The following is a 110,847-nucleotide window of genomic DNA, read 5'->3' on the forward strand; positions in this document are numbered from 1 at the left end:
CCTGCTGCGTCCTGCAGAATACGACGTGATTGCCTGTATGAACCTGAACGGTGACTACATCTCTGACGCCCTGGCAGCACAGGTTGGCGGTATCGGTATCGCCCCTGGCGCGAACATCGGTGACGAGTGCGCCCTGTTCGAAGCGACCCACGGTACTGCACCTAAATATGCAGGCCAGGACAAAGTGAACCCAGGCTCTATCATCCTGTCCGCAGAGATGATGCTGCGTCATATGGAATGGTTCGAAGCCGCAGACCTGATTGTCAAAGGTATGGAAGGCGCGATTAACGCGAAAACCGTCACCTATGACTTCGAACGTCTGATGGAAGGCGCTAAGCTGCTGAAATGCTCAGAGTTTGGCGACGCGATTATCGCGAACATGTAATCCAGATTCTGGGTTAAACTGGAACGGGAGCCGATTGGTTCCCGTTTTTATTATTAGTTTTCGAATGGTTATCAACAATTTATCAAAATAGATTATCAAAACCCTCTCTTAATCAGATGTTTTTTCCTATTATTTCCGCATTGGCCATAACAATTTACCGGACGGCATACAGGTTGCTATAAGCATATAATATGTATTCGGGCGTTGTAGTCTCCAAACTATCAGAAATGTATACAAACTCGGTTCTCATATCCTTTTGCTATTTTATCTGGGAATCACTGGTTCCTGCTGGTTTCCTTAGTCAATGTACAAAAATATACATTTCATTGTGTGATTATAACTTTTTTTTGCGTATTTATATGCTGGTAACACAATTTTATCTCTGTATATTTAAGAGAAATTTTTGGAGGATCTATGCATAAAATTAAGCTTGCAGTGATATTTCTTTTTATTTGCGTTTTTAACACGACTGTATCTGCTAGTAATTCAATGTCTATGAATTATGCTATAGGCAAGAAAAATGGGGCGGAAAATATGCATGGATTGAATATCATGTTTAGACACGATATGAATGATTTCGCACTGGTCGCATCAGGCACTTATATACAGAATACCAGCGGCTCTGGATATTCTTATTTAAAGAATAAATATGCATCTATTATGCCGGGTATAGCATTTAACATTACGCAAGATATAAACTTATATGGGCTTGCTGGTCTTGCTTCTGGCTCAAAAATGAAACCTAATCAAACACATGAGGTTTACGGAGCTGCTTTTGGTGCTGGTTTTTTTTACAATTTAACAGACAACATTCAATTAAATTCAGGATATGAATTGGGAATTATTGATAACAAAGAAATAAATACTTTCATCATTGGGATAGGATATTTGTTTTGATTTTGAAGGTGAATAAAATGATCTCTAAAAAATTATTAAGAATATACGTTATTACTGACAATTATTTTTTATATCACGGCATCAGGGAACTTATTGAAGATTCAAAAGTTTTTGAATCTTATACATATAACGTTGAGCAAACCACAAAGCTTCCAACACTTATTTTTTATCATAAGTATCATACTCAAGATATTATTATTACAGATAACTTTTTACATTGTTATGCAGTTTCAAAATACAGACCAGAAAAAACTTTGATTTTACCATGTAATTACGACTTGGATAAATACATTGAGTGTTTTAATGATTTAACAGACCAAAATGACTTTCATGATATGCTTCATTTTAAAAAACTATCATCACAAGAGACTCTTTTGTTCACTTTGTTTTCTGAAGGAACAACAGATGACAACATTGCAATTATTCTTAACATAACAAAAAAGACAATAAGCACACATCGACGTAATATTTTGCAAAAGTTGAATTTAAAAAATAGACATGAACTTTATATGTATGCTCTGGCAACAAAGGAGGGGGTTTATGAGCATGTATAATACAATATCTATTTTATCGATAATGGTATTGATTCCATTCTCAATCTATTGTCTTTATGCTAATTATCGCATAAACGAAAAGAAGAGTATTGCATCAGAAACAACACCATTATGGAGAAAGATTTTTCTGCCGCCTAAGTGATTAGTATTTTAGCGGTAGATTTTTAATGTTTAAAAGTTTTCCTCTGTGAATTTTAATATACCCCCCATCATTGAGGTCTTTTAGAACTTTATTTAAGGAGCTACGAGATATTGTACTTCTAGATAAAATAAATTTGAAAACTGAAATTTGAGATCTTTCATTTTCTGGTAATTCCCATATAGCTTCTAAGTTGTTTTTTATAATATCGTAGGCATTTTTTGATGAAAATCTTTGATCCCTTTTGAAAAAGTTTGAAGCGATTTCACAAGTCATTAAGAAAAAATGTTTCCACAAATTATTACTATCAGCTAGGCAGTTCAGTTCTATAGTTGGTATTGCTGTAAAGGCTGCATCCGTCGAAGCTCTGAAATAATGATAATCATTCTTTTCGAACATAAAAAATAACCCTAAAATATAAGGTGCATATACAGTGAAAATTAAAATATCGTCTGTTTTCCTATAAATATCTACTCTACCTTCGGTGAGAAAGTAAACATGTGGTTTATTATTGAGTGTGCTGTGTATCTGCTGTCCATTTGACGCATAAATGCGTATAAATTTGTTAGAAGCTTCAACAATCTCTAAGATATGGTCAAACATGATTTAATGCCTCTGCTATTATTTTCATTCTTAAAGTTTGATGTTAGGCAATCATATGATCTTTTTAGGAGATGGCAAGTTTAAATTTAAATATGTTCTTGTGTAATTATACATAATTTATTTATGAGTTAAATTAGCAGCAGTTAGTGCTGGGTTCGTCAAATATTATCAACCTATCATTCTCAATATTCATGAGGATGTGTGTTTTGTGTTAGTTGATTGTTTGGTAGGGTGCTAACAATTTATTTTATAACTATTTATAATATATAGTTTGCATACTAATGTTTTCCATGCTTGAGTTTTGCTAAAAAACACTTCTGCAATTCTATTTTTTGCGATATTTATACTAGTCTACTCATTCTGCTTTGAATTATATTGGTTTTGAATTCAATGTTAAAAAGAGGATTGAATATGTTATTTCTACTTTCATGTATTGTCTTGTTGATACTGATAGTTGCTGTTGTTTACGTTATGCTATTTAATAAAGATAGCATGGATATTACGCAATTCATAGATTTACTATATAAAGATAATGAAGAGAAATAAATATATAAAAGAGGTTGAGTAGGTGTTAACTAAAACTCAAAAAAATATCATTTGGATGATTACAGAAAAATCAATAGGCATAATTGGTCTTTTCTTTATAAACGCTTTAGTAGCTAAATACTTGGGGCCTGTAGTAATTGGGCAAATAGCAATCGCAACTGCGATTTTTCAAATTATTCAAGTTGCCGCGGTTTTTGGTAGCGATAGTATTTTCTATAAAAGAATAACCACAAACTTACTGGGCGGCATTCAATTAATGTTGCCTATATTCATATTGAGGAGTGCGGTATTTATATTTTTTGCATGTACTTGCATCATGATTTTAAATGTGCAAATGGATTTAACAGGTATGGTGTTAGTGCTGTCAATATGTTTGGCATATTACTTTTACACAATTGATACATATACAAGCTTTAATGAGTCATTGCTGAACTCTAGAATGAATGCTCTTGCAAACGTAACCGGACTTATTTTCGGTTTAGTAGTCAGAGCATTAATGGTTAAATATAAAGCTCCGGTTATCTTATTTGGACTGCCTCTTATAATTATAAGCGCTACCCCTTACTTTTTGAAGTTATTTATATTCCGGAAGGAATATAAAAGTAAAGTGACAATAAAATATAAAGCATTAAGAAAAAGATTTTTTTACCTGAGTTATGCGGGTAGTATTCTCGTTGTTCCTTCTGTTATTGCATCAATCTATCCGAGATTGAATTTACTTGTAATATCATTTTTGTATGGGGATCATGATGTCGGCATATATTCAGTTTCTCAAACTCTTGCTACTAGTTGGAATTTCATTTTGTTATCGTTGCTAACCTCTTGTCTACCGGCAATATTTCGAGAGAAAAACAAATCAAAAATAATCAATCTTGGTGCAAGACTGCATTTGAATATCATTTTACTGTCAATTCCGGTAATATTTCTGATGACGTTTTTGATAAGCTATGTAATCTTCTACATATATGGTGGTGAGTATAATGAATCTATAGCGCCCTGCATTTTATTATGTTTTGCAACATTATTATCTACACTTGGAATGGCTTCATCGAAAATAATTGTTAAGCTTTCTGGATATAGATTTTTGCTATATAAAACTATATTTGTTTTGGTTTTTAGTTTGGTGCTTTCTTATTTTTTTTCTCTAAGGTTCGGATTGATTGGTGCTGCCTTAGCGGTTATCATTACTGAAATTTTTTCTCTAACAATTTTCAACTACTTGTTCATGCAAGGTTTTATGTTGTTAGTGCATGTCGAAATAATCAAGGTTATTTGCGGATGCGTTCGGAAATTATTTAAAAAAAGCGTTAGATAAAGGTTAATAAAATGCAATCTTTATCTGAATGGGTTAAGATAAAAGTTTAAGTCTAAAATCTATTCTTTATAAAAGATATTAATCGTTATGTTTAATTAATTGGTAAGATGTTTTGCAATCCGATGGGGTTTTAAAAAAATAAATATAAAGGAGTGCATGCTCCTTTATATAAGTATTTTAATCCAATCTTTACCCCGATCATCATGATATCGAGCCGTTTGATTCGGTGACTTATGACCTAGCAACTTCTGAGTATCTATCCCTTGAATCTCATATAGTCTTTCCGCTAACGAGCGTTGTTCATGGAAAGTAGCTGGCGTGCCATCCCCCCAATTTATGTCTGATTTATCACGAGCCTTACTGAAGTTCATTGTTATTGTGTTCGACTTTACCTGGGCACCTCGTTCTGCCATTGAGGTTGCCCGAAAGAAGTGGATTAGGTATGGACTCACTGCATAGTCACGGCAACGTGCAACTACATCCCTCAAACTCCAGTCAATCGCGTTAAGCCTTAGGGATAGAGGGAGCGCTAGCTTGCTCCCTGTTTTCTCCTGAACGACATGCAGATGGTCATCCCAAATATCGCAAAACTTCATGTTGGAAATATCCCCAAGGCGTTGACCTGTAACGAGCGCCAATAGCATTGCATTGCCCATGTATTGATGGCGGGCATCAGCTATCGCGAAAATCTTTTGCCATTCGTCGAGGTTTAGACGTTGTCGGGTAACTCGCCGGCGCGGTTGTTTTGTCGCAAGAGCCGGGTTATAACCCGGCGGTACCTCGCCATAATGCTGGGCTTCCTTGAATACATCGATCAAAACAGAGCGGATTACCTGGGCCATCCTCGGTTGACCTTCTGCAACATAGGACTCCAGTATCTGGGCAACATCCCGAACATCGACGGATGAAATCAATTTCATTCCCACGCTCTCACGAAGTAGGGCTACTGGTTTAGCCTTTTGTTTATGAGTGTTCGGCTTGATATCACCATTCTCCAGTCTTTCATCCTGAATTTTCCAATAACGATCTAACCACGTATTTGTTGTTATCGCCTTTCCTTTGCTGGTGGCGATCTTGTCACTGAGAGCCAAAACCTGCCTGGTGCGCTGTTCAGCTAGTCGCTCATTAGCTTCGATTGCTATTGCTGTTGCTTCAGCCTCGTTAGTTCCGAGGCTGTGAAATTTACCAGTAACAGGATGCTTATAACGCCAGTAGATTTTATTTACCTTCCGACTGTATAGCGGATAGAGATTAGGTATCTTGACGTTGTTTTTACGTGGTCGAGCAGCCATCAGACAGTATCCTTTGAAGCATAGGAGAATCAGATTTTTTAATAACGGGCTGGGTTAAATTACCTGTAATCTCGGCATCTTCTCTTACCCGCCAGTATCTTCCTTCTTTGGTGGCCGGGGGAGTGAACATGCTCTCTTTGGCGTATCGGCGTAAAGTATTCAGACTTGGAGGATTACTCCGGTATTTTTCCGCAGCCCATTCTTCTAAAGTCAGCATTTGAAGCATGTGATTTACCTCATAATGGCCCATATCAGGGCCATTTTCTGATATTAAAAAATCAGTGTTCAGTCAGACGCTGCCAGATTGCTGACACGTATTTGACCTGATGAAGAGCATCCGAAATAGCCTTGTGAGGTTCTCCCTCAAATGGGATCTCATAGCGAGGCTTGCAGCCAACGGCTTTACCCAACTCGACAATGGTTCTTACATCCCGGTTATTCCAGAATTTCCATGGGCAGGGGATCCCCGTACGGTCATAAGATGCCTCAAGCAGGACATTGTCATAAGTGGCACCATTACCCCAGACCTGAACAGAATCAGGGCCGTTAACCGCATTCTCGCCTATAAACTCATTTAGCTGCAGTAATGCATCATCGAGCGGAATAGCGTCATCCATTACCAACTCAGAGCGCGCTTCGGGCGAAGCTTTTAGCCAGAAGATAATGGTAGATGCATCCGGAACTCCGCCGCTGGCCATGGCTGATTCCAGGCTAATAACTTTGTAAAATTCCGATCCGGTATTACCTGTAGATGGATCAAAGAACACGGCCCCGATAGATACGACTGGTGAATCAGCTTTTTTACCAAAAGCTTCAATGTCGATCATAAGGTGTGTATAGAGCATTTCAGGGTCGGTATAATTATGATGACCGGAATCATTATTTATGGCAGTTGTGCTGCTATAAGTCTCAGTAGTGCTTGCGCCTGAGATAGTTTCTTCCGTGCCTTCTGATAACGCAGCACCGTCCGGGGTTTCATCATTGCCAGTTTCTTCCATCTGCACATTATCAACGTACTCCGCCGCGGTATTTTGTTGGACATTTACAGCGTTGCTGGTGGCCAGCCCTTCAATAGAAAAAAGACCATTACCAACTTTTTCGAGAACCGGCAGCGTGCCGCCGTCGACTTGCGCACCTTCATTCTGGCCGCCAGTTTCAAAAGCAGAATCAGTCACTATCTCGTTTGTCCAGCTCACCTCCGGGTTATGGCGTGCCGCAACAAGAGTTTCGTCTGATGGTGCAGAATGATCGCTTTCAGTCAGGTTCGCGTTAATGAATCCGCTGAGACGTGCCGGATACAGATAATGTTCTGGGTGAGCGCTACGGATAAGTGCAAAGATAGCCGCACGCGAGTAATCCAAAACTCCCGGGGTTGCACGAAGGGCTTTAGACCATTCCTTGAACGGACTTTCTTTCTTACTAACAATCTCTTTAGCCCGACGGAAAACACCACCAGGGATATCGTAAATGTTGAAATCCATTGGTAACGTGGCCAGCGCAATCTCTAAATCGAGAGTGTCGAGATCATGTTTAAGGTCAGGGTTTCTGTCGGTCTTGTTGCCTCCGCCAGCATTCGTACCGCTTTCAGTACGCTGTATTTCTGCAACGCGATTGCCTTTGGCCCATTCTTTTACCAGCAGGCCGCGGTCAATGTAATCAGTCGCCGCCCAGATTCTGGTGAATCGGAGAACCAAAGCGAGTTCGTGACGCTTTTCCTGGCTGAACACTTTGCGAATGGCGTCGGTATAGCGCCACAGGTCTTTGGTGTCGTAACCCTTAACCTGTTCGCAGTTTTCTGCCGCCAGCAGCAGGTTCTGGACATAGCTATTGTCAGTGTCCATCTCCAGCGCGCTGATACCTTCGTATTCTTCGCGGGTTAAGTGGTGGCGCAGTTCGTCGCAGGTGAACTGGGCGAGTACCTGCTTGCGGAAGGGCATGCGAACGACTGGATAACGTGTGGTTTCGTCATCATTCTTGTCAATCTGGATACCGTTATCAGCTTCAAGACCCTGACCTGCTATAACCCCGGTGTCACTGGTGCTTTCAGATTTCAGAGGGGTAAATTTGCCACTGCGCCAGTCTTCAACTAATTGGTTGTGAACGCTGGCATCTGCTTTAGCCCAGTCAGCCATGAATGCAGCGATATCTTCAGTTTCGTGCGCTTCATCTGGCGCGAATACCTGCTTAATCGCCTGAACCAGTTTCCACTCAGCGTTCAGGCTGAGTTCGGCAACTTCAGGGATGTTGTTCTTCGCCAGCAGCATGTTCTGAAGATAGGTATTGCCTTCATCCAGTGACATTTCGCTGGCAGCCAGCTGCTGCTCTTTAGTGATATGTGACTGGTATTTTTCGCTGGTCATGTGGACGGCAAAACGGACCGCTGGAGTGCGGTTTTCAAGAGGAACACTCTCGACGGTACTTTCGACTTTAACGGTCGGTTCCGGTGCGGCAGTGTTGTCCACGGCTTCAGTTGATCCAGCACCAGCCTTTGGCAGCCAGGTGCGTCCATCGTCCTGCAGTTCGTAGCGTTTGCACCAGGTGTAATCTACTGTGCTTTCTTCCGGCAGGTCGTTGTAAACAGGGAAATCGGTACGGACAGGCTTGCTATAATCCTTGCCCCGGCCGGTTTCAATGCCAGCATCTTCCAGCTCTACATCCAGCTGCAAATTGGCTCGTGCTTCTGATTTAGCCGTGAACCAGATAACGGCATCTTCTTTGCCGGATTTCTGCGTTGCCTTGATTAAATGAAAGAATTCCATATCGGGTCCTTAATTTTGGTTGTAAGATACCCGCAGCTAGTGATTGCCGCCTTGGGTAGTGGTCATTGGTCAAAACTCGATTCCGGAAAGCTTTGGTCGGCTGACCGGGTACTTAACCCGCCTTACGCGGGTTTTGTGCTTTTAGGGGCTGGTAGCAGCCATTGGTCATAACTCGATTAAAACTTGAAAGCAGGCTGTTGGTCTCCAGCCGGTTTATATGGGTAACACACTCCTTTAATGTGCTGCTCTTTGGCAGCTGCATCACAGCCAGATTCGGTTTTGTATACACCGAGCATGATGTCTGAGCATTCCCCGGTGAGGGCACAGACGGTAACGATCAGGGCAAAGAACGAGCTCATGCTTTTAGCTCTGGATTGCCTTTTTGGACCAGTAAATAGCAAAGTTTACGGACCAGAACTTCAAACAGATTTAAGCGAACGGCTTGGCAGCCAGCTTTTTTGCGTGCGAAATCGATCATGGTTAACTCCTGTGTGCCTTTAACGCCAGGCTGGCGGAACGGTAAACCTGCTGCGCGATTGTCTTGTCATCTCATCCGGTGTTTCGTATGCCGCCGGCAGCTACTTCGTGGGCGTCCTGCCTCGATGACACGTTTCGATAGAAATATTATTATCAATTCAATCGATACATGTCAATTTAAATCGATAGCATGGTGCGAAAGAACGCCTGGTCATTGATGACCCGAGCAGGAGAGTTAATTAAAAGAAAGGCTATTTGGTAGGCGGTATCAGATTACGTTTCTGCAGATAAGTCTTTGCAAAATTATCGAGCTCTTCAAGTCTGAGGTCTATAATCTTGATAATTCGTTCTTTTTCATCATCTGTTGGCAATTGTTCGAATGCTTCTAGAAGTCTTTCTTCAAGTTCTGTTGAAGGTTTAACTTGTGGTTTTGGTGACCAGGGATCGTGCTCTTCGAGGGTCTCACCATCTTCCATGAAGAACCATGAGAGTGGATACCCAGTCGCAGCGGGAAGAAGATTCAGTATTTCAGATCTGGGTAAAATGTCAGAATTGCACCAGCCATTAACAGATTGAGCTTTGACTCCCAGTCTGCGCGCCAGCTCAGATTGTGATATTTCGAGATCTTTTATGGCCTTTTGCAATCTCTTACCGAAGTTCATCTCTTCATCCAATTCATCTAGTTATCAGCAATTATACAGATTTTTTCTGTAGCTCTTACTATCGAAATAATTTGACGATATCGATTTAATTTGTTTTATTGTCACTCATCGTTAACTACTGAGAACAAATGATGAAGACATCAATTCAAAAAAAGCTCTTATCGATTTGCAGTCAGGCTGAACTAGGACGCCGGATGAAAAGGAGAGCCCAAACTGTAAACGGCTGGTTCAAAAACAAAATTCCCGGAGAACTGGTGCTCAAAGTGAGTAAGGCCGTCGATTGGCAAGTTACTCCTAATGAATTACGACCTGATCTTTATCCCAATCCAAAAGATGGTTTACCTCAGAAGGAGGCTTAATCATGCAGTCAGCTACATATCAACATCATAACCAACGCCTGGCCGGACCGCTGAAAACTCAAAATCAATTTATGGCGCATCGGCGAGATTGCTTTAAGCACCGTTCAATACAGGTTGCAGTTCGGGAGTGGGAATCCACTTTGCCCGGCCAGGCGCAGGAGAAAATCGCTCAGATGGTGGCTGAGCAGTGGGCGAAGGAAGGGGGCCGCGGTATCGCGGTCAACAAGCAGAATTTATTCCGGTATCTGAAAAACGAAGGTGGTTCGGAAAAATACACCGCATACATCATGCAACTGTCGGGGGCAATCGTCGCCGCTATGCCCATTGAGATCGCCAGAAAGCATGGACTCAGTAACGCCAGAACGGAAGCCGAGCTGGTGGCGAGCGCTATCAAAGAATGCAGTGAGGCACATCAGGCGAAGTTGCTGGGCGCACCGCTGCAAAAGCTTGAGAAGGAGATCCGCGAAGCGGCAATCGCTTTATTCAACATGTTACCTGCTGACGCGGCGGGACCACTACTGGCGAGCATCAGCGCCGTAGCGCCGCAATTTTTTTAATCGAGTTTTGACCAATGAATTCAACCCGGAGGCTTCATGAGCATTGATGCAATGCGGTGGGCCAAGAAAGTTAAGACCGGAAAATCCTCCAGTAAGGCGATCCTGACCTGGCTGGCTGATATGTGCGGCGCTGACTTGTGCGCTTACCCGTCCGTCGCTGCGCTTGCAGAGGCTACTGAGATGGACAGAAAGACGGTGCTTGCAGGCTTGCAGCATCTGCAGGAAATCGGCCTGGTTGTCGACACAGGTGAACGGCGCGGCAGGACAAAGCAAATTCCTGTGTACAAGCTGGTTGGTGTTGAGGAAAGCATACCCGATGCCGAACAGATCCAAAACCGGAACTCTTTAAAGGATCCCAAAAACGGGACGGTTAATTTGAACCGTACCGAAAACGGAACTGTTAATACAAACAGTGCCATTAACGGGACTATTTCAGGAAATAAGGGTACCAAAAACGGGATTGTTAACAGTTCATATTTTAACCAAAGAGTGCCGTTTTTCCCTTTAAACAGTCCCAAAAACGGGACACGGAATCTACCAAGGAACCATAAAGATCTAAACCCCACACATAGAGAACTGGTCGAACCTGTTATTCCTGATTATCCGGATCAGCCAGGTATCGGAATTGGGCAACAGCAGCCATTCGGCAAATTCCGGATGTTTGAAGACTGGAAGCCAACAGCCGACTTTGCACGACAGGCAAACCTGTGGGGCATGCCGCTCAAGGCAGGCATAAATATCGAAGCCGAGCTGAGCAGTTTCATCGCTTACTGGCAAGCCGAAGGGAAAGTGTTTCATCAAATTCAGTGGGAGCAGAAGTTCTCTCGCCACCTGGATCGCGCAAAGGTTCTGAAAGCACCACAAACGGGAGGTACCGAGAATGCATCAGTTAGACCACAGCCAGCAGCATCCCGAGCTGTTCAGCAAATACAGTCAGCACACGCAGAGTGGCGACGCCGGAACGGACTTGATGGCGGCAGAGACAGCGTGGCGGTTATGGCAGGTGATGGGGGAAATCTTCTCGAACCGCTGGACGCAGAAGAATGGGGCAGAACCCACGGCCCTGTGGATAGCTCAGATAGGTTCGATGACTGAGAGCCAGATCAAACTGGTTTGTCAGCAATGCATGGACCGTTGCGCGGTAGGTAACACATGGCCCCCGGATCTTGCTGAGTTCGTTTCGCTGGTTTCAGATAGTGGTGCAAATCCGTTCGGGCTGACATCTGACCGGGTGATGAGTGAATACCGTCGCTGGCGTAACGAGTCGTATCGTTTTTCGGGTAGTGACAAATATCCCTGGCCCCAGCCGGTGCTCTATCACATCTGTATCGAAATGCGCAGAACTGGTGTTGAGCGTCAGATGACCGAGGGGGAACTTAAAAAACTGGCAGAGAAGTTATTAACCAAATGGACGAAGCACGTAAGCAACGGGCTTTCAGTTCCACCAATCCGTCGGCAGCTAGCTGCACCGCAGCATCCGGCAGGGCCAACTCCGGCACAGCTACTGATGGAAGAGTACCAACGCCGTAAAGCGGCAGGTTTAACCAACTAATCGAGTATTGACCAATGACCAAAACATTAACCCAAAAAGAACAGGTAGCGGTATTCGTGCGCTACCAACCGAACTGCGCCGTAGGCGATGTTTCCGATGCGTTGGACTTGGCTGGCGGCACAGCTGGCAGATTGCTGCGTGAGCTCAGTGACGAAGGCGTGATCATTCGATCACGTAACAGCGTTCAGTACACATACAGGGCGGTACCGCACGCAGATATTCCAGACGTAATCCTCCCGTGCATGGTTGAAAAAAGTGATCCGGTCAGGATGCAGGCCGCCGAGCAGAAAGCGAAGGAGCTAGAGGAGAGGGGGCTTTGGCGAAGAGCAGCAGCAGTATATTCGGACATGTTTGGTATCGCCGGTAGCGCTGTTGAAGTAGCCCGTATTGCCAAGCGCCGTAAAGACTGTCTGCGCCAGGCGGGGAGGGTATGACTATGGCGAGCAATAAGCTCAGGATTATCCTTCGCGCGATTCAGCACGGCGGCGAGATCACCCCGCGGCAAGTTCGCCAGTTGCTGGGCTGCGACAGCAAAAAGGCCTGTCGCCTACTGGAGCATCTCGTTTCTGCTGGCGCCGCGAAGAACATCGGTCAGCGACACCACCCGGTGTACGTGATGCAGCCAGGCGGGGAAACATGCATTAAGCCATCACCGGTGGTTCGCAAGAAGTCCGGTATCATCGAAGTTTGCCGCCAGAACTGGCGGGATTATCAGATCCACAAAGTCATTGGGAGCACCCGCGCATAAACCAACCTCTAAATGCTGGTGGCATCCGGCATTAAACAGTCGCAAAACTCTATTGAGAAAGAGATATTATTTTGGTATCAATATACTTAATCAAGAGTTCGAGACTTACGGAGCTCCTGTTAGTGGTACTTGGGCACTGGTTTTAGGTGTGTTCTCATCCTTAGTAACGATCGGTGATTGGCTTAACCGTCTGATCATTAGCTTTTTCAACATTGAGGATGTGAATATGAAAAAAAACTGTGGAACACTTGTGTTCATCCTAGCTGTGTGCGGTGCGGCGCTGTGGGAACATCATCAGTAACCGATAAACCCAAGGAACACTATCAGCCGTAAGCCTTTAACAGTCGCCGGGAGTAGCCTCCTAACCCACACCAAATCAATGGCCTCGTTATGCGAGGCCATAACTTAAAAATTAATTGTATCGAATGCTATCAATTTAGCTTCCAGAGGACGCAATTTATGACAATGAGAAAAGTAACATTCAAAAAAGGTAATGAAGAAATAAGTTGCGATTGCTTCTAACTCGCTGATACCGCTGATTCGCAAGGGTATTTTGGTTATTTTTCTAAAGATAATTTCGGTATGTTCGAAAATAAATTTTCATACCCTGTGGAGAAAATTGGAGAAGAATATATCGTTTTTCTTCCGCAATAATATAAGCTCCTCAGCGTAATTTTAAATTTGATTTCTTCTGGCGCTTTAATTTCTCTCTTATAAAATCACTCTCGCCATTCCGCCCGTTAACTAAATAATGTACTTCACAAAAGACTCGATAATTCGAAAAGAAATCAGAAAGTGCCGCTTGTAAGTCTTTTGCCCATTGTATACGATTAACTTCTGCATCAAAAAATTGACGCACGGATTCTGTGTTTTCTCTGAGATGAAAAACATTATTTCTAAAAATTCTGAGTGAATTCGAATTTTCTTTCATCAACTTTCCAATTTTGTCTGAAATTGATATAAGTTCTTTAAATTCATTGGGGCGCTCTTTAGCCAATAAGATTCGCATGTTTAGGTTACGAAAGCCCTCGCAGACCACACCTAAGAAACCTAACCAAGTAAAAAGATAAACTCGCATGTCAAATTCATCACGATGAATTAATGATCCATTTTTTTTCATTTTTTGTTTGAGTTTATTGTAATTTCGCAACATAAGTTCAGCCGTTTCGAAATAATGAATCTGCAGTGTTAAAACATGATCTTGATTACGGCTAGGAAGTTTATCCTCAGGGGCGCGAGCGTCTATATCTAAAGCATATTTTAATGGAGCGTTAGCAATGTAATACAGACCTTGATTCAAAGGCGATAAATGTCCTTTTTCTAATTCTTGCTTTAAGTGATCATCTACATCATTATAATTACTAAAGCCATATATGGGTAATCTACTACCTGCAAATGCAGTTAACCACCAAGAGTTAAATCCACCTATCTCACCATGTTCACCGAAATCAAAATCAACAGTTCCAGAGTTTAAATCTACTCGACATCCAGCACCATGTTTAAAATATTTCACACCATCTGTTAACTCACCTGAAAATGGAATGTCATAATCAATCCATTCATTGCAAGAGGACGGCATTTGAATACCGGAGCGATACATTAGTTTTAGAGCGTCCTCAACATGGCTTTGAAAGTCTATAATCAAATGATAGAGGTTTACATTCACAGCTCACACTCACTTCTGGTTTCTTTAAAAAGAATACTATGTGTCCCGGACGAACAAGTAGTTTACCACTTTGCCTTAAAAGCGCGACAAGTATACATGTTTATCAGTATCGTCGCGAAATGAATCAAATTATTGATATATATTATTTTTCATGTGGTTCTTGATGTGGTTATTTTTTGATTAGATCCTTTTTGTTTACCATTTCGTGCGGTTAAAGCGTTGATCAAAACTATCTTGCGATGTACTGTATGGATATACAGTTATCGCGGTGGAGACAACGATGAAAATAGAATTACCCATTGATCTTGCTCAAGAACTTCCTCAGAGCGTGGTTCCGACACTGGAAAAAGAACTGTTAAACGGCTCCAGAATCAGTTCGCTGAGTGCAGCCTGGTCATACGCCGTGCAGGCTCCAATTGGTTAAATGTTTACGGTGGTGAGAAAGAAGCTGAGCAGATGGTTGATGAAATCATCCAGAAGACTTGGGAAAGTGCAGACAACTGGTTTTATTGATACAGCATGCAATGACTTTCCAGTGTGGAGGGATAGTGTTGAAACGGATAAAAGAATTACCTAGTAAGGGCTACGCGGTTATTAGATGCCACGATGGGGTTATTGTTGCGAGACTGCACTCATTTCCTGACAGTGGGCGCGCACTCATGTACCGACGAGGCGACGAGGTGTCGTTCATGCCGTTACAAGATGATGAGATGGTAGGAACACCGACACTCTTTACGCAGATGCTTGAGCGGGCTGGTTATCGAATAGCAAAAAGTGGGTATCATTGAGCTAGTATTCATAGCAACGGACTGCGCCCTCACTTAAGTGATGGCGCAGAAAGTAAAGGTATCTGAATTGAAATTTATATCACTCCCAAACATTGTTATTCAAACTCAATCTTTATTATTATGTTCAACAATCGGCAGTTTATTGGTTACTATCTCATCAAGAGTACCATAAAGCATTGAGTTATTGATGTTATGTAAGCCCCTCTTTGCCCTTTTCGTCAGTTCTACATGTGGAATGTTATCAACTATACTAATTTCAAAAATACCTTGGTATTCATGAGCTAGTGTTGTTAATTGGTCACTTAAGTTTTCATTTTTCTTAACTAGTGCTTCTTTCTCAATGCGAAGTTCAGATACGTCTTTGGTAAGAATTTTGATGTCACTTTTTGCGTGCTCGATACTCTGTTCAAGTTCCTTTATGGTTGAGTTTAAATTTAGGTTTATATCTGAAAGTTGCTTGCGAACATTTTCACTCTGCGCAACAGACTCTTTTTCTGAGCGAAGTAATGTTCGCAGGCTATTTTCCTCCGCCTTACTGTCACTCAACCTAGCCTGAAGATCTTTAACTTCAACCTCATATGATAAGACTTGGTCGTTTAATTTGCTATTCTCATTTTTTATTGACTCTATGCTTTCCTCAATAAATCTTTCTTCTTTTTTATCAGCTAATTTTTTTCTTGCTTCAATTTCTGCTATTGATTGTTGCAATTCTGCTACTCTGATTTTTGATGATAGAGTTAGTTCAATTGTTTCAGAATTGGGCTTGTCTTGGATTTTAGTAATTATTTTATTTATTTGTGGTAATAAGAAAGCTATTAAAACAGAGGTGCAAAGAGGTGCAAGCAAGTATGAGCCTATTTCAAAATTAGAATTTATAAATTCAATTCTAGATTCAATTTCTTTTTTACTGAAAAATAAAATGGCAAGCATTGGCCAATTAAATGCAATCCAAGAAAAAACAAACACCCCTAAAAAAGGGCTTTTTACTCTCTCAAGAGAAGTTTGTCGAAAAGAAGCGAAGAGGTCGCGAATAAACTCCAACATGTCACATTCCTTGGTAGGCATTCCGATTATGATAGATAAGGGGTGATAATCGCTATCAAGCATACTACTCCGACTCATCTCAAGAAAGATGCTTGAGTAGGTATAACATAACTTAGTAAACCGTGTTAATCTCTTTAAAGGTCTGAACAACCTAGCCTGCTGCGCCACTGGAGAGAAACCATGGCGCAAAAATCAAACCAGAATGAACCCTTACTGACCCCTCAAAGGGCCAGCAATTTTCTTTTGATGTCACTCCTGCAGGAGGCGGCATGAAGAAAAGCTGGTTCACTCACACCGGGCTGACAACCGAAGAAGCCAATGAACTGGTGGCTCGCTACAAGTCTAAAGGCGTCCCCGTCGAGAAAAGCCTCGATATTGACCCTCGTCTTTGGATAGTCAGCGCATTACTACCTCAGCAAAAATCCTCAGCTAAGACAGCGCAAAGTATGCGTTCCCGGGCATGGGGGTGATCGTGACAGTCTACAACATCCTCCCGATGGGTAAGCCACGCATGACGCGTTCAGACAAATGGAAGAAGCGCCCTGAAGTTATGCGTTACAGGGCCTTTTGCGATCACGTCCGGTTCCTGGGCATTTGTATGCCTGAATCAAATTCACACGTTACCTTCGTTCTTCCGATGCCGAAGAGCTGGAGCAAAAAGAAGCGCACAGAAATGAACGGGCAGCCCCATCAGGGTAAACCCGATCTCGATAACCTGATGAAGTCTCTGATGGATGCGCTCTTCGAGGACGACACGCATATCTGGGATTCAAGGATAACAAAGCTCTGGGGCGAAAATGGGCAAATTATTATCAGGGAGAGCGAGTGATGCGTGCTCTTCTTCAACCTGTTATTGCGAGAGAGTTGGGTGTCGTTCTGTTGAAGCCGGGCAGAGAGCTGATGGAGTTGTTCACCGCAGGAAGAGTGTTGATCGAGCGCCAGCCTGAAAGCATGGCCGGGTGTCAAACTGGTCGTGTTTCGGATGCGCGGCAGCCACTGGCTGAAAACGAGCAGCTGCGAAGCTTCTTTTTGAATGAACAGGTTCTGGCTGCTGCTGGTGGTATAAGCGGGCTTGATTACTGGTTGCTGAAGTACGGCGGCGGCGATTGCCAATACGCTCATAGCGATTACCACTACCACGAACTAACCATTATGCACCATGAGCCTGGCTCCATCCTGCTTTGTGGCTATTGTGATAACCACTTGCGAGAGCAGCGTACCGAAGCACTGGCAGAGCTGGCACGCAGAAATGTAATTGCCTTTGTTCTGGATTCGGTTCGTATTTCACTCGCTATCGACAAAAGCCGCGAGATTTCCCTCGCTGAACTCTGCTGGTGGGCAGTTCGTAAAGGGGTTACGGATGCACTTCCAGAATCCTGCGTTCGTGAAGCGCTTCGTTTACCTCAAGAAAGCAGGATTGGTCGTGAAAGCGATATTACGCCTTCAGTATCGGCCACCAGCATCCTCGGGGAATTAGTTTCATCCGCTGACCTGCCTGATGCGCTGACCGAACCTCTGGTGGGGGTGATGGTGGATCCGGCGCCGCCTCAGTCTTTCATGCGTCGACCAAAGCGTCTTCGCTGGGAAAGTCGCGATTATCTGAATTGGGTGAAAACACAGCCCTGTGAATGCTGCCAGCAGCAATCAGACGACCCACATCACTTAATCGGATGGGGGCAGGGTGGCATGGCGACAAAAGCGCATGACATCTTCTCCATACCACTTTGCCGAAAGCATCACACCGAACTGCATAACGACCGACTGGCATTCGAGCGCAAATATGGCTCGCAGCTGGAAATGATCATTAGAGTGCTGGACCGGGCCTACGCGCTCGGCGTTCTGGCGTAAGGAGCGAACAGGATGACACCACGTCAACGCCGTAATCATATTGAAGCGCTGGGTAAAGCAGCGAGTGCGCCGCGTAAAAGCTGGCTGGGTAAAAGCATGCTTCTTACAAGTATTCAGTCGGCATGGATTAAATCATTGCTGACAACATGGGGCGAGGGGGTAAGCGGTGGAACAGCCCCACGATTGCCTCGCGCTCATGCATGCTGGGATGTTCTTAAGGGCGGGCGATGGTCGGATAAGGCATTGTCTCGCTTTACAGCTGCACTGGAACAAGCTCGAGCAGAGGGATTCAGAGGGCCGCAGGCGTTAAATCGTGCTCACGCCATTTTGTGGCCACAGCCCGCCACCAGCATCATTGATGAAGCTATGCAAAATGATGACGTTGATTTTGTCGAGCAGTCAGTGCTACAGGCGCTTGATGTAAATGACCCGGTTTATATCGTCGGTCTGCAGTATTACACCACACGCAAAAAAATCTCAGACATTACGCGGGAACTACAGTCTATCGCACCGTGGCTAACGGATTGGGAGGCCAGAAAACGAGTTCGCTGGTGCCTGGAGATATTCAGGGCGAAGGTCTTTTTATCTACGCGGAAACTCATGGCTGAGCAGAGCTGAATGATTGGTTTTTGACTTTTCGTGCTCTACTTCTATTTATATATTGAAAACTAGCCAGGGATTTAGATAATTCATTCATGCTTGGCAGAGCTGCGCCGCGATGGCAGCGAACATAAGCGACAATTTGAACATGACGAGAGCCCCGCCAGTCGGGGCTTTTGCTTTACGGCGATACGACAGGGGTATTCGCGAGGTGCATTGCATCAATACCCCTGTCATATCGTCGTTTGTATCCCTTCACTCAATACCGAAGCATAAGAAAAATGTTATGAACTGCTAAAAAAGAAGATGCTGTGTTTTTTGCGACTGGTGGAATCGGCATATTTTTTATAGATTATCTCTTGCACCACACAGCTGAAAATTCAAAACAGGGGATAAAAATGCATTTTTTAAATGGATTCAATGGTTTTTTTCATTCCGGTGAGGCTACAACTCCATCTGTCATGAGCAATAACCCTTCAAAAATCGTAGGGAAAATTGAACCAAATCAAACATTAGCAATGGGTTATTATTCCTTCACGAAACCGGATGATTTCGAACCTTACGAGCAAGAATGCTATTATAACGTTGCAAAAATGATTGAAATCAATGGTGGGGAGCCTGTTTATGGCTGGGTTCTGTGGGAAAGTAGTTCAATGATCGAGGCAGAGGCACATTGCCTGTACAGGAATGTTGATGGGGTCGTTTTGGATATCACGCCACGTGTGTCTGGCGAAGATAAGATTCTTTTCGTTCCAGACTCACGAATTAAAATCTCCTTGAAACATCTTGGCGGAACATCTTTTTCGATGACCCAACACACTAATCCACAACTAATGATTTCATCAAATCAATTCGTACCCTCGAGGGCAGTAGAATTAAAATTTGACCAAAGTGAAATCAGGGTTATTAAATTAGGTGATTACAAAAATAGCTTCTTGTTTGAATAAATCGAAATAGTCCTTAATAAGGCTGCCATCTGGCGGCCTTTTTTATTTCCACATACACCCGCTATTCAGCGAGGTGAGAGTATGTATCGAATGGAAAAAATCACGACAGGTATTGCATACGGCGCATCTGGAGGGGGAACCGGATTCTGGTTACTTCAGCTCCTCGATAAAGTCTCACCATCTCAATGGGCTGCCATTGGTGTGCTCGGTAGCCTCATGTTTGGTTTGCTGACGTGGTTATCCACCCGGGAAGCCGGGCGACAAACTACGCTGCAGCGTCTCAGCGAAAGCTATTCGTACACCCCTCAGGCGCAGCAAAAGGTTCTGGAAGAGCAAAGGGCGACGTTCGAGGCTGAAGATGCCCTGCGCGCAAACTGGCTGGCCGGGGCTAAACAGGGCTGGGCCGAATATCAGGATTCTGCGACAAACGTTTTCAGCTCGGTACAGCAGATTTCGCAGGCAACGTTCAGCGGGATGGCGGGTCAGCTTACCAGCCTGACGACAACCGGGAAGGCGAGCTTCAGGGACTTCACCAGCTCGATCCTTAAAATGATTGTCTCCGTTATCAACCAGTTGCTGGTGGCCTACACCATCCAGAGCGCAATGGGCTGGGTGCGTGGCGGTACCAATACAGCATCTGCAGGTCAGTCATTTTCGGTACCGTCTTTCCGCCCTACGGGCTTTGACGCAGGCGGCTTTACCGGGCACGGCGGCAAGTACGAGCCAGCCGGTATCGTTCACCGCGGGGAGTTCGTCTTCACCAAAGAGTCAACCAGCCGCATCGGTGTGGCCAATCTTTATCGGCTGATGCGAGGGTATGCCTCCGGTGGTCTGGTCGGCGGGGGGAGCGCAGCAGCTTCTGGTATCGGTGGGATTAACGTTTACGCACCCGTTTCAGTGACTACAACGCAGTCTAACGATACGAAGCAGCAACAGAGTGGCGATGGTGCACTTGCTCAGGCTTATCAGAAAGTTGTTGATCGTTCGGTCCGCGAAGGCATCGCACGCGAAACAAGGCCTGGGGGAATCATCTGGAATGCCACTAAACAGAGGTAAATGATGGCTATAGAGCATTTTGCATGGAAGATTCAGGCAGCAAGCCAGCCCACTCTGAGCAGCAAAGATACAGTCAGAACGGCGCAGTTCGGTGATGGGTACAAGCAGGTATGTGGTTCTGGCCTGAACGATGAGGTTCTAAATTATGCCTTTTCTTTCACCGGCGATCCGGTAATAGCCAGAGAGATTCATTCATTTCTGCGGAGGCATAAAACCAAGTCTTTCACATTCACTCCACCTGGTGGTGATTTAGCCCTCTGGCGTGTTGAGGCTGACAGCCTTCAGCGAGTCACCCTGAATAAAAAAGTGGAAACCGTAACCGCAACGTTTGAACAGGCATTTACACCATGAGCCTTAATGCTGATTATCAAAAACTCGAGCCGGGCAATGAAGTCCGGCTTTTTTCTGTCGATGGTACGGCCTTCGGAATGTCAGATGTGCTTTTCTTCCATGCGCATAATATCGCGCATACACCAGAAGAGATTGATGCTGCTGGTGGGGATGAAAGTAAACTGCCTGCGAAATCCATCTGGTGGCAGGGGCAGGAATATAAAGCGTGGCCCTGCCAGATTGAGGGGATTGAGGTTTCCACCAGTGGGAGCAGTGCGCAGCCTAAATTATCGGTTGCTAACCTCGACAGCTCTATAACTGCGCTCTGTCTTGCCTATGATGATCTGCTGCAGGCGAAGGTCACGATCCATGATACGTTGGCCAGCTACCTTGATGCCCGAAATTTTCCAGGCGGGAACCCCACGGCAGACCCTACGCAGGAAAAGGTGAAAGTATTTTACATTGATGCCAAAAGCGCAGAGACAAACGAGGCCGTGGAATTCACACTTTCAAGTCCGATGGACCTGCAGGGACTGATGATTCCGACGCGTCAGCTGCATTCGCTCTGTACCTGGTGCATCCGGAACAAGTATCGCACCGGCGACGGCTGCGACTATGCCGGGACCAACTATTTCGACAAAAACAATAACCCGGTCAGCGATCCGTCCCTGGATGAATGCAGCGGCACTCTGACGGCCTGCAAACTTCGGTTCGGCGAAAATAATGAACTCTCGTTTGGTGGCTTCCCGGGCACGTCTTTGATCAGGAGATGATATGCGTCAGAAAACCATTGATGCCATTATGGCGCATGCTGCAGCTGAATATCCTCGTGAGTGCTGTGGCGTCGTGGTTCAGAAAAGCCGCGTTGAACGTTATTTCCCGTGCCGTAATCTTGCAGCGATGCCAGAGGACAATTTTGTCCTTTGTCCGGAAGACTACGCAGCAGCTGAAGACTGGGGAACTGTGATCGCCATCACTCACAGCCACCCTGATGCCACGACGCAACCAAGCGAACTGGATAAAGCGCAATGCGATGCATCACTTTTACCCTGGCACATCGTGAGCTGGCCGGAGGGGGATTTACGTACCATCCAGCCGCGCGGAGAACTGCCGCTGCTGGAACGTCCATTTGTGCTTGGTCACTTTGACTGCTGGGGTCTGGTCATGAGCTATTTCCGCCAAAACCACGGTATAGAGCTCCATGATTACCGCGTCGATTATCCCTGGTGGGAAAACAATTATCCGGACAACTTCTATCAGGATTGCTGGTACGAGTGCGGTTTCAGAGAGTTCGACGGACCGCCGAGGCAAGGCGATATGGTGATCATGCAGGTCCAGGCCGATAAGTGGAATCACGCGGGGATCCTGCTTGAGGGCAACATGCTGCTGCACCACCTTTACGGACATCTGAGCCAGCGTGTGCCGTACGGCGGTTACTGGCAGGAACGGACAATGAAAGTCGTTCGCTATAAAGATTTGAGGGGCGTTGAAGTATGCAGGAAGTCATGAGTCGTATCGAGCTAGGTGGCGTGCTCGGTAAAACCTTCGGTAAAGTTCACCATCGCCTGATTTCCCGTGTGAGCGAGGCCGGTGTCGCACTCGCGAAGACCATTCCCGGATTTGAGGAGTTTATGATTTCCAGCCAGCGTCGCGGGCTTACATACTCTGTATTTAAGGGTAAAAGAAACATTGGTGAGGATGATCTTGGCTTTCCGGTTACCGGTGACGTTATCCGCATCGTTCCGGTAATCATTGGTAGTAAAAAAGCTGGGTTATTACAAACAATCCTTGGCGCAGTGCTGGTCGTTGTCGGAGTGGCTGTTGGCTATTTTTCTGCAGGTACGTTATCTGCAGCCGGGTATGGTGTCGCACAATTTGGTGCAGCGATGATGGTCGGCGGGGTTGTGCAAATGCTTTCTCCTCAGCCAACCGGGCTGGCCAGCAAACAGAGTGCAGATAACCGCGCTTCATACGCTTTCGGTGGCGTGACAAACACCGCGGCTCAGGGTTACCCGGTACCACTTCTCTACGGTCGCAGGCGAATCGGCGGAGCGATTATTTCTGCCGGAATTTATGTCGAAGATCAGCAGTAGATAACATACCTTTTTTCTGGCCACCTTCGGGTGGCTTTTTTTATGGGCGCAATATGGCTACTGAAAAAGTGTTAAAGGGCCGCAAGGGCGGCAGCTCCAGTTCCCGAACTCCTACCGAACAGCCAGATGATCTGCAGTCAGTAGCCAAGGCGAAAATCCTTCTCGCGCTTGGAGAGGGGGAGTTTGCTGGTGGCCTCACTGCGCGTGATATTTATCTCGATGGCACCGCACTTGAGAACGCAGATGGTTCACAGAACTTCAGCGGTGTGGCGTGGGAGTTTCGCGCGGGAACGCAGGCGCAAAATTACATTCAGGGCATTCCCGGTACCGAAAACGAAATCAGCGTGGGTACTGAAGTTTCCAGTGTTACCGCATGGACACGTACTTTCACTAACACCCAGCTATCGGCAGTGCGCCTGCGTCTGAAATGGCCGTCTCTGTTTAAACAGGAAGATGACGGGGATTTGGTCGGCTATTCGATCAACTATGCGATTGACCTGCAGACTGACGGCGGAACATTGCAGACGGTACTCAATACCAGCGTGACCGGGAAAACAACCTCTGGTTACGAGCGTAGCCACCGAATTGATTTACCTCAGGCTGGCAGTACCTGGACCATCAGACTGCGTAAAATTACAGCCGATGCTAACAGCGCGAAGACTGGCGACACGATGACACTGCAGAGCTTCACTGAGGTGATCGACGCCAAGTTGCGCTATCCGAACACCGCGCTGCTGTACATTGAATTCGACTCCAGCCAGTTTAACGGCTCAATCCCGCAGATCTCCTGTGAGCCTCGCGGTCGTGTCATCCGCGTTCCTGATAATTATGACGTTGAAACCCGAACCTACAGCGGTACTTGGACCGGGGCGTTTAAATGGGCATGGACGGATAACCCGGCGTGGATTTTTTACGATCTGGTGGTTACCGACCGTTTCGGCCTTGGTAACCGACTTACTGCGGCTAACATCGATAAATGGACGTTGTATCAGGTCGCTCAGTATTGCGATCAGCAGGTATCGGACGGGAAAGGCGGAAGCGGTACCGAACCACGTTATACCTGCAACGTCTATATTCAGGACCGTAACGACGCTTACACTGTGTTGCGTGATTTTGCCGCTATCTTCCGCGGCATGACTTACTGGGGCGGGGATCAGATCGTTGCCCTGGCTGACATGCCACGTGATGTTGATTACAGCTATACGCGCGCGAACGTTATTGACGGTCGCTTCAGCTATTCGAGCAGCACCACGAAAACCCGATACACCACAGCGCTGGTATCCTGGTCCGATCCGGATAACGCCTACGCTGACGCGATGGAGCCCGTATTTGAGCAGGCGCTGGTGGCACGTTACGGCTTTAATCAACTGGAGATGACGGCTATCGGATGCACCCGGCAATCAGAAGCAAACCGAAAAGGCCGCTGGGGCATCCTCACCAACAATAAAGACCGTGTTGTTTCGTTCGATGTCGGCCTGGATGGAAACATACCACAGCCGGGCTACATCATCGCCGTGGCAGACGAACTGCTTTCCGGAAAGGTTATGGGCGGCCGCATCAGCGCCGTTAACGGTCGCGTTATCAAACTTGACCGCGTGGCAGATGCGGCAGCAGGTGATCGCCTTATTCTCAACCTACCTTCCGGAGCGTCGCAGAGCAGGACCATTCAGGCCGTGAACGGTGAATCAGTCACAGTCACCACGGCATACAGTGAGACGCCACAGGCCGAAGCTGTTTGGGTGGTGGAATCTGACGAGCTTTACGCTCAGCAGTACCGCGTTGTCAGCGTAAGCGATAACGATAATGGCACCTTCTCGATCACCGCTGCATGGCACGATCCGGATAAATATGCCCGTATCGATACTGGCGCAATTATCGACCAGCGGCCAATAAGTGTAATACCTCCTGGTAATCAGTCACCGCCAGCTAACATCGTGATCAGCTCGTTTTCTGTGGTTCAGCAGAATATCAGCGTCGAAACGATGCGCGTCAGCTGGGACCAGGCGCAGAATGCTATCGCCTATGAGGGGCAGTGGCGCCGCAATGATGGAAACTGGGTGAACATGCCGCGCAGCTCCACCACGTCATTTGACGTCCCGGGGATTTATTCCGGTCGCTACCTGGTGCGCGTGCGCGCAATTAATGCCGCTGAAATTTCCTCAGGATGGGGATATTCAGAGGAGAAGATCCTGACCGGCAAAGTAGGTAATCCGCCTAAGCCAGTAGGATTCACGGCCACGGGCATTAACTGGGGGATCCGTCTGAACTGGGGTTTTCCGGCAAACACCGGCGATACCATCAAAACAGAAATCCAGTACACGGCCAACAGTGACTTTTCAAATCCACTCTTGCTCTCAGATGTGCCTTATCCATCTGCGGAATACACCCAGCTCGGCCTTAAAGCAGGGCAGGAATTCTGGTACCGCGCGCAGCTGGTTGACAGAACGGGTAACGAGTCCGGGTATACCGACTGGATCAGGGGGATGTCTAACGATAACGCCGATGATTATCTGGGTGATATTGCAGACGATTTCCTTACCTCGGCCGACGGTGACCGCCTGACCAGCGATATTGATACCAATCTTGAAGCTGCAATGCAGAACGCGCTGGCCAATCATGGAACCTTTGAACATCAATGGGCGCAATACGGAGAGGTACGTGCCGATATCCTGGTTGTGAAAACGACTATTGCAGAGGTGGATAAGGCAATGGCCGAACTATCAACGCAGGTACAGGCGCGGATAGAGGACGTCACTGCTTCACTGGAAGACAAACTTACAGCCGTCGTCGATGCCTCCGGTGCTTCTGCAATCTACACCCTCAAAACAGGCGTGAGGATAAACGGTGTGATGTACAACGCCGGGATGTCGATTGCCGTGCTTGCTGAGGCCGGGAAGCCGGTAGTTACCCGTGTTGGTTTTAACGCTAATCAGTTCGTGCTGATGAGTGGCAGTAGTAATACGCAATATTCACCGTTCGCGGTGGTTAATGGCCAGGTCTTTATCAGTTCAGGTTTTATTCAGGATGGGACTATCACCAATGCCAAAATCGGCAACTTTATCCAGTCCAACAATTACGTCCCAGGACAGGCCGGATGGAAACTGGACAAAGGGGGGGCCTGGGAAAACTACGGCAGTGACGGGCAGGGCGCAAGAAAGACCACGAACGTTACTGACAGCATCAGGGATGCGAACGGCGTCCTCCGCGTACAGATTGGTAAACTTACAGGGGTATTTTAATGACGTGGGGCATTCAGACATGGGATGCCAATGGTAACCCGAATAATTACGGTATTAAGCCAGTATCTGTGGTCGGACGTATTCAACTTTCTGAGGGGCAAAACTCCGGAAGCTGGTCGTTTACCATTCCGGCAGGAATGAAGGTCGGGTTTGTCGTTTCTCTGGATAGGGGAGCGGTCTCGGTGGGGCGCCGTATCGTCGCCAGCGGAAATACGATAACTCTTGGCGCGGCAAACAGCGTTGGGATTGGAAACTATCCAGCCTCTGAATGTGAGCTCGTAGTTTTTGTGGAGAAGGCATAATGGCAGATTATGGCGCACTGATAGCTCTGGATAATGGAAATCCCTTTATTACGCCTCAGTCCACGCCATTTTGTCTCTACAGGAGGGTAGTGGTTAACTCAGTAGCAAGCGGGGCATATCACGGTGCATCTGCAACAATAGCTCTGGACGTTTCTTATCCGGCGATGGTTTTTTGCAAAACGAGTGATACTGCTCAGCCTACTGTGGTTACTACAGCCAGATCAGGAGGAAATATTCTTGTTGGATCAAGCAATGCCTATGGACAGGCACATACATTAACGGCTTACATCTTTGCTATTTATCCTCAGACATTGCCAAAATGGGGATTTGCTATCTGGGATGCCACCGGGAAGTTGGTTCTGACAAACGAGAGTCGGATATTGAGTGACCTTGTGACTGTTGGGACGCCTGGAGCTACGACAGGTGGAATTAATATTGACATCACTCTGCCTGGTAGTTATGCGGTGGCACCCGCTATTCTTGGCTCCCAGATCATCCAGAACAATAACACTAAACCACCCACTATTGTGAATATCACAGCCTACTCTGGATGTCGGTTTAATGGTTCATCAACCAGAATTAATGCCGCGCCCTCGACAACGGCTACCGGTTCTGCTGCGGGTGGGACAACGACTGGAATAGCTTTGACGGCTATCAACACCGCCGCCTATGATTGATCGTTTTAAGCGATCAAATTCACTTAATTGATCTGTTATATCTATTTTATATTTCAGTACCGCTGCGTTAGTTTTCACTTAATAAAAACTAATCAAGGTGTGAAATGACGAAAATAATGTTAGCGATGGCATTTTGCCTATTTCTTTCTGCTTGCTCTGGTTCAGTTCTGCAAAAGCAAAAGCCATTATGCGAGGCAGAAGCACTTATTGGAGGTCAGGTTCTGTCGGTACAGATTTACGATGTGCGCAAAGTAGCCAATCAGACAGAATATAGGGCAGGCTACCCCTTCAATTGGCGATGGGTGAGCAAAAATAACTTCACCAGGTCGACCTGTTCAAAGTGAACAAAACAAGAACCCGCTTCGGCGGGTTTTTTATTATCTGCACTCAGGAGTCTTTTATGTCGGCAGGTACCCTCACCCTGACAAATGGATCCGCTATTGTTGGCGGTTCCGGAACCTCTTTTACTACCGAACTTGCCGTAGGTGACTTCATTGTCTCTACTGTGGGCGGCGTTCCGTACACGTTACCAGTAAAAACGGTAGATAGTGATACCCAACTGATACTGGTCAGCAACTTTACCGGGCCAACGCAATCTGGCGCGGCCTGGTCAGCGGTCCCGCGCGTGGCGCTGAACATGGTCACTGCTGCGCTGGTGGCGCAAAGTGCTGAAGCGCTGCGTGGACTGAATTACGACAAACAGAACTGGCAAAGTATTTTTTCTGGAACCGGAAATGTAACGGTAACCCTGCCAGATGGCACAACATGGACGGGCCCAGCCTGGAATAGCATTACAACATCACTTTCAGGCAAGGCGGCAAAAGGTGCAAACCGCGACATCACCTCTCTCAGCGGACTTACGACAGCGCTATCTGTAGAACAGGGCGGTACCGGTTCGACAACGGTATCAGGCGCTCGCACAAACCTCGGTTTAGGAAACAGCTCTACCAGGGATGTTGGAACAGCAGCGGGAACAGTGGCCGCTGGTAACGATTCACGATTAAATTCCGTCGATCAGAAAGCGGGTGGGAAAATCACGAGCCCAATTACAGTCCAGCCCGGCGTAGGCGGTAATCCCGGATTTGCCATCAGTTCAGGAGATAATGGTGGCGGTGGTTTGATGAATAACGGAATCAGCCTGATCGTTGCCAATGGGTATAACCCAAATACAGGAAATTATGTCAACATTCTTAGAGGAACCTGGTATACAGGGGAATGGACATTCGGGGGGGCCCGTGGCGGCGGGGCTAATTTTGATAACGTGACATTGGGCCTGAAAGGGTCTGATCAGGAAGGACTTGTTGCATGGGTATTCCATTCAAATGGCGCTGCCACAGGCAATTGGGTAACAGCATCTGACAAGCGCATCAAAGAAAATGTAACGGTAATCGCAGAGCCGCTTATGAAAATGCAGCAACTTCGAGGCGTCGAATGGGACCGCCTCGATACTCCTGCGCACGGGTATGGCTTCATAGCTCAGGAAGTCGAGAAGGTTTTTCCTGAAGCAGTCAAATCATATGGAAAAACAACGTTACGAGATGGCTCAGAAATAGAGGATGTAAAATCAGTCGATACCTTCGGTGTGGCCGCCGCCCTTCACCATGAAGCCATCCTTGCTCTAATGGATGAAGTTAGTTGCATCAAAAGGCTAATCAAAGAACTGCATGTAGGGGCTTTGGATTAAAACTACTCAATTGGAGTTTGAAGCGAATAATTTACAAAAGTCATAATTTGAAACGAGAGAGAAACTTAGAAGCGAAACGGCGAACCATGTCTGGATCTGGAGGAGTTTGCACCAGCTAAACAGGAAATCGTCTGCAGCCGGTCATTCGGCGAACGCGTTACTGAGTATGAACAGATGCGCCAGGCTATCTGCAGCTATGCTGCCCGTGGTGCTGAAAAACTGCGGGGTGAACATCAGTACTGCCGCTTTATCTCTGCGTTCGTGAAAACCTCTCCCTTTGCGCTTAACGAGCCGTATTATGGTAACAGTGCGTCCATGAAGCTTCTTACCCCCACTCAGGATTCACGCGACATCATTAACGCCGCGGTAAAGTGCCTGGACAAAATCTGGAAGGATGGCCACCGGTACCAGAAGGCAGGGATCATGCTTGGGGATTTTTTCAGCCAAGGCGTGGCCCAGCTCAACCTGTTCGATGAGAACGCGCCGCGTGCTGGTAGCGAGAGGTTGATGGAAGTTCTGGATTATCTGAACGGGAAAGATGGAAAGGGAACGCTTTATTTTGCCGGGCAGGGCATACAGCAGCAGTGGCAAATGAAGCGAGAAATGTTGTCGCCTCGATATACGACGAGATATTCAGACCTGCTTAGGGTCCGATAAATTTTCCTGATGTCTTGGGCCGCGTCAGGAGGAAAATTATTGCCGAACGTCTAGCCCTTCTGCCTCCTGTCAACAAGCTTAGCTTTCTGAGATACGCCAGGCGCTAGGAAATCAATATTAACATCAAACGATTAATGCAACAAAAATACGATTAAAGATATTTTATTGCGTGCCGATAGTGCTTTTTTAAAAGGAGAAATCTATGTCTGTCACAATTCAGGGGAATGCCTCAACTGCCATTTTAAACAACTCCGCCCCGGAAGGAACATCAAAAATAGCCAAAATCATGAGACAAATTCAAGTGCTGACTGAAAAGCTTGGGAAAATCTCATCGGAAGAGGGGATGACGCCAGAGCAGAAAAAAGAAATGGCTGCACTAGTACAGAAGCAAATTGAAAGCCTCAGAGTTCAACTTGAACAGTTGTTACGGCAGCAGGCAGAGAAACAGAATAAGGATGCGAAAGTTCAGCCTGATAACAAAGTAGAGAGAAAGGACGATACAAATACTGCCGGCACCATTGATATTTACGTCTGAGTGGTTGCCGTCTCGACACGCGCATTAATCAGTGGCGTATTATCCCACCATTCGGGCGCGTAAGACCACAGGACTGGATCAAGATGCAGCTGCTCGTTGCGTTTGCTCAGGAGCAGCACCTTGGTACCGGGCGAGACGTTGTTCCTGCCTATAGGTTCCGGGTCGTATGGAATGTCGCGATCGACTTCATCGGCCAGATAGGTCAGATATTCTTCACGCGTTTGAGCTTGTGCAAAACGTCCGCACATAGAAACCTCCAGCCAAGTCTCAAACTCAAATTATAGAGCAGGGAGAGAAGGAGGAGCGTAGCGAACCCATTAAGAGATTAATCAATAAAACCAAAAAGTGGTTATCAAAACCCAAAAATCATCGTAACTAATCAATAGGTTAGCTTGTGGTCAAAAAAGTGTGATGAACGCGCCAATTATGAGTTTTTGATTGAAAAATCAATGCATCATGATTGATTTAATGAAATACTGCTGCGTCATATGGAATGGTTCGAAGCCGCAGACCTGATCGTTAAAGGTATGGAAGGCGCGATCAACGCGAAAACCGTTACCTATGACTTCGAACGTCTGATGGAAGGCGCTAAGCTGCTGAAATGTTCAGAGTTTGGCGACGCGATTATCGCGAACATGTAATCCAGTTTCTGGGTTAAACAAGAGCGGGGGCCTGAGGGTTCCCGTTTTTTTTGCCTCTGCCTGCGGGAGACAACACGATGTTAGCCACTGTCCTTATCGCTGTCGTTGCTTTCATTCATCTCTACATTCTTGTGCTGGAAATGTTTCTGTGGAATACCAAAACAGGGCACAAGGCCTTTAATCTGCGCCCCGACTTTGCGCGCGACACCCGCGTGCTGGCCGCGAATCAGGGACTGTATAACGGTTTTCTGGCGGCTGGTCTGCTCTGGAGCCTCTGGCTCGGTGAAAAGGGTATTCAGGTGGCCATCTTCTTCCTGACCTGCGTGCTGATCGCCGGGCTCTTTGGCGCAGCCACCGCCAGCCGAAAAATTTTGTATGTACAGGCCGCGCCCGCTCTCGCAGCGCTGCTTGCGTTACTCCTCTGAAGCAATGCTTTGGTTGAGATAAGGCGTCCGATATACTGATGGCTTTACCCGTAAAGATTAGCGACGAGACAGTTATGAACAACGATATCCCACTGAAATATTATGACATTGCCGATGAGTACGCGACGGAAGCCGCAGAGCAGGTCGCTGAGTCAGAGCGTGACGCGCTGGCTCATTATTTCCAGCTGCTGCTCACCCGTTTATCGAATAATGAGGAAATTAGCGAGGAAGCCCAGCAGGAGATGGCCACTGAGGCCGGGATCCGTGCGGGTCGCATCGATGATATTGCGAATTTCCTCAATCAGTGGGGAAATGAATAGTCTGCTTCAAAAGCCGTTATGCTGATGCTTTGCGATACAGCTCAGCATCACGCTATCGGACCACATACATTTTTTCCGCAGAATATGCGAAGCGGGGGCGTCGATAAACAACGCGAAAATAACGGTCAGACAAAAGAGTACTACTGGGAATAGTAAGGATAATTTCACGTTTTTAACCAAAATATGAGTGTGCTTCAGGGTAATCTACCGTCTGATTGTGACGACTATATGTTTTTGCGTAAAAAAATGGAAACGTCGGAGCGAAAAAAACGGATACGCCGGGCTTTGGGTTACGGTGCGACCCCGGTGAGTCGCTTCGCCAGCTCGCTCCGGGTGAGTGCTTTTGAAAAATACCATCCCTGAATCAGCGCATCGGGATATCTGTCCGCAATAAAGCGATATTGAATTTCATTTTCCACGCCCTCGAAAACAAGCGTTTTATTTAATTTTGCAAGGGCATCGCAGAAGATTGCAAAGATGTTTTGCTTATAATGCTCGCTGATGCCGTCCACCAGCGATTTATCAATTTTAATTTCATCATATTCAAGCAGAGACAGACGGGCGAGATTCGAATTTTGTACGCCAAAATCATCTATTGATATTTTAACACCGAGCGATTTCAACTCCTGACAGAATCCCTCGAGGATATCTGCCGTGGAAACGGCTTTCTCAGAGAGTTCGACCTTCATCAGCGAAAGGGGAAGGTGATTGGCAAAACACGCACGACGCAAAATGGTAATGAACTGTCCATCTTCAATTTCCTTGTGCCCAACGTTTATTGAGACTATCAGCTGGTGTTTTATCGCCAGAGGGGCAATTTCGGAAAGGGATTTTTCGATAATATTACTGTAATATTTTTTATACAGACCGATCTTCTTAATTAATGGGATAAACAGCTCTGGAGAGACGTCCCCGTGCTTTTGATCGCGCCATCTCGACAGAATTTCTACACCTACTATTTTTTGATCGTGAATGCGGATAATGGGCTGATAGTTAACGCTGATGGTATTCGTGATAACGGCTTTTATCAGCGTACGTTCCAGAGAAAAACGGTCTTCATAGATACGGAAGATAAATAACGTTATCGCGATCCAGATAAAACAGAGAATAACCGCGAGAAGCGCAAAGATAAACGGAGGTAACGAGGCCAGCCCGGCGTCGTGATGCTTCACGATGACGCACAGGTCCCAGAAGGCGCTGCACTGTGTCAGAGTCAGAGTAAACAATGTCGAATGCAGCCAGCTCTGCTGATTTAGCTCCGTGGCGGCCGAAAAAAAGACTCTGCCGAAGTCTTTGGTGGTTGCACTGAGCGAATAGCTTGCGGTAACCGGGGTGAATTTATCGTAAGCATAGCGTGAGGTGAAGATAATAATATTGTTATAAATTGCCGCATTGCCCGTGAAAAAGTCTTTTCTCGAAAACTGAGCCAGGAGAAAGCCCCTCGGCGTTTTATGCAGTTCTGCAGGAAGTGCAACGGGCGTCGCGAGTTTCCCCCAAAAAGCGGTACAGACAATTTTTCCCTTCTCAATAAAACCAATATCGGCGAAATAAAGATTATTAAGCTTAATTTGTCTGTAGCGATCGAGGCTGGATTTATCGCATCCCTGCGTCGTGATGCTTTTGAGACCCAGTGCCACGCTTTGGGACACGTCTTCTGAATAATGTAAAAGGGTACGGGATATTTCAAGCTGTTTGCTCTTCTGCTGACCGATGATTACAGCATTGACCACATAAAGAGACAGGAAGACCAGAAGCGTTGAAACGATAGCAACGGCAATGAGCTTTTTCATTTTCCAGATATCCAGTCCGCTCCCTGATTGCACAAATCTTAACACAGCCAGGGCATGGAACAAGCCTGATAGTAACGTCATGTGAGTAAATGCTGGCAGGTGAACTCATACGAAAGCATCAGTTTTTTAAGATAATTCTTAGCTAAGCTATTTTCATTGTTATAAGCAATACCGGGTTAGCACAGGCTCTTCTTTCAGAACATCGATGTTTGTTTTTTTTATTAAGGAAAACATCGTGCGCAACGTGATGATCCCTATTCTTAGTGCTCTGTTTCTTTTTCTGAGCGGTATTCTGATTATTAACTGGCAGCTATGGCAGATGGAGAAGCTGAGTTACACTTCCCTTCCCTGGAACGCCGTGTTGATTATACCGCTGACCAAAGGGTTGATGGCAAAAGTGGTGACCCAGCTTAAGTCGCTTTTGCCTAAGCTACCGGACGGGTTTCATATCGGGGTGAACATCAGCGCCAGACACATCAATGCGCCTTCATTTATCGGTGACTGTCGCGTCTTCGGGAACGGGTTTCAGGGTAAAGAGGTCAAACTGGCTCTCGAGGTGACCGAGCGTGAACCGCTGATCGATAATCCTCACCTCGTGGAAAACCTCAACATGCTGCATAACGCCGGTTTTGTTATTGCCCTGGACGATTTTGGTACGGGTTATTCCGGGCTGTCATGCCTTAATGCACTTGCCATTGATTATATTAAAATTGATAAAAGCTTTGTGAACCGGGTTTCAGATGAAAAGGACTCAACGATCCTGCAGGACTGCGTCATTGACCTGGCGAAAAAACTCTCCTTGCGCATTGTGGCTGAAGGCGTAGAAACGAAAGCGCAGCTGGAGTATCTCAACCGTAATGAGATTACTTTGTTGCAGGGGTATTATTTTGGTAAGCCCGTCTCCTGTATCGATTTTATTAAAGTCATTTTATCTAAGCCCCGGGAGACGGTCAGTCTGTAAAACGAAATTAAGACGAGCTTCTGTTGTACGCTTAAGTGCAATTCATTTTCCTCTTATCCTGAGCTTTGTTACAGTGACACGAGTTGTCAGCCAGGGATGTCAGGCGTGATAAGGTGGAAAAGCTCGTGCATGTGAAAAATACTTTTTACACAACAACCATTACCGTCATCATTGTCTCATTGATCATCTCGCTGTCGCTTGCCGTCCAAATTGCCACGTCCAGACAGCAGTCAATCCAGCAAATTAATACCAGCGTCGCCAACCTGAGCCATACCCTTGATGTCTACACCGAGGGGATCATGCGCCAAAGTGAAATGTTAATTACTACCGTTTCCGACATAATCGAAATTTATGGCATGACGCCGCAACAGGCGAACCATATTCAGCGAATGATAAATAATCAGGATAATCTTCTTACCCAGATTAATAACGTGGTTGTTTACAATGCGCAGGGCGATATCTTCACCGCGCTGCAGGAAAGTTTTACGGGGCCACGCAAAGGCTCTGACAGAGAGTTTTTTATCTACCACAAGGAAAATAAAAATCAGCAGATTTTTATTGGCGAGCCCGTAGTCAGCAGAACCAATGGTAAATGGGTCATCACCATTAGTCGGCGCCTTGAAACCCACACGGGGGCATTTAATGGTGTCGTGGTGGTGACGCTGGGTATCGAGAATTTTCTCGCGCTCTACGGGCAGATTAATATTGGTCATGCGGGGGTCATTGGCTTAACAACCGAGTCAGGCGTGCTGCTGGTCCGTTATCCTTTTAAAAATACCTATATCGGCACGATTGTTTCTGATTCACCGCTCTTCAGGAAATACCTCAAGGTACAAAATACCGGGATAGCCAGTTCCATTTCGCGGTTTGATAAAATCGAACGCATTTATGCCTATGAGAAAAACCGACGCTACGGACTGGTCACCACCGTGGCCGTCAGCATTGATGAAGCCCTCGCACCGTGGCGTAAGCAGGCCATTCAACTGGCGCTACTCATTTTCGTTTTCACTGCGATACTCATCGTCGCGTCATACTTCCTGTATTCCGACTTATCCAGAAAAACCAGAGATAATAAGGCGCTGAAGATTATCGCCTCTGAGGATGCGCTAACCGGGCTTTACAACCGTCGCATTTTTGATGAAAAAATCCTCTCGGAAATTGCGCTTTGTGCCGCGCATGATGCTGCAATTTCGATATTGATAGTGGATGTGGACTACTTCAAAAAATACAACGATAACTACGGGCATCCGGAAGGGGACCGGTGTCTGGCTCTGCTGGCAAACAGTCTCAGGGAGAGCCTTACCCGTGATAATCAGATTGTGGCGCGCTACGGCGGAGAGGAATTTGCGCTGATATTACCTGATACGGATATCCAGGAGGCGCTTCGACTGGCGCAGACGATTATTCGCAACGTGTTTTCCCTGCAAATCTCGCATGCTTTTAGCCCCTTCGGGCGGGTGACGGTAAGCGTTGGGATTTCCACCGCGCGTGCGGTCGACATCGCGGGCAGCCAGCAGAATATTATTATTGCCGCCGACCAGGCGCTCTATCAGGCAAAGCGTGCAGGACGTAACCGGTACGCGTTTGTTGGGGTATGAACTAAAAAAAAGCCCACTCAGGAGTGGGCAAGAAATACTGGAAGCAATGTGAGCAATGTCGTACTGAATACCTGAGTGTTTCGCTCAACTATTCAGTGTTGAGAAAGATAATCTTTCTCAACAAAAGATGCAACCCCACAGTTTATGTGGCCCGTTCTTTTTGTTGATGAATAATTGCGCACTCTCTCTTTGTGATGCCTATCACAAATTTCCTTTCTGAAATCCTGTGCTATTCTTTTTTGTGTCGTTGATTTAATGACAAAAACCATACAGAGAGGAAAGTTATGGGAATTTTATCCTGGATTATCTTTGGGCTTATTGCGGGTATTCTGGCGAAGTGGATTATGCCGGGCAAAGATGGCGGTGGTTTTATCGTTACCGTAATACTGGGTATTATCGGCGCGGTAGTCGGCGGCTGGATCAGTACGCTGTTCGGTTTTGGTAAAGTCGATGGCTTTAACTTCGGCAGCTTTGCCGTCGCGGTGATCGGTGCGCTGGTTGTTCTGTTTATCTACAGAAAAATCAAAAGCTAAGGCTTACAAGCGTTAAAAAAAGGCTGCCAGATGGCGGCCTTTTTACGTAGTGGCGTTTACCACCAGCCAAGCTGTGTGCCGGCAAACGCCGCGATGGCAACGATCAGCATAACGAGGGTCGTTTTTCTCATTTATGCCCCAGGCGCCGCGTAACCACCGACAAAAAACCATGCTAAAAAAATCACCGCCGTTATAAAAATAACGACCGGGAAGAGGATCCCTATTCTCATATCATCACCTGTTTCGGTTTTTGTAACGCCGTAGAGTGTACGGGGTTAATCCATAGTGAGAAAGCGTGTTTTGCTTTTTCCTTTCTTATCCTGATACATCGCGACATCCGCGTCGCGTAATGCGCTGTCCGGATCGGTTACCTCAGGGTCCACTTCGATAACGCCGAGACTTGCTCCGGGATAAATGAGGTTGACGCTACCCAGCCAGTATTCACCGGCAATGCAGGCGCTGAGGCGCGTTTTGAGCAGAGTGACCTGCGCGTTATCTCCGTCGCTGTGATATGCGCTTAGTGAAGCCACCAGAAACTCATCGCCGCCCAGCCGGCCAATGATATCGTCCTGCTGTTTTTCTTTCGTCAGACGCTTGCCCACTTCTATCAGGAACTGGTCACCAGCCTCGTGTCCGTAGCGATCGTTAATCAGCTTGAAATCATCCAGATCGATGAACGCGATGACGGTGTTACGTTTAAGGTGGCGCGCCAGGGAAAACAGCGTGGTCAGATCTTCAAAAATGGCGCGACGGTTGGGTAAACCGGTAAGGGCATCCGTGTAAGAGTGCGCGATGAGGGCCGCATTGGCTTCGCGAAGCTGAGTCATCAGCGACTCTTTCTGAATGGACTGGGCAATCAGCCCGGCGAATAACTTCAGAACCTGTTCACCGCGCTCGCTAAGCGGCTTTCTGGCCGTGCTGGTGGCGCAGAGCGTTCCGTAGAGTGAACCATCCGCAAGATGGACAGGAATACTCATGTAGGTCGTAATGCCGAGTGCTTTCGCCGCCTCGCACTCCGGCCAGCGTTCGGGAACGTCGTTGCTGAATACGGTGCCGCTATCCAGCGCGCGCTTGCACAGTGTTTCATCCCATGGGACGCTCAGCCCCTCAGGGATTGTCATCTGCTTGCTGTTGCGGGCGTAGAGGATATGCTGCAGTCGGGCTTCGATATCCACCTTGGTGAGGTAAGTCGACTCCATGTCAGTCACTATTTCCAGCATCTCCAGCAGCTGGCGAACGAGACCTTCAAGGGATTGTTCAGTGGCGAGGGTTTCAGAAACACGGGCAAGGATAATATCCGACATGACGTAGAATGACTCCCATGCAGAAGACGTCTGCATCTGCATGTTATGCTGAATTTTTAGGCTTCAGGCATAGTAAAACATGAATATAAAAAATTTAATATATGCAGGGAGGGGGCTGCAGCAGAGAAAAAAAGCCCCGTTGTTGAGACCGGGGCAAAGACATATTGATTACGGAATGATGTTCTCTGGTCATATCGAGAACATGGCACACTATAGTGTTGAAAAGTGCAGTTAAAATGGAGAAATCATGGAGAACGCGGCGATGAACCGTTACCCTTAGACTGTAATGATGTCACAAGGATCAATGAGATGAGATTTCTGCTTCTGGCGCTGGCGCTTCCCCTGGCTGCCTGCACCGCGAAAACAACCCCACCCGATGCCCCGAAACCGCCGCACGCTATCGGTATGGCGAACCCGGCCTCCGTGTACTGCCTGGATAAAGGCGGGGAACAGATCCCGGTTCAAAGCCCGCAGGGCGTACGCACGGAGTGCAAACTACCGGGGGGTGAAGTGATAGATGAATGGACGCTTTACCGTCGCGATCATCCGCAACCCGCCAGGTGACAGACCTATATTGCCTGCGATACACTTCTCTTTAGGATTAATCTTAGCCAGTTTCTGGCGTGAGTTTCTGCGAGAGAAGTATGTTCCAGCTTAAACCGGGCAGCATGGCGATGATCGTGGGTGCCCGCACGGCGTCAGGCCGTCGCAATATTGGTAAATCTGTTGAGCTGTTTGGCCTCTGCGAGCCTGGCCTGCGTTTCGTGAACCCGGTCAACGGCGTGATGACGCAACTTCCCGCAACTGCGGATCGCGCGCTTTGGCTGGTGACGGGTGATGTTTACGCCTTTGACAATCAGCACGGCTTTGCGTTTGTCCGCGCCGAACATCTGATGCCGCTCACCCCCGATGAAGCACCGCAAATTCTCGATGAGCTGGCGATCGGCTGATCAGAGATGGCGCAGCCAGTCGGCTAATACCAGGGCGTGATTTTGCTCCGTGTTTTTGGCAGCAAAGAGCAGGGTGACGGTCTGCCTGTTCGCCAGCGTTGCCAGACGCCTTCCCTCATCAGCATGCTGCGCCAGTTCTTCCCGATAGGCCTTACTGAAGGCGGTGAAATCAATGGTTTTGCTATGAAAGGCCTTGCGTAATTCATTCGAGGGCGTGAGCGCTTTGCACCATTCATCATACGCGAGGTCCGTTTTTTTGACCCCGCGCGGCCACAGCTTGTCCACCAGCACCCGATAGCCGTCGTCCGGAGCTGCCTGCTCGTATACGCGTTTGCATTGGATCATGATTCCACCCTCCCAATTTAAGGTATTGTGATAATTGCAGAAGATCGGTAGTCTGAGGTTCCTTATGTTATCTGATAATACTCTGGCATAAGGAACCTTTCATGGAACACCTCCCGGTTAAAACGACGCTGCGCATTGCTCTGGTTGGCGATTACAATCCCAGTGTTATTGCGCATCAGGCGATCCCGCTGGCCATTGACGACGCCGCCGCAGTCCTTGACCTCACCGCCGATTACGACTGGCTTGCCACCACGGAGCTGACGAGCCCTGAAGATCTGGTGGGCTATGATGCCATCTGGTTGGTGCCTGCCAGCCCCTATAAAAACACCGAGGCGGCCTTTATCGCCGCGCGTTACGCCCGTGAAAACGGCGTACCGTTCCTTGGCACCTGCGGCGGATTCCAGCACGCGCTGATTGAGTATGCCCGAAACGTGCTGGGCTGGGCTGATGCGGCCCATGCCGAGACGGATACCGAAGGCACCATGGTGATTGCGCCGCTGACCTGCTCGCTGGTGGAAAAAACCGATGCGATTGAGCTGCGCAAAAATACGCTGATCGCAAAAGCGTACGGCAAGCCGGAAATTGAAGAGGGATATCACTGTAACTATGGCGTGTCGCCGGCGTTTGCACAGGCGCTGGAAAGCGGTGATATGCACGTTACGGGCTGGGACGAACAGGGGGAAATTCGCGCCGCGGAGCTGGTTACGCACCCGTTCTTCGTGATCACCTTATTCCAGCATGAACGTAGTGCGCTGGAGGGACGCCCGGTCGTGCTGGTGCAGGCGATGCTGCGCGCGGCGCGCGGGTAAGAAAAGGCAGACCCAATGGTCTGCCACAGTCTTTAACGGGGCGCGATCTCCCGGTCTCGCCCGGCGAGCACGCCGCAAATAGCCATTATCACGGCGGCCAGGGCGCAGCCCAGAAGCGGGATCCGCCAGTCTCCCGCGCTGTCGTGAATTTTCCCCATCAGCGGAGGGCCGCAGGCGGCGAGCAGATAGCCAATCGACTGCGCCATGCCGGACAGGGCCGCAGCCTGATGCGCAGAGCTGGCGCGCAGACCGATGAACGTCAGGCCGAGGATCATCGTTGCTCCGGAGCCGAAGCCAAACACCAGCGTCCACATCACCGCCATATCAGGCATAAACCACAGCCCCGCCGCGCTAACCGCGCACATCAGTGCAACCGCACCGGCGATCCCCCGCTGATCTTTCAGACGGTGGAGGATCAGCGGAACGGCAAGCCCCGGCACGGCCGTGGCCAGCTGCAACAGCCCGTGCACCGAGCCGGCCTGAGCTTCGCTGTAGCCGTGGCTGAGCAATATCGCCGGCAGCCAGCCAATGATGACGTAGTAAATCAGCGAGTTAATCCCCAAAAAGAGCGTCACCTGCCAGGCGAGTGCCGAGCGCCAGATGGCGCGATTATGCAGCGCGCCAGCGCCCGTTACCGTCGCAACGTGTTTCTGACGCCACTGCGGCAGCCAGAGCAGCAGCGCGACCAGCGGAAACGCCATCAGCATCAGCAGCGCGCCGTGCCAGCCCGCATTACCCTGCGCCAGGGGAACAATCAGCGCCGAGCCAAGCGCCGCCGACACGCCCATCGTCAGGGAGTAGGCACCGGTGAGTTTCGCCACCTGGCCCGGAAAGTCACGTTTAATTAATCCGGGTAACAGCACGTTCCCTAGCGCAATCCCGCAGCCTATGACCGCCGTTCCGATGAAAAGCAGCACGGCGGAAGGCAGAGAGCGAAGTGCAATTCCGATGCAAATCAGCAGTAGGGCGACAAACAGGCTGCGCTCCATGCCGATAAGTCGGGCAACGCCTGCGGCGAGCGGCGAGATAAGGGCGAAAGCCAGCAGGGGCAGGGTGGTCAGCAGACCGGTTTGCGCCGTGCTTAAGCCATAATCAAGACGAATAGTGTCGAGCAGCGGGGCTGCCCCGGTAAAGGTGACGCGAAGCGTAGTGGCAATCATCAGGATGCCTGCAATCAACAGCGCGCCGTGTTTTCCTGAGGTGCGAATAGCAGTAGTCATTATGTTCTCATACGTTCAAGCGAGCGCCCACAATACCGATTTTCCCGGCGGTTTAAATCAGGCTAAAATGACAGTTTATCGCTAATATCGGACAAACTGATGATTGGTCTGGGACTGGACGGCTATGATCCCGATAGCCAGCACGATGCGGCCGTCGCATTTCGCATTCGCGTGGTGGCGGAGGAACAGTATATTCCCCGACATCATCACCGTAAGGGGCAGTTGATTCTGGCCCTCGGCGGCGCGATCACCTGCGAAGTGGAAAATGCCATGCTGATGGTTCCGCCCCAGTACGCCGTCTGGATCCCCGGCCAGATGCCGCACAGCAACAGGGCCACCCCGGGCGCGCAGCTCTGCTTTTTGTTCATTGAACCGGGGGCGGCAAGCTTGCCCGACCGCTGCTGCACCCTGAAAATCTCCCCTCTGGTGCGGGAGCTGATTTTATCCCTGGCGGAAAAATCGCCTGAACAACTCACTCTTGCGGCCACCTCGCGCCTGGTGGACGTTCTGTTTGACGAGCTGCCGCTCCAGCGTCAGGAGCATCTGCAGCTGCCCGTCTCGCCTCATCCTAAAATTCGGCTGATGAGCGAGAAAATGGCGGAAGAGCCCGCCGCCTGGCAGACGCTGACGCAGTGGGCGAGCCACTTTGCCATGAGCGAACGCAACCTGGCGCGGCTGGTGGTGAAAGAGACCGGCTTAAGCTTTCGCCGCTGGCGTCACCAGCTGCAGCTGATCGTGGCGTTACAGCATTTGATCGGTGGGAAATCGGTACAGCAGGTGGCACAGACACTCGGCTATGACTCGACCACCGCGTTTATCACCATGTTCAGAAAGGGACTGGGCCAGACGCCGGCGCGTTATATGGCCAGCCTGACTACGACTTCCCAATAAACAGAGAGACAAGGCCTGCCGCAATCAGCGGCCCCACCGGAACGCCGCGAAAGAGCGCCACGCCCAGCACGGTGCCCACCAGCAGACCCGCCACCAGCGAGGGCTGGCTGCTCATCAGCGTAACGCCGCGTCCGCCCAGCCACGAAACAAAAATCCCCACCGCGATCGCCACCAGCGATTTCCAGTTTACAAACGAGTGCAGCAGCGTTGAGGCGGGAAGCGTGCCGCTGGCGATGGGCGCCATTACCCCGATGGTTAAAATGATGATCCCGATGGTGAGGCCTTGTTTTTCTATCCACGGGAAAAAGGTATTTAACGGGGTCACGCGAACAATAATCAGCACCAGAATCGAGATGGCGACGGTGGTGTTATGGCTAACAAAGCCGAGCGCGGCCAGTGCCAGAAGAATGAGCAGAGTAGGGTCAAACATAGGGAATCCTTGCCAGAAAAATTGTTCTGTTTACTGTACGCGCAAACGCGGCAGAGAACAGTTTTAAAAAGATTTTGTCGTTGTCATAACCTTGTCATTTACGCGGATTAAAACGAAGGCAGATATCGCAAAAGGGGTCGCCATCATGAACGATCACATGTTTGTTGAAACGCTGATTATCTCCTCATCGTTTTTCGCTATTGCCGTTATTCTCGTTGCCTCCGTGCTTTTTCTGGAACGAAAAGGCTGACAGGAGCGCCAGCCATCGCAGTTACGCTTTGTGGAAGGTGACGAGCTCAGGACGGGCGATGCGCAGGTAATCCTGGGTATCCATAATCACGGATTTCTCCAGTAAACCGGCGTTAAAGGCGATTTCGTCAAAGCGCTCGAACAGCAGCGGGTCGGCAACCAGCGCCAGGTCAGGATGGAAGCTAAAGGGCGGGATCGCGCCGAAAACGCAGGCGGTCAGGGTATCGACCTCGGCCGGGCTGGCGAGGGAGGCCTTCAGCCCGCCAAAATGGCTGGCAAGCTGGCTCAGGTCTGCCTGCAGATCGGCGGCGAGGATCGCCAGAACGTGTTTTTTTACGCCGTTTCCCTTCACCTTGCAGACCAGGGCTTTTGCGCCTTGCCGCAGATCGGTCCCGCGAATTTCACTTACCGCTTCGCATTTCCCAACCGCCTCATGCTCCATGACGCGAAACCGCGCGCCCTGCTCGGTGAGTAAGGTAATCAGCTGCTGGTGGGTTCCTGCCCCAATAACGTCGTCAGTCATAACCATTTCCCGGTGATAATCCTGTATGCAGGGTTCTACATTAGCACGGGATGAACGGGGTCGAAAGAAAACAGCCAGCGCGTTCGCTGGCTGTTGGATTATGCGTTGCTGGTAGCAGATTGCTTGTGGAACAGCTCCCTGAACACCGGATAAATATCATCCTGGTCACGGATATGCTGCATGGCAAAATTATCGAACATTGCCTGCAGATGTTCATACTCCCGCCACAGGGTCTGGTGCGCGCGACGGGTAATTTCGATATAGCTGTAGTAACGCACCACCGGCAGAATTTTCTTCGCCAGAATCTCGTGACACAGCGGTGAGTCATCGGCCCAGTTGTCGCCATCGGACGCCTGCGCGGCATAAATGTTCCACTGCGCCGGGTCGTAACGCTCTTTGACCACTTCATCCATCAGCTTCAGAGCGCTTGATACGATGGTCCCACCGGTCTCCTGCGAGTAGAAGAACTCATGTTCATCTACTTCTTTCGCCTGAGTGTGGTGGCGGATATAGACCACCTCCACGTTCTTATAGGTTCTGCTCAGGAACAGGTAGAGCAGAATATAAAAACGCTTCGCCATATCCTTGGTGGCCTGGTCCATCGAGCCGGAAACGTCCATCAGACAGAACATCACCGCCTGGCTGGAGGGCTCAGGGCGTTTTTCGTAATTCTTGTAGCGCAGGTCGAAGGTGTCGATAAACGGTACCCGTTCAATCTTCGCCCTCAGCTCGGCAATTTCTTTACGCAGACGCTCCTCTTCCAGCAGTTGCGCCGGTTCCGTGTTTTCCACGACCTTCAGGCTGCTCTCCAGTTCGCGCAGTTCGCGCCGTTTGCCCGCCGTCATGGCCGTTCGTCGCGCCAGCGAATTCTGCAACGAACGCACGACGCTGATATTGGCGGGCACGCCGTTGGCGGTATAGCCCGCGCGATGGGTTTTATATTCGTTAAGCTGACGATGCTGATTTTTTTTCAGATTCGGCAGCGCCAGGTCTTCAAACAGCAGGTCGAGATATTCGTCTTTCGAAATCTGGAAGACAAATTCGTCCTGACCCTCACCGTCCTGGCTGGCTTGTCCCTGACCGCTTCCTGAACCACCGCCGCCGCCCTGAGGACGCTCAATTCTGTCGTTCTGAACGAAGTGGTCATTACCTGGGTGTACGCGATGGCGCAGGCCGCCACGCCCCTGATGAAACATCGGTTCGCTGATGTCATCGGTGGGGATGGAGACAGACTCGCCGCTGTCGACGTCGGTCACCGAGCGTTTGTTGATGGCCTCGGAGATAGACTGTTTAATTTGCGCTTTATAACGACGCAAGAAGCGCTGGCGGTTCACCGTGCTCTTGTTTTTGCCGTTAAGACGCCGGTCAATAAACCAGGTCATATACCCCCCGTACTGCATTTGCCAACTTGCATTTTGTAGGCCCGGTCAGCGCTAACCGCCACCGGGCACTTGTTTTTAAGACGATTTACGCACGCGCAGATACCATTCGCAGAGCAGGCGGACCTGCTTGCGGGTGTAGCCTTTTTCCATCATACGGTCGACAAAATCGTCGTGCTTTTTCTGCTCATCGGTTGAGGTTTTGGCGTTAAACGAGATCACCGGCAGCAGCTCTTCGGTATTGGAGAACATTTTCTTCTCAATGACCGTGCGCAGTTTCTCGTAGCTGGTCCAGTTCGGATTGCGCCCGTTGTTATGCGCTCTGGCGCGCAGGACAAAGTTCACAATCTCGTTACGGAAGTCTTTCGGGTTGCTGATCCCGGCAGGCTTCTCAATTTTTTCCAGCTCCGCGTTCAGGGACTCACGGTCAAACAACTGGCCGGTATCCGGGTCGCGGTACTCCTGATCCTGGATCCAGAAGTCAGCATAGGTGACATAACGGTCGAAAATGTTCTGCCCGTATTCTGAATAGGATTCCAGGTAGGCCGTCTGGATCTCTTTGCCAATGAACTCGGCGTATTTCGGGATCAGGTAACCTTTGAGGAATTCAAGATAGCGTTCAGCCTGCTCCTGCGGGAACTGCTCGCGTTCGATTTGCTGCTCCAGCACGTAGAACAGATGAACCGGGTTGGCCGCCACTTCCGCATGGTCGAAGTTAAAGACGCGGGAGAGGATCTTAAACGCGAAACGCGTGGACAGACCGTTCATCCCCTCATCAACCCCGGCATAGTCGCGGTATTCCTGATATGACTTCGCTTTCGGGTCGGTATCTTTCAGGCTTTCACCGTCATAGACGCGCATTTTCGAATAGATGCTGGAGTTTTCCGGCTCTTTCAGACGCGAAAGGATGGAGAAGCGCGACAGCGTTTCCAGCGTGCCGGGCGCGCAGGGTGCATGCACCAGCTCGCTGTGGTTAAGCAGTTTCTCGTAAATTTTGATCTCTTCGGAGATCCGCAGGCAATAAGGCACCTTGACGATGTACACGCGGTCAAGGAAGGCCTCATTGTTTTTATTATTACGGAAGGTCACCCATTCAGATTCGTTCGAGTGGGCGAGGATAATCCCGTTAAACGGCAGGGCGGAAATACCTTCCGTCCCGTTGTAGTTGCCTTCCTGGGTAGCCGTCAGCAGTGGATGCAGCACTTTAATCGGTGCTTTAAACATCTCGACGAATTCCATTATCCCCTGGTTAGCACGGCACAGCGCGCCGGAGTAACCGTAGGCATCCGGATCGTTTTGCGCGAAGTTTTCCAGCTTACGGATATCGACTTTACCCACCAGAGCCGAGATATCCTGGTTGTTCTCATCACCGGGTTCCGTTTTGGCGATGGCGATCTGCTCAAGGATAGACGGCCAGACCTTCACCACGCGGAATTTGGTGATGTCGCCACCAAACTCGTGCAGGCGTTTTGCCGCCCACGGCGACATAATGGTGCCGAGGTAGCGACGTGGGATGCCATACTCTTTATCCAGAATCTGCGCGTCTTCCTGCGGATTGAACAGGCACAGCGGATGGTCGTTCACCGGGCTGCGTTCACCGTTGGCGCTCAGCACATAGATAGGGACGCGCTGCATCAGCGACTTCAGGCGTTCAGCCAGCGAGGATTTACCGCCACCCACCGGGCCGAGTAAATAGAGGATCTGTTTCTTCTCTTCCAGACCCTGAGCGGCATGCTTCAGATAGGAGACAATCTGTTCGATGGCATCTTCCATACCATAGAACTCTTCAAACGCCGGGTATCGGGCGACCACCCGATTCGAAAAGAGACGGGAAAGCCGAGGCTCCAGGGCAGTGTCAACCATGTTTGGCTCACCAATAGCCATCAATAGCCGTTCTGCCGCATTGGCATAGGCACTGCGATCTTGCCGACAGATGGTAAGAAACTCCTGCAGTGTGAACTCTTCGTCCTTGGCAGCTTCATAGCGCTGGCGATAGTGATCGAATATATTCATGGCATGCCGTCCTTTCGTTTTTTAGCACAGGATAAGAGCCGTTCGTATGAGTAGTGGAGGCTCCCGGAAGAGAATCTCTCGCACCTCACTGCCAGAGCAGCAACCTGTGTGCCAGGTCAGACGCTAAGAACCGCAGGGTGTTCAGGAAAACTCTTCTTAAATTAAAGCGTAGATGGCATTTGCAAAACTTGCATGCCCAGAAAATCTACTTTCAATGACATATCAATAACTCATCCAAAAATTTCCACTGTCGCTATAAGACAAATGCACGTTTTTCATTCAGTGGTCATATAAATGAAAGCGTGTTGTCATCTGAAAAGTTAAAAATAATGGGTTAATCAGACTGATTAGCAGGCAAAAAATTTTGGGATGTACGGGAATGGCGGTTACACTTCACCCGCTGATTATTTGACTACAGGAAAGAATGGATTGTGACCAAACTCAAACTTCTGGCATTAGGCATCCTTGCCGCGACCGCAGTAAGCACCGCACAGGCGGAAAGTCAGTGGACGGTTGGCGCGGGTGTTGGCGTCATTAACAGCCCGTATAAACAGTATGACCGTGATGTTTATCCTGTTCCCGTTATCACTTATGAAGGCGATAACGTCTGGTTCCGCGGGCTCGGCGGCGGCTACTATCTCTGGAACGATAAGGCCGATAAGCTCTCCATCATGGCCTACTACGACCCAACGCACTTCAAGCCGGGTGACAGCGACAGCCACGCGCTTCGCCAGCTCGACAAGCGTAAAAGTACCATGATGGCCGGACTCTCCTATGTACATAACACCGAGTATGGTTTCCTGCGTACTGCCCTGGCGGGTGACACGCTGGATAACAGCAACGGTTTTATCTGGGATCTGGCATGGTTGTACCGCTACACCAACGGTGGGCTCACCCTGACGCCGGGTATCGGTGTGCAGTACAACAGCGAGAACTACAACGACTACTACTACGGCGTCTCTAAAAACGAGTCCCGTCGCAGTGGTCTGAAAAGCTACAGTGCAGATGACGGCTGGGATCCTTACCTGGAGCTGACCGCGACCTACAACTTCCTTGGCGACTGGAGCGTGTACGGTACCGGTCGCTATGAGCGTCTGAGCGATGAAGTGAAGGACAGCCCGATGGTCGATAAGTCCTGGGCAGGCATCTTCTCTGTGGGTGTGAGCTACAAGTTCTGATTGCGCACTAATATCGTGCAATTGATGCATTAAAACGGGGCGCTTGCGCCCCGTTTGCTTTAGCGTGGTGCAGCGAATTTATCGCTTAACAATGCGGATCGTCTGCCCTAAACGAGACGGTTTTTCTTCACTCGCTTTCTGCGGGGTGGTCACGCAGGCGGTTTCCACGCAGACAAACGTTTTATACCCTTCATCCGTCATGTCGGCCATGCTGGCGGAAAGGGCAGGGCCCGGGTTCCAGCCCACCACGTCGCTGTGATGATGATGGACCACTTCAATGCCGCGGTTGAGGGCGCCGTCGTGGATCACGCTGCACGCTTCCGGGTGCAGGTAAACGCGGTCAGTACGGTCAGGGAATGCCTGAACGCCGTCGCTCAGTTTGCCTTCTTTCGCGTTATCCACTTTGTCGATATAGGTATCGCCCAGGCCGCTCACCTTCACTGCGCTGATATCACCCACGTTGAAATAGGTGTGCAGGGCAGAGGTGGTTTCGAACTCGCCATGGGCTTCCAGTTCGATTTCACAGGTTTTACCCAGCTTAAATCGGGCGTACAGGGTGAAATCGTGCGGCCAGAGGGCGCGGGTTTCATCATTAGCCTGCAGCTCAAAGGTCAGCACTGCGCCGTTGTCATCTTCATTATGCGCTTTTAACGTCCACTGCTGGTTACGGGCAAAACCGTGAGAAGGCAAACCCGGCTGGGCGGACGGGCCGAACCATGGCCAGCAGATCGGCACGCCGCCGCGAATCGCTCCCCCTTTTTTGAAGGAGGTCGCATCGCTCAGCCATAAGCCTTCAGCTTCGCCTTCCGGTTTCCAGGAAAGCAGGTGGGCGCCGTTCAGCGCCACGGAGGCCTTAACGCGCGGGTGGTCAACGACGATGATATCAGCGCCGTCAATCTGACGGCGGGAGAGCACAGGGGTAAGTTGTTCGACTACCGGAAGTGCAAAAATTTTATTAATCATTAAGCAATCCTCTGTCTTATAAATAAAAAAAGGCGACCGAAGTCGCCTTTTTGGATCAAGCACTCATCTCAACTTATTTGGAGATGTGAGCGATCAGGTCCAGTACTTTGTTAGAGTAGCCAGTTTCGTTGTCGTACCAGGAAACCAGTTTCACAAAGTTGTCGTTCAGTGCGATACCTGCTTTAGCATCGAATACTGAAGTGCAAATTTCGCCGTTGAAATCGGTAGATACAACGTCGTCTTCGGTGTAGCCCAGAACGCCTTTCATTGCGCCTTCGGAAGCAGCTTTGATTGCTTTCTTAATTTCTTCATAAGAAGCAGCTTTTTCCAGACGAACGGTCAGGTCAACAACGGATACGTTAGGAGTTGGAACGCGGAACGCCATACCAGTCAGTTTGCCATTCAGTTCTGGCAGTACTTTACCTACAGCTTTAGCCGCACCGGTAGAGGATGGGATGATGTTCTGAGCCGCGCCACGGCCGCCGCGCCAGTCTTTGTGAGACGGGCCATCAACGGTTTTCTGAGTAGCGGTGGTCGCGTGAACGGTAGTCATCAGACCTTCGATGATGCCGAAGTTGTCGTTGATAACTTTAGCCAGCGGTGCCAGGCAGTTGGTGGTGCAGGATGCGTTAGACACGATATCCTGGCCAGCGTAAGTTTCGAAGTTTGCACCACGAACGAACATTGGGGTGTTGTCTTTGGAAGGACCAGTCAGAACAACTTTCTTCGCACCAGCGGTGATGTGTTTACGCGCAGTTTCGTCGGTCAGGAAGATACCGGTTGCTTCAGCAACAACGTCAACACCGATTTCGTTCCATTTCAGGTTAGCTGGGTCTTTTTCAGCAGTAACGCGGATGGTTTTGCCATTAACAACCAGGTGGCCGTCTTTCACTTCAACGGTGCCGTCGAAACGACCGTGAGTTGAGTCGTACTTCAGCATGTACGCCATGTATTCAGCGTCCAGGAGATCGTTGATACCAACGATTTCGATGTCAGAACGTTTCTGAGCAGCACGGAAAACAATACGGCCGATACGGCCAAAACCGTTGATACCTACTTTGATAGTCATATATTCCACCAGCTATTTGTTAGTGAATAAAAGGTTGCCTGTAAAATTACAAAAACCTTACGCAGCGTCAAGCGGAATCGTGTCAATCATTGCGACAAATCAATCCTGTGACTAACGTTTGTGCGACTGACTCGCCTCACTTTCCCTTTGAGCTTGCACCCATATGGGGGCTGCGCCGGGATTTTAAAGTCCTCGCAGGATAAAAATGTGAACGTGATCACAATTGCCTGACCGCTTATTCGCGACACATAAGTTTAGAACAAAAGTGCACGCAAGGGTGTTAATGTTTTGTTAGAATCGGGGTTAAAAGATGTCTGTTTCTACAGCGAGATGTAAGCATATGTCGAACCAACGTAACCCTGACGATTTGAAAAAAAACCTCACAGAAATGCAGTTTTACGTGACGCAGAATCACGGAACGGAACCGCCGTTCACCGGGCGTTTACTGCACAACAAGCGGGACGGCGTCTACCACTGTCTGGTCTGTGATGCCCCGCTGTTCAATTCACAAACGAAATTTGATTCTGGCTGCGGCTGGCCGAGTTTCTACGAGCCGGTGAGCGATGAGGCCATCCGCTACCTGACCGACTCGTCGCACGGCATGGTGCGTACGGAAATTCGCTGCGGCAACTGCGATGCGCACCTTGGGCACGTCTTCCCGGATGGCCCACAGCCTACCGGCGAGCGTTTCTGCGTAAATTCAGCCTCAATGAGCTTCACCGATGATGAAAACGGTGACCAGATTAAGGGTTGAAAAAACGATTCAGCAAATTATTCCTTTGAAAGGGCGCGAGTGTGAATATTGATGACATGATTAGCGGCATGACGCCGGAGATTTATCAGCGTCTGGTGACCGCCGTAGAACTGGGAAAATGGCCCGACGGCGTTGCGCTGACGCCGGAGCAAAAAGAGAACAGCCTGCAGCTGGTAATGCTGTGGCAGGCGCGCCATAACACCGACGCGCAGCATATGACCATCGACACCCAGGGCCAGATGGTGATGAAGAGCAAGCGCGAGCTGAAAGAAGATTTTGGCATCACGCCGAAGCCGATTGCGACGATGAAAATGCAATAACGGTGCAGCTTGATACCCTCTCCCACAGGGAGAGGGTGTAAAAGACTACGCCTGCGTTTCCAGCCAGTCTTCGAGCGTATACAGCGTTGCGCCTTCCGCAGCCATATCCATAAACGCCTGAGCGCTGTCCTGCGGTTGAATGTTCACTCCGCGGCAGCCGTCGGTGATGACGCTGACGGTATACCCCAACTGGAGCGCGTCCAGCACGGTAAACTTCACGCAGTAATCCGTCGCCAGGCCCAGCACGATCAGCTCCGTGATTTCATGGTGACGTAACCACGCGTCCAGCGCCGTTTTCTGGCGATGCCCGTTATCAAAAAACGCGCTATAGCTGTCGATAGCCGGGTTTTCACCTTTATGGAACACCGCGTCGATGGCTTTCTGGTTCAGGAGCGGATGCAGCTCCGCGCCTTCCGTCTGCTGTACGCAGTGATCCGGCCAGAAGGTTTGCGCCAGCCCGTCGAGTTTCCCCTGAGTGAACGGCTCGACGTCGTGCTGGCTGGCAAAGCTGCCGTGGTTCGTCGGGTGCCAATCCTGGCTTGCGACAACCGCTTCACCGCGGGCTTTGCACCAGTCAATCAGCGTGTTGGCCACGTCAACGGTACTATCACCTTCGGCGACGGCCAGCGCACCGCCCGCACAGAAATCATTTTGCAAATCGACCAGTAGCAGGGCGCGTTGCTTCATGAGCACTCCTTATTCGTCCGGGGTCAGCTCGCCGCGCAGGTTTTGCATCATCGCGCTGCGAATGGACTGAATGTCCAAATCCTGACTCAGTAAATAGTGAAGTTTAGTCAGCGTTGCCTCAACGGTCATATCGAAGCCGCTAATAACCCCTGCATGCGCCAGCGCGTTGCCGGTGGCATAGCCGCCCATATTCACTTTACCGGACATACACTGGGTCAGGTTCACGACCACAATTCCGCGCTCGCTGGCTTCCTGGAGCTCTTTCAGGAATTCGCCGTTCTGCGGCGCGTTGCCTACGCCATAGGAGCGCAGAATCAGCGCTTTCACCGGCTGGCGCAGGAAGTTACGCACCACGTCAGCGGAGATACCCGGGTAAATAGTGACCACGCCAATCGGTTGCGGAGTGATCGGATGCACGATCAGCTCGCCGGCGGTGTTCGGCGCAGGCGGCGTGCCCAGACGACGGATATGAATCCCGGCCTCCAGCAGCGGCTGCAGGTTAGGGGAGGCGAAGGCGTCAAAGCCGTCGGCATGGGCTTTGGTGGTGCGGTTGCCGCGATACAGACGGTTGTTGAAAAACAGCGACACTTCGTTAATCGGGTAATTCGCCGCCACGTACAGGGAGTTCAGCAGGTTGATCTGCCCGTCCGAGCGCAGCTCCGCCAGGGGGATTTGCGACCCGGTGACGATAACCGGCTTGCTCAGGTTCTCCAGCATGAAGGAGAGCGCCGAGGCGGTAAACGCCATGGTGTCGGTGCCGTGCAGGATCACGAAGCCGTCGTACTGGTCGTAATGGGCTTTAATGTCATCCGCGATGTGCTGCCAGTCTTCCGGCGTCATGTCGGAGGAGTCCATCAGCGGCTCGTATTCGTGGATGGTGAAGTCTGGCATTTCCGGACGGTGGAATTCTGGCATCAGCGCAAGCTGACGCTGCAGGTGGCCGGAGACAGGGATATAGCCGTTTTCAGAGCGCTGCATACCGATGGTACCGCCAGTGTAGGCTACATAAATCGATTTCTTCTGCATGGTAGTGAGTTCTTGTTCTTCAAAAGAAAAAAATCCCCTCTTCGCGGGAAGAGGGGACGGTTTTTAACGGACGTTAGCGCAGGTCAGGCAAAACGCGTAACGACTCTGTGGATCGTTAAAGGCCGCGAGCTTATCGCTCTCTGCCTTCATCGCTTTCGCCGCCGTGGCGACCGGCGCAGGCAGGTAAGCCTGCATCGCCTCCGGCAGCATGGCGCGTACCGACCCGGACATGCTGTCCATGACCATATCGAAGAACGACGGTTCGTCCTGGTAATACTCGATATGCCACTGCTTCAGCTTCGCCAGCTCGGCGGCTTTCTTCACCGCGTCATCGAAATCGCCCAGGCTGTCGACCAGACCGTTGCTCTTCGCATCCTGGCCGGTCCAGACGTGGCCCTGCGCAATCTGGTCGATCTGCTCAGGCGTCTTTTTACGCGAGTCCGCCACCAGGGTGATAAAGCGCTTATAGCCGTTCTCAATGCTGAGCTGCATCATCTCAGAGACTTCCGGCGGCAGGGATTTGGTCACCGACACATCCGCCAGCGGAGAGGTCGCTACGCCATCGGTATGTACGCCCAGAGAATCCAGGCTGTTCTCTACGGTGTTGATCACCCCGAAGATACCGATCGAGCCGGTCAGCGTGCTTGGGTTAGCCACGATGTAGTTGGCTGGCGTTGAGATCCAGTAACCTCCGGAGGCGGCCATTCCGCCCATGGATACAACCACCGGCTTGCCGGCGGCGCGTGCCGCGGCCAGTTCAGCGCGGATCACCTCGGAGGCGGTGACGCTGCCGCCAGGGCTGTTCACGCGCAGGACGATCGCTTTCACTTTTGGATCCAGGCGAGCATCGCGGATTTGTGACGCGGTAGTATCGCCGCCCACGTTGCCTGGGGTCTCCTGACCGTCCATGATAGCGCCGTTGGCAAACACCACCGCGACGCTGTCACCGCTGTCATCCGGCTTTTTCGTCGAGTAATCATACATGCTGATGGCGCTGTAATTTTTGTCCTCTTTGCTCCAGCCAAACTGTTTGCTCAGGGATTTTTCAATCTCGGCGCTGGTGCCCAGGGCATCAACCAGTTTGTTATCCAGCGCATATTTCGCGGTATCACCGTCAACCTTACGCAGGCCATCCAGCACGCCCTTCGCGCCAGGGAACGCCTGCTCAGGCGTAATCTGGCGGTTAGCGGCAACGGTGCCGAGATAGTTCTGCCACAGCTCGCCAATCCAGCGGCTGTCCGCTTCACGGGCGGCAGGAGACATGTCGTCGCGGATAAACGGCTCGACGGCTGATTTATACGTGCCGACGCGGAAGACGTGGGTGGTGACCTTCAGCTTGTCGAGCAAGGATTTGTAGTACAGGCCGTTGGTGGCAAAGCCGTGCAGATCGACCGTACCCTGCGGGGAGAGCCAGATTTTATTGGCGAAGCTCGCCAGATAATATTGCCCCTGGCTGTAGCTGTCGCCCACGGCAATCACCGGCTTGCCGCTGTCGCGGAATTCGCGCAGCGCTTTACCGATGTACTGCATTGAAGGCTGATCGCCTCCGGCAAAATCTTTCAGATCCAGCACGATTCCGGTGATGTTGCGGTCGTCTTTGGCCTGGCGGATGGTATCGACGATATCGAACAGGGAGTTTTCCTGCAGGCGGTCTGACGTCGCGCCAAACAGCTGGCGGCTGATTGCCCCCAGTCGGTTGCTGGCGGACGGTTTATCAACGATAACGCCGGTGATATCGAGTAACAGGGCCCCGCGAGTTGAATGCTGCGCCTGATTCGCGTTGCTGATGTGCATCCAGATGCCCGCGCAAACCAGAACCAACAGGATGAAGAAGATGTTCATCACCAGGTTGCGGACGAAGTTGAGCAGTCGCCACGTCCATTTAAAGAAACCGGCAATGATTCGCCAAAGGGTTCGCATATATTCTCCCTAACCAGAAAATGACTGTTTCCGTCGCCACTGGACGGTAATGTTGGGTTATCGTAATGACCCAACCGCCACTTGTCAGCAGGAATCGCCTGCCAGGCTGTAACAAAATCTGCCGTCGTGTTAATTTTGTGAGTAAATTTCAAGAAAGGAGTTAACCAATGGACGCACTCGAACTGCTTGTTAACCGCCGTAGCGCTTCCCGTCTGGCCGAACCTGCCCCGGCAGGCGAGCAGCTGGAGAACATTCTGCGTGCCGGCATGCGTGCCCCCGATCACGGTACGCTGCAGCCGTGGCACTTCTTTGTGATTGAAGGCGAAGGCCGCGATCGTTTCAGCCAGCTGCTGGAGCAGGGCGCGGTTGCCGCCGGTCAGGATGAGAAGGGTATCGACAAGGCGCGCAATGCCCCGTTCCGCGCCCCGATGATTATCGCCGTCGTGGCAAAATGCCAGGCCGACCATAAGGTGCCGGTCTGGGAACAGGAAATGTCCGCGGGCTGTGCGGTTATGGCGATGCAAATGGCCGCCGTCGCGCAGGGCTTTAACGGTATCTGGCGTACCGGGCCGTTGACGGAGAGCGCAGCCGTGCGGGCAGGATTTTCCTGTGGCGAACATGACAAAATTGTCGGTTTCCTTTATCTCGGCACCCCGCAGCTTAAAGCCTCCAGCACCATAAGCATTCCGGACACCACGCCTTTCGTCAGCCGTTTCTGATCACGCACGCTAAACTGTCTGGATTCTGAGCATCTGCCGCAGAATTCAGACAGTCATACTTACCTCTTTATGGAATGAGCGCTACCATAGCGCGATTGAGATGACAGGAGACGTCCATGAGCGAGCAAACCATTCGTTTAACGCAGTACAGCCACGGAGCCGGTTGCGGTTGTAAAATTTCCCCGAAAGTGCTGGAGACCATCCTGCACAGTGAACAGGCGAAGTTTGTCGACCCGAACCTGCTTGTCGGCAACGAAACGCGTGACGATGCTGCAGTTTATGACTTAGGTAACGGCACCAGCATTATCAGTACTACCGACTTCTTTATGCCAATTGTCGACAACCCGTTCGACTTTGGGCGCATTGCGGCCACCAACGCCATCAGCGATATCTTCGCGATGGGCGGTAAGCCGATCATGGCGATTGCCATTCTGGGCTGGCCGATCAACACCATCCCGCCGGAAGTGGCCCGTGAGGTGATTGATGGCGGTCGTTTTGCCTGCCAGCAGGCGGGGATTGCCCTGGCCGGTGGTCACTCTATCGATGCGCCGGAGCCTATCTTCGGCCTGGCCGTCACCGGCGTGGTGCCGACCGAGCGCGTGAAGCGCAACAGCACCGCGCAGGCGGGCTGCAAGCTGTTCCTTACCAAGCCGCTGGGCATTGGCGTGCTGACCACCGCCGAGAAAAAATCCCTGCTGAAACCGGAGCACAAAGGCCTGGCAACCGAAGTCATGTGCCAGATGAACCTCGCCGGTGCGGCGTTTGCCAATATCGACGGCGTGAAGGCGATGACCGACGTCACCGGTTTTGGTCTGCTGGGACACCTCTCTGAAGTGTGTCAGGGTGCGGGCGTTCAGGCGCAGGTCTGGTATCAGGACGTGCCGAAGCTGCCGGGCGTGGAGGAGTACATTGCTCAGGGCGCGATCCCGGGCGGTACCCAGCGCAACTTCGCCAGCTACGGTCACCTGATGGGCGAAATGCCTGAAGAGTGGCGCAACCTGCTGTGCGATCCGCAAACTTCCGGCGGCCTGCTGCTGGCGGTGACGCCGGAATCCGAAGCCGAGGTTCAGGCCACGGCCGCCGAGTTCGGCATCACCCTGACGGCGATCGGCGAGCTGGTGACCGCGCGCGGCGGTCGTCCGATGATTGAGATCCGTTAATTCGATGCGGTTGTTTATTGCCGAAAAGCCGAGCCTGGCCCGTGCCATCGCCGACGTGCTGCCTAAGCCGCATCGCAAGGGCGACGGCTTTATCGAATGCGGTAACGGGCAGGTGGTCACCTGGTGTATCGGTCACCTGCTTGAGCAGGCGCAGCCGGATGTCTACGACAGCCGCTACGCCCGCTGGAATTTGAACGATCTGCCCATCGTGCCGGAAAAATGGCGGCTGCAGCCCCGTCCCTCCGTCACTAAACAGCTCAACGTGATCAAGCGCTTCCTGCATGAAGCCGAAGAAATCGTGCACGCGGGTGACCCGGACAGGGAAGGACAGCTGCTGGTCGATGAAGTGCTGGACTATCTTGAGCTGGCGCCGGAAAAGCGCCAGCAGGTGCAGCGCTGCCTGATCAACGACCTCAACCCGCAGGCGGTCGAGCGGGCGATTTCGCGCCTGCGCGCCAACAGCGAGTTTATCCCGCTGTGCGTCTCGGCATTAGCCCGCGCCCGCGCCGACTGGCTGTACGGCATCAATATGACCCGCGCCTACACCATTCTTGGGCGCAACGCGGGCTATCAGGGCGTGCTTTCCGTGGGGCGCGTGCAGACGCCGGTGCTGGGGCTGGTCGTGCGTCGCGATGAAGAGATTGAAAACTTCGTCGCTAAAGATTTCTTTGAGGTGAAAGCGCATATCGTCACGCCTAAAGACGAGCGCTTCACCGCCGTCTGGCAGCCGAGCGATGCCTGCGAGTCGTATCAGGATGAAGAGGGGCGCTTGCTGCATCGTCCGCTGGCGGATCATGTGGTTAACCGCATTACCGGCCAGCCGGCTATCGTCACCAGCTATAACGATAAACGGGAATCAGAACCTGCGCCGCTGCCGTTTTCGCTTTCTGCACTTCAGATTGAGGCGGCCAAAAAGTTTGGCTTGAGCGCGCAGAACGTGCTGGATATCTGCCAGAAGCTCTACGAAACCCATAAGCTCATCACCTATCCGCGTTCGGACAGCCGCTATCTGCCGGAAGAGCACTTTGCCGGACGCCATTCGGTGATGAACGCCATCGGCGTACACGCGCCGGATCTGCTCCCGCAGCCGGCGGTGAACCCGGACACCCATAACCGCTGCTGGGACGACAAAAAGGTCGATGCCCACCACGCGATTATTCCGACTGCGCGCGCCAGCAGCGTCAACCTGACCGACAACGAAGCGAAGGTCTATAACCTGATCGCCCGTCAGTACCTGATGCAGTTCTGCCCGGACGCGGTATTCCGTAAGTGCGTGATTGAGCTTGAGATTGCCAAAGGCAAGTTTATCGCCAAAGCGCGTTTCCTTGCGGAAGCGGGCTGGCGCACGCTGCTCGGTAACAAAGAGCGCGACGAGGAGAACGACGGCACGCCGCTGCCGGTGGTCGCCAAAGATGACGAACTGCTGTGCGAGAAGGGCGAAGTGGTTGAACGTCAGACCCAGCCGCCGCGCCATTTCACTGATGCGACGCTGCTGTCGGCGATGACCGGTATCGCCCGGTTTGTGCAGGATAAAGATCTGAAGAAGATCCTGCGCGCCACCGACGGTCTGGGGACGGAAGCGACGCGAGCGGGGATCATCGAGCTGCTCTTTAAGCGCGGTTTCCTGGAGAAAAAAGGGCGCTATATCCACTCAACGGAACCGGGCCGGGCGCTAATCCACTCTCTGCCGGAGCTGGCCGCCAGGCCGGACATGACCGCGCACTGGGAATCGGTGCTGACGCAGATCAGCGAGAAGCAGTGTCGCTATCAGGACTTTATGCAGCCGCTGGTCGGGACGCTTTACCAGCTGATCGATCAGGCCCGCAGCACGCCGGTGAAAACGTTCAGAGGGATGGTTGCCCCCGGTGGCGGCGCGAAGAAACCGTTTAAAAAGAAAAAGAGCGCGGCCTGATACGCCCGGTTTTCTCCCCCACCCCGTGGGAGAGGGCCGGGGTGAGGGCACCCGGCCACACGCGATAAACCTTAAATCACGCCCTGCCCAATCATCGCATCCGCGACCTTCACGAACCCGGCGATATTCGCGCCGCGCACGTAGTTGGTTTGCGACGCCTCGCCGCCGTACTCCACGCAGGCATGGTGAATATCCAGCATGATGTGGTGCAGGCGCGCATCCACTTTCTCCGCCTTCCAGCCGAGACGCGCAGCGTTTTGCGCCATTTCGAGGCCGGAGGTCGCCACGCCGCCCGCGTTAGCGGCCTTGCCCGGCGCAAACAGCACGCCCGCTTCCAGGAACAGGTCCGTCGCATCGATGGTGGTCGGCATATTTGCCCCTTCGGCCACCGCTTTTACGCCGTTGCTAATCAGGGTACGCGCGGCGTCCGCATCCAGCTCGTTCTGCGTGGCGCACGGCAGGGCGATATCCACCGGAACGCTCCACGGCTGTTTCCCTTCCTGGTAGGTCAGGCCAAACTCCCGGGCATAATCCGCCACGCGGCCATCGCGGCTGGCTTTGATTTCACACAGGCGCGCCAGCTTCTCTGCCGTGAAGCCCGCTTCATCCACCACCGTGCCGCTGGAATCAGAGGCGGTCACCACGCGAGCGCCAAGCTGCATCGCTTTCTCAATAGCGTACTGCGCCACGTTACCGGAGCCGGACACCGCGACGCGCATACCTTCAAAGCCTAAACCGTGACGCTTGAGCATCGCCTCGGTGAAGTAAACCAGGCCGTATCCTGTCGCTTCCGGGCGGATCAGGCTCCCGCCAAACGACAGTCCCTTGCCGGTAAAGACGCAGGCGCTGTTGTTGGAGAGCTTTTTCATCATCCCGGCCATAAAGCCCACTTCACGTCCGCCCACGCCGATATCACCGGCAGGAACGTCGGTATCCGGGCCGAGGTGACGGTAGAGTTCGGTCATCAGCGCCTGGCAGAAGCGCATGACTTCGCCTTCGCTTTTGCCTTTCGGGTCGAAATCGCTGCCGCCTTTGCCGCCGCCCATCGGCAGCGTGGTGAGGGCGTTTTTAAAGGTCTGCTCGAAGCCGAGGAATTTCAGAATCGACAGGTTCACGGACGGATGAAAACGCATGCCGCCCTTAAACGGGCCAATCGCCGAGTTAAACTGAACGCGCCAGGCGCGGTTAACCTGTACCTGGTTGCGATCGTCAACCCACGTCACGCGGAACTGGATCACGCGCTCTGGCTCGACAAGGCGTTCAAGCAGCGACATCTGGCGATAACGCGGGTTTTGTTCAAGGAAGGGCCACAGGGTGGTCATAACTTCACGCACGGCCTGCGCGAACTCGCTTTGGTGCGGGTCGCGCTGCTGAACATGGGCAAGGAAACTTTCCAGAGAGCGTGTCTGATCCATAGATATAAGAACCTCTTATCGTATTTTATGTGTATTACTTATGCGATTTGTGTTGTTTTTTTGACTATACCACCCGTACCGCTTTGTGAGGCAAGCAGAAATTTATGACGAAAGGGAAATTAATGAGAGGACGGGCGTCATAACGAAAAGCGATGAAGAGATAAATTAAAGGTTCCGCTCTGGTTTACCGTTATAGTCAATATCAGGACACAACAGGAAGACAAGTCGATGAACCGTTATGTGATGACCGCGTTATGTTTGATGTTTACCGCTGGCGCTCAGGCTGACCGCATTCGTCCGGATGTGGAAGTGAATGTGCCGCCGGAAGTGTTTAGCTCCAGCGGCCAGAATCAAACGGTGCAGCCCTGTAATCAGTGCTGTATCTATCAGAATCAGAACTACTCGGAAGGGGCCGTTGTGAAAGCGGACGGCATTCTGCTGCAGTGCCAGCGCGACGAGCGCGCCATCAGTACGAACCCGCTGGTCTGGCGTCGCGTAAAACAATAAACGCTTCCAGCAGCGGAATATCCGCGGGGGCTAAGGCGTAGCCAAACGCCTCTTCCGGCGTACACCACGCGAGCGCGCTGTGGTAGTGCGCCGTGAGCTCGCCGAGAAAAGCAGGAACGTGCCAGGCATGCAGGTTAATCAACCGCTGCGAGACTTCGCGCTGGTGGCTTGCCACGTATTGTGCAGGCTGCGCTTCAATACCCAGCTCTTCACGCAGCTCGCGGATAAGCGCTTCTGGCTGGGTTTCTCCGGCCTCGACTTTACCGCCTGCAAACTCCCACATTCCTGGCTGATCGGCATGGGCAGGGCGCTGCGCCAGTAAAATGTTGCCGTCTTTTTCGATGATGGCGGCAACGACATCGAGTGTTTTCAGCATGGTCGTCAATAATTGATAGTGAAAAAATAAATGCGCCCGGAAGGGCGCACAGGAAAAGGATTTTTAAAAGGCTTACGCGTCATTACAGCTTGAATTTAGCCCACACCGGCGCGTGGTCAGACGGTTTTTCCATGCTGCGGATCTCGTAGTCGATCCCGGTTTCGATGCAGCGCTCGGCCAGCGGCGAACTGGCGAGCAGCAGGTCGATACGCAGGCCGCGGTTGTCGTCAAAGCCTTTTGAGCGGTAGTCAAACCACGAGAAGCGGTCCTGCGTTTCCGGGTTGGCGGTACGGAAGGTATCCACCAGCCCCCAGTCCAGCAGGCGCTGCATCCACTCGCGCTCTTCCGGCAGGAAGGAGCATTTGCCGGTACGCAGCCAGCGTTTGCGGCTGTCTTCACCGATGCCAATATCCAGATCGGTCGGGCTGATATTCACATCACCCATGATCAGCACCGGATTGTCTTTGTTCAGTTCGGTGGTTAGATAGTCCTGCAGATCCTGATAAAACTTGGCTTTAGCCGGGAATTTGGTCGGATGGTCGCGGCTCTCGCCCTGGGGAAAGTAACCATTAATCACGGTGATGTTCCCCAGCGGGGAAGGCAGTTCCGCCATGATGATGCGGCGCTGCGCTTCTTCGTCATCGCCGGGAAACCCACGGCGGACTGAAACTGGCGTCTCTTTGGTCAACAGCGCAACGCCATAGTGACCTTTCTGCCCATGATAAAAGACGTTGTAACCGAGCTTCGCCACCTCTTCGAGGGGGAACATGTCATCGTGAACCTTGGTCTCCTGCAGGCCGATCACATCTGGCTGATGTTGCTCAACAATGGCTTCAAGCTGATGGGGGCGGGCGCGCAGGCCGTTGATATTAAAAGAGACAAATTTCATAGTCGCTGCCAGTGCAAGGTGAATAGTGCATGGATGGTAGCAGAATTTGCGTCAACTGTTACCGGCTTCGACCAATAACTGCGACAGATAATGCCGGTGGTGCAATATTTGCACCATTCTGACGCGACTCGCCCTCAAACAGGGCGTAAATGACCGATAAATTTCGCGAGCGATCACAATTCCAGAATTATATTTGGCCTGTGCATACTCTTTCTGATTTTCATGCGGCAAAGCGCCGCTTGTCGTAAAAATATTCACTTTTTATGCACTAACAGTGAATAACTCCATATTGTAACTTGTTGATATTCTGTTACCCCAACCCGTTTATGCAATTTTATCGCTGGCTGGCACGAAGGCTGCAATCTACATTCACAGTGCAAACACTCAATTATTTAACATTCAAATAACTTTTTATTTACCGGATGAGGTCGCTATGTCTCTGTCAATTACGCGTGAAAATTTCGATGAATGGATGATGCCGGTTTACGCTCCGGCGGCTTTTATTCCGGTTCGTGGGGAAGGCTCGCGCCTGTGGGATCAGCAGGGTAAAGAGTATATCGACTTTGCAGGTGGGATTGCGGTCAACGCGCTGGGTCACGCGCACCCGGCGCTGCGTCAGGCGCTGAATGACCAGGCGGCGAAGTTCTGGCATACCGGCAACGGCTTTACTAACGAGCCCGCGCTGCGCCTGGCCAAAAAACTGATCGACGCGACGTTTGCCGAAAAAGTCTTTTTCTGTAACTCGGGGGCGGAAGCCAACGAAGCGGCGCTGAAGCTGGCGCGCAAATATGCGCACGATAAATTTGGAACCCACAAGAGCGGCATCGTGGCGTTTAAAAATGCCTTCCACGGGCGCACGCTCTTTACCGTCAGCGCGGGCGGCCAGCCTTCCTACTCGCAGGATTTCGCCCCGCTGCCGCCGGATATCCGTCACGGCATCTATAACGATCTGCAGTCCGCCAGCGAGCTGATTAACGACACCACCTGCGCGGTGATCGTCGAGCCGATGCAGGGCGAGGGCGGCGTGCTTCCGGCGCAAAAAGCGTTTCTGCAGGGGCTGCGCGAGCTGTGCGATCGCCACAACGCGGTCCTGATTTTCGACGAAGTGCAGACCGGCGTGGGCCGCACCGGCGAGCTGTATGCCTATATGCACTATGGCGTAACGCCGGACGTGCTTTCGACTGCCAAAGCGCTGGGGGGCGGCTTCCCGATTGGCGCGACGTTGACCACCGATAAATTCGCCAGCGTGATGACCGTGGGTACCCACGGCACCACCTACGGCGGCAACCCGCTGGCCACCGCCGTCGCCGGGCAGGTTCTCGACATCATTAACACGCCTGAGGTGCTGAAAGGCGTTAAGCAGCGTCACGACTGGTTTGTTGAACGTCTGAACGCCATCAACGGCAAAACGGGGCTGTTTAAAGAAATTCGCGGTCTGGGGCTGTTAATCGGCTGCGAGCTCACCGCTGAGTTTGCCGGAAAAGCTAAACTTATTTCACAGGAAGCGGCAAAAGTGGGCGTGATGGTGCTGATTGCCGGTGCCAACGTGGTGCGTTTTGCGCCGGCGCTGATCGTCAGCGAGGAAGAGGTGCAAACCGGTCTCGACCGTTTTGCGCTGGCGTGTGAAAAAGTGAAATCCGGGGTGTCATCATGATGGTCATCCGTCCCGTTGAGCGCGGCGATCTCGCCGGGCTCATGCAGCTTGCCGGTAAGACGGGAGGCGGGCTGACCTCGCTTCCTGCCGATGAAAAAACGCTGTCGGCGCGCATCGAGCGCGCCCTGCAAACCTGGCAGGGGACGTTGCCAAAAAGCGAACAGGGTTATGTGTTCGTGCTGGAAGACATCGACACGGGGACCGTGGCCGGGATCTGCGCCATCGAAGTGGCCGTCGGGCTTAACGACCCGTGGTACAACTATCGCGTCGGCACCATGGTTCACGCCTCGAAAGAGCTGAACGTCTATAACGCGCTGCCTACGCTGTTTCTCTGCAATGACCACACGGGCGCCAGCGAGCTCTGCACGCTGTTCCTCGATCCGGCGTGGCGCAAAGAGGGCAACGGCTATCTGCTCTCTAAGTCGCGCTTTATGTTTATGGCCGCCTTCCGCGATCGCTTTAACGAAAAAGTGGTCGCCGAGATGCGCGGCGTAATCGACGACACCGGCTACTCGCCGTTCTGGGAGAGCCTGGGCGAGCGCTTCTTCTCGATGGAGTTCAGCCGGGCGGACTATCTCTGCGGCACTGGCCAGAAAGCCTTTATTGCCGAACTGATGCCGAAGCATCCTATCTATACCCATTTCCTCAGCCCGGAAGCGCAGGCGGTGATTGGCGAAGTCCATCCGCAAACCGCGCCCGCCCGCGCGGTGCTGGAGAAAGAGGGCTTCCGCTACCGGAACTATGTCGACATCTTTGACGGCGGCCCAACGCTTGAGTGCGATATCGACCGCGTGCGCGCGATCCGTAAGAGCCGTCTGGTTGAGGTCTCTGAAGGTCAGCCCGCGCCGGGTGACTGGCCCGCCTGTCTGGTGTCGAACGAAAATTACGCCAACTTCCGCGCCATGCTGGTGCGTACCAACCCGAAATGCGAACGTCTGGTGCTGACGGCTGCAGAACTGGATGCCCTGAAATGTAACGCCGGCGATACGGTTCGCCTGGTGCGTCTCTGCCCTGAGGAGAAAACAGCATGACATTATGGATTAACGGTGACTGGGTCACGGGCGAAGGCGAAGAGCGCGTAAAGACCAATCCGGTTGGAAAAGAGGTGCTATGGAAGGGGCTTGACGCCAGCGCCGCTCAGGTGGAACAAGCCTGCCGTGCCGCGCGCCGCGCGTTTCCGGCGTGGGCAAAACAGCCTTTCGCCGTGCGCCAGGAAATTGTTGAAAAGTTCGCCGGCCTGCTGGAGGCAAACAGGGCCGAACTGACGCGCATCATCGCGTCTGAAACCAGTAAACCGCGATGGGAAGCGGCAACCGAAGTGACGGCCATGATCAACAAAATCGCTATTTCGGTGAAGGCGTATCACACCCGCACCGGCGAACAGCACACCGACATGCCGGACGGCGCGGCCACGCTGCGCCACCGGCCGCACGGCGTCCTGGCGGTGTTTGGCCCCTATAACTTCCCGGGACACCTGCCAAATGGTCACATTGTGCCCGCGCTGCTGGCGGGCAATACCGTCATCTTTAAACCGAGCGAGCTCACGCCATTCATCGGCGAGGCGGTGGTTAAGCTGTGGGAACAGGCCGGCCTGCCCCCGGGCGTGCTGAACCTGGTGCAGGGCGGGCGGGAAACCGGTCAGGCGCTGAGCGCGCTGAGCGATATCGACGGCCTGCTGTTTACCGGCAGTGCCGGTACGGGCTATCAGCTACATCGCCAGCTGGCAGGGCAGCCGGAGAAAATCCTGGCGCTGGAGATGGGCGGCAACAATCCGCTGATTGTGGAAGACCCTGACGATATCGACGCCGCGGTGCACCTGACGATCCAGTCCGCCTTTATTACCGCCGGACAGCGCTGCACCTGTGCCCGCCGCCTGCTGGTGAAACGGGGCGCACAGGGGGATGTCTTCCTGAAACGTCTGGTAGAGGTGAGCGCGCGTCTGGTGCCAGCCGCGTGGGATGCCGACCCGCAGCCGTTTATCGGCGGACTGATTTCCGAACAGGCCGCGCTGAACGTGCTGAAGGCCTGGCAGGACCACGTCGCGCGCGGCGCGAAAACCCTGCTGGAGCCGAAGCAGGTTCAGGCGGGTGCTTCGCTGCTGACGCCGGGCATCGTAGAGATGAGCGGCGCAAGCAACGTGCCGGATGAAGAGGTCTTTGGCCCGCTGCTGTGCGTCTGGCGTTACGACGATTTCGATGCGGCCATTGCGATGGCGAACAACACCCGCTACGGCCTGTCGAGCGGGCTGATTTCGCCGCATCGCGAGAAGTTTGATCGGCTGCTGCTGGAAGCGCGCGCCGGGATTGTTAACTGGAATAAACCGCTGACCGGGGCCGCGAGCACCGCGCCGTTCGGCGGCGTGGGCGCGTCGGGCAACCATCGCGCCAGCGCATGGTATGCCGCCGATTACTGCGCGTGGCCGATGGCGAGCCTGGAGACCCCGGCGCTGACGCTGCCGGAGACGCTTAATCCGGGGCTGGATTTTACCGGAGGGGATCGTCATGAAAGCGCGTGAGGTTAACTTTGACGGGCTGGTGGGGCTGACGCACCACTATGCCGGTCTCTCTTTTGGTAATGAAGCCTCGACGAAGCACCGTTTTCAGGTGTCGAACCCGAAGCTGGCGGCGAAGCAGGGGCTGCTGAAGATGAAGGCGCTGGCGGATGCCGGTTTCCCGCAGGCGGTGATCCCGCCGCAGGAACGCCCGAACGTGGCTGTCCTTCGTCAGCTCGGCTTTAGCGGTACCGATGAGCAGGTGGTAGAAAAAGCGGGTACGCAGACGCCGCACCTGCTCTCCGCGGCAAGCTCTGCCTCCTCTATGTGGGTGGCAAACGCGGCGACCGTCGCGCCGTCAGCCGACACGCTGGATGGCAAAGTTCATCTGACGGTGGCGAACCTGAACAATAAATTCCACCGCGCCACCGAAGCGGATACCACCGAGCGCGTTCTGCGCGCCATTTTCAATCATGACGCCCATTTTGAGGTGCATCAGGCTCTGCCGCAGGTGGCGATGTTTGGCGACGAAGGCGCGGCCAACCATAACCGCCTGGGGGGCGATTATGGCGACCCGGGCCTGCAGCTGTTTATCTACGGGCGAGAAGAGGGGGGCCACGCCGCGCCAACCCGTTATCCTGCGCGTCAGACGCTGGCGGCCAGCCAGGCGGTTGCCCGCCTGAACCAGGTCAATCCTTCGCAGGTGGTTTTTGCCCAGCAAAACCCGCACGTGATTGACCAGGGCGTGTTCCATAACGACGTGATTGCCGTTTCTAACCGTCAGGTGCTGTTCTGTCACGAGCAGGCGTTTGCCCATCAGGAGAAGCTGCTCGCCACGCTGCATGAGCGCGTGCGCGGCTTCACGCCTATCCAGGTGCCAACGGAGGCGGTGAGCGTGCAGGACGCGGTAGAAACCTATCTGTTCAATAGCCAGCTGCTGAGCCGTGACGATGGCAGCATGATGCTGGTCCTGCCGCAGGAGTCCCGGGATCATAAAGGCGTGTGGCGCTACCTGACGGAGCTGGTCAAGGCCGATAACCCGATTGACGAACTGCGCGTGTTTGACCTGCGCGAAAGCATGGCCAACGGCGGTGGTCCCGCCTGTTTACGTCTGCGCGTGGTCTTGACTCAGGACGAAATGCAGGCGGTGAACCCCGCGGTAATGATGAACGATACGCTCTTTACGCGGCTGAATGACTGGGTCGATCGCTACTATCGGGATAGTCTGACGCAGGCGGATCTGGTTGACCCGCAGCTTCTGCGTGAAGGGCGCGAGGCGCTGGACGCGTTATCGACAATCCTGCAACTGGGATCGGTTTACCCGTTCCAGCGCTAAAGGAGTGGATATGGAAAATTTACTGGCGCTGACCCTGGCCGATGAGACGCCGGAACAGAAAGAGGGGGATGGCCCCTCATTTCGCTGGCGGTGGCTGGGGCGCGGGGTGCTTGAGCTGACGCCGACCGTAAAAAGCGATCTGTCGCTGCTGCTTTCAACGGGTCTCCACGGGAATGAAACCGCACCCGTTGAGATTGTCGATCTGCTGCTGCGTGCGCTGTACCGCAATGAGATCGCCCTGAAGTGCCGCGTGCTGGTGGTGCTCGGCAATCCTCCTGCGCTGGCGCAAAACAAACGGTATCTGGTGAGCGACATTAACCGCATGTTCGGCGGCCGCTGGTCGCAGTTTCCCCAGAGCGATGAAACGGCGCGGGCCGAGTGGCTGGAGAACGTCGTGACCGCGTTTTTTGCCGCTGCGGGGCCCGTGCGCTGGCATCTGGATCTGCATACGGCAATCCGCGCGTCTTACCACGTCCGCTTCGGCGTTCTGCCGCAGCGCAGTCAGCCGTGGGATGAAGCGTTCCTGAGCTGGCTGGGAGACGCCGGGCTGGAGGCGCTGGTCTTTCATCAGTCGCCGGGCGGAACGTTTACCCATTTCACCTGTGAACGTTTCGCTGCGCTGTCCTGCACGCTGGAGCTGGGAAAAGCGCTGCCGTTTGGCCAGAACGATCTCACTCGCTTTGCGCCAACGCATCTCGCCCTTCGGGCGCTGCTGGGAGGAACGGCTCCTGAACATGCGCATCAGCCCGTCGAGCGGTATCGGGTCGTACAGCAGATCACGCGGCGCAGCGACGCCTTCCTGCTCCATATGGCCGCGCATACTCTGAACTTCACGCCGTTTCGCAAAGGGGCGCTGCTGGCCGAGGATGGCGAGGAGCGTTACGAGGTGCAGAACACCACCGAGTATGTTTTATTCCCTAACCCGAGCGTGGCGTTTGGCCTGCGGGCCGGGCTGATGCTGGAAAAAATATCCTGAACCTTTCCCCTCTCATCCGGGAGGGGGAGGTAAAAAACTTTTCTTAACGATTAAAGCGCTTGCACTTGTTTTGCAGAATATTCCTGGTGAATTGCTTTATTATTGATCTTTACTTCGCTATACTCCTGCTTAATCTCTTTAAAATCATCGCATTGAATATTTCTTGTTGCAACTCTCCACGCTTTATCCTTATTTCCTCCACATTTGGCGAAAATTTGTTTTTTACACTTTCATTGTTTTACCGTTGCTCTGACTAATTGACGATAAACCCCGTAAAGTTAATCTCGTCAACACGGCATAGCGCCGAAGAATAACTGAAAGAAAGGAAATAAATTATGCGTAAGTTTACTGCACTGTTTGTTGCTTCTACCCTGGCTCTGGGCGCTACCAGCATGGCGTTCGCCGCAGATACTGCGACCACTGCACCTGCCGCGCCTGCTGAAGGCAAAATGATGATGCATCATAAAGGTCCGGGTATGCACAACGAGATGATGATGTTTAAGGATCTCAACCTGACGGATGCGCAGAAGCAGCAGATCCGCGACATCAGAAAAGGTGAACGCGACCAGATGAAACGTCCTCCGCTTGAAGAGCGCCGTGCGATGCATGACATCATCGCCAGCGACAGCTTCGATAAGGCGAAAGCCGAAGCGCAGATCGACAAAATGGCCGAGCAGCACAAAGCCCGCATGCTGGCTCACATGGAAACCCAGAACAAGATCTACAACATTCTGACCCCGGAACAGAAAAAACAATTTAATGCGAATTTTGAGAAGCGTCTGACAGAACGTCCGGCGATGGAAGGTAAAATGCCAGCACCAACCGAATAATCGGTTCACTCTCTTAAGACCGCCGGGATCCTGTCCACAAAAGCGCAACCGCTGTGGACAGGACCGGCGGTTTTTCTTTCCTGCCCTCTTGCCTGCCGCCGCCAGCGCGGTATCCTCCTGTAGTCGCGTCAGAGAATGTTTGCAGAGTCATGGCGTTAGAATTTTTATTAACGTTCCGCTAAGGCCTGCCCGCTCTGCTGCCGATACTGTTTCTGTGAATACCCAACGATAACAAACAAGACAGCAACGATAGCGATATCCTTGCCCTGGCACGGGTTGTGCCATTCAGGAGTGGTGATGGAGTTCTTTGATATCCGTAAGATGCCGGTCAGCCTCTGGCGCAATGGTGCTGGCGAAACGCGTGAGATTTGCTGCTTCCCTCCCGCGACGCGCGATTTTCACTGGCGTGCCAGTATCGCGACGATTGCCAGCAACGGCGAATTCTCCTCGTTTCCCGGTGTTGACCGGGTGATTACCTTGCTGGAAGGGGGAGAGGTGACGCTGGATGCGGGACAGGCATTCTTCCATACCTTGAAGCACCACCAGCCCTATAGTTTTGCCGGCGATCTGCCGGTGAAAGCGCTGCTGTCCGATGGGCGGATGGCGATGGACTTTAACATCATGACCCGGCGCGACTGCTGCAAGGCGAAGGTACGCGTTGCTGACCGAACCTTTACCACCTTTGGCTCACGCGGGGGCGTGGTGTTCGTGCTAAGCGGGGCGTGGCAGCTGGGTGATAAATTGCTGACGGCCGATCAGGGCGCCAGCTGGGAGGAGGGTACCCATACGCTGCGCCTGCTGGAGGCTCAGGGCACCTTATTGTTCAGCGAAATCACGTGGCTGCCGGGTCATTGAGCACAATGATCTCAAACTTTCCGGCCAGGACCGGTTTACAGAGAATTTTGTAGCCATCGTGGTCAAATCCGGCGGGCGTGCGCAGCAGGGTTGCCGCGTCGTTGATGTCGTCTACAGCGCCCAGCCAGAGCCAGTTGTTGACGATGTGATACTGGGTCATTGCCTCACCCACTTCTTTTAGCGCAACGGCGCTTTCCCAGGGCCAGCAGTTCACGCTGATGGCCGCCAGACCGGTGAGAAGCCGGGCGTGATGAGCCTCAACGCTCTCTTTCCCGCAGCACGCTCCGGCGCAGCGCTTCAGCGCGGATCGAAAACAGGCGCGTCCGCGGGTGGTTGCCTCAAGACCTAAAAGGCTGTAGCAAAGCTGTAAATCGTCCGCCAGCGTCTGCAGCGCCTGGAGCGCGGCGCGTTTATTGGCGAACAGCCCATAGAGATTCGGGGCATGAGAAAAATCGACGTCGCGCGCGTAGACGACCTCCGGTTTGCCATCGTTTATCTGCAGGGAGCAAAGCTGACGGTTGCGGCGCAGGCGCTTGTTGAACAGCGGCTGTTGTTCTTTTATCAACCGCGCCTCCAGCAACAGCGCGCCCATTTCTCCCGCGGTCTGGAACCAGGTAATGCGTCGCGACTGGCGCAGCATGGCGGCCTCGTCCGGCGTACGGAGATGGGATAACACCCGACTGCGAATGTTAACGCTCTTGCCGATATAGAGCGGCAGGGTGTCGCTTTCACCGTGAAAGATGTACACGCCCGGCTGTTTAGGCAGCGCCTCAAGCCAGGGGCGAAGGTGTTCGGGATATTCGTAGATAGCCGCCGCTTCAAACTCAAGACGCGGGGCGGATTGACGCCTGCTCACATACTGCTCCATATACTGTTCAGACATACAGTGTAGCAGGAGTGTGATGGTTAAAAAAGAGCCGGGTGGCGACTAAGCCTTACCCGGCCTACAAAAGCGGGTTACCGTTTTGCGTTTATTTCCAGAAGTCGTCAAACACCGTAATTGGCGTGTGGCGCTTGTGCTCGGTTTTCAGATACCAGCCTTCAATGATTTTCGCGGTCCGTTCATCCAGCTTTTTGCCTTCCAGATAATCATCGATGTTGTCATAGGTAACGCCAAGGGCCGCTTCATCCGGCAGGGAAGGGCGATCGTCTTCAAGGTCCGCTGTCGGCGCTTTCTTATACAGATGCTCAGGACAGCCCAGCGCGGCCAGCAGCTGCTTACCCTGACGCTTGTTGAGACGGAAGATCGGGTTAATGTCGGTGCCGCCGTCGCCATATTTGGTGAAGAAACCGGTGATCGCTTCTGCCGCATGGTCGGTGCCGACGACAACGCCTTTGGTCATCCCGGCGATGCTGTACTGCGCTTTCATGCGCTCGCGGGCTTTCTCGTTGCCGCGGACAAAATCGCTCAGCTCAATGCCCGCTTCGCGAAGCGCCTGCTCGCTTGCAAGCACCGAGCCCTTAATATTCACGGTCAGCACGCGGTCTGGCTGAATGAAGGCAATGGCATCCTGGCAATCCTGCTCGTCCGCCTGTACGCCATAAGGAAGACGCACCGCGATAAACTGCAGTTTCTCATCGCCCGTCTCTTCGCGAAGCTCTGAAATCGCCATCTGGCAGAGTTTACCGGTCAGGGTAGAGTCCTGCCCGCCGCTGATGCCCAGCACCAGGGATTTCAGGAAAGCGTTCTTTTTTAAGTACGATTTTAAAAAATCCACGCTGCGGCGGATCTCTTCATGTGCATCTACCGTAGGCTTCGCGCCCAGTGCCTGAATAATCTCTTGTTGCAGAGCCATCACGCCCTCCATATGCAGTACATAAACAGAATGTGTTAGCTGTTAAAACTAACCCTTTGGGCGAGAAACGACAAGGATCACAGTTTCGAGTGCGCTAATTTGCGCCGATTTAGCAGGTTATCGTTGTTTTATTAGAATTTTCCGAAATTCGTCTGGCGTAACTCACAAAGTTGAACAATAGTACTTTTTATCCCATGCTTAGATAACACGCTGATAAACAAGAGGACGGAATATGAACAAGAACGTAGCAGGAATTCTTAGCGCAGCGGCGGTACTGACTATGCTGGCAGGGTGTACGGCTTACGATCGCACTAAGGATCAGTTTACGCAGCCCGTAGTAAAAGACGTTAAAAAAGGGATGACCCGTTCGCAGGTGGCTGCGATTGCCGGTAAACCTTCTTCTGAAGTGACCATGATTCATGCGAAAGGGACCTGCCAGACCTATATCCTGGGTCAACGTGATGGTAAGGCAGAAACCTACTTCGTCGCCCTGGATGATACCGGTCATGTGATCAACTCCGGCTATCAGACCTGTGCTGAATACGACACCGATCCACAGGCACCTAAGGCGCAGTAACCCTGCTTGCCTGAGGATGTTAACAAACCGGCCCATGGGCCGGTTTTTTTTTGCATCAGAAAATCTTATTTCTTTGCGCGAATTATTTGCCCGAAATGTGAAGGGAGTCAACAAGCCAGGTCAATGAGAGACAATTTGAGCCTATCCAGAATTATCCCCTGTCTGTACCATTGCGTATACTCACTCCAACGATAAACAACAGTACGCAAGCTACCTGTCTGCCGGGACAGCGAGTCGAGTGATAGCGCGATGGCAGGTAGTTATACAAGAGGGAAATCACGATGGAAAAGAAACATATCTACCTGTTCTGCTCAGCGGGCATGTCAACGTCGCTTCTGGTGTCAAAGATGCGTGCGCAGGCTGAAAAGTATGAAGTCCCTGTGGTGATTGAAGCGTTTCCAGAGACGCTGGCGGGCGAAAAAGGCCAGACAGCCGATGTTGTTTTACTGGGGCCGCAAATTGCCTATATGTTGCCCGAAATTCAACGACTGTTACCGAATAAACCGGTCGAAGTGATCGACTCGGGGCTGTACGGCAAGATTGATGGTTTAGGTGTTCTTAAAGCTGCTGTGGCAGCCATTAAAAAAGCGGCTAATTAATTTTTATTTTTCCCGTCAAAGAGTTATTTCACACACAATACGCCGTAACATGCGTTACGGCATTTAAGGGTATTTTCCTATGAGTAAAGTCATCGCTTCACTTGAAAAGGTACTCCTTCCTTTTGCTGTTAAAATAGGAAAGCAGCCTCACGTTAACGCCATCAAAAACGGCTTTATTAAATTAATGCCGTTGACGCTGGCCGGGGCCATGTTCGTTTTAATTAACAACGTTTTTCTGAGCTTTGGTGAAGGTTCCTTCTTTTATTCATTAGGAATCCGGTTAGACGCATCCACTATTGAAACCCTTAATGGTTTTAAAGCCATCGGCGGCAACGTCTATAACGGTACGTTAGGGATTATGTCGCTGATGGCGCCTTTCTTTATTGGGATGGCGCTGGCAGAAGAGCGTAAAGTGGATCCGCTGGCTGCCGGGTTATTATCGGTTGCCGCCTTTATGACCGTAACGCCTTATAGCGTGGGTGAAGCCTACGCCGTTGGCGCCAACTGGCTGGGCGGGGCCAACATTATCTCCGGTATTGTTATCGGCCTGGTGGTGGCAGAAATGTTCACCTTTATTATCCGCCGCAACTGGGTTATCCGCCTGCCGGATAGCGTACCGGCTTCCGTTTCTCGTTCATTTTCCGCGTTGATTCCAGGCTTCATTATTCTTTCCGTCATGGGGATTATCGCCTGGGCGCTCTCCCACTGGGGCACAAACTTCCACCAGATCATCATGGACTCTATCTCTACGCCGCTGGCGTCGATGGGTGGCGTGGTCGGTTGGGCGTATGTGATTTTCACCTCTCTGCTGTGGTTCTTTGGCGTGCATGGTTCACTGGCACTGGCCGCGCTGGACAGCGGGATTATGACCCCCTGGGCACTGGAAAACGTTGCGCTTTACCAGCAGTACGGCTCCGTTGACGCGGCGCTGGCAGCGGGTAAAACCTTCCATGTGTGGGCGAAGCCGATGCTTGACTCCTATATCTTCCTGGGCGGTACCGGGGCGACCTTGGGTCTGATCATCGCGGTCTTTATTGTCTCTCGTCGTGCTGACTACCGTCAGGTCGCGAAGCTGGCGCTGCCATCCGGCATCTTCCAGATTAACGAACCGATTCTGTTCGGTCTGCCAATCATCATGAACCCGGTAATGTTCATTCCGTTCATCCTGATTCAGCCGCTGCTGGCCGCGATCACCCTGACGGCGTATTACATGGGCATCATTCCACCGGTCACCAACATTGCGCCTTGGACCATGCCGGCGGGTCTGGGCGCCTTCTTCAACACCAACGGCAGCGTTGCGGCCTTCCTGCTGGCGATATTCAACCTCGGGGTCGCTACCCTGCTGTACATGCCGTTCGTGGCGATTGCCAACAAAGCCGCCACCATTATTGATGAAGAAGAGAGCGAAGAGGATATTGCCCTCTCACTGAAATTCTAAGATTGACCGGCGCGGGGAAGCCCGCGCCAGCCACAAGGAGCTTAAACATGTTAGATTTGGATAGTATTGTCGCAGACGAAGCCGTCGAGAACGATCTCGAAGAAGTGGTGATGGGGCTTATCATCAACTCCGGACAGGCCCGCAGCCTGGCCTATGCCGCACTGAAGCAGGCCAAGCAGGGGGATTTCGCCGCTGCGAAAACCATGATGGAACAGTCCCGCACGGCGCTGAACGAAGCGCATCTGGTACAGACAAAGCTGATTGAAGGCGACCAGGGCGAAGGGAAGATGAAGGTCAGCCTGGTGCTGGTCCACGCGCAGGATCACCTGATGACCTCGATGCTGGCGCGTGAGCTGGTGGCGGAGCTTATCGAGCTTCACGAGAAAATGCACTGAGTCGGATTTCGCAGCAGGAGGTCAGCACGATGGAAATTAAAACCGCACTTGAACAGCAGCTGTTTAACGGCAAAAATTTTCACGTGGTTATCTACAACAAGACGGAGAGCGCCAGTGGTCTGCACCAGCATGATTACTACGAGTTCACGATTGTTCTGACCGGCCGCTACTACCAGGAGATCAACGGTAAGCGCGTCCTGCTTGAGCGAGGAGATTTTGTCTTCCTGCCAATGGGGTCCTATCATCAGAGCTTTTATGAATTTGGTGCCACCCGCATTCTGAACGTGGGCGTCAGCAGACGCTTCTTTGAGAAGCACTATCTGCCGCTGGTGCCGTTCTGCTTTGTGGCCTCCCAGGTCTATCGGGTAAAAAACGAGTTCATGACCTGGATTGAAACGGTTATCGCCTCGCTTAACTTCCGCGACAATGAATTTGATGAGTTTATTGAAACGGTGACCTTCTACGTGATGAACCGGCTGCGCCATCATCGTGAGGAGCAGCAGGTGACGGATGATATTCCACAGTGGCTGCGCAGCACCGTTGAGCTGATGCACGATAAAGGCCAGTTCAGCGAAAATGCGCTGGAAAATATGGTGTCACTGTCGGGAAAATCCCAGGAATATCTGACTCGCGCGACGCAACGCTATTATCGTAAAACACCCGTGCAAATTATTAATGAAATCCGCATTAACTTTGCCAAAAAACAGCTGGAAATTACCAACTACTCTGTCACCGATATTGCGTACGAGTCAGGATACAGCAGTCCCAGCCTGTTTATTAAGACCTTTAAAAAATTGACTTCATTTACACCGAACAGTTACCGGAAGAATTTGACGGTAATTAATTAACTTTCGGCGGATTACCCGCCACAAATATTGCTTTAATGGCTTGCCCAAATAGCGGGAAGAGTACGCTATACCTTGCAGGCGATTAACCTGATACGCTAAGGGAGATATTATGCAGAAGAAATTAAAAGTCGTAACCATTGGTGGCGGCAGCAGCTATACCCCGGAATTACTGGAAGGTTTCCTGAAACGTTATCATGAATTACCGGTCAGCGAATTATGGCTGGTGGACGTGGAGGAAGGTCAGGAAAAGCTGAATATTATTTTCGACCTGTGCAAGCGCATGGTGGAGAAAGCGGGCGTGCCTCTGACCGTGCATAAAACTCTCGATCGCCGTCTGGCGCTGAAAGATGCGGATTTCGTGACCACCCAGCTGCGCGTCGGCCAGCTAAAGGCGCGCGAGCTGGACGAACGTATCCCGCTGAGCCACGGCTATCTCGGGCAGGAGACCAACGGCGCGGGCGGCCTGTTCAAAGGCCTGCGTACCATCCCGGTGATTTTCGACATCGTCAAAGACGTGCAGGAGGTCTGCCCGAACGCGTGGGTGATTAACTTCACCAACCCGGCCGGGATGGTGACCGAGGCGGTCTATCGTCATACCGGCTTCAAACGCTTTATCGGCGTCTGTAACATTCCGATCGGCATGAAGATGTTTATCCGCGACGTGCTGGCGCTGACCGACAGCGACGATCTCTCCATCGACCTGTTCGGCCTGAACCACATGGTGTTCATTAAAGACGTTATCGTGAACGGTAAATCGCGCTTTGCCGAACTGCTGGACGGCGTGGCTTCCGGTCGCCTGACGGCAGCATCGGTGAAAAACATCTTTGACCTGCCGTTCAGCGAAGGGCTGATCCGCTCGCTGAACCTGCTGCCGTGCTCGTACCTGCTTTACTACTTCAAGCAGAAAGAGATGCTGGCCATCGAAATGGGCGAGTACTATAAGGGCGGCGCGCGCGCGCAGATCGTTCAGAAGGTTGAGAAGCAGCTGTTCGATTTGTATAAAGATCCGAACCTGAACGTCAAACCGAAAGAGCTGGAGCAGCGCGGCGGGGCCTACTACTCCGATGCGGCGTGTGAAGTGATTAATGCTATCTACAACGACAAGCAGGCGGAACACTATGTCAACGTGCCGCACCACGGCCATATCGACAATATCCCGGCGGACTGGGCCGTTGAGATGACCTGCATCCTGGGACGCGATGGCGCTAAACCGCATCCACGCATCACCCACTTCGATGATAAGGTCATGGGGCTGATCCACACCATCAAAGGCTTTGAAGTGGCGGCAAGCAACGCGGCGCTGAGCGGCGAGCTCAATGACGTGCTGCTGGCGCTGAACCTCAGCCCGCTGGTGCATTCCGACCGCGACGCGGAGAAGCTGGCCAGCGAGATGATCCTGGCGCATGAAAAGTGGTTGCCGAACTTTGCCGCCACGATCGAGAAGCTGAAGTTCAAACAGCAATAAGAGGACGCACAATGGAAAACCTGCTGATCGTTAATGCTGATGATTTTGGCCTCTCGAAAGGCCAGAACTACGGCATTATTGAAGCCTGTCGCCGGGGTGTTGTGACCTCGACCACGGCACTGGTGAATGGTGAGGCGGTTGAACACGCGGCGCAGCTGAGCAGCGAGGTGCCGGAGCTGGGCGTCGGCATGCATTTTGTGCTGACGCTCGGGATGCCGCTTTCGCCAATGCCGGGTCTGACGCGCGACGGCCAGTTGGGCAAATGGATTTGGGAACTGGCGGAGCAGGGCGCTCTGCCGCTCGAAGAGATTGCCCGCGAGCTGGAGCGTCAGTTCAACCGCTTTGTTGACGCCTTTGGTAAGGCACCGACGCACATCGACAGCCATCACCACGTGCATATGATCCCGGCGATTTTCCCGATAGTGGCTGAGTTTGCACAGCGTAAAGGTGTGGCGATGCGCGTGGATCGGGAGGCGCGCGGCGTGCCTGACTGCGCCGCGACCACCACTGAGGGGTTCAGCAGCGCATTTTACGGCGACGAGATCGACGAAGCGCTGTTCCTGAAGGTGCTGGATGATTCCGCCGCGCGGGGGGAACGGTCGCTGGAGGTCATGGCGCATCCTGCCTTTGTCGATAATACCGTGCGGAAAAGCGCCTACTGCTGGCCGCGCCTGGCGGAGCTGGACGTGCTGACGTCGGCATCGCTGAAGTATGCGATTGCCGAGCGTGGGTATCGGTTGGGGACGTTCGGGAATCTTTAAAGACAAAGCAAAGTAGAAATGTAGGCCGGGTAAGCGCAAGCGCCACCCGGCTTTTTTTACGCCGGAATCTGATCGATCTTACTGCTGCGCGACCAGACGCGGTGCGCGGCGAGCAAATCAAACAGCTTCGTCATAAATGCATCGTCAACGTTATCGCCCTCGACAATGCCGTCCTCCCCCTGATCGGCCACCTTCAGCTGCGGCTTAAACCGTCGCGCGTCGCCGGACAGCGCGATCGGTTTCAGGTGCTTGTAGGCTTCCAGCAGATAATAGACGGCGTCACCGTTGCTCAGCAGGCTGTCTATATCTCCGCATGGCACAATCACCGCATCGACGGTCAGCGATGGCGCCCCGGCAAAGGTTGCCGCCACCGGCAGCACGGAGCCGTCATCGGCGGTCACTTCCCCCATGCGGGAATAAAGCAGTTTCGCATGCACGCCCTGGGTTTTCAGCGCCTGCATAATCCCCAGCACGTCGCTGGCGCGGGTTTTGTCGTTCAGCAGAATGGCGACCACGCGGCCTTTAATCGAGCCACCCGGCACGGCATACAGGCTCAGCGACGGATCTTTCTTGACGCCGTTAACCTCTTTCGGCGGGGCAAGGTTGCGCTGTTCGTCGGTCAGCGTAATGCCCAGGTTATCCGCAACGCTCTGGGCGAGCTGAATATCAATGCGCGCCAGCTGATCGACCACCCGCTCGCGGATGTAGGTGCGCACCACTTTGCTCAGCTCAAAGCTGAAGCCGCCGATAATGTGCTGTTGCTCAATCGGCGTCTGGCTGTTCCAGAACAGGCGAGGGTGGGCGTAATACTCGCCGAACGACGGGCTGCGCTCGCGAATTTTGTTGCCATCGATTCGCTCCTGGTACGATTCGAATCCACCGCGTTTCGGCGCCGGAGGCGTTTCGCGCGGCCAGTTATCGTTGATGGAGTTCGGCTCATAGTTCGCCGGGTTGGTATCAATATCCTGACGGTGCATCCCGTCGCGCTGGAAATTGTGGTACGGGCAGGTTGGGCGGTTAATCGGGATTTCGTGGAAGTTCGGCCCGCCAAGACGGCTGATCTGCGTATCGGTATACGAGAACAAGCGACCCTGCAGGAGCGGATCGTTGGTGAAGTCCAGCCCCGGCACGATATGCCCCGGGTGGAACGCGGCCTGCTCGTTTTCGGCAAAGAAGTTATCCGGGTTACGGTTGAGCACCATTTTGCCCACCAGTTGAACCGGCACCAGCTCTTCCGGGATCAGCTTCGTCGGGTCAAGCAGGTCGAAATCGAACCTAAATTCGTCCTCTTCCGGAATGAGCTGCAGACCCAGTTCGTATTCCGGGAAGTCGCCCGCTTCAATGGACTCCCATAGCTCGCGGCGATGGAAGTCCGGATCGCGTCCGGTCAGCTTCTGCGCCTCGTCCCACACCAGCGAGGCTTTGCCCGCTACCGGCTTCCAGTGAAAGCGCACAAACGTGGCTTTCCCCTCGGTGTTGATCATCCGGAAGGTGTGGATGCCAAACCCTTCCATGGTGCGGTAGCTGCGTGGAATGCCGCGGTCTGACATCGCCCACATCACGTTGTGTAAGGTTTCAGGCTGCAGGGAGACATAGTCCCAGAAGGTGTCGTGCGCACTTTGTCCCTGCGGTATGGCCCAGTGGGGCTCCGGTTTTACCGCATGGACAAAGTCAGGAAATTTATGCGCATCCTGAATGAAGAACACCGGGGTGTTATTGCCCACCAGATCGAAAATACCCTCTTCGGTATAAAACTTGGTGGCAAAGCCGCGGATATCTCGAACCGTGTCCGCCGACCCTGCGCCGCCCTGCACGGTGGAGAAGCGCACAAATACCGGAGTGATTTTGTCCGGGTCGGAGAGGAAGTCCGCTTTGGTGATGTCTTTCAGGCTCTTGTAGGGCTGGAAGTAGCCGTGCGCAGCCGAGCCGCGCGCGTGGACGATGCGTTCCGGTATCCGCTCGTGGTCAAAATGGGTGATTTTTTCCCGCAGGATAAAGTCTTCCAGCAGGGTTGGCCCGCGCGCGCCTGCGCGAAGGGAGTTCTGATCGTCAGCAATGCGTACGCCCTGATTGGTGGTGAGCGCAAAACCTTCGCCGCCTTTACGGTGTGGCTCAAGCGATTTCAGCTTCTCGTTTCCCGTGTCCGGCGATTTCATGCTTCCCGGTGCGGTAGGCTGTTCGCCCGGTGCGGAAGGGCCAGGGGAGGGGCGGTGAGAGCCGTCAGCAGGGGCGAGAGAGTCCATACCCGGTTGAGATTCTTCAGTGCCATGAATCGGTGATTGATGTGTTTTATCTTTGTTCGACATTGCACGCTTCTCCTTTATCCATTGCTAAAAACCCTATTAAGGATAGAACAATGTCGCGGGATGGCTCGCGAACTAAGAGTTTTCACATGCCGTCATTGACGAAAGGAGCCTTCTCGTCCACTCGGGGCGCGACGGAAGGCAGCAGGATCGGCTATCATAGAATTTTCCTGCTTCAAGAATTTGCTTTAGTGAACCAGTCGCTTATGAAACCTCTTCGTCAACAAAACCGCCAGGTTATTAGCTATGTGCCCCGCGTTGAGCCCGCGCCGCCTGACCATGCCCTGAAAGTGGAGGGCTTTCGCGATGTCTGGCAGCTGCGGGGGAAATATGTGGCCTTTGTGCTGATCGGCGAACACTTCCGTCGTTCACCCACGTTTACGGTGCCGGAATCGGCGCAGCGGTGGGCGATGCAGATCCGCCAGGATGAAGAGGTTGAAGAATAACAGCCATAAAAAAACCGCCATCAGGCGGTTTTTTTATTTCAAAGTGATTAACGGTGCGCCAGCTCGGCGTCGTCTTCACTTTCCAGAATCGCTTTGTCGGTCTGCTTCAGCCACTGGCTGGTCAGCGTACCGGCGGTCATGGAGCCGCTCACGTTCAGCGCGGTACGGCCCATGTCGATCAGCGGCTCAACGGAGATCAGCAGGGCGACCAGCGTCACCGGCAGACCCAGCGCAGGCAGAACAATCAGCGCAGCAAAGGTTGCGCCGCCACCAACGCCCGCAACGCCTGCGGAGCTTATGGTAACAATTCCGACCAGCGTGGCGATCCAGACCGGATCCAGCGGGTTGATCCCAACCGTTGGGGCAACCATCACCGCCAGCATCGCCGGGTAGAGTCCCGCACAGCCGTTCTGACCAATGGTGGCACCAAAGGAGGCAGAGAAGCTGGCGATGGATTCAGGCACGCCCAGACGACGGGTCTGCGCTTCAACGTTCAGCGGAATAGACGCGGCGCTGGAACGGCTGGTGAAGGCAAAGGTCAGTACCGGCCAGACTTTACGGAAGTATTTCAGCGGGCTGACGCCGTTCACGCCCAGCAGGATGCCGTGCACCACGAACATGATGCCCAGGCCCAGATAAGAGGCGACAACGAAGCTGCCCAGCTTAATGATGTCCTGCAGGTTAGAGCCGGCAACCACTTTGGTCATCAGCGCCAGCACGCCGTAAGGGGTGAGCTGCATGACCAGACGAACCAGCTTCATTACCCAGCTTTGCAGGGTGTCAATTGCGGTCAGCACGCGCTCGCCTTTTGGCGCGTCGTCTTTCAGCAGCTTCAGCGCCGCTACGCCCAGGAACGCGGCGAAGATAACCACGCTGATGATCGAGGTTGGGCTCGCACCGGTCAGGTCAGCAAAAGGGTTCTTCGGAATGAAGGAGAGCACCATCTGCGGCACGGTCAGGTCAGCCACTTTACCAACGTAGTTGGTTTGAATCGCGGTAAGACGCGCCGTTTCAGCGGTACCCTGAACCAGACCCTCTGCGGTCAGGCCAAACAGGTTTGTGACCAGCACACCCACCAGCGCGGCAATCAGCGTGGTGAAAAGCAGCGTACCAATGGTCAGGAAGCTGATTTTTCCCAGCTGAGTCGCGTTATGCAGGCGAGCAACGGCGCTCAGAATAGAGGCGAACACCAGCGGCATAACGATCATCTGCAGCAGCTGAACATAGCCGTTACCGACGATGTTGAACCACTGAATGGAATCTTTCAGAACTGGATTATCGGAGCCATAAATTGCCTGTAATGCCAGACCAAATACGACACCCATGGCCAGACCAACCAGCACTTTTTTCGCCAGGCTCCACTGCTTGTGGCGCGCCTGCGCGAGAAGCAATAGCAATACAACGAACACAACGACGTTCGCGATGAGTGGAAAATTCATCCCCGTTCTCCTGATTTATTATTGGGTCGGTTTTTACCGATCCTGTTGGCGGAAGGTTAGCAGAAGTGTGATGCAGCGCTTATATCCAAATGGAATGGGTTATGACAAATGGGATAATTTTGTCGGTTTACTGTTCAATCTGGTGATGAATAAAGCGATTGAACTGAAATTGCAGCGAATTAATCATCTGGGATGACCAGCGAACTGCACTGTTTTCGGGCAAGGTTTGCGGCATCCAGACGGCGTAAGCAAACAGCGCCATGCACAATACGCGCTCAAGCTGGTTGCCTTTCTGCGGTGCGAGGATCGGAAAACGGAAACGCCAGCGGCAGGGCCAAAGCAGCGGCACGCCCGCAGGCGTCAGCATATCGGCGAGAATATGGCTTAAATAGCCCAGCACCATCCCCTGGATGGCATCAGCGGGGACTATCCAGCTTTCGGGCACTTTTAAATAGAAAAGCGTCAGCAGGCCAAACACGGCCAGCAGGCTGTGCGTAAACCCCCGGTGGCCGAACGCGCGGGCGATGGGTTTCGACACCCACTTCAGGCGTTGTCCGAGAAAGGATTTAGGATGGTCAATGTCGGGCAGCAGACAGGTCAATACGGCGGAAGGGACAATATGCCACCAGTCCCCCTGTGCCAGCACGGGGGTGAGTTCAGCGTTTTTGGCAAATACTGCGCACGCAATAGAAAAAAGCAGGTGGCCTTCCGCCGTCATGATAAAACCCACAAAACTGTCAATTCATACAGTATAGGGTTTTTATACAGTAGGCGGAAGAGGTGACGGTGTAACTGTTTGTCACAAACTAGAGAAGGGCGTTAACCGCCCTGCAGATGATGCGCCGTGAGTTCTGCCAGTGAATTAAGCTTCACGTCGGCAAGAGCAAACCGGGGATCGTGACGGCCTTCTTCAGCGGGCACCACAATGGAACGCATCCGTGCAGCCTTCGACGCCACCATACCGTTAACGGAATCTTCCAGCGCAACGCAGTTGAGGGGATCCAGGCCAAGCTTTGCGGCACAGTCCAGATAGACCTGCGGGTGCGGCTTGCTGTAAGGCAATTTTTCAGCGGACGCCAGCGCGTCGAAGCTGTCGCGCAGTTCAAACATCGTGAGCACTTTTTCAAGCATATGCAGCGGTGAAGCCGAGGCCAGGCCAACCTTCAGCCCCTGGGCTTTACACAGCGCGACAGCCTCGCGTACGCCGGGCAGCAGCGGCCTGTTCTCTTCCACCAGAGAAATGGCGCGGCTGATAATGCGTGCGGTCACCTCATCGCGATTGGGCCCTACCCACGGCTGTTGGGCAAACCACAGGTCAACCACCATATCGATGCGCAGACCCAGGGTATCGGGAAGTTCATTACGGCGGCTGATATCCACGCCCAGGCTGGCCATCACATCCAGTTCGGCGCGATCCCACAGCGGTTCGGAATCGATCAGCAATCCATCCATGTCAAAAATTGCGGCAAGAATTTTGCGCGGTGTCGACATCACAACGTCTCCTTATCCAGGGTGTTCGACAGACGATACGTGCTAAGCACAATCTGCAATTTAGCATATTGCTTTTAAAGAGCGGGCGAAATTGATGACCAGCAGGTAGACTTAGGCACAAATAACGCGTCTTTATGAAGAGGAACTGATGACGTATCAACAAGCTGGACGCATTGCGGTCTTAAAACGTATTGCTGGCTGGGTGATTTTTATTCCTGCCGTCATTTCTACGCTGATTTCTGTACTTAAATTTATGTACGACCACAGCGAAAAACAGCCGGGTATCAATGCGGTAATGCTTGATTTTGCTCATGTCATGATTGAGATGATGCGTTTTAATACGCCATTTTTGAATGTCTTCTGGTTTAACTCACCGACCCCGGATTTTCATCAACAGCTGAATATCGGTTTTTGGGTGATATATGCCCTGATCTTTGTCGCGCTGGCACTGCAGGCCTCTGGCGCGAGAATGAGTCGCCAGACCCGCTTTTTACGCGAAGGCGTTGAGGATCAGTTGATTCTGGAGCAGGCCAAGGGCCCGGAAGGCATGAGCCGGGAGCAGATTGAATCCCGCATCGTTGTGCCGCGTCACACCATTTTCCTGCAAATTTTCCCGCTCTATATCCTTCCCGTGATTATCATTGTGGCGGGATACTTCTTCTTCTCACTGCTCGGTTTTCTGTAAGCGATAGGGGTGGCGGCAAGGCCACCCGTCTCTTCTCAGGCGGCAAGCATGCGCTCGAGTGCCCGCTGCGCGTTAACAATGTGTTCTCCGCCAAAAAGAATGGCACGATTCATCAGCGTATAAAGCTGATACACCGGCTGGCGGTCGAGAAAACCGGGCGGCAGGGGGGAAACAGACTGGTATCCGTCGTATATCTGCGGCGGCTGCTCAGGATGAAGCGGCAGCATGGCTAGATCGCACTCTCTGTCACCCCAGTAGCAGGCCGGGTCAAAGATGTACGGGCCGTTGGGACCCAGCGCGCAGTTATTGGACCACAAATCGCCGTGAAGCAGCGACGCCTGAGGCTGGTGGGATGCCAGACGCTGCTGGACGTGCTCGACGATGGCGTCGATATTGCCAAACTCCAGCCCTTTCTCGGCGGCCAGCTCAAGCTGCCAGCCAATGCGCTGCTCGGCAAAAAACGTCGACCAGCGACGCTGCCAGGCATTGGGCTGTGGCGTGGTGGAGAGATCGTTGTCAAAGTCGAGACCAAACTGCGGCTGGTCGCTCCATTGATGCAGGCGCGCTAGCTGTTGGCCGAGAATGAACGCATTATGGGCATCCAGTGGGCGGGCGGGGAGATATTCCATCACCAGGAAGCTGTAGTCACGATCGCTCCCCACGGCCAGAACCTGCGGGGCAGTGACCGTTTTACTGCGCGACAACAGCTCCAGCTGGTCGGCTTCGGCGGTAAATATTGGAAGCAGCTCTCGCTCATCGCACTTAACGAAAAGATCGCGCCCTGCGTAGCGTAAATGCCACGCGGCGTGGATCTCACCGCCTGGCAGTTCGTTACGCAGTTCAATTTCACCTTCACCCAGCTGCTCACGTAAAAGATGACTGATAGCCTGCCACATGTTGTCTCTCCCATGTTGTCTGCCAGATCATAAAGTTAGCGCATAACTGCGGTAAAAAAATACGAACTAACGCACACCTGAGCGGTTTAAATTCATACAGCGCACTTATTGTTCTTTTTTCCGCCAGCTTTCCCAGGTATCCACGTCGATTTCGGCAGGCTTGTCGGTCACGCTCTCCACCAGACTGGCGGCCAGCGCATGAACCTCTTCCTGGCTCAGGGCGGTGATCAGACCAAATGCCAGGGTGCCTAAATCATGAATATTGCCCTCGTCATCTGTCAGGGTGAGGAGAAAATTAGCCCGGGTGAAAGCATTGTTGAGCTCATTTAGCTCGGTCAGCGATGCTTCATGAAGGTTGATGATCACGACGTAGCGTGTGATGTCACCACTGCTCATAATTCACCTCATTGTTATCATGGAAGTTTTCTTAGCATAGTCGATAGTTTGCGTTTGGCGACTCAGAGACGACCTTCCCCTCCGTAAAGACGAAGGGGAAAAGGCGTTAATTTCGGGACAGGTAATCGACGATTTTTTGCGTATCGGCAAGCGAACAGAGACGCGTGCCCTGGTTGATGGTGGCGGCACTACCCGCCGCCACGCCGTAGCGTGTCATTTCGAGCAGAGACGCACCCTGCGCCAGTTTTAGCGTCATCGCACCCACCATACTATCGCCCGCGCCAACCGTGCTTTGGCTCTTCATCGGCGGTGGGACAACCTGAACGGACGACGATTCATCGACTGCCAGTGCCCCCTGAGGGCCAAGGGAGACGACTACGCGCCGCGCTTTGCCGCTGCGCACCAGCTCCTGTGCGGCGGTGCGCACATCATCAGGCTGCGTCAGTTCGCGGTTGACCAGCGCGCTTAACTCTTTCTGGTTGGGTTTGACCAGCTCAAGATTGCCCGGCACCAGAGCCGCCTGCAGGGCCTCGCCGCTGCTGTCGACAATGCAGCGGATGCCGCGCTGCTGTGCCGCCTGAATCAGCGCCGTCAATTTTTCCGTGCTGACGCCGGGCGGCAGGCTGCCGCTTACCACCAGCAGCGCGCCGCTTTCTATCGTCAACACTTTCTCTTCAAGCTGACGAAACTCGTCATCGCTGAGCTTCGCGCCCGGCATGACAAAACGGTACTGCTCGCCGCTCGATTCCACGTGAACATGCAGGTTTTGCCGCGTCCAGTCTTTGGCCTCAACGGTTTCAACGGCTACCTGTTCATCGGCCAGCAGAGAGACCAGGTGTTCACCGGTAGCACCGCCTGCAGGGAAAATGGCCGTGGCTTTGCCGCCGAGATGTGTAATGGCGCGCGCCACGTTGATCCCGCCGCCGCCGGGCTCAAAGACCGGGGCGCTACAGCGCAATTTACCTTCCGGGTAAATTTGCGGCGTCAGGGTGGCGGAATCCAGGGAAGGGGAGAGCGTCAGAGTATAGATAGAAACCATCATTACCTCCTTTTAGCATGGGTTCTTATTAGCCTGGCATCATTTGTCAGGAAGGCAATGTAAATAACAGTATGATTTTAAATATGAATACTGACGAAAAATGAGGCGGGGGATATATAAAATAAAACGCTTTTTGAGATCGTTCTTATTCAAAAAATGAAATAAGAAAACATTGCTATGTTATTTGCGGCTTTTTATAATTTGTTACCTTTCTCTGGACGCCTTGTCATTGATCCTCAAGAAAGATTCCGGGACCGTGTGGTCTCTTTTTTTGTTGTACGGACTCCTTAATAAAATGAAGCTTTTAAAGACAGTGCCCGCTGCACTGATGCTGGCGGGTGGCGTGTTTGCGGCTATGAACGCGACCGCTGATGATACCGTTTTTACTGTCATGGACGATCCTTCCACCGCGAAAAAACCGTTTGAAGGTAACCTGAACGCCGGGTACCTGGCACAATCCGGTAACACGAAAAGCTCTTCTCTGACGGCGGACAGTACGCTCACCTGGTACGGCAACACCACCGCCTGGTCTCTTTGGGGTAATGCCAGCAACACTTCCGCTAACGACGAACGTTCTTCCGAGAAGTATGCGGTAGGCGGACGTAGCCGTTACAACATGACCGACTATGACTACCTGTTTGGTCAGGCTAGCTGGTTAACCGACCGTTACAATGGTTATCGCCAGCGCGACGTGTTCACCGCCGGTTATGGTCGCCAGTTCCTGAACGGTCCGGTACACAGCCTCCGTTTTGAATTCGGTCCGGGTGTGCGTTATGACGAGTACACCAATGGCGATACCAAGACCCAACCGCTCGGTTACGCTTCCGGTACCTATGCCTGGCAGATGACTGACAACACCAAATTTACCCAGGGTGTTTCTGTATTTGGTGCCGACGATACGACGCTGAACTCTGAGACGGCGCTGAACGTGGCTATCAACGAACACTTTGGCCTGAAAGTCGCCTACAACGTGACCTGGAACTCTTCACCACCAGAATCTGCGCCGGATCATACCGACCGCAGAACCACGGTTTCACTGGGTTATAGAATGTAATAAAAGCGGGCCGATGATAATGTCGGCCCGTTTATTGTCTGCGGTCTTTTGACGTCCCTTCTGATGACTTGTCTTCGCCCCTAGCCCCAAATCATTGCCGCCCAACGGAGTAGCAGCATTGCGCCGCAGATGGCAATCAGCACCAGCACCATTTTCCAGTGTTTTGCGGCAAATCGTTTAGTTGGCATAACCTAATCCTTGTTGGTTGATATTCCCAGTCTACCAAACAGGGCCGAAAAATGCCCCTTCTCAGGTTCGATTGGGTTATGCCAGCGTAGGGTTCGGCTCAGAACCAGTGGAATCGCTCGGCGAGAATCAACAATAAACCTGTGGCGGAAAGGATGTTCAATATCACAACCGTTCTACTGGATACGTTCATGGTATGCACCTTTGGGTTTAAAGACCTGTTCAAGAGTAGCCCAGCATCTTCGAAATGCGAGCGCAGGGGAGAAGCAACCTGCAAATTCGTGCGAAAGTGCCAGCCCATCAATCTGGCCGCAGAGGGTGCAATCTCCTTGCCGTTAGTGTTAACATTACGTCGCTTGCCGTAAATCCACATTAATCTGAATTCGGCAGGTGAATGATGACGAACCAATTTGACGATTGTTGGTCAGATGGTGTCGTAATCTATTGTCAAATCACGATTATTTTCTTTGTATATGCTCTTATGTGTGGGGCATCACTGCAAATAAGGATATAAAATGCCTGTAATTACTCTTCCTGATGGCAGCCAACGCCATTTCGACCGTGCTGTTAGCCCAATGGATGTTGCCCTGGACATTGGTCCTGGCCTCGCGAAAGCGACTATCGCTGGCCGCGTTAACGGTGAGTTGGTGGACGCCTCCGATCTGATCGAAAACGATGCGACGCTTGCAATCATCACCGCAAAAGACGAAGAAGGTCTGGAGATCATTCGTCACTCCTGCGCGCACCTGTTAGGCCATGCCATCAAACAGCTGTGGCCAAACACCAAAATGGCGATCGGTCCGGTTATCGATAACGGTTTCTACTACGACGTTGACCTTGACCACACCCTGACTCAGGAAGATATCGACGCGCTCGAAAAACGCATGCACGAGCTCGCCGAAACAAACTATGACGTCATCAAGAAGAAAGTCAGCTGGCACGAAGCGCGTGAAACCTTCGTGAAGCGCGGCGAGAGCTACAAGGTCTCTATTCTTGACGAAAACATTTCGCATGATGACAAGCCTGGCTTGTACCATCACGAAGAATACGTCGACATGTGCCGTGGACCGCACGTGCCGAACATGCGTTTCTGTCATCACTTTAAGCTGATGAAGATCGCAGGCGCCTACTGGCGTGGCGACAGCAACAACAAGATGTTGCAGCGTATCTATGGTACCGCGTGGGCTGATAAAAAAGCCCTGAACGCATACCTGCTGCGCCTGGAAGAGGCGGCGAAGCGTGACCACCGTAAAATCGGTAAGCAGCTTGACCTGTACCACATGCAGGAAGAAGCGCCGGGCATGGTGTTCTGGCATAACGACGGCTGGACCATCTTCCGTGAACTGGAAACTTTCGTACGCTCCAAGCTGAAAGAGTACCAGTATCAGGAAGTGAAAGGCCCGTTCATGATGGACCGTGTGCTGTGGGAAAAAACCGGCCACTGGGACAACTACAAAGATGCGATGTTCACCACCTCGTCTGAGAACCGTGAATACTGCATCAAGCCAATGAACTGCCCGGGCCACGTTCAGATCTTCAACCAGGGTCTGAAATCCTACCGTGACCTGCCGCTGCGTATGGCGGAGTTCGGTAGCTGCCACCGTAACGAACCATCAGGTGCGCTGCACGGTCTGATGCGTGTTCGTGGCTTTACGCAGGATGATGCGCATATTTTCTGTACTGAAGATCAGGTCCGTGACGAAGTTAACGCCTGTATTCGTATGGTCTACGATATGTACAGCACCTTTGGCTTCGAGAAGATCGTGGTCAAACTCTCAACGCGTCCGGAAAAACGTATCGGTAGCGATGAGACATGGGATCGCGCAGAAGCGGATCTCGCCGTGGCGCTGGAAGAGAACGGCATTCCGTTCGAATACCAGCTGGGCGAGGGCGCATTCTACGGTCCGAAAATTGAATTTACCCTGTATGACTGCCTCGATCGCGCATGGCAGTGCGGTACTGTACAGCTGGACTTCTCCCTGCCGCAGCGTTTAAGCGCCTCTTATGTTGGCGAAGACAACGAGCGTCAGGTACCGGTAATGATTCACCGTGCAATTCTCGGTTCTCTGGAGCGCTTCATCGGCATCCTGACCGAAGAGTTCGCCGGCTTCTTCCCAACCTGGCTTGCGCCAGTGCAGGTCGTGGTGATGAACATTACCGATTCTCAGGCGGATTACGTTAAAGAATTGACGCAGAAACTACAAAATGCGGGCATTCGCGTAAAAGCAGACTTGAGAAATGAGAAGATTGGCTTTAAAATCCGCGAGCACACTTTACGTCGTGTCCCGTATATGTTGGTCTGTGGTGATAAAGAGGTGGAAGCAGGCAAAGTTGCCGTTCGCACCCGCCGTGGTAAAGACCTGGGCAGCCTGGACGTAAGTGAAGTGATTGAGAAGCTGCAACAAGAGATTCGCAGCCGCAGTCTTCAACAACTGGAGGAATAAGGTATTAAAGGCGGAAAACGAGTTCAAACGGCACGTCCGAATCGTATCAATGGCGAGATTCGCGCCCAGGAAGTTCGCTTAACAGATCTTGAAGGTGAACCACTGGGGATTGTGAGTCTGAGAGAAGCGATCGAAAAAGCTGAAGAAGCTGGAGTAGATTTAGTTGAAATCAGCCCTAACGCCGAACCGCCAGTTTGTCGTATCATGGACTACGGCAAGTTCCTTTATGAAAAGAGTAAGTCTTCTAAGGAACAGAAGAAGAAGCAAAAAGTTATCCAGGTTAAGGAAATCAAATTCCGTCCTGGTACCGACGATGGCGATTATCAGGTAAAACTCCGCAGCCTGATTCGCTTTCTGGAAGATGGCGATAAGGCCAAGATCACACTGCGTTTCCGCGGTCGTGAGATGGCCCACCAACAGATTGGTATGGAAGTGCTTAACCGCGTCCGTGACGATCTGAGTGAACTGGCAGTAGTCGAATCCTTCCCTACGAAGATCGAAGGCCGCCAGATGATCATGGTGCTCGCTCCTAAGAAGAAACAGTAAGGCCTTCAAGCAGCAAAATCTGTGGAGCCTTCGGGTTTCATAGGTTTTGTTCGCCTATGTTTCGTTTATTTAACAATGCGAAGTGGAAGTTATTAAGATGCCAAAAATTAAGACCGTACGCGGTGCTGCTAAGCGCTTCAAAAAAACCGGTGGTGGTGGATTTAAGCGTAAGCACGCAAACCTGCGTCATATTCTGACCAAAAAATCTACTAAGCGTAAACGTCACCTGCGTCCAAAAGGCCTCGTTTCTAAAGGCGATCTGGGTCTGGTTATCGCGTGCCTGCCGTACGCATAAGCCGTTAACGTTTAATTTTTTACTAAGAATATAGATACAGGAGAGCACACATGGCTCGCGTAAAACGTGGTGTAATTGCACGTGCACGTCACAAGAAAATTTTGAAACAAGCTAAAGGCTACTACGGTGCGCGTTCACGCGTATACCGCGTTGCTTTCCAGGCTGTTATCAAAGCAGGTCAGTACGCTTACCGTGACCGTCGTCAGCGTAAGCGTCAGTTCCGTCAACTGTGGATTGCGCGTATCAACGCAGCAGCACGTCAGAACGGTATTTCTTACAGCAAATTCATCAACGGCCTGAAAAAAGCCTCTGTTGAAATCGACCGTAAGATCCTGGCTGACATCGCAGTATTCGACAAAGTAGCGTTCACCGCTCTGGTCGAAAAAGCGAAAGCAGCACTGGCATAAGCCAGTTGAGAGAGGGGGCTTTGCTCCCTCTTTTCATTTAACACCATCAGAAGATTGACATTTATCCGTCCAGGCTTTTCAATAAGGTCTTAACGGTTTTTACCAGACAAGGTAACGCAAGCATGAATGCTGCTATTTTCCGCTTCTTCTTTTACTTTAGCACCTGATTTCAGGAGGCTAGCGCGTGAAAGATGAAACGAAAAACAGCGCCAGATAAGCCTCCCGATGGAGGCTTTTTTTGTGCCTGAATTTGAGAGAATAACTCCACCAAATCGGTGTCTGCACCGACATAATGAGGAAAATCATGTCACATCTCGCAGAGCTGGTTGCCAGTGCAACAGCCGCCATTAATCAGGCCTCAGATGTTGCCGCGTTAGACAATGTCCGCGTCGAATATCTTGGGAAGAAAGGGCACCTGACCCTTCAGATGACAACCCTGCGTGAGCTGCCGCCAGAAGAACGCCCGGCAGCGGGTGCGGTGATTAACGAAGCCAAAGAGCAGGTACAGCAGGCGCTGAACGCGCGCAAAGCCGAGCTGGAAAGCGCGGTGCTGAATGCGCGTCTGGCCGCAGAGACGATCGACGTTTCTCTGCCGGGTCGCCGTATCGAAAACGGTGGTCTGCACCCGGTTACCCGCACCATCGATCGCATTGAAAGTTTCTTCGGTGAGCTCGGCTTTACCGTGGCGACTGGCCCGGAAATCGAAGATGATTACCATAACTTCGACGCCCTGAACATTCCTGGCCATCATCCGGCACGCGCTGACCACGACACTTTCTGGTTCGACGCTACGCGTCTGCTGCGTACTCAGACCTCCGGCGTTCAGATCCGTACCATGAAGGAGCAGGCGCCGCCAATCCGTATTATCGCGCCGGGCCGCGTCTATCGTAACGACTACGATCAGACCCACACCCCAATGTTCCACCAGATGGAAGGTCTGATTGTTGATAAAAACATCAGCTTCACCAACCTGAAGGGCACGCTGCACGATTTCCTGAACAACTTCTTTGAGGAAGATCTGCAGGTTCGTTTCCGCCCGTCCTACTTCCCGTTCACCGAACCGTCTGCGGAAGTTGATGTGATGGGTAAAAACGGCAAATGGCTGGAAGTGCTGGGCTGCGGCATGGTGCATCCAAACGTGCTGCGCAACGTGGGTATCGATCCGGAAGTTTACTCCGGCTTTGCTTTCGGCATGGGCATGGAGCGTCTGACCATGCTGCGCTACGGCGTGACCGACTTACGTGCATTCTTCGAAAACGATCTGCGTTTCCTCAAACAGTTTAAATAAGGGCAGGACAGAACAATGAAATTCAGTGAACTGTGGTTACGCGAGTGGGTGAACACCACGCTGGACAGCGACGCGCTTTCTAACCAGATCACCATGGCAGGTCTGGAAGTCGACGGCGTTGAGCCGGTTTCCGGTGCTTTCAACGGCGTGGTCGTCGGTGAAGTGGTCGAGTGCGGCCAGCACCCTAACGCTGACAAACTGCGCGTAACAAAAGTAAACGTGGGCGGTGACCGTCTGCTGGATATCGTCTGCGGTGCGCCAAACTGCCGTCAGGGCCTGAAGGTGGCCGTGGCGACCGTCGGTGCAGTGCTGCCGGGCGATTTCAAAATTAAAGCGGCTAAGCTGCGCGGCGAGCCGTCTGAAGGCATGCTGTGCTCCTTCTCCGAGCTGGGTATTTCCGACGATCACAACGGCATCATTGAGCTGCCGCTGGATGCGCCAGTCGGCACCGATATCCGTGAATACCTGAAGCTTGATGACAACACCATTGAAATCAGCGTCACGCCAAACCGTGCCGACTGCTTAGGGATCATCGGCGTGGCGCGCGACGTGGCCGTGCTGAACCAGACCGAACTGAACGCGCCGGACATTGCGCCGGTTGAAGCGACCATCGGTGACGTGCTGCCTATTCAGGTTGACGCTGCGGATGCTTGCCCGCGCTACCTCGGTCGCGTGGTGAAAGGCATCAACGTGAAAGCGCCAACCCCGCTGTGGATGAAAGAGAAGCTGCGCCGCTGCGGTATTCGCTCTATCGACGCCGTGGTTGACGTGACCAACTACGTTCTGCTGGAGCTGGGCCAGCCAATGCACGCGTTCGATAAAGACCGTATCGACGGCGGCATCGTTGTGCGCATGGCGAAAGAGGGCGAAACCCTGGTTCTGCTGGACGGCAGCGAAGCGAAACTGAACGCCGACACCCTGGTGATTGCTGACCACAGCAAAGCGCTGGCAATGGGCGGTATCTTCGGTGGCGAGCACTCAGGCGTCAACGACGAGACGCAAAACGTCCTGCTGGAATGCGCGTTCTTCAGCCCGCTCTCCATCACCGGTCGCGCACGCCGTCACGGCCTGCATACCGATGCCTCTCACCGCTACGAGCGCGGCGTTGACCCGGCGCTGCAGTACAAAGCGATGGAACGTGCGACCCGCCTGCTGATCGACATCTGCGGCGGTGAAGCGGGCCCGGTTATCGACGTCACCAACGAAGAAACGCTGCCGAAGCGTGCGACCATCACCCTGCGCCGCAGCAAGCTGGATCGCCTGATTGGTCACCACGTTGCCGATGCGCAGGTGACCGACATCCTGAAACGTCTGGGCTGTGAAGTTACCGAAGGCCAGGACGAGTGGAAAGCCGTTGCGCCATCATGGCGTTTCGACATGGAAATTGAAGAAGATCTAGTGGAAGAAGTGGCCCGCGTTTACGGCTACAACAACATCCCTGACGAGCCTGTCCAGGCAGGTCTGGTGATGGGCGCCCACCGTGAAGCCGACCTGTCCCTGAAGCGCGTGAAAACCATGCTGAACGACAAAGGCTACCAGGAAGTGATCACCTACAGCTTCGTTGATCCAAAGCTGCAGCAGCTGATCCACCCGGGCCAGGAGGCGCTGATCCTGCCAAGCCCAATCTCCAGCGAAATGTCCGCGATGCGTCTGTCTCTGTGGACGGGCCTGCTGGGCACTGTCGTTTATAACCAGAATCGCCAGCAAAACCGCGTGCGAATTTTCGAAAGCGGTTTGCGCTTTGTACCGGATAATCAGGCAAATTTAGGCATCCGTCAGGATCTCATGCTGGCTGGCGCCATCAGCGGCAACCGCTATGAAGAGCACTGGGACCTGGCAAAAGGCACGGTTGATTTCTACGATATGAAGGGCGATCTGGAAGCGATTCTGGATCTGACCGGTAAATTATCTGAAATTGAATTCCGCGCAGAAGCTATCCCGGCTCTGCATCCGGGCCAGAGCGCAGCGATCTATTTAGACGGCAAACGCGTTGGTTTTATTGGGGTTGTTCACCCTGAGCTGGAGCGTAAGCTGGACCTGAACGGCCGTACCATCGTGTTCGAGCTGGAATGGAACCCGGTGGCTGACCGCGTTATTCCTCAGGCTCAGGACGTCTCCCGCTTCCCGGCAAACCGCCGTGATATCGCGGTTGTGGTCGCGGAAAATGTGCCTGCAGCAGATATTTTGGCCGAATGTAAGAAAGTTGGCGTAAATCAGGTAGTTGGCGTAAACTTATTTGACGTGTACCGCGGCAAGGGCGTAGCAGAAGGTTTCAAGAGCCTCGCTATTAGCCTTATCCTTCAGGATACCAGCCGTACACTCGAAGAAGAGGAGATTGCCGCTACCGTCGCCAAATGTGTAGAGGCATTAAAAGAGCGATTCCAGGCATCATTGAGGGATTGAACCTATGGCGCTTACAAAAGCTGAAATGTCAGAATATCTGTTTGATAAGCTTGGGCTTAGCAAACGGGATGCCAAAGAGCTGGTAGAGCTGTTTTTCGAAGAGATCCGTCGTGCTCTGGAAAATGGTGAGCAGGTAAAACTCTCCGGTTTTGGCAATTTTGATTTGCGAGACAAAAACCAACGTCCGGGCCGCAACCCGAAGACGGGGGAAGATATTCCCATTACAGCCCGCCGCGTGGTGACCTTCAGACCCGGCCAGAAGTTGAAAAGCCGTGTCGAAAACGCAACGCCCAAAGCAGAGTAATATGAACTAACTAAAAAGGCCGCCCACGCGGCCTTTTTTCTTTGCGCTCTCCGGCAAACCCGCCGTAAAATCAATTACATCTCACGCTACTAAAACCGTACCCATGCTTGATTATGCCCATCGCCAGCACCGTTCCGATAAGCGTCGCCTGTTTTTGCTGGTGCTGTTGCTCATTGTCGCCGCAGGCGTGAGCCTCTGCGCGGGCGACAGATGGATCGGGCCAGAAAGCTGGTGGGGGCCGGACGGGCAGCTCTTCGTCTGGCAAATTCGCATACCGCGCACCGTCGCGGTGGTTCTGGTCGGCGCCGCGCTGGCGCTGTGCGGTACCATAATGCAGGCGTTGTTTGATAACCCTCTGGCGGAGCCCGGGCTGCTCGGCGTGTCAAACGGCGCAGGCGTAGGCCTGATTGCGGCGGTAATGCTCGGCGGAGGGGAACTCTCCGGATGGAGTATTAGCCTGAGCGCTATCCTCGGCGCGCTGCTAATCACCGCGATCCTTCTTCGTTTCGCCAGACGGCACTTATCGACCAGCCGTCTGCTGCTTGCCGGCGTGGCGCTAGGGATCATCTGCAGCGCGCTGATGACCTGGGCGGTCTACTTCTCAACATCCTTTGACCTGCGTCAGCTGATGTACTGGATGATGGGCGGCTTCGGAGGCGTTGACTGGCACCAGGGCTGGCTGATGGCGCTGCTGGTACCGGTCATCGTGTGGGCTGCCCTGCAGGCGCAGCCGCTGAATATGCTCGCGCTGGGGGAAACTTCTGCCCGCCAGCTCGGCATGCCGATTGGGTTCTGGCGTAATGTGCTGGTCATAGCCATTGGCTGGCTGGTCGGCGTCAGCGTGGCTCTGGCGGGCGCGATCGGCTTTATCGGGCTGGTGATTCCGCACATGCTGCGCCTGTGTGGCCTCACGGACCATCGAACCCTGCTTCCGGCCTCGGCGGTTGCCGGGGCCGTCACGCTGCTGGTGGCCGACATCATCGCCCGGCTTGCCCTGACGGCCGCAGAGCTGCCCATCGGCGTGGTGACCGCCACGCTGGGCGCGCCGGTCTTTATCTGGCTACTATTAAAAGCTGGACGTTAAAACAACTAGCCGTAAGACAACCTGAGGGAATGCTATGCAGTCAGATATCCTGAATACTGAAGTGACCACCATTGATGGCGTTAACACCACGCTGGAAGGCTACAAAGGCAACGTGCTGCTTATCGTCAACGTGGCATCCAAGTGTGGCCTGACGCCGCAGTACGAGCAGCTGGAGAACATTCAGAAGGCCTGGGAGAAAGACGGTTTCACCGTGCTGGGCTTCCCGTGCAACCAGTTCCTGGGCCAGGAGCCGGGCAGCGAAGAGGAGATTAAAACCTTCTGCAGCACCACCTATGGCGTGACGTTCCCGATGTTCAGCAAAATCGATGTCAACGGTGAAGACCGCCATCCGCTGTATGCGAAGCTGATCGCTGCCGCGCCGAAGGCCGTTGCGCCGGAAGGAAGCGGTTTTTATGAACGCATGGCCAGCAAAGGCCGCGCGCCGCTTTACCCGGACGATATCCTGTGGAATTTTGAAAAATTCCTGATTGGCCGCGACGGCCAGGTCGTTCAGCGTTTTTCGCCGGATATGACCCCTGAAGATCCGATCGTCATGGAATCTATCAAGCTGGCGCTGGCGAAATAATGTCGTTGCTGATGCAGCTCACGGACGTTGCTGAGAAGGGGCGTCTGGAGCCGATAACCGGATCCATCAATGCGGGAGAAATTCTGCATCTTGTCGGGCCAAACGGTGCAGGGAAGAGCACTCTGCTGGCACGGATGGCAGGCATGACCGACGGAGAAGGGCAGATAACGCTGCTGGAGCATACGCTTGCCGACTGGTCACCGGTCTCGCTGGCGCATCGGCGCAGTTACCTCGTGCAGCAGCAGGTGCCGCCTTTTGCGATGCCGGTCTGGCACTATCTGATGCTGCATTTGCACGACAAACAACAGACGGCACTGCTGACGGACGTGGCCGCGGCCCTGGGGCTGGAAGATAAACTGTCCCGGCATGCCAGCCAGCTTTCAGGTGGAGAGTGGCAGCGGGTGCGCCTGGCGGCCGTCATTCTTCAGATCCACCCGGCAGGTAATCCTCACGGGCGAATGCTGCTTCTCGATGAACCCATGAGCGGTCTGGACGTGGCGCAGCAGGCGGCACTGGATACGCTGTTAAGCGCCCTGAGCCGAAAAGGTATCGCCGTGGTGATGAGCAGTCATGACCTCAACCACACCCTGCGTCATGCCCACCGGGTGTGGCTGCTGTCGCAGGGAAAGATGATCGCCAGCGGTGCCCGGGATCGGGTGCTTACGCCGCCCCATCTTGCACGCGCGTACAACATGTCGTTCCGCAGGCTGGATATTGAGGGACATAAGATGCTGATTTCTACCGGGCAGACGTAACCGTTTCTTGCCTCTTAGCACAATTGCACGCTAAATTACGAAAAGAACAAAAAAAGCAGAGGATTCGTCTGAAAATGCGATTCTGGTTTCTCCTGATGGCCGCACTTTTTCTTGCGGGATGCAGTAGCCATCGTGCGCCGCCGCCTAACCCACGGCTTTCAGATTCGATCACCGTCATTGCCAGCCTTAACGATCAGCTGAGCAACTGGCGCGGCACGCCTTATCGCTACGGAGGCATGAGCCGCGGCGGCGTAGATTGCTCCGGCTTCGTGCTGATGACGTTCCGCGACAAGTTTGATTTACAGCTTCCGCGCGAAACGCGCAAACAGGCAGAAATAGGCACTGAAATTGATAAAGACGATCTTCTGCCCGGGGACCTGGTTTTCTTCAAAACCGGCTCGGGTGAAAGCGGTCTTCATGTGGGCATATATGATACAGACAATCAGTTCATTCACGCCTCGACAAGCCGCGGCGTGATGCGCTCTTCTCTTGATAACGTTTACTGGCGTAAAAATTTCTGGCAGGCACGACGTATATAGTCTTTGTCAGACACTTCTCTTATGACGGCATGGTCTCTAATAAATCATGCCGTTTTTTCTCAAATAAGATGCTTAAAGTTAAATTTATCCAAAATTAGCGAATCCTGCATGTGTCTGTTTTATCTAAAACTGGCTATTATTCAGCAACCAGGATAAAATTATTTTAGATTCAGGGATAAATCTGAAAATAAATACGGAACTAATGAAATTAATCTTATTAAAATCAAGACAGTGGAATTGTGTCGGCAATTGCTCCAGGATGTCCTCTCTCATCTTTAATGCGGAGCGAGTGCAATGATTATTACGCTAGATAATGCTTACCAGTCTGAACTGCTGCTTCTGCCTGCCCGTAATAGCGCCGGGGAGCTTAAAGGTTTAGAGGTTCTGGTTAACTTTACTGGCGTCGGTAGCGATGTGCGGATCCCCACTGAGCTCGTTATCCCTCGGCTTTCAGCAGCTGAAGAGTTAGTGCTGTTTAACGAAAAACTGCAATTGCTTGATACCTGTAAACTGTTTTTTATTCAGCATCAGTTAATTGCATGGATCAATATTACACCTGCAATAGTTGAATTTTTATTAAGTGATGGAAACGCTGTTTCAATCCTTGAGCGTTATCCGTTTCTTGAGTTTACTGTTAATGAGAATTATCCAGGTTTAAATAACGGAAAAGACGATCTACAGCTGGCGAGAATGGCAATCCATTTCCCGTTGGTCCTGGCAAACTTTGGCGCAGGCGCCGCATCGCTCAAAGCGGTCTATGATGGATTATTTAAACGGGTTATTCTCGACAAAGGCTTCATTCAGCAGCGTGCCCCGGAGCTCTCTTTTGAGCCCTTTATGCGCGCAATCCTCTGGCAAATCACACCGCACTGCCAGTCAGTGATCGTCTCGGGCATTGACGACCACGGCCTGTTGCAACGCGTGTTGTCCTTCAATTTTGGCGCCATGCAGGGCGCACTCTGGCCAGCCGTCTCTGCGGAGCACGTTACATCGCTGGTTCAGCAGCGATAACCCTTGCTTTCGCCCGTGTTTAAGTCCGGGTAAACCCTCTACACTAAAAGCAGGAGGACTTATGACCCTGTCTTTTACTGCTCACTGGCATGACGAGTTGCCTGGCTTTTACACCGCACTCAAACCAACACCGTTACAAAATTCACGCCTTATCTGGCATAACGATTTGCTGGCAGAAGAGCTGGCCATTCCGCCTGAGCTGTTTCAGCGTTCAGAAGGCGCTGGCGTCTGGGGCGGTGAAACGCTTCTCGCCGGGATGCAACCTCTGGCTCAGGTCTATAGCGGACATCAGTTTGGCGTCTGGGCGGGGCAGCTGGGCGACGGCAGGGGGATCCTGCTCGGCGAACAACAGCTTCCCAACGGGGAGACGGTTGACTGGCACCTGAAAGGCGCGGGTCTTACTCCCTATTCGCGAATGGGCGACGGGCGTGCGGTTCTGCGTTCAACGATTCGTGAATGCCTGGGCTCCGAAGCGATGCATGCCCTGGGGATCCCCACTACCCGAGCGCTGTCGATCGTGACCAGCGATACGCCGGTTGTGCGCGAAACGGTGGAAAAGGGCGCAATGCTGATGCGTATCGCGCAAAGCCATCTGCGCTTCGGCCATTTTGAGCACTTTTACTACCGTCGCGAGCCGGAAAAGGTGCGCCAGCTGGCTGACTTTGCCATTCGTCACCACTGGGCGCATTTGCAGGACGAGGCGGATAAATACGTTATCTGGTTCAGGGATGTGGTTGCCCGAACCGCAGCCCTGATTGCCCGCTGGCAAACGGTGGGCTTTGCCCATGGCGTCATGAATACGGACAACATGTCGATCCTCGGGTTGACCTTTGATTACGGCCCGTTTGGTTTCCTGGACGATTATCAGCCTGGCTATATCTGCAACCACTCCGACTATCAGGGACGTTACAGCTTTGACAATCAGCCAGCGGTTGGCCTGTGGAACCTGCAGCGGCTTGCGCAAACCCTGTCGCCGTTCATCGACGTAGATGCCCTGAATGATGCACTCGACAGCTATCAGGACATATTGCTGCGAGAATACGGCACGCTGATGCGCAATAAGCTGGGACTGATGACGCAGGAGAGGGGCGATAACGACATTCTCAACGGCCTGTTTGCCCTGATGGCGCGCGAGGGCAGCGATTATACCCGTACCTTCCGGATGCTGAGCCAGACGGAGCAGCACAGTGCGGCCTCGCCGCTGCGCGACGAGTTTATTGACAGACAGGCGTTTGACGACTGGTTTGCCACTTACCGCGCGCGTCTGCAGCAGGAGCTGGTGGACGACGCCACTCGCCAGACGCAGATGAACGCGACGAACCCGGCGATGGTGTTGCGCAACTGGCTGGCGCAGCGGGCGATTGAGCAGGCAGAGCAGGGTGAATACGACGAGCTACACCGTCTGCATGTGGCGTTGCGCACGCCGTTTGCAGACCGGGATGATGACTACGTCAGCCGCCCGCCTGACTGGGGCAAGCGGCTGGAGGTCAGCTGCTCAAGCTAGTCTTTTGGCCGGGAGGCGGCTTCGCCTTACCCGGCCTGAACATCACTGCGCGACCCAGCCGCCATCCATATTCCACGCGACGCCGCGAACGTTCACGGCGCCCTCGCTGCACAAAAACAGCGCCAGTTCACCCAGCTGCTCCGGGGTGACAAACTCGCCCGAAGGCTGTTTCTCCGCCAGAAGCTGTTCCCGAGCCTGCTCCGGCGGTACGCCGTCAGCGATGCGCTTATCAATTTGCTGCTGCACCAGCGGGGTCAGCACCCAGCCGGGACAGATGGTATTGGCGGTAATGCCGGTGCGGGCGGTTTCCAGCGCCAGCGATTTCGTAAAGCCCACTACGCCATGCTTGGCGGCCACGTAGGCTGACTTCTCTTTTGACGCGACCAGCCCGTGAACCGAGGCGATATTGATGATGCGCCCCCAGTTTTTCTCGCGCATGGCGGGCAGCGCCAGCCGGCTGGTGTGAAATACCGAGGAGAGATTAATGGCGATAATGTCGTTCCATATCTCCACCGGAAACGCGTCAACCGGGGCGACATGCTGTATCCCTGCGTTGTTGACAAGAATGTCCACGCCGCCAAACTGCGATTCGGCGTAGCGCATCATGGCTTCAATTTGCAGCACGTCACGCAGGTCCGCATCGTGATAGCCCGGCTTTTTGCCCAGTTGCGCAATCTCTTCTCTTGCTGATTCGCTGTCGCCGAAACCGTTGAGGATCAGCTGTGCCCCGGCCTTCGCCAGCACGCGGGCGATCCCAAGTCCAATGCCGCTGGTCGAGCCCGTCACCAGCGCGGTCTTACCGTTCAGATTCATCTTTCTCTCCTTACACAATGCCGGTCAGATAGAACACGGCAATGACAAAAAGCACTGCCAGACTTTTAATGAGGGTGATAGCGAAAATGCCGCCGTAGGCCTGGCGATGGCTCAGGCCGGTAATCGCCAGCAGGGTAATCACCGCGCCGTTATGGGGAAGGGTATCCATCCCGCCGCTCGCCATCGACGCCACGCGGTGCAGCACCTCAAGAGGAATATTGGCGGCGTGGGCGGCGGCGACAAACGAGTCGGACATGGCGGCAAGCGCAATACTCATCCCGCCGGACGCCGAGCCGGTGATGCCCGCAAGCACCGTCACGCTGATGGCTTCATTCAGCAGCGGATTCGGGATGGCCGCCAGCGCTTTGGATAACACCAGGAACCCGGGCAGGGCGGCGATCACCGCGCCGAAACCGTATTCCGAGGCGGTATTCATCGCCGCCAGAATGGCACCGCTCACCGCGGTCCGGCTGCCTTCAGCCAGACGCCCCCGTATATTGCGAAAGCCAAAAATCAGCACCAGCACGATACCGGAGATCAGCGCCGCCTCGACGGCCCAGATGGCGGTGATCTTGCCCACCTCGGTCACAATGGGTTTCGCCAGGCCTGGCAGAGTCAGCTCGTGGGTCGTGCCGTACCAGCCGGGGATCCAGCGGGTAAACAGCAGGTTCAGTATGCCCACTACAAGCAGCGGGGAGATAGCAATCAGCGGGTGTGGAAGGTTAATGTTATCCGGCGTCTCGGGTTCATTTTTCAGATCCGTACCGTAGCCTTCGTTGTTATTGAACGCCTTACGACGCTGACGCTCCAGCCAGAGCAGACCAAAGACGATAATAAACAGAGAGCCGATAAGCCCCAGCCACGGCGCGGCCCAGGCGTTTGTGCCAAAGAAGCTGGTGGGGATGATGTTCTGGATCTGCGGCGTGCCGGGCAGGGCGTCCATGGTAAACGAAAACGCCCCCAGCGCCACGGTGGCCGGGATCAGCCGCTTGGGGATGCCGCTCTGGCGGAACAGTTCCGCGGCGAAAGGGTAAACCGCAAACGCCACCACGAACAGCGATACGCCGCCGTAGGTTAGCAGCGCGCACACCAGGACGATCACCGGAATAGCGTGGCGACGGCCGAGGATCTGAATCGCGGCGGCGACGATGGAGCGTGAGAAACCGGAAAGCTCAATCAGCTTGCCAAACACCGCGCCCAGCAGGAACACCGGGAAGTAGAGCTTGACGAAGCCCACCATCTTTTCCATAAACAGGCCGGTAAACGTCGGGCCGACGGCACCCGGATCGGTCAGCAGCACGGCGCCGAGCGCCGCAATCGGTGCAAACAAAATAACGCTGTATCCGCGATAGGCCGCCAGCATCAGCAGCGCCAGCGCCGCCAGGGCAATTAACACACTCATTACGACTCCTCACTTTAATTATTATTAGGGTATCAACGAGATGCTTAACGCTCGACGGTCAGAGCAATGCCTTGCCCGCCGCCCACGCACAGGGTGACGAGCCCTTTTTTGACGTCACGGCGCTGCATTTCGTACAGCAGCGTCACGAGGATGCGGCAGCCGGAGGCGCCAATCGGATGACCCAGGGCGATAGCGCCGCCGTTAACGTTCACCCTGCGCTCATCCCAGCCGAGCTGCTTGCCCACCGCCAGCGCCTGGGCGGCAAAGGCCTCATTGGCTTCAATGAGGTCCACGTCATCCAGCGTCCAGCCCGCCCGCGACAGAGCCGTCCGGCAGGCGCTGACCGGACCGATGCCCATCACCGACGGGTCAACGCCCGTCACGGCGTAGCTCACGATGCGACCGAGAACTGGCAAACCGCTCTCCCGCGCCTTTTCGCCGCTCATCAGCAGCACCGCGGCGGCACCGTCGTTGAGCGTCGACGCATTTCCGGCCGTCACCGTGCCTTCCGCCTGCAAAAAGGCGGGGCGCAGCTGCGCCAGCTGCTCGGCGGTGGTGCCTGGCCGGGGCTGTTCGTCACGGCGGACGATAAGCGGCGGTTTTTTACCCTGTTTTACCGTTACCGGCGCTATCTCGGCGTCAAACCGACCCGCTTCGAGGGCAAAAGCCGCTTTGTGCTGCGACCGGGCGGCAAAGGCGTCCTGCTGCTCGCGGGAAATGGCATTCTCCCGGGCGACGTTTTCAGCGGTGATCCCCATGTGATAATCGTTGAACGCGTCCCACAGGCCGTCGGTAATCATGCTGTCCTGCAGGCCTGTATGGCCAAAACGCAGCCCTGAACGCGCGCCGTCCAGCAGATAGGGGGCGTTGCTCATGCTCTCCTGACCGCCAGCGATAATCGCTTCCGCGTCGCCGCAGCGGATCGCCTGCGCGGCGAGCTGCACCGCTTTTAATCCCGCGCCGCAGACCAGGTTGACCGTTGTCGCCGGCGTGCTGACGGGTAATCCGGCGGCGATGGCCGTCTGGCGCGCCGGGTTTTGCCCGCATCCCGCCGTCAGCACCTGCCCGAAAATAAGTTCATCTACCTGTTCTTCGTGAAGATCGCTGTTCTCCAGCAGGTGCCGCACCGCGATGGCCCCCAGCTCAACCGCTGAAAGGGACGATAGCGATCCGCGAAAACTGCCTATGGGGGTTCGCGTGGCCCCGACAATCATGACTTCTTTCATCGTGAGTCCTCAGTTGAAGCGCATCTCGCGAACGTCGTCCGCCACAATCATTTTCCCGGCCGTCTTAGCCGCAATTTCGTCGATGCTGACGCCGGGTGCGTATTCCAGCAGGATGAACGCGCCGTCCTCGATCTCCAGCAATGCGAGGTCGGTTAAGACCCGACGGATACAGCCCGCGCCCGTGAGCGGCAGCGTGCAGCGCGGCAGCAGCTTTGATTCACCGCTTTTAGACGCGTGGGTCATCACCACAATGATGTTCTGCGCCCCGGCGACGAGATCCATCGCGCCGCCCATGCCCTTCACCATCTTTCCGGGGATCATCCAAGAGGCGATATTGCCCTCGACGTCCACTTCAAACGCGCCCAGCACGGTCAGGTCGACATGACCGCCGCGGATCATGGCAAACGACTGGGCCGAGTCGAAAATGGCTGCGCCGGTTCGCGCGGTCACGGTCTGTTTACCAGCGTTGATCATGTCGGCGTCAAGGCTCTGCTCGTCAGGAAAAGCCCCCATCCCCAGCAGCCCGTTTTCCGACTGAAGCATCACGTCCATCCCGTCCGGAATGTAGTTCGCCACCAGGGTAGGGATACCGATCCCCAGGTTGACGTAATACCCGTCGCGCAGCTCGCGGGCGACGCGTATGGCCATCTGTTCACGGGTTAACATCGTCAGACTCCTTCCGCGCGCAGGGTGCGCTGTTCAATGCGTTTTTCAAACTGGCCGACAATCAGCCTGTCGACGTAAATGCCCGGGGTATGAATGGCCGACGGGGGCAGCTCACCCGGGGGAACAATCTCTTCCACCTCGACGACCGTTATCCGGCCCGCCGTTGCCATCAGCGGATTAAAATTTTGCGCGGTATGCCGGTAGACAACGTTGCCGTACCAGTCCGCTTTCCAGCCCTTAATCAGCGCGAAATCCCCGGTAATAGCCTCTTCAAGGATGTAGTGCTTCCCCGCAAACTGGCGCACGTCTTTGCCGTCAGCCACGGGCGTGCCGTAGCCGGTGGCCGTGTAAAATGCCGGAATGCCCGCGCCGCCCGCGCGCACCTTTTCCGCCAGCGTGCCCTGAGGCGTGAGTTCAATCTCCAGTTCGCCGCTCAGCACCTGCTGCTCAAACAGGGCGTTCTCGCCGACGTAAGAGGCCACCACTCTGCGAACCTGACGCGTTTCGAGCAGTATCCCGAGACCGAAACCGTCCACGCCGCAGTTGTTTGATACCACCGTCAGATCTTTCACCTGACGGCGTCTGACCTCTGCAATCAGGTTCTCCGGAATACCGCACAGGCCGAAGCCGCCCGCCAGTAAGGTCATCCCGTCCGTCAGCCCATCCAGCGCCTGCGCATAGCTGCCGACGCGCTTATCCAGTCCCGCCATAGTCATCCCTCCCGTTATCCGTGCCGGTATCATTAGGGGCGGCGACTCATTTGTTAATTTTGAATTTGTGACCCACTCATTTGGTTTTTTTATTAATTTCCTGTTAACTAAATTTTTTCAATTAGTTAACAGGATGAAAAATGAGAATGAGTGTCAAACAGTTACGCGCGTTTTTAGCGGTAGCTCACACTCTCAATTTCGCCCACGCCAGCGAACGGCTGAATCTTTCCCAGCCGGCCCTGAGCCTGACGATTAAAGCGCTGGAGGATGCGCTCGGCGGACCGCTGCTGCAGCGGAGCACGCGCAAGGTCGCGTTGACGCAGGAGGGAGAAACGTTTTTGCCGATGGCGCGCCAGCTGCTTGCCGACTGGGATAACGTCGAAGAGGCAATGCACCAGTGCTTTACCCTGCAGCGCGGTAAAATCTCGGTAGCGGCCATGCCGTCGTTTGCCGCAAATGTCCTGCCCGAGGTGCTAAAAGCGTTTCGCGATCGTCATGCCGGGATCAACGTCACCGTGCATGACGTTATCAACGAGCAGGTGATAGAGATGGTGCGGGAGGGGCGAGTCGAGATGGGCATCGCCTTTGAACCGGCACCGACGCACAACCTGCTGTTTACCCCGCTGGGCCTCGACAGGTTTGTTGCCATCGTGCCGAAAGATTCCTCGCTGGCAGGCAAGAAGCGCCTGTCATGGGAAGAGCTGCTGACGCTGGATTTCATCACCCTGCAGCGCCCGTCGGCGGTACGTCTGATGATGGAGGAGGAGCTGGCGCGAAGCGGCAGAAAGCTGGAGGTGGCGCTGGAGAGTCATCAGCTGGTGACGGTCGGGCGAATGGTCGCGAGCGGGCTGGGCGGCAGTGCCGTCCCGGCGCTCTGCGAGGCGCAGATGACGGCGCTGGGCGCGGTCTGTATCCCGCTGGATAACCCGCCGATAGAAAAGTGCATTGGAGCAATCCATCCCGGGCACACGCAGCTCTCTAAAGCGGCGCATGCCCTGCTGGAGACGCTGAAGGATTTTTATCAGCCCGATCAGGGGGCGAGAAACACCTGCGGCGCGGCGTGAGCCGGATGCCTGCCGACGATAACCTGCGCGCCGTACCAGCGCGCCAGCGTATCGGCCTGCAAAACGGTTTCCGGTTCCCCCCGGGAGACGATTTTACCGCCGTGCAGCAGCAGGATGCGATCCGCCCACAGCGCCGCTAAATTGAGGTCGTGCAGCACCGCGCACACGTGCAGATGTCCCCGGCTGGTCAGGGATTTCAGCAGGCGCAGCAGATGCTGCTGGTGATAGAGATCGAGCGCAGACGTCGGTTCATCAAGAAACAGCCAGCCGCGCGGCGCACCGTCGCACCAGAGCTGGGCCAGCGCGCGGGCGAGCTGGATGCGCTGCTGCTCGCCGCCGGATAGGGCGGCAAACTGCCTGCCCGCCAGCGGTAAACAGCCGGTAATAGCCATGACCTCCTCAATCACCGACGCTTCTGGCGCGCGGGTCCAGGGCGCACGCCCCATACCGACGACCGCCTCAACCGGCCAGTCAAATCCGAGCTGCGTGCTCTGGCGCATCACCGCCCGGTAGCGGGAGAGCGTTTCTGGCTGCCAGGCCGCAAGCGGTGTGCCCGCCAGGCTGCACTGTCCGGCTGCCGGTTTAAGATAGCCGGTAAGCAGCCGCAACAGCGTTGATTTCCCTGCGCCGTTGGGGCCAATCAGCGCCACCAGCTCGCCCTGAGATAAGGTCAGCGACACGTCGTTAATCAGCGTGCGTTGTCCGGCGCAAAAAACAAGGTTTTCTGCACAGTAGCGTTCAGCCATGCGCCCCTCCGCGACGAAAGATAAGCCACAGAAACCACGGCGCGCCGAGAAGGCTGGTCAGTAAGCCGACCGGCATTTCCGCCGGAGCGACGAGGCTGCGCGCCAGCGTATCGGCCACCAGCAGGAGCAGCGCGCCGGCCAGCACCGAACCGGGGAGCACCGCCCGGTGGTCGGCTCCCAGCCACATGCGCACCAGGTGCGGCACCACCAGGCCGACGAAGCCGATCACGCCGCTGACCGCAACGGCGGCAGCCACCAGCAGGGCACTGCACAGCAGCAGGATCCGCTGCACGACGGCAACCTCCACGCCGAGGTAGTGCGCCTCTTCGTCGCCCAACTGCAGCAGGTTGAGGGCGCCTGCCAGACGCCAGATCGCCAGCGCGGTGGGGACCATCAGCGACGCGACGGCCAGCAGCGTTGACCACTGCGCCTGGCCGAGGCTGCCCATTCCCCAGAGCGAAAGCTGGCGAAGCTGTGCATCATTGCTGAGCCATGACAGTACGCCGACGGCTGCGCCGCACAGGGCGTTGATGGCAATGCCCACCAGCAGCAGGCGCGACAGGGAAGCGTCACGCTGTCGGCTGAGCAGGAAAATCACGAAGGTGGCGGCCAGCGCGCCGAGAAACGCCGCCAGCATCGGGGCATACAGCATCACCAGGGCAGGCAGCGAGAGCGGAATCACCACCCACAGCGCAACGGCGAGCGCCGCGCCGCTGCTGATGCCGAGCAGCCCCGGGTCCGCCAGCGGATTTCGAAACAGCCCCTGCATCACGCAGCCCGCCAGCGCCAGCGAACCGCCGATCGTCAGCGCCAGCAGCACGCGGGGCAGGCGGATCGTCAGCCAGATCTGACGCAGCGCCTCGTCGGTGCCGTTCCACAGCAGGCTGACCGGCAGGCGTAATGCCCCAACCCCGGTCGCTGCGAGCGTCATGATTGTCAGGATCGCGGCCAGCATCCATAACGATAAGGCTATCCGCCGGGACATCAGGGCAGCTGCTCCGCTTTGGCACGCAGCTGCCGGATGGCTTCCGGCGTTCGCACGCTGAAGCCCAGCAGCGCCATATCATCAATCGCCAGCACCTGCTTATTACGTCCTGCCGGGGTTTGCGCCAGGCCGGGCAGCTTCCACAGATTCGCTTCCCCACCCAGGGCGTTGATCCCGTCCTGCGAAATCACCACCAGATCGGGCCGGCTGGCAATTGTCCCTTCCTGAGACAGCGGCTGATAGCGGGTGAACCCCTGCATCGCGTTCTGCAGCCCCGCCGCACGAATGGCCGCGTCCGCGCCGGTCTGTTGTCCGGCGGCCATGGCGGTCATCCCGCCGTGGTTGAGAATAAACAGTACCCGCTTATCGATCGGTGACGCGGGAAGCGCCGACAGCGCATGACGCAGCGTATTGCGCAGGACTTCCCCCTCGGCCTCGCGGTGCGTCGCTTCAGCGACGATCCGCACCTTTTCGTCAATGACTTTCAGGTCGTTACCGGCGGGAACAACGATTACCCTGACGTGGCTTTGCTCAACCTGCTTTAGCGCCAGAGAGGGCTGCGCCTGGGCGCTGGCCAGCACCAGCGTGGGGCGCATGGATAAGATCCCTTCCGCGTTGAGCTGACGCAGATAGCCCACGTCCGGCAGCGCGTTCGCCGCCTGCGGCCACTGGCTTGTGCTGTCGCGGGCCACCAGAGAAGACGACGCGCCGAGGGCGTAGACAATCTCGGTGACGTCACCACCGAGCGTGACGATTTTCTCCTGCGGCGCAGCAAACACCAGCAGGGGCAGGGCGCTGAGGAGGACTAGCCACCGTTTCATGCGGCCAGCCCTTTCGCCGTCAGGGCGTCTATCTGGCTGCGCCACTGGCTTTGCTCCGGCTCGCCTTCGGTGCGCTGGCCGTACAGCTGGGCGATTTGCGTCCCGTCGGCGGCAAACAGCTCCAGACTGGTGACATGCCCATCTGCGGTTGGTTTGCGCGTGACCCACGTCTCCGCAATGGCGTCTTCAAGCAAATGCAGGGTAAAGGTTGGGTTAAAGACGTTCAGCCAGCCTTTCATCGGCGCCAGCTTTTCCACCGCGCCGGTGAAAATCTGCACGCAGCCGCGGTTGCCGACGAAGACCATGATTTCATTGCCGTCCCGACGCGCCGTCTCCAGCAGCTGCGCCAGCGCGCTGTTCTCTACCCGACAGGCCAGATCGTCCCCCACCAGGCGAAACGCCTGTTGGCGGCTAAGATTGTGGCGCTTCAGCAGGCTGAAGAACTGGTGCACGTCGGTCATGGCGCGCCACTCTTTATCCACGAGAGCCGCGTTTGCGTTTTCTGCGTGAGCCGGGGCATCGGCAACCTTCAGTTCAAGCGGCGGGTTGTCAGCAAAGATAAAGCGGGTCAGCGCGTCGCCCCAGGCGGAAACGTCGGTATTATCCGTGGCGTAGACCTTCAGCAGGGCATCCCCCTGGTGGTCGAAGAACTGAATGCTCTGCCGCTCGCCGCGGGCGGTGGCTTCGCTGATGTGAAACGCGCTTGCCCACTGGTTGAGGAACAGGCGCAGATCCAGCGCGCGCGGGTTCAGCACCAGCCCGGCGTGGCCGTTCAGGTGCTGGTTGGTGAAATTCCCTACCTGTTCGTGAACGGCGTATTCGTTGCGGCAGATACATTTGGTTTCGCCCACCGTCTCCAGCGCGCCCAGGATCTCGCGGATTTCACCGTGCAGTCGCCAGGCGTCGTGTCCCACGCGGGCAAAGGTGAGCTCTGCTTCGCTGATGTTCATTAACCCTGCGACGTCGCGCGCGTACTTACCCGGATTTTCTTTTTTTAGCTCAAGCCAGCGTGTGTAGTGATTCATTGTCTCTTCCTTTCAAAGCAATGCCCCGGTCAGCCCGGAGCGAAGGGATTACCATTGATAACTGACGAAAATCTTCCCATTACGACCATCCTGAGGAATGCCCTGAGGTGACCAGTATTCTTTGTCAAAGGCGTTGCCGAGTACCAGCGTCGTGGTCACGCCTTTGAGTCGCTCCTGGCCCTTATAGCTGACATAGAAGTCGTTAACCGCATAGCCCGGCTGTTTGCTGTAGCTGCTGCTGATATGCGTTGAGCGATCGACAAAGGTGCCAATCCAGCCGACGGAGAACCCGCTTTGCGCCACCGGAATGTCCAGCTTGCTGGTGACGGTATCCGGGTTGATGCTGGAGATGTACTCGCCCGTATCGCTGTCTTTCCCGCGCGTGCGGTTATAGGCCAGGTCCAGGTTGAATAGGTCGGCAGAGTATTTTGCCATCATGTCCCAGCCCCAGATTTTGGCGTTCGGGACGTTATAGGACATGGTGGTTGCCGCCGCAAAATCGACGGTGGTAGAGATATAGTCTTTGGCTTTGGTATCGAAGTAGCTGGCTTTGAACTCCAGCGCATCGTTGGCAAGCATGAGATCGTCAAAGCGCAGGCCAAATCCAAACTCCTGCGTTTCGTTGGTTTCCGGGCGCAGGTTCGGGTTTGGCACCCAGTAGTTGGTATAGAAGCGGCCAA

At 53.1% G+C, this 110,847-nt stretch carries 123 protein-coding genes, 5 pseudogenes and 1 other annotated feature (2 of these 129 running past the window's edge); of the genes and pseudogenes, 80 read left to right on the forward strand and 48 right to left on the reverse strand.

Going from position 1 to position 110,847, the window contains the following annotated elements; all coding sequences use genetic code 11:
- The 3 genes from icd to F0320_RS08140 all read left to right on the forward strand — a co-directional run.
- Positions 1-385: the 3' end of an NADP-dependent isocitrate dehydrogenase gene (gene icd / locus F0320_RS08130; protein ID WP_032657958.1), read on the forward strand. 866 nt of this gene lie to the left of the window's left edge; 385 of the gene's 1,251 nt are visible here — the last part of the coding sequence; the start codon falls outside the window, past its left edge; its stop codon occupies positions 383-385.
- A 414-nt stretch (positions 386-799) separates the two neighbouring features.
- The gene (locus F0320_RS08135; protein WP_047368301.1) at positions 800-1,282 is read left to right on the forward strand and encodes an outer membrane beta-barrel protein; all 483 of its coding nucleotides are present in this window, start codon (positions 800-802) and stop codon (positions 1,280-1,282) included.
- A gap of 17 nt (positions 1,283-1,299) precedes the next feature.
- Positions 1,300-1,836, forward strand: a complete 537-nt coding sequence (locus F0320_RS08140) for a response regulator transcription factor (RefSeq protein ID WP_047368302.1) — start codon at positions 1,300-1,302, stop codon at positions 1,834-1,836.
- A 142-nt stretch (positions 1,837-1,978) separates the two neighbouring features.
- On the opposite strand, the gene F0320_RS08145 is transcribed toward F0320_RS08140, so the two are convergent.
- Positions 1,979-2,578: a helix-turn-helix domain-containing protein gene (locus F0320_RS08145; RefSeq protein WP_052954323.1), complete on the reverse strand. Its 600-nt coding sequence runs from the start codon at positions 2,576-2,578 to the stop codon at positions 1,979-1,981.
- 568 nt (positions 2,579-3,146) lie between these two features.
- On the opposite strand from F0320_RS08145, the gene F0320_RS08150 reads away from it, so the two are divergent.
- Positions 3,147-4,439, forward strand: coding sequence for a polysaccharide biosynthesis protein (locus tag F0320_RS08150; RefSeq protein ID WP_240168055.1), 1,293 nt, complete (start codon positions 3,147-3,149; stop codon positions 4,437-4,439).
- A 164-nt stretch (positions 4,440-4,603) separates the two neighbouring features.
- On the opposite strand, the gene F0320_RS08155 is transcribed toward F0320_RS08150, so the two are convergent.
- The 6 genes from F0320_RS08155 to F0320_RS08185 all read right to left on the reverse strand — a co-directional run bounded on the left by F0320_RS08155 (position 4,604) and on the right by F0320_RS08185 (position 9,629).
- Positions 4,604-5,731 carry a site-specific integrase gene (locus F0320_RS08155; protein WP_047174577.1) on the reverse strand — a complete coding sequence of 376 codons (1,128 nt, stop codon included), beginning with the start codon at positions 5,729-5,731 and terminating at the stop codon, positions 4,604-4,606.
- Complete coding sequence (locus F0320_RS08160) at positions 5,712-5,957, reverse strand: excisionase (protein ID WP_071787694.1); 246 nt, start codon at positions 5,955-5,957, stop codon at positions 5,712-5,714. Before F0320_RS08160 ends, F0320_RS08155 begins: the two co-directional genes overlap by 20 nt.
- Before the next feature lie 52 nt (positions 5,958-6,009).
- Positions 6,010-8,490, reverse strand: a complete 2,481-nt coding sequence (locus F0320_RS21775) for an exonuclease (protein ID WP_080337274.1) — start codon at positions 8,488-8,490, stop codon at positions 6,010-6,012.
- Between the two features lie 176 nt (positions 8,491-8,666).
- A complete protein-coding gene (locus F0320_RS08175) occupies positions 8,667-8,849 on the reverse strand; it encodes a DUF1482 family protein (protein WP_042863370.1) in 183 nt (60 codons plus the stop codon).
- Entirely contained in the window at positions 8,846-8,968 is a 123-nt protein-coding gene (locus F0320_RS08180; RefSeq protein WP_262485851.1) for a hypothetical protein, read from the reverse strand. The genes F0320_RS08175 and F0320_RS08180 overlap by 4 nt, the downstream gene beginning before the upstream one ends.
- Before the next feature lie 250 nt (positions 8,969-9,218).
- Positions 9,219-9,629, reverse strand: a complete 411-nt coding sequence (locus F0320_RS08185) for a helix-turn-helix domain-containing protein (protein ID WP_149323875.1) — start codon at positions 9,627-9,629, stop codon at positions 9,219-9,221.
- A 128-nt stretch (positions 9,630-9,757) separates the two neighbouring features.
- On the opposite strand from F0320_RS08185, the gene F0320_RS08190 reads away from it, so the two are divergent.
- From F0320_RS08190 to F0320_RS08215, 6 genes are read left to right on the forward strand one after another with little or no spacing between them, the layout of a single operon-like run.
- On the forward strand, positions 9,758-9,988 hold the full coding sequence (locus F0320_RS08190; RefSeq protein ID WP_010433056.1) for a transcriptional regulator: 231 nt from the start codon (positions 9,758-9,760) through the stop codon (positions 9,986-9,988).
- Between the two features lie 2 nt (positions 9,989-9,990).
- Positions 9,991-10,545 carry a toxin YdaT family protein gene (locus F0320_RS08195; protein ID WP_047364301.1) on the forward strand — a complete coding sequence of 185 codons (555 nt, stop codon included), beginning with the start codon at positions 9,991-9,993 and terminating at the stop codon, positions 10,543-10,545.
- Between the two features lie 36 nt (positions 10,546-10,581).
- Positions 10,582-11,640 (forward strand): DnaT-like ssDNA-binding domain-containing protein, encoded by a 1,059-nt coding sequence (locus F0320_RS08200; protein ID WP_149323874.1) that lies wholly within the window; start codon positions 10,582-10,584, stop codon positions 11,638-11,640.
- Positions 11,552-12,097, forward strand: coding sequence for a replication protein P (locus tag F0320_RS08205; RefSeq protein WP_149323893.1), 546 nt, complete (start codon positions 11,552-11,554; stop codon positions 12,095-12,097). The genes F0320_RS08200 and F0320_RS08205 overlap by 89 nt, the downstream gene beginning before the upstream one ends.
- A gap of 14 nt (positions 12,098-12,111) precedes the next feature.
- Positions 12,112-12,531, forward strand: a complete 420-nt coding sequence (locus tag F0320_RS08210) for a PerC family transcriptional regulator (protein WP_149323873.1) — start codon at positions 12,112-12,114, stop codon at positions 12,529-12,531.
- 2 nt (positions 12,532-12,533) lie between these two features.
- The gene (locus F0320_RS08215; RefSeq protein ID WP_149323872.1) at positions 12,534-12,845 is read left to right on the forward strand and encodes a hypothetical protein; all 312 of its coding nucleotides are present in this window, start codon (positions 12,534-12,536) and stop codon (positions 12,843-12,845) included.
- Positions 12,846-13,509: 664 nt separating this feature from the next.
- Here F0320_RS08215 and F0320_RS08220 read toward each other — a convergent pair.
- The gene (locus tag F0320_RS08220; protein WP_240168054.1) at positions 13,510-14,445 is read right to left on the reverse strand and encodes a DUF6896 domain-containing protein; all 936 of its coding nucleotides are present in this window, start codon (positions 14,443-14,445) and stop codon (positions 13,510-13,512) included.
- A 346-nt stretch (positions 14,446-14,791) separates the two neighbouring features.
- Between F0320_RS08220 and F0320_RS08225 the strand changes: the two genes are divergently transcribed.
- Positions 14,792-14,935, forward strand: a complete 144-nt coding sequence (locus F0320_RS08225) for a hypothetical protein (protein ID WP_316326011.1) — start codon at positions 14,792-14,794, stop codon at positions 14,933-14,935.
- On the forward strand, positions 14,908-15,024 hold the full coding sequence (locus F0320_RS08230) for a DinI-like family protein (protein ID WP_306457864.1): 117 nt from the start codon (positions 14,908-14,910) through the stop codon (positions 15,022-15,024). Before F0320_RS08225 ends, F0320_RS08230 begins: the two co-directional genes overlap by 28 nt.
- 380 nt (positions 15,025-15,404) lie before the next feature.
- Here the strand turns inward: F0320_RS08230 and F0320_RS08235 are convergent, their stop codons facing one another.
- Entirely contained in the window at positions 15,405-16,343 is a 939-nt protein-coding gene (locus F0320_RS08235) for a hypothetical protein (RefSeq protein WP_149323869.1), read from the reverse strand.
- A 269-nt stretch (positions 16,344-16,612) separates the two neighbouring features.
- Between F0320_RS08235 and F0320_RS08240 the strand changes: the two genes are divergently transcribed.
- The 18 genes and pseudogenes from F0320_RS08240 to F0320_RS08320 all read left to right on the forward strand — a co-directional run bounded on the left by F0320_RS08240 (position 16,613) and on the right by F0320_RS08320 (position 30,311).
- Entirely contained in the window at positions 16,613-16,813 is a 201-nt protein-coding gene (locus tag F0320_RS08240) for a hypothetical protein (protein ID WP_047174588.1), read from the forward strand.
- Complete coding sequence (locus F0320_RS08245; RefSeq protein ID WP_049023545.1) at positions 16,804-17,172, forward strand: RusA family crossover junction endodeoxyribonuclease; 369 nt, start codon at positions 16,804-16,806, stop codon at positions 17,170-17,172. The genes F0320_RS08240 and F0320_RS08245 overlap by 10 nt, the downstream gene beginning before the upstream one ends.
- Entirely contained in the window at positions 17,172-18,191 is a 1,020-nt protein-coding gene (locus F0320_RS08250; RefSeq protein WP_149323868.1) for a DUF968 domain-containing protein, read from the forward strand. The genes F0320_RS08245 and F0320_RS08250 overlap by 1 nt, the downstream gene beginning before the upstream one ends.
- Before the next feature lie 12 nt (positions 18,192-18,203).
- Positions 18,204-18,809, forward strand: a complete 606-nt coding sequence (locus F0320_RS08255) for a hypothetical protein (protein WP_149323867.1) — start codon at positions 18,204-18,206, stop codon at positions 18,807-18,809.
- A gap of 293 nt (positions 18,810-19,102) precedes the next feature.
- A complete protein-coding gene (locus F0320_RS08260) occupies positions 19,103-19,738 on the forward strand; it encodes a hypothetical protein (RefSeq protein ID WP_149323866.1) in 636 nt (211 codons plus the stop codon).
- Between the two features lie 90 nt (positions 19,739-19,828).
- Positions 19,829-19,921 (forward strand): annotated as a pseudogene (locus F0320_RS21780) (phage holin); the annotation flags it as partial.
- A gap of 33 nt (positions 19,922-19,954) precedes the next feature.
- Positions 19,955-20,794, forward strand: a complete 840-nt coding sequence (locus tag F0320_RS08265; RefSeq protein ID WP_240168057.1) for a phage tail tape measure protein — start codon at positions 19,955-19,957, stop codon at positions 20,792-20,794.
- A 3-nt stretch (positions 20,795-20,797) separates the two neighbouring features.
- On the forward strand, positions 20,798-21,145 hold the full coding sequence (locus F0320_RS08270) for a phage tail protein (protein ID WP_110973596.1): 348 nt from the start codon (positions 20,798-20,800) through the stop codon (positions 21,143-21,145).
- Positions 21,142-21,897 (forward strand): phage minor tail protein L, encoded by a 756-nt coding sequence (locus tag F0320_RS08275; RefSeq protein WP_110973575.1) that lies wholly within the window; start codon positions 21,142-21,144, stop codon positions 21,895-21,897. The genes F0320_RS08270 and F0320_RS08275 overlap by 4 nt, the downstream gene beginning before the upstream one ends.
- A 1-nt stretch (position 21,898) precedes the next feature.
- A complete protein-coding gene (locus tag F0320_RS08280; RefSeq protein ID WP_149323864.1) occupies positions 21,899-22,633 on the forward strand; it encodes a C40 family peptidase in 735 nt (244 codons plus the stop codon).
- The gene (locus tag F0320_RS08285; protein ID WP_110973573.1) at positions 22,618-23,217 is read left to right on the forward strand and encodes a tail assembly protein; all 600 of its coding nucleotides are present in this window, start codon (positions 22,618-22,620) and stop codon (positions 23,215-23,217) included. The genes F0320_RS08280 and F0320_RS08285 overlap by 16 nt, the downstream gene beginning before the upstream one ends.
- Positions 23,218-23,270: 53 nt before the next feature.
- The gene (locus tag F0320_RS08290; RefSeq protein ID WP_149323863.1) at positions 23,271-26,456 is read left to right on the forward strand and encodes a host specificity protein J; all 3,186 of its coding nucleotides are present in this window, start codon (positions 23,271-23,273) and stop codon (positions 26,454-26,456) included.
- Positions 26,456-26,758 (forward strand): hypothetical protein, encoded by a 303-nt coding sequence (locus tag F0320_RS08295; protein WP_149323862.1) that lies wholly within the window; start codon positions 26,456-26,458, stop codon positions 26,756-26,758. The genes F0320_RS08290 and F0320_RS08295 overlap by 1 nt, the downstream gene beginning before the upstream one ends.
- Positions 26,758-27,435 (forward strand): hypothetical protein, encoded by a 678-nt coding sequence (locus tag F0320_RS08300; RefSeq protein WP_149323861.1) that lies wholly within the window; start codon positions 26,758-26,760, stop codon positions 27,433-27,435. Before F0320_RS08295 ends, F0320_RS08300 begins: the two co-directional genes overlap by 1 nt.
- A 104-nt stretch (positions 27,436-27,539) precedes the next feature.
- Entirely contained in the window at positions 27,540-27,779 is a 240-nt protein-coding gene (gene cor, locus F0320_RS08305) for a phage exclusion lipoprotein Cor (RefSeq protein ID WP_126328655.1), read from the forward strand.
- A gap of 56 nt (positions 27,780-27,835) precedes the next feature.
- Complete coding sequence (locus F0320_RS08310; protein ID WP_149323860.1) at positions 27,836-29,119, forward strand: tail fiber domain-containing protein; 1,284 nt, start codon at positions 27,836-27,838, stop codon at positions 29,117-29,119.
- A gap of 78 nt (positions 29,120-29,197) precedes the next feature.
- Positions 29,198-29,776, forward strand: a pseudogene (locus tag F0320_RS08315) (DUF4113 domain-containing protein); the annotation flags it as partial.
- 202 nt (positions 29,777-29,978) lie between these two features.
- Positions 29,979-30,311 (forward strand): FlxA-like family protein, encoded by a 333-nt coding sequence (locus F0320_RS08320; protein ID WP_040017211.1) that lies wholly within the window; start codon positions 29,979-29,981, stop codon positions 30,309-30,311.
- Here the strand turns inward: F0320_RS08320 and F0320_RS08325 are convergent.
- Positions 30,311-30,559, reverse strand: a pseudogene (locus F0320_RS08325) (SOS response-associated peptidase family protein); the annotation flags it as partial. The gene F0320_RS08320 and the pseudogene F0320_RS08325 sit on opposite strands and share 1 nt — an antisense overlap.
- Positions 30,560-30,781: 222 nt before the next feature.
- Between F0320_RS08325 and F0320_RS08330 the strand changes: the two are divergent.
- From F0320_RS08330 to F0320_RS08340, 3 genes and pseudogenes are all read left to right on the forward strand, one after another.
- Positions 30,782-30,952, forward strand: a pseudogene (locus tag F0320_RS08330) (NADP-dependent isocitrate dehydrogenase); the annotation flags it as partial.
- Between the two features lie 77 nt (positions 30,953-31,029).
- A complete protein-coding gene (locus F0320_RS08335; protein WP_047651907.1) occupies positions 31,030-31,377 on the forward strand; it encodes a DUF1304 domain-containing protein in 348 nt (115 codons plus the stop codon).
- 74 nt (positions 31,378-31,451) lie between these two features.
- Positions 31,452-31,697 (forward strand): DUF2543 family protein, encoded by a 246-nt coding sequence (locus tag F0320_RS08340; protein ID WP_063440335.1) that lies wholly within the window; start codon positions 31,452-31,454, stop codon positions 31,695-31,697.
- A 290-nt stretch (positions 31,698-31,987) separates the two neighbouring features.
- On the opposite strand, the gene F0320_RS08345 is transcribed toward F0320_RS08340, so the two are convergent.
- Positions 31,988-33,487: an EAL domain-containing protein gene (locus F0320_RS08345; RefSeq protein WP_126328254.1), complete on the reverse strand. Its 1,500-nt coding sequence runs from the start codon at positions 33,485-33,487 to the stop codon at positions 31,988-31,990.
- Positions 33,488-33,848: 361 nt separating this feature from the next.
- Here F0320_RS08345 and F0320_RS08350 point away from each other — a divergent pair.
- The 3 genes and pseudogenes from F0320_RS08350 to F0320_RS08360 all read left to right on the forward strand — a co-directional run.
- Positions 33,849-34,448, forward strand: a pseudogene (locus F0320_RS08350) (EAL domain-containing protein); the annotation flags it as partial.
- Positions 34,449-34,561: 113 nt separating this feature from the next.
- Positions 34,562-36,046: a sensor domain-containing diguanylate cyclase gene (locus tag F0320_RS08355; protein ID WP_374693098.1), complete on the forward strand. Its 1,485-nt coding sequence runs from the start codon at positions 34,562-34,564 to the stop codon at positions 36,044-36,046.
- Positions 36,047-36,330: 284 nt separating this feature from the next.
- Positions 36,331-36,579, forward strand: coding sequence for a GlsB/YeaQ/YmgE family stress response membrane protein (locus F0320_RS08360; protein ID WP_006174788.1), 249 nt, complete (start codon positions 36,331-36,333; stop codon positions 36,577-36,579).
- Between the two features lie 131 nt (positions 36,580-36,710).
- On the opposite strand, the gene F0320_RS08365 is transcribed toward F0320_RS08360, so the two are convergent.
- Together F0320_RS08365 and F0320_RS08370 are read right to left on the reverse strand one after the other, a co-directional pair.
- The gene (locus tag F0320_RS08365; RefSeq protein WP_029739841.1) at positions 36,711-36,809 is read right to left on the reverse strand and encodes a YoaK family small membrane protein; all 99 of its coding nucleotides are present in this window, start codon (positions 36,807-36,809) and stop codon (positions 36,711-36,713) included.
- A gap of 45 nt (positions 36,810-36,854) precedes the next feature.
- On the reverse strand, positions 36,855-37,883 hold the full coding sequence (locus F0320_RS08370; RefSeq protein ID WP_126328255.1) for a sensor domain-containing diguanylate cyclase: 1,029 nt from the start codon (positions 37,881-37,883) through the stop codon (positions 36,855-36,857).
- Positions 37,884-38,192: 309 nt separating this feature from the next.
- Here F0320_RS08370 and F0320_RS08375 point away from each other — a divergent pair, with 309 nt between their 5' ends.
- Positions 38,193-38,447, forward strand: coding sequence for a putative hemolysin (locus F0320_RS08375; RefSeq protein WP_126328256.1), 255 nt, complete (start codon positions 38,193-38,195; stop codon positions 38,445-38,447).
- An 80-nt stretch (positions 38,448-38,527) separates the two neighbouring features.
- Positions 38,528-38,833 carry a hypothetical protein gene (locus F0320_RS08380; RefSeq protein WP_126328257.1) on the forward strand — a complete coding sequence of 102 codons (306 nt, stop codon included), beginning with the start codon at positions 38,528-38,530 and terminating at the stop codon, positions 38,831-38,833.
- On the opposite strand, the gene F0320_RS08385 is transcribed toward F0320_RS08380, so the two are convergent.
- Complete coding sequence (locus tag F0320_RS08385) at positions 38,834-39,178, reverse strand: DUF488 domain-containing protein (protein ID WP_126328258.1); 345 nt, start codon at positions 39,176-39,178, stop codon at positions 38,834-38,836.
- 101 nt (positions 39,179-39,279) lie between these two features.
- Here F0320_RS08385 and F0320_RS08390 point away from each other — a divergent pair, with 101 nt between their 5' ends.
- Positions 39,280-39,987 carry a CTP synthase C-terminal region-related (seleno)protein gene (locus F0320_RS08390; protein WP_047651913.1) on the forward strand — a complete coding sequence of 236 codons (708 nt, stop codon included), beginning with the start codon at positions 39,280-39,282 and terminating at the stop codon, positions 39,985-39,987.
- A 32-nt stretch (positions 39,988-40,019) separates the two neighbouring features.
- Here F0320_RS08390 and F0320_RS08395 read toward each other — a convergent pair whose 3' ends face one another.
- Entirely contained in the window at positions 40,020-41,207 is a 1,188-nt protein-coding gene (locus F0320_RS08395; protein ID WP_126328259.1) for a CynX/NimT family MFS transporter, read from the reverse strand.
- A gap of 99 nt (positions 41,208-41,306) precedes the next feature.
- Between F0320_RS08395 and F0320_RS08400 the strand changes: the two genes are divergently transcribed.
- Positions 41,307-42,098, forward strand: coding sequence for an AraC family transcriptional regulator (locus tag F0320_RS08400; protein ID WP_126328260.1), 792 nt, complete (start codon positions 41,307-41,309; stop codon positions 42,096-42,098).
- Here the strand turns inward: F0320_RS08400 and F0320_RS08405 are convergent.
- Positions 42,082-42,528: a DUF441 domain-containing protein gene (locus tag F0320_RS08405; protein WP_024908579.1), complete on the reverse strand. Its 447-nt coding sequence runs from the start codon at positions 42,526-42,528 to the stop codon at positions 42,082-42,084. The genes F0320_RS08400 and F0320_RS08405 overlap by 17 nt on opposite strands.
- A gap of 145 nt (positions 42,529-42,673) precedes the next feature.
- Between F0320_RS08405 and yoaI the strand changes: the two genes are divergently transcribed.
- Positions 42,674-42,778: a small membrane protein YoaI gene (gene yoaI / locus F0320_RS08410; protein WP_010430055.1), complete on the forward strand. Its 105-nt coding sequence runs from the start codon at positions 42,674-42,676 to the stop codon at positions 42,776-42,778.
- A gap of 21 nt (positions 42,779-42,799) precedes the next feature.
- Here yoaI and F0320_RS08415 read toward each other — a convergent pair whose 3' ends face one another.
- The 3 genes from F0320_RS08415 to yeaG all read right to left on the reverse strand — a co-directional run bounded on the left by F0320_RS08415 (position 42,800) and on the right by yeaG (position 46,692).
- Positions 42,800-43,300 (reverse strand): YbaK/prolyl-tRNA synthetase associated domain-containing protein, encoded by a 501-nt coding sequence (locus F0320_RS08415; RefSeq protein ID WP_047651996.1) that lies wholly within the window; start codon positions 43,298-43,300, stop codon positions 42,800-42,802.
- 98 nt (positions 43,301-43,398) lie between these two features.
- Entirely contained in the window at positions 43,399-44,682 is a 1,284-nt protein-coding gene (locus F0320_RS08420; RefSeq protein ID WP_032651499.1) for a YeaH/YhbH family protein, read from the reverse strand.
- Between the two features lie 75 nt (positions 44,683-44,757).
- On the reverse strand, positions 44,758-46,692 hold the full coding sequence (gene yeaG / locus F0320_RS08425; RefSeq protein WP_008500713.1) for a protein kinase YeaG: 1,935 nt from the start codon (positions 46,690-46,692) through the stop codon (positions 44,758-44,760).
- A gap of 431 nt (positions 46,693-47,123) precedes the next feature.
- Here yeaG and F0320_RS08430 point away from each other — a divergent pair, with 431 nt between their 5' ends.
- Positions 47,124-47,870, forward strand: coding sequence for a MipA/OmpV family protein (locus F0320_RS08430; protein ID WP_047651918.1), 747 nt, complete (start codon positions 47,124-47,126; stop codon positions 47,868-47,870).
- A 78-nt stretch (positions 47,871-47,948) separates the two neighbouring features.
- Here F0320_RS08430 and F0320_RS08435 read toward each other — a convergent pair whose 3' ends face one another.
- Positions 47,949-48,833 (reverse strand): D-hexose-6-phosphate mutarotase, encoded by an 885-nt coding sequence (locus F0320_RS08435; RefSeq protein ID WP_149323859.1) that lies wholly within the window; start codon positions 48,831-48,833, stop codon positions 47,949-47,951.
- Between the two features lie 73 nt (positions 48,834-48,906).
- Positions 48,907-49,902: a glyceraldehyde-3-phosphate dehydrogenase gene (gene gapA, locus F0320_RS08440; RefSeq protein ID WP_023311257.1), complete on the reverse strand. Its 996-nt coding sequence runs from the start codon at positions 49,900-49,902 to the stop codon at positions 48,907-48,909.
- A 340-nt stretch (positions 49,903-50,242) separates the two neighbouring features.
- On the opposite strand from gapA, the gene msrB reads away from it, so the two are divergent.
- A complete protein-coding gene (gene msrB, locus F0320_RS08445) occupies positions 50,243-50,656 on the forward strand; it encodes a peptide-methionine (R)-S-oxide reductase MsrB (RefSeq protein ID WP_008500710.1) in 414 nt (137 codons plus the stop codon).
- A 56-nt stretch (positions 50,657-50,712) separates the two neighbouring features.
- A complete protein-coding gene (locus tag F0320_RS08450; RefSeq protein ID WP_244997183.1) occupies positions 50,713-50,976 on the forward strand; it encodes a YeaC family protein in 264 nt (87 codons plus the stop codon).
- A 45-nt stretch (positions 50,977-51,021) separates the two neighbouring features.
- Here the strand turns inward: F0320_RS08450 and pncA are convergent, their stop codons facing one another.
- From pncA to sppA, 3 genes are all read right to left on the reverse strand, one after another.
- Positions 51,022-51,663 carry a bifunctional nicotinamidase/pyrazinamidase gene (gene pncA, locus F0320_RS08455; RefSeq protein WP_126328298.1) on the reverse strand — a complete coding sequence of 214 codons (642 nt, stop codon included), beginning with the start codon at positions 51,661-51,663 and terminating at the stop codon, positions 51,022-51,024.
- A 9-nt stretch (positions 51,664-51,672) separates the two neighbouring features.
- On the reverse strand, positions 51,673-52,689 hold the full coding sequence (gene ansA / locus F0320_RS08460) for an asparaginase (RefSeq protein WP_008500705.1): 1,017 nt from the start codon (positions 52,687-52,689) through the stop codon (positions 51,673-51,675).
- Positions 52,690-52,752: 63 nt separating this feature from the next.
- Complete coding sequence (sppA, locus tag F0320_RS08465; protein ID WP_126328299.1) at positions 52,753-54,609, reverse strand: signal peptide peptidase SppA; 1,857 nt, start codon at positions 54,607-54,609, stop codon at positions 52,753-52,755.
- A 167-nt stretch (positions 54,610-54,776) separates the two neighbouring features.
- Between sppA and F0320_RS08470 the strand changes: the two genes are divergently transcribed.
- The 3 genes from F0320_RS08470 (at position 54,777) to F0320_RS08480 (ending at position 58,400) form a co-directional block, all read left to right on the forward strand.
- On the forward strand, positions 54,777-55,328 hold the full coding sequence (locus F0320_RS08470; RefSeq protein ID WP_047651927.1) for an NAD(P)H nitroreductase: 552 nt from the start codon (positions 54,777-54,779) through the stop codon (positions 55,326-55,328).
- Positions 55,329-55,444: 116 nt separating this feature from the next.
- The gene (gene selD, locus F0320_RS08475) at positions 55,445-56,488 is read left to right on the forward strand and encodes a selenide, water dikinase SelD (RefSeq protein ID WP_047651929.1); all 1,044 of its coding nucleotides are present in this window, start codon (positions 55,445-55,447) and stop codon (positions 56,486-56,488) included.
- Between the two features lie 4 nt (positions 56,489-56,492).
- Positions 56,493-58,400, forward strand: a complete 1,908-nt coding sequence (locus F0320_RS08480; protein ID WP_047651931.1) for a DNA topoisomerase III — start codon at positions 56,493-56,495, stop codon at positions 58,398-58,400.
- A gap of 71 nt (positions 58,401-58,471) precedes the next feature.
- Here the strand turns inward: F0320_RS08480 and gdhA are convergent, their stop codons facing one another.
- Positions 58,472-59,815 (reverse strand): NADP-specific glutamate dehydrogenase, encoded by a 1,344-nt coding sequence (gdhA, locus tag F0320_RS08485; protein WP_126328300.1) that lies wholly within the window; start codon positions 59,813-59,815, stop codon positions 58,472-58,474.
- Between the two features lie 228 nt (positions 59,816-60,043).
- On the opposite strand from gdhA, the gene F0320_RS08490 reads away from it, so the two are divergent.
- A complete protein-coding gene (locus F0320_RS08490; protein ID WP_047651934.1) occupies positions 60,044-60,322 on the forward strand; it encodes a DUF1496 domain-containing protein in 279 nt (92 codons plus the stop codon).
- Here the strand turns inward: F0320_RS08490 and F0320_RS08495 are convergent.
- Together F0320_RS08495 and xthA are read right to left on the reverse strand one after the other, a co-directional pair.
- Complete coding sequence (locus tag F0320_RS08495; protein WP_126328301.1) at positions 60,282-60,698, reverse strand: pyrimidine (deoxy)nucleoside triphosphate diphosphatase; 417 nt, start codon at positions 60,696-60,698, stop codon at positions 60,282-60,284. The genes F0320_RS08490 and F0320_RS08495 overlap by 41 nt on opposite strands.
- Positions 60,699-60,780: 82 nt before the next feature.
- The gene (gene xthA, locus F0320_RS08500) at positions 60,781-61,587 is read right to left on the reverse strand and encodes an exodeoxyribonuclease III (RefSeq protein WP_047651936.1); all 807 of its coding nucleotides are present in this window, start codon (positions 61,585-61,587) and stop codon (positions 60,781-60,783) included.
- 433 nt (positions 61,588-62,020) lie between these two features.
- On the opposite strand from xthA, the gene astC reads away from it, so the two are divergent.
- From astC to ves, 7 genes are all read left to right on the forward strand, one after another.
- Entirely contained in the window at positions 62,021-63,241 is a 1,221-nt protein-coding gene (gene astC / locus F0320_RS08505; protein ID WP_029742016.1) for a succinylornithine/acetylornithine transaminase, read from the forward strand.
- Positions 63,238-64,272 carry an arginine N-succinyltransferase gene (astA, locus tag F0320_RS08510; RefSeq protein ID WP_126328302.1) on the forward strand — a complete coding sequence of 345 codons (1,035 nt, stop codon included), beginning with the start codon at positions 63,238-63,240 and terminating at the stop codon, positions 64,270-64,272. The genes astC and astA overlap by 4 nt, the downstream gene beginning before the upstream one ends.
- The gene (gene astD / locus F0320_RS08515; RefSeq protein ID WP_126328303.1) at positions 64,269-65,756 is read left to right on the forward strand and encodes a succinylglutamate-semialdehyde dehydrogenase; all 1,488 of its coding nucleotides are present in this window, start codon (positions 64,269-64,271) and stop codon (positions 65,754-65,756) included. Before astA ends, astD begins: the two co-directional genes overlap by 4 nt.
- Positions 65,743-67,068, forward strand: a complete 1,326-nt coding sequence (gene astB, locus F0320_RS08520; RefSeq protein WP_126328304.1) for an N-succinylarginine dihydrolase — start codon at positions 65,743-65,745, stop codon at positions 67,066-67,068. The genes astD and astB overlap by 14 nt, the downstream gene beginning before the upstream one ends.
- Positions 67,069-67,078: 10 nt before the next feature.
- Entirely contained in the window at positions 67,079-68,044 is a 966-nt protein-coding gene (gene astE, locus F0320_RS08525) for a succinylglutamate desuccinylase (protein WP_126328305.1), read from the forward strand.
- A gap of 335 nt (positions 68,045-68,379) precedes the next feature.
- Entirely contained in the window at positions 68,380-68,874 is a 495-nt protein-coding gene (spy, locus tag F0320_RS08530; protein WP_047651943.1) for an ATP-independent periplasmic protein-refolding chaperone Spy, read from the forward strand.
- A 297-nt stretch (positions 68,875-69,171) separates the two neighbouring features.
- On the forward strand, positions 69,172-69,729 hold the full coding sequence (ves, locus tag F0320_RS08535; protein WP_126328306.1) for an environmental stress-induced protein Ves: 558 nt from the start codon (positions 69,172-69,174) through the stop codon (positions 69,727-69,729).
- Here the strand turns inward: ves and cho are convergent.
- Together cho and nadE are read right to left on the reverse strand one after the other, a co-directional pair.
- Positions 69,707-70,585 (reverse strand): excinuclease Cho, encoded by an 879-nt coding sequence (cho, locus tag F0320_RS08540; RefSeq protein ID WP_221765982.1) that lies wholly within the window; start codon positions 70,583-70,585, stop codon positions 69,707-69,709. The genes ves and cho overlap by 23 nt on opposite strands.
- A gap of 115 nt (positions 70,586-70,700) precedes the next feature.
- A complete protein-coding gene (gene nadE / locus F0320_RS08545; protein WP_047651945.1) occupies positions 70,701-71,525 on the reverse strand; it encodes an ammonia-dependent NAD(+) synthetase in 825 nt (274 codons plus the stop codon).
- Between the two features lie 232 nt (positions 71,526-71,757).
- Here nadE and osmE point away from each other — a divergent pair, with 232 nt between their 5' ends.
- The 7 genes from osmE (at position 71,758) to chbG (ending at position 77,608) form a co-directional block, all read left to right on the forward strand.
- Positions 71,758-72,102 (forward strand): osmotically-inducible lipoprotein OsmE, encoded by a 345-nt coding sequence (osmE, locus tag F0320_RS08550; RefSeq protein ID WP_010430142.1) that lies wholly within the window; start codon positions 71,758-71,760, stop codon positions 72,100-72,102.
- 281 nt (positions 72,103-72,383) lie between these two features.
- Positions 72,384-72,701 (forward strand): PTS N,N'-diacetylchitobiose transporter subunit IIB, encoded by a 318-nt coding sequence (gene chbB, locus F0320_RS08555; RefSeq protein ID WP_008500676.1) that lies wholly within the window; start codon positions 72,384-72,386, stop codon positions 72,699-72,701.
- A gap of 79 nt (positions 72,702-72,780) precedes the next feature.
- A complete protein-coding gene (chbC, locus tag F0320_RS08560; protein ID WP_126328308.1) occupies positions 72,781-74,139 on the forward strand; it encodes a PTS N,N'-diacetylchitobiose transporter subunit IIC in 1,359 nt (452 codons plus the stop codon).
- Positions 74,140-74,186: 47 nt separating this feature from the next.
- Positions 74,187-74,534, forward strand: coding sequence for a PTS N,N'-diacetylchitobiose transporter subunit IIA (gene chbA, locus F0320_RS08565; RefSeq protein WP_121931298.1), 348 nt, complete (start codon positions 74,187-74,189; stop codon positions 74,532-74,534).
- Between the two features lie 5 nt (positions 74,535-74,539).
- Positions 74,540-75,382 (forward strand): transcriptional regulator ChbR, encoded by an 843-nt coding sequence (chbR, locus tag F0320_RS08570; RefSeq protein ID WP_071789366.1) that lies wholly within the window; start codon positions 74,540-74,542, stop codon positions 75,380-75,382.
- A 109-nt stretch (positions 75,383-75,491) separates the two neighbouring features.
- On the forward strand, positions 75,492-76,847 hold the full coding sequence (locus tag F0320_RS08575; protein ID WP_126328309.1) for a 6-phospho-beta-glucosidase: 1,356 nt from the start codon (positions 75,492-75,494) through the stop codon (positions 76,845-76,847).
- An 11-nt stretch (positions 76,848-76,858) separates the two neighbouring features.
- Complete coding sequence (chbG, locus tag F0320_RS08580; protein ID WP_047651949.1) at positions 76,859-77,608, forward strand: chitin disaccharide deacetylase; 750 nt, start codon at positions 76,859-76,861, stop codon at positions 77,606-77,608.
- Positions 77,609-77,664: 56 nt separating this feature from the next.
- On the opposite strand, the gene katE is transcribed toward chbG, so the two are convergent.
- Positions 77,665-79,914, reverse strand: coding sequence for a catalase HPII (gene katE / locus F0320_RS08585; protein WP_126328310.1), 2,250 nt, complete (start codon positions 79,912-79,914; stop codon positions 77,665-77,667).
- Positions 79,915-80,117: 203 nt separating this feature from the next.
- On the opposite strand from katE, the gene cedA reads away from it, so the two are divergent.
- Positions 80,118-80,357 (forward strand): cell division activator CedA, encoded by a 240-nt coding sequence (gene cedA / locus F0320_RS08590; protein WP_008500668.1) that lies wholly within the window; start codon positions 80,118-80,120, stop codon positions 80,355-80,357.
- A 47-nt stretch (positions 80,358-80,404) separates the two neighbouring features.
- Here the strand turns inward: cedA and F0320_RS08595 are convergent, their stop codons facing one another.
- The 3 genes from F0320_RS08595 to hxpB form a co-directional block, all read right to left on the reverse strand.
- The gene (locus F0320_RS08595; RefSeq protein WP_029740442.1) at positions 80,405-81,796 is read right to left on the reverse strand and encodes an L-cystine transporter; all 1,392 of its coding nucleotides are present in this window, start codon (positions 81,794-81,796) and stop codon (positions 80,405-80,407) included.
- A 127-nt stretch (positions 81,797-81,923) separates the two neighbouring features.
- Positions 81,924-82,514 (reverse strand): metal-dependent hydrolase, encoded by a 591-nt coding sequence (locus F0320_RS08600; protein ID WP_014883483.1) that lies wholly within the window; start codon positions 82,512-82,514, stop codon positions 81,924-81,926.
- 101 nt (positions 82,515-82,615) lie between these two features.
- Entirely contained in the window at positions 82,616-83,287 is a 672-nt protein-coding gene (gene hxpB, locus F0320_RS08605) for a hexitol phosphatase HxpB (protein ID WP_126328311.1), read from the reverse strand.
- A gap of 148 nt (positions 83,288-83,435) precedes the next feature.
- Between hxpB and F0320_RS08610 the strand changes: the two genes are divergently transcribed.
- Positions 83,436-83,972 (forward strand): YniB family protein, encoded by a 537-nt coding sequence (locus F0320_RS08610; protein WP_023311291.1) that lies wholly within the window; start codon positions 83,436-83,438, stop codon positions 83,970-83,972.
- 35 nt (positions 83,973-84,007) lie between these two features.
- Here the strand turns inward: F0320_RS08610 and F0320_RS08615 are convergent, their stop codons facing one another.
- The 3 genes from F0320_RS08615 to pfkB form a co-directional block, all read right to left on the reverse strand.
- Positions 84,008-84,868 carry a fructosamine kinase family protein gene (locus tag F0320_RS08615; protein WP_047651955.1) on the reverse strand — a complete coding sequence of 287 codons (861 nt, stop codon included), beginning with the start codon at positions 84,866-84,868 and terminating at the stop codon, positions 84,008-84,010.
- 105 nt (positions 84,869-84,973) lie between these two features.
- Positions 84,974-85,264 (reverse strand): type V toxin-antitoxin system endoribonuclease antitoxin GhoS, encoded by a 291-nt coding sequence (gene ghoS / locus F0320_RS08620; RefSeq protein ID WP_126328312.1) that lies wholly within the window; start codon positions 85,262-85,264, stop codon positions 84,974-84,976.
- 106 nt (positions 85,265-85,370) lie between these two features.
- A complete protein-coding gene (gene pfkB / locus F0320_RS08625; RefSeq protein WP_033145272.1) occupies positions 85,371-86,303 on the reverse strand; it encodes a 6-phosphofructokinase II in 933 nt (310 codons plus the stop codon).
- Positions 86,304-86,598: 295 nt separating this feature from the next.
- Here pfkB and F0320_RS08630 point away from each other — a divergent pair, with 295 nt between their 5' ends.
- Positions 86,599-87,357: a DUF481 domain-containing protein gene (locus F0320_RS08630; protein WP_029740435.1), complete on the forward strand. Its 759-nt coding sequence runs from the start codon at positions 86,599-86,601 to the stop codon at positions 87,355-87,357.
- Positions 87,358-87,437: 80 nt separating this feature from the next.
- Here the strand turns inward: F0320_RS08630 and yniD are convergent, their stop codons facing one another.
- The gene (yniD, locus tag F0320_RS08635) at positions 87,438-87,545 is read right to left on the reverse strand and encodes a small membrane protein YniD (protein ID WP_112009453.1); all 108 of its coding nucleotides are present in this window, start codon (positions 87,543-87,545) and stop codon (positions 87,438-87,440) included.
- Between the two features lie 98 nt (positions 87,546-87,643).
- Positions 87,644-87,916, reverse strand: coding sequence for a stress response membrane protein YncL (gene yncL, locus F0320_RS08640; protein WP_081957703.1), 273 nt, complete (start codon positions 87,914-87,916; stop codon positions 87,644-87,646).
- Positions 87,917-88,058: 142 nt separating this feature from the next.
- Here yncL and thrS point away from each other — a divergent pair, with 142 nt between their 5' ends.
- The 14 genes from thrS (at position 88,059) to selO (ending at position 100,709) form a co-directional block, all read left to right on the forward strand.
- The gene (thrS, locus tag F0320_RS08645) at positions 88,059-89,987 is read left to right on the forward strand and encodes a threonine--tRNA ligase (RefSeq protein ID WP_008500657.1); all 1,929 of its coding nucleotides are present in this window, start codon (positions 88,059-88,061) and stop codon (positions 89,985-89,987) included.
- 3 nt (positions 89,988-89,990) lie between these two features.
- The gene (infC, locus tag F0320_RS08650; RefSeq protein ID WP_014069901.1) at positions 89,991-90,533 is read left to right on the forward strand and encodes a translation initiation factor IF-3; all 543 of its coding nucleotides are present in this window, start codon (positions 89,991-89,993) and stop codon (positions 90,531-90,533) included.
- 97 nt (positions 90,534-90,630) lie between these two features.
- Positions 90,631-90,828 (forward strand): 50S ribosomal protein L35, encoded by a 198-nt coding sequence (gene rpmI / locus F0320_RS08655; protein ID WP_003030583.1) that lies wholly within the window; start codon positions 90,631-90,633, stop codon positions 90,826-90,828.
- A 50-nt stretch (positions 90,829-90,878) separates the two neighbouring features.
- Positions 90,879-91,235, forward strand: a complete 357-nt coding sequence (rplT, locus tag F0320_RS08660; RefSeq protein ID WP_000124850.1) for a 50S ribosomal protein L20 — start codon at positions 90,879-90,881, stop codon at positions 91,233-91,235.
- A gap of 117 nt (positions 91,236-91,352) precedes the next feature.
- Positions 91,353-91,477 (forward strand) — a sequence feature (Phe leader region).
- Positions 91,358-91,402: a pheST operon leader peptide PheM gene (gene pheM / locus F0320_RS08665; protein WP_001386830.1), complete on the forward strand. Its 45-nt coding sequence runs from the start codon at positions 91,358-91,360 to the stop codon at positions 91,400-91,402. Its footprint overlaps the feature before it by 45 nt.
- Before the next feature lie 62 nt (positions 91,478-91,539).
- Positions 91,540-92,523, forward strand: coding sequence for a phenylalanine--tRNA ligase subunit alpha (pheS, locus tag F0320_RS08670; RefSeq protein ID WP_047651958.1), 984 nt, complete (start codon positions 91,540-91,542; stop codon positions 92,521-92,523).
- 15 nt (positions 92,524-92,538) lie between these two features.
- Positions 92,539-94,926 (forward strand): phenylalanine--tRNA ligase subunit beta, encoded by a 2,388-nt coding sequence (gene pheT, locus F0320_RS08675; protein ID WP_126328313.1) that lies wholly within the window; start codon positions 92,539-92,541, stop codon positions 94,924-94,926.
- A gap of 4 nt (positions 94,927-94,930) precedes the next feature.
- A complete protein-coding gene (gene ihfA, locus F0320_RS08680; RefSeq protein WP_003857805.1) occupies positions 94,931-95,230 on the forward strand; it encodes an integration host factor subunit alpha in 300 nt (99 codons plus the stop codon).
- Between the two features lie 103 nt (positions 95,231-95,333).
- Complete coding sequence (gene btuC, locus F0320_RS08685) at positions 95,334-96,314, forward strand: vitamin B12 ABC transporter permease BtuC (RefSeq protein WP_126328314.1); 981 nt, start codon at positions 95,334-95,336, stop codon at positions 96,312-96,314.
- A 34-nt stretch (positions 96,315-96,348) separates the two neighbouring features.
- Positions 96,349-96,900 (forward strand): glutathione peroxidase, encoded by a 552-nt coding sequence (locus F0320_RS08690; RefSeq protein ID WP_047061627.1) that lies wholly within the window; start codon positions 96,349-96,351, stop codon positions 96,898-96,900.
- On the forward strand, positions 96,900-97,655 hold the full coding sequence (gene btuD / locus F0320_RS08695) for a vitamin B12 ABC transporter ATP-binding protein BtuD (protein WP_047651962.1): 756 nt from the start codon (positions 96,900-96,902) through the stop codon (positions 97,653-97,655). The genes F0320_RS08690 and btuD overlap by 1 nt, the downstream gene beginning before the upstream one ends.
- A gap of 74 nt (positions 97,656-97,729) precedes the next feature.
- Entirely contained in the window at positions 97,730-98,194 is a 465-nt protein-coding gene (locus F0320_RS08700; protein ID WP_008500650.1) for an NlpC/P60 family protein, read from the forward strand.
- Between the two features lie 294 nt (positions 98,195-98,488).
- Entirely contained in the window at positions 98,489-99,205 is a 717-nt protein-coding gene (locus F0320_RS08705) for an EAL domain-containing protein (RefSeq protein WP_047651963.1), read from the forward strand.
- A 61-nt stretch (positions 99,206-99,266) separates the two neighbouring features.
- Entirely contained in the window at positions 99,267-100,709 is a 1,443-nt protein-coding gene (gene selO / locus F0320_RS08710) for a protein adenylyltransferase SelO (protein ID WP_126328316.1), read from the forward strand.
- Between the two features lie 42 nt (positions 100,710-100,751).
- On the opposite strand, the gene F0320_RS08715 is transcribed toward selO, so the two are convergent.
- From F0320_RS08715 to F0320_RS08735, 5 genes are read right to left on the reverse strand one after another with little or no spacing between them, the layout of a single operon-like run.
- Positions 100,752-101,522 carry a 3-hydroxybutyrate dehydrogenase gene (locus F0320_RS08715; RefSeq protein ID WP_149323858.1) on the reverse strand — a complete coding sequence of 257 codons (771 nt, stop codon included), beginning with the start codon at positions 101,520-101,522 and terminating at the stop codon, positions 100,752-100,754.
- Positions 101,523-101,532: 10 nt separating this feature from the next.
- The gene (locus F0320_RS08720; RefSeq protein ID WP_039262085.1) at positions 101,533-102,924 is read right to left on the reverse strand and encodes a GntP family permease; all 1,392 of its coding nucleotides are present in this window, start codon (positions 102,922-102,924) and stop codon (positions 101,533-101,535) included.
- 44 nt (positions 102,925-102,968) lie between these two features.
- Positions 102,969-104,150, reverse strand: coding sequence for an acetyl-CoA C-acetyltransferase (locus F0320_RS08725; RefSeq protein ID WP_126328318.1), 1,182 nt, complete (start codon positions 104,148-104,150; stop codon positions 102,969-102,971).
- 9 nt (positions 104,151-104,159) lie between these two features.
- Positions 104,160-104,816: a CoA transferase subunit B gene (locus tag F0320_RS08730; protein WP_126328319.1), complete on the reverse strand. Its 657-nt coding sequence runs from the start codon at positions 104,814-104,816 to the stop codon at positions 104,160-104,162.
- 2 nt (positions 104,817-104,818) lie between these two features.
- Positions 104,819-105,526, reverse strand: a complete 708-nt coding sequence (locus F0320_RS08735; RefSeq protein ID WP_126328320.1) for a CoA transferase subunit A — start codon at positions 105,524-105,526, stop codon at positions 104,819-104,821.
- 140 nt (positions 105,527-105,666) lie between these two features.
- Between F0320_RS08735 and F0320_RS08740 the strand changes: the two genes are divergently transcribed.
- Positions 105,667-106,590: a LysR family transcriptional regulator gene (locus F0320_RS08740; protein WP_185807229.1), complete on the forward strand. Its 924-nt coding sequence runs from the start codon at positions 105,667-105,669 to the stop codon at positions 106,588-106,590.
- Here the strand turns inward: F0320_RS08740 and F0320_RS08745 are convergent.
- The 5 genes in view from F0320_RS08745 to F0320_RS08765 are tightly spaced (at most 48 nt apart) and all read right to left on the reverse strand, a layout consistent with a single transcriptional unit that may run on beyond the window.
- The gene (locus F0320_RS08745; RefSeq protein ID WP_126328322.1) at positions 106,557-107,336 is read right to left on the reverse strand and encodes a heme ABC transporter ATP-binding protein; all 780 of its coding nucleotides are present in this window, start codon (positions 107,334-107,336) and stop codon (positions 106,557-106,559) included. The genes F0320_RS08740 and F0320_RS08745 overlap by 34 nt on opposite strands.
- On the reverse strand, positions 107,329-108,321 hold the full coding sequence (locus F0320_RS08750; RefSeq protein ID WP_126328323.1) for a FecCD family ABC transporter permease: 993 nt from the start codon (positions 108,319-108,321) through the stop codon (positions 107,329-107,331). Before F0320_RS08750 ends, F0320_RS08745 begins: the two co-directional genes overlap by 8 nt.
- On the reverse strand, positions 108,321-109,142 hold the full coding sequence (locus F0320_RS08755) for a heme/hemin ABC transporter substrate-binding protein (RefSeq protein WP_047651977.1): 822 nt from the start codon (positions 109,140-109,142) through the stop codon (positions 108,321-108,323). The genes F0320_RS08750 and F0320_RS08755 overlap by 1 nt, the downstream gene beginning before the upstream one ends.
- Positions 109,139-110,167 (reverse strand): hematinate-forming heme oxygenase ChuS, encoded by a 1,029-nt coding sequence (chuS, locus tag F0320_RS08760; protein WP_126328324.1) that lies wholly within the window; start codon positions 110,165-110,167, stop codon positions 109,139-109,141. The genes F0320_RS08755 and chuS overlap by 4 nt, the downstream gene beginning before the upstream one ends.
- A gap of 48 nt (positions 110,168-110,215) precedes the next feature.
- Positions 110,216-110,847, reverse strand: the final stretch of a protein-coding gene (locus F0320_RS08765) for a TonB-dependent hemoglobin/transferrin/lactoferrin family receptor (RefSeq protein WP_126328325.1). Its footprint extends 1,351 nt past the window's final position; 632 of the gene's 1,983 nt are visible here — the last part of the coding sequence; the start codon falls outside the window, past its right edge; the stop codon is at positions 110,216-110,218.

This window comes from Enterobacter dykesii (assembly GCF_008364625.2).
In the GTDB taxonomy this organism is placed as follows: Bacteria; Pseudomonadota; Gammaproteobacteria; order Enterobacterales; family Enterobacteriaceae; genus Enterobacter; species Enterobacter dykesii.

Excerpts from the sequence above, each read along its gene's own strand:
- F0320_RS08135 (WP_047368301.1), top strand. The coding sequence starts at position 800 with ATGCATAAAATTAAGCTTGCAGTGATATTTCTTTTTATTTGCGTTTTT.
- F0320_RS08140 (WP_047368302.1), top strand. The coding sequence starts at position 1,300 with ATGATCTCTAAAAAATTATTAAGAATATACGTTATTACTGACAATTAT.
- F0320_RS08145 (WP_052954323.1), bottom strand. The coding sequence starts at position 2,578 with ATGTTTGACCATATCTTAGAGATTGTTGAAGCTTCTAACAAATTTATA.
- F0320_RS08155 (WP_047174577.1), bottom strand. The coding sequence starts at position 5,731 with ATGGCTGCTCGACCACGTAAAAACAACGTCAAGATACCTAATCTCTAT.
- F0320_RS08160 (WP_071787694.1), bottom strand. The coding sequence starts at position 5,957 with ATGCTTCAAATGCTGACTTTAGAAGAATGGGCTGCGGAAAAATACCGG.
- F0320_RS21775 (WP_080337274.1), bottom strand. The coding sequence starts at position 8,490 with ATGGAATTCTTTCATTTAATCAAGGCAACGCAGAAATCCGGCAAAGAA.
- F0320_RS08175 (WP_042863370.1), bottom strand. The coding sequence starts at position 8,849 with ATGAGCTCGTTCTTTGCCCTGATCGTTACCGTCTGTGCCCTCACCGGG.
- F0320_RS08180 (WP_262485851.1), bottom strand. The coding sequence starts at position 8,968 with ATGATCGATTTCGCACGCAAAAAAGCTGGCTGCCAAGCCGTTCGCTTA.
- F0320_RS08185 (WP_149323875.1), bottom strand. The coding sequence starts at position 9,629 with ATGAACTTCGGTAAGAGATTGCAAAAGGCCATAAAAGATCTCGAAATA.
- F0320_RS08190 (WP_010433056.1), top strand. The coding sequence starts at position 9,758 with ATGATGAAGACATCAATTCAAAAAAAGCTCTTATCGATTTGCAGTCAG.
- F0320_RS08195 (WP_047364301.1), top strand. The coding sequence starts at position 9,991 with ATGCAGTCAGCTACATATCAACATCATAACCAACGCCTGGCCGGACCG.
- F0320_RS08200 (WP_149323874.1), top strand. The coding sequence starts at position 10,582 with ATGAGCATTGATGCAATGCGGTGGGCCAAGAAAGTTAAGACCGGAAAA.
- F0320_RS08205 (WP_149323893.1), top strand. The coding sequence starts at position 11,552 with ATGGGGGAAATCTTCTCGAACCGCTGGACGCAGAAGAATGGGGCAGAA.
- F0320_RS08210 (WP_149323873.1), top strand. The coding sequence starts at position 12,112 with ATGACCAAAACATTAACCCAAAAAGAACAGGTAGCGGTATTCGTGCGC.
- F0320_RS08215 (WP_149323872.1), top strand. The coding sequence starts at position 12,534 with ATGGCGAGCAATAAGCTCAGGATTATCCTTCGCGCGATTCAGCACGGC.
- F0320_RS08220 (WP_240168054.1), bottom strand. The coding sequence starts at position 14,445 with ATGTATCGCTCCGGTATTCAAATGCCGTCCTCTTGCAATGAATGGATT.
- F0320_RS08225 (WP_316326011.1), top strand. The coding sequence starts at position 14,792 with ATGAAAATAGAATTACCCATTGATCTTGCTCAAGAACTTCCTCAGAGC.
- F0320_RS08235 (WP_149323869.1), bottom strand. The coding sequence starts at position 16,343 with ATGTTGGAGTTTATTCGCGACCTCTTCGCTTCTTTTCGACAAACTTCT.
- F0320_RS08240 (WP_047174588.1), top strand. The coding sequence starts at position 16,613 with ATGAAGAAAAGCTGGTTCACTCACACCGGGCTGACAACCGAAGAAGCC.
- F0320_RS08245 (WP_049023545.1), top strand. The coding sequence starts at position 16,804 with ATGGGGGTGATCGTGACAGTCTACAACATCCTCCCGATGGGTAAGCCA.
- F0320_RS08250 (WP_149323868.1), top strand. The coding sequence starts at position 17,172 with ATGCGTGCTCTTCTTCAACCTGTTATTGCGAGAGAGTTGGGTGTCGTT.
- F0320_RS08255 (WP_149323867.1), top strand. The coding sequence starts at position 18,204 with ATGACACCACGTCAACGCCGTAATCATATTGAAGCGCTGGGTAAAGCA.
- F0320_RS08265 (WP_240168057.1), top strand. The coding sequence starts at position 19,955 with ATGTTTGGTTTGCTGACGTGGTTATCCACCCGGGAAGCCGGGCGACAA.
- F0320_RS08270 (WP_110973596.1), top strand. The coding sequence starts at position 20,798 with ATGGCTATAGAGCATTTTGCATGGAAGATTCAGGCAGCAAGCCAGCCC.
- F0320_RS08275 (WP_110973575.1), top strand. The coding sequence starts at position 21,142 with ATGAGCCTTAATGCTGATTATCAAAAACTCGAGCCGGGCAATGAAGTC.
- F0320_RS08280 (WP_149323864.1), top strand. The coding sequence starts at position 21,899 with ATGCGTCAGAAAACCATTGATGCCATTATGGCGCATGCTGCAGCTGAA.
- F0320_RS08285 (WP_110973573.1), top strand. The coding sequence starts at position 22,618 with ATGCAGGAAGTCATGAGTCGTATCGAGCTAGGTGGCGTGCTCGGTAAA.
- F0320_RS08290 (WP_149323863.1), top strand. The coding sequence starts at position 23,271 with ATGGCTACTGAAAAAGTGTTAAAGGGCCGCAAGGGCGGCAGCTCCAGT.
- F0320_RS08295 (WP_149323862.1), top strand. The coding sequence starts at position 26,456 with ATGACGTGGGGCATTCAGACATGGGATGCCAATGGTAACCCGAATAAT.
- F0320_RS08300 (WP_149323861.1), top strand. The coding sequence starts at position 26,758 with ATGGCAGATTATGGCGCACTGATAGCTCTGGATAATGGAAATCCCTTT.
- cor (WP_126328655.1), top strand. The coding sequence starts at position 27,540 with ATGACGAAAATAATGTTAGCGATGGCATTTTGCCTATTTCTTTCTGCT.
- F0320_RS08310 (WP_149323860.1), top strand. The coding sequence starts at position 27,836 with ATGTCGGCAGGTACCCTCACCCTGACAAATGGATCCGCTATTGTTGGC.
- F0320_RS08320 (WP_040017211.1), top strand. The coding sequence starts at position 29,979 with ATGTCTGTCACAATTCAGGGGAATGCCTCAACTGCCATTTTAAACAAC.
- F0320_RS08335 (WP_047651907.1), top strand. The coding sequence starts at position 31,030 with ATGTTAGCCACTGTCCTTATCGCTGTCGTTGCTTTCATTCATCTCTAC.
- F0320_RS08340 (WP_063440335.1), top strand. The coding sequence starts at position 31,452 with ATGAACAACGATATCCCACTGAAATATTATGACATTGCCGATGAGTAC.
- F0320_RS08345 (WP_126328254.1), bottom strand. The coding sequence starts at position 33,487 with ATGAAAAAGCTCATTGCCGTTGCTATCGTTTCAACGCTTCTGGTCTTC.
- F0320_RS08360 (WP_006174788.1), top strand. The coding sequence starts at position 36,331 with ATGGGAATTTTATCCTGGATTATCTTTGGGCTTATTGCGGGTATTCTG.
- F0320_RS08365 (WP_029739841.1), bottom strand. The coding sequence starts at position 36,809 with ATGAGAATAGGGATCCTCTTCCCGGTCGTTATTTTTATAACGGCGGTG.
- F0320_RS08370 (WP_126328255.1), bottom strand. The coding sequence starts at position 37,883 with ATGTCGGATATTATCCTTGCCCGTGTTTCTGAAACCCTCGCCACTGAA.
- F0320_RS08375 (WP_126328256.1), top strand. The coding sequence starts at position 38,193 with ATGAGATTTCTGCTTCTGGCGCTGGCGCTTCCCCTGGCTGCCTGCACC.
- F0320_RS08380 (WP_126328257.1), top strand. The coding sequence starts at position 38,528 with ATGTTCCAGCTTAAACCGGGCAGCATGGCGATGATCGTGGGTGCCCGC.
- F0320_RS08385 (WP_126328258.1), bottom strand. The coding sequence starts at position 39,178 with ATGATCCAATGCAAACGCGTATACGAGCAGGCAGCTCCGGACGACGGC.
- F0320_RS08390 (WP_047651913.1), top strand. The coding sequence starts at position 39,280 with ATGGAACACCTCCCGGTTAAAACGACGCTGCGCATTGCTCTGGTTGGC.
- F0320_RS08395 (WP_126328259.1), bottom strand. The coding sequence starts at position 41,207 with ATGACTACTGCTATTCGCACCTCAGGAAAACACGGCGCGCTGTTGATT.
- F0320_RS08400 (WP_126328260.1), top strand. The coding sequence starts at position 41,307 with ATGATTGGTCTGGGACTGGACGGCTATGATCCCGATAGCCAGCACGAT.
- F0320_RS08405 (WP_024908579.1), bottom strand. The coding sequence starts at position 42,528 with ATGTTTGACCCTACTCTGCTCATTCTTCTGGCACTGGCCGCGCTCGGC.
- yoaI (WP_010430055.1), top strand. The coding sequence starts at position 42,674 with ATGAACGATCACATGTTTGTTGAAACGCTGATTATCTCCTCATCGTTT.
- F0320_RS08415 (WP_047651996.1), bottom strand. The coding sequence starts at position 43,300 with ATGACTGACGACGTTATTGGGGCAGGAACCCACCAGCAGCTGATTACC.
- F0320_RS08420 (WP_032651499.1), bottom strand. The coding sequence starts at position 44,682 with ATGACCTGGTTTATTGACCGGCGTCTTAACGGCAAAAACAAGAGCACG.
- yeaG (WP_008500713.1), bottom strand. The coding sequence starts at position 46,692 with ATGAATATATTCGATCACTATCGCCAGCGCTATGAAGCTGCCAAGGAC.
- F0320_RS08435 (WP_149323859.1), bottom strand. The coding sequence starts at position 48,833 with ATGATTAATAAAATTTTTGCACTTCCGGTAGTCGAACAACTTACCCCT.
- gapA (WP_023311257.1), bottom strand. The coding sequence starts at position 49,902 with ATGACTATCAAAGTAGGTATCAACGGTTTTGGCCGTATCGGCCGTATT.
- msrB (WP_008500710.1), top strand. The coding sequence starts at position 50,243 with ATGTCGAACCAACGTAACCCTGACGATTTGAAAAAAAACCTCACAGAA.
- F0320_RS08450 (WP_244997183.1), top strand. The coding sequence starts at position 50,713 with ATGATTAGCGGCATGACGCCGGAGATTTATCAGCGTCTGGTGACCGCC.
- pncA (WP_126328298.1), bottom strand. The coding sequence starts at position 51,663 with ATGAAGCAACGCGCCCTGCTACTGGTCGATTTGCAAAATGATTTCTGT.
- ansA (WP_008500705.1), bottom strand. The coding sequence starts at position 52,689 with ATGCAGAAGAAATCGATTTATGTAGCCTACACTGGCGGTACCATCGGT.
- sppA (WP_126328299.1), bottom strand. The coding sequence starts at position 54,609 with ATGCGAACCCTTTGGCGAATCATTGCCGGTTTCTTTAAATGGACGTGG.
- F0320_RS08470 (WP_047651927.1), top strand. The coding sequence starts at position 54,777 with ATGGACGCACTCGAACTGCTTGTTAACCGCCGTAGCGCTTCCCGTCTG.
- selD (WP_047651929.1), top strand. The coding sequence starts at position 55,445 with ATGAGCGAGCAAACCATTCGTTTAACGCAGTACAGCCACGGAGCCGGT.
- F0320_RS08480 (WP_047651931.1), top strand. The coding sequence starts at position 56,493 with ATGCGGTTGTTTATTGCCGAAAAGCCGAGCCTGGCCCGTGCCATCGCC.
- gdhA (WP_126328300.1), bottom strand. The coding sequence starts at position 59,815 with ATGGATCAGACACGCTCTCTGGAAAGTTTCCTTGCCCATGTTCAGCAG.
- F0320_RS08490 (WP_047651934.1), top strand. The coding sequence starts at position 60,044 with ATGAACCGTTATGTGATGACCGCGTTATGTTTGATGTTTACCGCTGGC.
- F0320_RS08495 (WP_126328301.1), bottom strand. The coding sequence starts at position 60,698 with ATGCTGAAAACACTCGATGTCGTTGCCGCCATCATCGAAAAAGACGGC.
- xthA (WP_047651936.1), bottom strand. The coding sequence starts at position 61,587 with ATGAAATTTGTCTCTTTTAATATCAACGGCCTGCGCGCCCGCCCCCAT.
- astC (WP_029742016.1), top strand. The coding sequence starts at position 62,021 with ATGTCTCTGTCAATTACGCGTGAAAATTTCGATGAATGGATGATGCCG.
- astA (WP_126328302.1), top strand. The coding sequence starts at position 63,238 with ATGATGGTCATCCGTCCCGTTGAGCGCGGCGATCTCGCCGGGCTCATG.
- astD (WP_126328303.1), top strand. The coding sequence starts at position 64,269 with ATGACATTATGGATTAACGGTGACTGGGTCACGGGCGAAGGCGAAGAG.
- astB (WP_126328304.1), top strand. The coding sequence starts at position 65,743 with ATGAAAGCGCGTGAGGTTAACTTTGACGGGCTGGTGGGGCTGACGCAC.
- astE (WP_126328305.1), top strand. The coding sequence starts at position 67,079 with ATGGAAAATTTACTGGCGCTGACCCTGGCCGATGAGACGCCGGAACAG.
- spy (WP_047651943.1), top strand. The coding sequence starts at position 68,380 with ATGCGTAAGTTTACTGCACTGTTTGTTGCTTCTACCCTGGCTCTGGGC.
- ves (WP_126328306.1), top strand. The coding sequence starts at position 69,172 with ATGGAGTTCTTTGATATCCGTAAGATGCCGGTCAGCCTCTGGCGCAAT.
- nadE (WP_047651945.1), bottom strand. The coding sequence starts at position 71,525 with ATGGCTCTGCAACAAGAGATTATTCAGGCACTGGGCGCGAAGCCTACG.
- osmE (WP_010430142.1), top strand. The coding sequence starts at position 71,758 with ATGAACAAGAACGTAGCAGGAATTCTTAGCGCAGCGGCGGTACTGACT.
- chbB (WP_008500676.1), top strand. The coding sequence starts at position 72,384 with ATGGAAAAGAAACATATCTACCTGTTCTGCTCAGCGGGCATGTCAACG.
- chbC (WP_126328308.1), top strand. The coding sequence starts at position 72,781 with ATGAGTAAAGTCATCGCTTCACTTGAAAAGGTACTCCTTCCTTTTGCT.
- chbA (WP_121931298.1), top strand. The coding sequence starts at position 74,187 with ATGTTAGATTTGGATAGTATTGTCGCAGACGAAGCCGTCGAGAACGAT.
- F0320_RS08575 (WP_126328309.1), top strand. The coding sequence starts at position 75,492 with ATGCAGAAGAAATTAAAAGTCGTAACCATTGGTGGCGGCAGCAGCTAT.
- chbG (WP_047651949.1), top strand. The coding sequence starts at position 76,859 with ATGGAAAACCTGCTGATCGTTAATGCTGATGATTTTGGCCTCTCGAAA.
- katE (WP_126328310.1), bottom strand. The coding sequence starts at position 79,914 with ATGTCGAACAAAGATAAAACACATCAATCACCGATTCATGGCACTGAA.
- cedA (WP_008500668.1), top strand. The coding sequence starts at position 80,118 with ATGAAACCTCTTCGTCAACAAAACCGCCAGGTTATTAGCTATGTGCCC.
- F0320_RS08595 (WP_029740442.1), bottom strand. The coding sequence starts at position 81,796 with ATGAATTTTCCACTCATCGCGAACGTCGTTGTGTTCGTTGTATTGCTA.
- F0320_RS08600 (WP_014883483.1), bottom strand. The coding sequence starts at position 82,514 with ATGACGGCGGAAGGCCACCTGCTTTTTTCTATTGCGTGCGCAGTATTT.
- hxpB (WP_126328311.1), bottom strand. The coding sequence starts at position 83,287 with ATGTCGACACCGCGCAAAATTCTTGCCGCAATTTTTGACATGGATGGA.
- F0320_RS08610 (WP_023311291.1), top strand. The coding sequence starts at position 83,436 with ATGACGTATCAACAAGCTGGACGCATTGCGGTCTTAAAACGTATTGCT.
- F0320_RS08615 (WP_047651955.1), bottom strand. The coding sequence starts at position 84,868 with ATGTGGCAGGCTATCAGTCATCTTTTACGTGAGCAGCTGGGTGAAGGT.
- ghoS (WP_126328312.1), bottom strand. The coding sequence starts at position 85,264 with ATGAGCAGTGGTGACATCACACGCTACGTCGTGATCATCAACCTTCAT.
- pfkB (WP_033145272.1), bottom strand. The coding sequence starts at position 86,303 with ATGGTTTCTATCTATACTCTGACGCTCTCCCCTTCCCTGGATTCCGCC.
- F0320_RS08630 (WP_029740435.1), top strand. The coding sequence starts at position 86,599 with ATGAAGCTTTTAAAGACAGTGCCCGCTGCACTGATGCTGGCGGGTGGC.
- yniD (WP_112009453.1), bottom strand. The coding sequence starts at position 87,545 with ATGCCAACTAAACGATTTGCCGCAAAACACTGGAAAATGGTGCTGGTG.
- yncL (WP_081957703.1), bottom strand. The coding sequence starts at position 87,916 with ATGTGGATTTACGGCAAGCGACGTAATGTTAACACTAACGGCAAGGAG.
- thrS (WP_008500657.1), top strand. The coding sequence starts at position 88,059 with ATGCCTGTAATTACTCTTCCTGATGGCAGCCAACGCCATTTCGACCGT.
- rpmI (WP_003030583.1), top strand. The coding sequence starts at position 90,631 with ATGCCAAAAATTAAGACCGTACGCGGTGCTGCTAAGCGCTTCAAAAAA.
- rplT (WP_000124850.1), top strand. The coding sequence starts at position 90,879 with ATGGCTCGCGTAAAACGTGGTGTAATTGCACGTGCACGTCACAAGAAA.
- pheS (WP_047651958.1), top strand. The coding sequence starts at position 91,540 with ATGTCACATCTCGCAGAGCTGGTTGCCAGTGCAACAGCCGCCATTAAT.
- pheT (WP_126328313.1), top strand. The coding sequence starts at position 92,539 with ATGAAATTCAGTGAACTGTGGTTACGCGAGTGGGTGAACACCACGCTG.
- ihfA (WP_003857805.1), top strand. The coding sequence starts at position 94,931 with ATGGCGCTTACAAAAGCTGAAATGTCAGAATATCTGTTTGATAAGCTT.
- btuC (WP_126328314.1), top strand. The coding sequence starts at position 95,334 with ATGCTTGATTATGCCCATCGCCAGCACCGTTCCGATAAGCGTCGCCTG.
- F0320_RS08690 (WP_047061627.1), top strand. The coding sequence starts at position 96,349 with ATGCAGTCAGATATCCTGAATACTGAAGTGACCACCATTGATGGCGTT.
- btuD (WP_047651962.1), top strand. The coding sequence starts at position 96,900 with ATGTCGTTGCTGATGCAGCTCACGGACGTTGCTGAGAAGGGGCGTCTG.
- F0320_RS08700 (WP_008500650.1), top strand. The coding sequence starts at position 97,730 with ATGCGATTCTGGTTTCTCCTGATGGCCGCACTTTTTCTTGCGGGATGC.
- F0320_RS08705 (WP_047651963.1), top strand. The coding sequence starts at position 98,489 with ATGATTATTACGCTAGATAATGCTTACCAGTCTGAACTGCTGCTTCTG.
- selO (WP_126328316.1), top strand. The coding sequence starts at position 99,267 with ATGACCCTGTCTTTTACTGCTCACTGGCATGACGAGTTGCCTGGCTTT.
- F0320_RS08715 (WP_149323858.1), bottom strand. The coding sequence starts at position 101,522 with ATGAATCTGAACGGTAAGACCGCGCTGGTGACGGGCTCGACCAGCGGC.
- F0320_RS08720 (WP_039262085.1), bottom strand. The coding sequence starts at position 102,924 with ATGAGTGTGTTAATTGCCCTGGCGGCGCTGGCGCTGCTGATGCTGGCG.
- F0320_RS08725 (WP_126328318.1), bottom strand. The coding sequence starts at position 104,150 with ATGAAAGAAGTCATGATTGTCGGGGCCACGCGAACCCCCATAGGCAGT.
- F0320_RS08730 (WP_126328319.1), bottom strand. The coding sequence starts at position 104,816 with ATGTTAACCCGTGAACAGATGGCCATACGCGTCGCCCGCGAGCTGCGC.
- F0320_RS08735 (WP_126328320.1), bottom strand. The coding sequence starts at position 105,526 with ATGGCGGGACTGGATAAGCGCGTCGGCAGCTATGCGCAGGCGCTGGAT.
- F0320_RS08740 (WP_185807229.1), top strand. The coding sequence starts at position 105,667 with ATGAGAATGAGTGTCAAACAGTTACGCGCGTTTTTAGCGGTAGCTCAC.
- F0320_RS08745 (WP_126328322.1), bottom strand. The coding sequence starts at position 107,336 with ATGGCTGAACGCTACTGTGCAGAAAACCTTGTTTTTTGCGCCGGACAA.
- F0320_RS08750 (WP_126328323.1), bottom strand. The coding sequence starts at position 108,321 with ATGTCCCGGCGGATAGCCTTATCGTTATGGATGCTGGCCGCGATCCTG.
- F0320_RS08755 (WP_047651977.1), bottom strand. The coding sequence starts at position 109,142 with ATGAAACGGTGGCTAGTCCTCCTCAGCGCCCTGCCCCTGCTGGTGTTT.
- chuS (WP_126328324.1), bottom strand. The coding sequence starts at position 110,167 with ATGAATCACTACACACGCTGGCTTGAGCTAAAAAAAGAAAATCCGGGT.